The organism is Kitasatospora hibisci, from assembly GCF_043950205.1.
Lineage (GTDB): Bacteria > Actinomycetota > Actinomycetes > Streptomycetales > Streptomycetaceae > Kitasatospora > Kitasatospora hibisci.
Window position 1 is genome coordinate 2,078,727 of the sequence record NZ_CP171642.1, and the last position, 114,409, is coordinate 2,193,135.

Below are 114,409 nucleotides of genomic sequence, written 5' to 3' on the forward strand. Positions count from 1 at the left end.
GCCGCTGCCGCCATAGCCTGACCGCCCTGCTCTGACGGCTCTGCGCCGACCGCCTCAGCCTGACTACCGCGGCCCGACCTCCCGGACCTGGGCCACCGGGTGAACCACGCATCGGGCTCCTGATCCGCCGTCGAAACGATCAGAAGCCCGGTGCTCAGCGTCGACCAGCCATGAACCACCCGTCAGGGAGTCGGGTGAGGGTGGCCGAGGTGGGGGAAGGTCGGGAGGAGGTCCGTGTGCGGGGGGACGTGGTCGGAGGTGATCTTGCCTCCGGAGACCATGGCGAGGCGGGCGGAGGTCACGTCGTCGCTGAGGGTGCGGCCGTTGGGGTAGGCGGCGGGGCGGGAGCGGTCGTAGCGGAGGATGTCGGGCAGGACGAGCTTGAGGGTCTCGGTGGCGGCCACGGTGGTGTAGTCGCCGGTGTGCTGGAGCACGGCCGTCCAGGGCTCGTGGTAGGTGTCCCAGTCGTCGGCCGGCTCGCCGGCGTTGTAGGCGTCCTTGACCTCCTCGGCGTTGAAGTAGGCCGTCAGGGAGGGGTGGGCGCCGCGGTCGACGGAGACCAGCTGGCCGTCCTGGTGCAGGCTGACACGGGCCCATACGCCGATCACCGGATCGGGGCCGAGGTCGGCGTCCGGGACTTCGAGGGCGATGCCGAAGATGTTGGCCTCGGCCATCGCGTCCTTGCCGGTCCAGGTGAAGTCGTTGACGATCCCTTCGAGGTCGGCGAAGAAGGGGTCACTGCGCAGGCCGACGGAGAGCCTGCGGTCTCCCGCGTCCACGACGTCGGGCGCGTCTCCGAAGGCCACCGGCACGTCCGCGAAGACCACCTCGCCGGTCGCCTCGTGCTTCTGCGCGGCGGCCCCGGTCGCACGGTGGACGGTGACGGTCTGTCCGCCGGTCCGGGAGCCGGCGAAGGTGAAGGAGTAGGCGACGTCCGCGCGGTTGTCGCCGTCGTTGTCGATGTTGATGCGGTAGACGGCGTCCGGGTGGAACTCCGCGGCCTGGGTGGGGGCGTAGGGGTTCACGTCCATGATGAGGACGGTCCGGCCGGGGGCGTCGCTCGCGGGGAAGGCGAACAGGTCGGTGAGGTCGAGCCGGGCGTCGCCCCGCGGGGAGCGGAGGTTCGGACCGCTGAGGTGGTGGGACATGGCGCTGCGCTACCTCGTCTCTGTGGCCCCCTGGGTGTGTCGGCACGCACTGTGGTACCAGCGCGGCCGGCCGGGGAGGGGGAGGCGCGCTTGATCACCCACCCACCGGCCCCGTACGGGAGGACGGCGGGCTCCCGGTCAGACCGCCGCCGTCGTGGCGGTCTCGCTGCCGGCCGGGACGCCGAGGGTGCGTTCGGCCTTGGCGACCGCGGCCCGGTAGTACAGCGAGGCGAGTTGCGAGGAACCGGAGTCGCGCTGGAAGAAGCCGTAGGAGAGGGCGGTCGGCCCGAAGCGCTCGATGCCGATGTAGCCGTTGAGTTGGACGCCGCCGAGGATGCCGTCGAGGCGGACGGCCGGAGCGTCTCGGCGCTCGCCCAGGGTGATCGGGGTGGCCGTGAAGGTCACGGAGGTACCGGCGCCGTCGTCGAAGGTGAGGCTCTGGCAGTTCGTGAACGCCTCGGTGACGGTGGCGAAGTCGCCGGTGAGCTTGGCGGAGTCCTCGACGGTGAGTGACTCGGTGACCATCGGGCTGCCACCCGGGCCCTCGAACTCGACCTCCTGGTGCGACTGTTGCGGCGCCGGCTCGGCGCCCTGCCGGGCGAGAAGGGCGCGCAGGGCGTCACAGCCGGAGACCGGGGAGGCGCCGCCGCTCGGCGAGGAGCCGGTGCTGGGCGGGACTTCGGTGAACTCGGGCCCGAGTTCGGCCGCCGTGAGCAGCGCCGTCCTCAGCTGGGCGTCCGTGGGCAGTTGCTCGGCCGGCACCGCCTGCGCCGCCGGCACGGCGGCGGCTCCGGCGGTCTGGACCGTGACGGCCGGCGTGCGGGGCGAGCCGGAGGCCAGGTCCGCGGTGCCGAGGGTCGCCACGGTGACGACGGCCGCCGCGGTGAGGGCGAGGAGAGGCCGCGAGTGGGACATACGGGCCCCCGATCAGGAGTCGGGCACGGGCAGGCGTCCAGTGTCCCACCGGGCCCGCCCGCTCGCCCGCCCGAGCGGCGGATCCGCAGGTCAGGAAGGTTCTCCGGGGGCCGCCGGGAGCGTGCCCAGGGTCTCGGTGAGCCACTGCACCCAGAAGGTCTCCAACCCGATCCCGGCGCGCAGCACGGCGTGCTGCAGGCGGTTCTCCGTGTCCGCACGCTCCCGCGGGAAGTCGCGCCGCTCGATCTCCTCGTAGTCGGCCAACTGCGCTCGGTGCAGGGCCAGATGGCGGGACAGTTCGGCGTCGAGCCCGGCCGTGCCGACCACGGCGGCCGCGCGCAGGCGCAGCAGCAGCGGTTCGCGCATGGCCCTGGGCTCGTCCCCGCCGGCGGTCCACCGTTCCAGTTCGGCGCGGCCTGCAGGCAGGACTTCGTACTCCTTCTTCTGGCCGCGCACCGGGCCGGACCGCGCGAGGGCCCGGATGAGGCCCGAGGTCTCCAGGCGGCCCAGCTCGCGGTAGATCTGCTGGTGGCTGGCGGACCAGAAGAAGCCGATCGACTTGTCGAACCGCCGGGTCAGCTCCAGCCCCGAGGACGGCTTCTCCAGCAGGGCGGTGAGGATGGCATGCGGCAGCGACATGCCGACGATCCTAGGCGCCCCGGCCCGCACGTCGCTGTGCGCCGGCGCGCGTCGCCCGGCGCGGGGCGTTGCGGGGGGGGGTGGGGCGCGCCCCGCCCCGCACCGCCCCACCCCGCCGTCAGAGCGCCGCCGCCAGCTCCGTCCCCTGCTTGATCGCGCGCTTCGCGTCCAGCTCCGCCGCCACGTCGGCACCGCCGATCAGGTGCGGGGTGAGGCCGCGCTCACGCAGGGCGGCGTCCAGGTCGCGCCGCGGCTCCTGCCCGGTGCAGAGGACGACCGTGTCGACGGGCAGCAGCTGCTTCTCGCCGTCGACGGTGATGTGCAGGCCGGCGTCGTCGATCAGGTCGTAGGTCACGCCGGGGACCATCACCACGCCGCGGTGCTTGAGCTCGGTGCGGTGGATCCAGCCGGTGGTCTTCCCGAGCCCGGCCCCGACCTTGCCGGTCTTGCGCTGGAGCAGGTGGACGCTGCGCGGGGGCTTGGGTGCGACCGGTCGGGTGAGGCCGCCGCGCTCGCGGTACTCCGGGTCGATGCCCCACTTGGCCTGGAAGACCGGCGGGTTGAGGCTGGCGGCGTCGCCCTGGTCGGTGAGGTACTCGGCGACGTCGAAGCCGATGCCGCCCGCGCCGAGGATGGCCACCCGCTCACCGACCGGCGCGCCGTCGCGCAGCACGTCCAGGTAGCCGACGACCTTGGGGTGGTCGATGCCCGGAATGTCGGCCGGGGTCCGCGGGGTGACGCCGGTGGCGAGGACGATCTCGTCGAAGCCCTCGGCGGCGAGCCGCTCGGCGTCCACCGGAGCGCCGAGCCGCTGCTCGACGTCCGACTCGGCGAGCCGGGTGCGGAAGTAGCGGAGGGTCTCGTCGAACTCTTCCTTGCCGGGGATGCGCCGGGCGACGTTCAGCTGCCCGCCGATGGTGTCGGCGGCGTCGAACAGCGTGACGGCGTGGCCGCGCTCGGCGGCCGAGACGGCGAAGGCGAGGCCGGCCGGGCCAGCGCCGACGACGCCGATCCTCTTGCGCAGCCTGGTCGGCGCGAGGACGAGTTCGGTCTCGTGGCAGGCGCGCGGGTTGACCAGGCAGGAGGTGATCTGCCCGCTGAAGGTGTGGTCGAGGCAGGCCTGGTTGCAGCCGATGCAGGTGTTGATGGCGTCGGCGCGGTCGGCACCCGCCTTGGCGACGAAGTCCGCGTCGGCGAGCAGCGGCCGGGCCAGTGAGACCAGGTCCGCGCAGCCGTCGGCGAGCAGCTGCTCGGCGATCTCCGGGGTGTTGATGCGGTTGACGGCGACCAGCGGGACGCCGACCGAGCCCATCACCTTCTTGGTCACCCAGGCGTAGGCGCCGCGCGGGACGGAGGTGGCGATGGTGGGGATGCGGGCCTCGTGCCAGCCGATGCCGGTGTTGATGATCGTGGCCCCGGCCGCCTCGACGGCCTGTGCGAGTTCCACGACCTCGGCGAGCGTGGAGCCGCCGGGAACGAGGTCGAGCATGGAGAGCCGGTAGATCAGGATGAAGTCGGGCCCGACCCGCTCGCGGACCCGCCGGACGATCTCGACCGGGAAGCGCATCCGGTTCTCGTACGAGCCGCCCCACTCGTCCTCCCGCCGGTTGGTGGCGGCGGCGATGAACTCGTTGATCAGGTAGCCCTCGGAGCCCATGATCTCGACGCCGTCGTAGCCCGCCCGCTGGGCGAGGGCGGCGCAGCGGGCGAAGTCCTCAACGGTCTGCTCGACCTGCTCGGCGGTGAGCTCGTTCGGCGCGAACGGGCTGATCGGGGCCTGGAGGGCGCTGGGGGCGACCAGCTCCGGGTGGTAGGCGTAGCGGCCGAAGTGCAGGATCTGCAGCGCGATCCGGCCGCCTTCGGCGTGGACGGCGTCGGTGACGAGGCGGTGCCGGTCGGCCTCGGCCTCGGTGGTGAGCATGGCGCCGCCACCCCAGGGCCGGCCCGCCTCGTTGGGGGCGATGCCGCCGGTGACGATCAGGCCGACGCCGCCGCGGGCACGCTCGGCGTAGAAGGCCGCCATCCGCTCGAAGCCGTCGGGCGCCTCCTCCAGGCCGACGTGCATCGAGCCCATGATCACCCGGTTGGGGAGGGTGGTGAAGCCGAGGTCGAGCGGGCTCAGCAGGTGGGGGTAGGGCGGCGGCGGGGTGCTGGGCATCGGCATCTCCTCGGTGTCCGGCTGGACGCGGACGGTCCGCGGGCGTGGGCCGTCCGCCCGGCGGCGGGCGTGGTTACCCAACGGTAGGGGACGCCCCAACGCATATGCAACCAGTTGCACAAGGGCGACGACCCCCGACGCTTCCGCCCCCCGGAACCGGACCGCTTCGTGGCCGAATCTTGTCAACACCATGGAGTCGACCCCTCACTGTTCGTTAGGGTCGGAGGTGGCAGCGGGGCACAGCGGCCCCGGGAACGTCACGGAAGGGGAAGCCGTGCGAGGTGGGTCCGTAGCCGTGGTCGGCGGCAGCATCGCCGGGTGCGCGTTCGCGCGGGCGGCCGCCCGCGGAGGTGCGGAGCAGGTCGTGGTGCTGGAACGCAGCCCCGGTCGGCTGGAGGACCGCGGCGTCGGGCTCTGCGTCCTGGAACCCCGCTACGGGGAACTGGTCCGGGCCGGCCACCTGGACGACGGTATCCGCCACCACCGCCTCGCCCTGCGCCGCTGGCTCACCCGCGAGACGGCTCCCGTCGACGGGCTCCGTACCGCCGACCCGCGCGGGCGGGTGCTCTGGGTCCAGGACCTCGCCTTCCGTTCCTACCACTGGGGCGTGCTCTGGCAGGCGTTGCGCGAACGCGCCCCGGAGCGCGTGGAGTTCCGGCTCGGCCAGGCGGTCACCGCCGTCGACGCCGCGGCGGCGGACAACGGCGACGGCCCCGCCCGGGTGGAGACGACGGCCGGCGGGCGCGAGCCGTACGACCTGGTGGTCGGCGCGGACGGCTACCGCTCCTTGGTCCGCGAGGCGCTCTGCCCGGAAACCGCCGACCCGGCGGCCCGGCCCGCGTACGCCGGATACGTCTGCTGGCGCGGGAGCTTCGACGCCCGACTGCTGGAACACCTGCCCGGCGGCACCGCGCCCTGGCCGGAGGACGAGATCATCACCGTCTGCCATCCCGGCGGCCAGGTGGTGCTCTACCGCATCCCGGGCCTGGAACCCGGCTCCACCCAGGTCAACTGGGTCTTCTACGCCCCCACCCCCGCCTGGCTGCCGCTGGACGGCCCGACCAGCGTGCCGGCCGGCGCCCTCACCGGCGCGCAGTTCGCGGAGCTGGCCACCCTGGCGGAGCGGCACCTGCCGCCCTACTGGGCCGCCGTGGTCGCCGGTCTCACCCCGCGCGAGCGCACCTTCATCCAGCCGGTCTACGACCTGGACGTCCCGCGCCGTACCGCCGGCCGCCTGCTGCTGGCCGGGGACGCGGCCAGCGTGGTCCGCCCGCACAACACCAGCGGCGTGGTCAAGGCCCTGCAGGACGCCTGGGCGTTCGAGGAGGCCTGGCGCTCGGCCGCCTCCTGGACGGAGCTGCTCTCCGCGTACGAGCGCGACCGCGGCCCGGTCGGGCGGGAGACGGTCGAGCTGGGCCGGCGGCTCGGGCGGGCGCAGGTCACCGAGGCGCCGGACTGGTCGGTGATGGACGGGCCCGCCATGGTCGACTGGTGGCGCCGGCAGCTCGGCGGCGGAGGCGTGTTCGGCGGCCACGCACTCGCGCAGCCGCCGAACGGGCGTCAGGCCTCTTGAGCCGCCGACTCGAATCTCAGACGTTCACGCCGTAGTCGGTGGCGATCCCGCGCAGGCCGGAGGCGTAGCCCTGGCCGATGGCACGGAACTTCCACTCGGCGCCGTTGCGGTAGAGCTCGCCGAAGACCATCGCGGTCTCGGTCGAGGCGTCCTCGGTGAGGTCGTACCGGGCGATCTCCTGGCCGTTGGCCTGGTTGACGACCCGGATGAAGGCGTTGCGGACCTGGCCGAAGTTCTGCAGCCGGGCGTCGGCGTCGTAGATCGACACCGGGAAGACCACCTTGGCCACCTCGGCCGGCACGGCGGCGAGGTCGACCTTGATCTGCTCGTCGTCGCCGTCGCCGCCACCCGTCAGGTTGTCACCGCTGTGCTCGACCGAACCCTCGGGGCTGCGCAGGTTGTTGAAGAAGACGAAGTGCTGGTCCGACATCACCTTGCCGAACGCGGTGCAGAGCAGCGCGCTCGCGTCGAGGTCGTAGTCGGCACCCGTGGTGGTGCGCACGTCCCAGCCGAGCCCGACGATGACGGCGGTCAGCCCCGGCGCCTCCTTGGTCAGCGAGACGTTCCCACCCTTGCCCAGCGAAACTCCCACGATGCCCTCCTCTGTCGCTCTCCCTGCCGGAGAATCTACAGCACTGTAGAGATCACGAGAATCAGCCCGACCCGGTTCCCGGGCGCACCCGATTCGGCCGGCGGGCGCACCTCGCGCGCTACGCGCCGGGAACTCACCGCACGCCAGGCCCTCACCGCGTGCCGGCCGCTCACCGCGCGCCGGCCGCGATCAACTCCGCGACGTGCGGCGGCAGCAGACACGCCTGCCGGGCCAACAGCTCCACGAAGGCCGCCGTCAGCGGATCCGGCCGGGTGCGGGTGTAAGCCACCAGCGGGCGCCGCACCGGCGGCTCGGGGCGCCGGACCAGCCCGTCGAACCCCAGCGGCACGATGTTGGCCGGCACCAGCGCCGGTCCCAGCCCCGCGGCCGCGAGCAGCGGCGCGGCAGCCGTCTGCTCGGTCCGCACGGCGGCGCGCGGGCGGAACCCCGCCTCCGCGCAGGCCCCGTCCACCAGATCGGCGAGACCGTTGCCGGGCGCGTAGTGCACCCAGTCACGGTCCGCGAGGTCGCCCAGCGGAACGAACTGACGGTCGCTCCCGCCCCCCTCCCCCGCGGGCAGCGCGAGCACGAACTCCTCGACCCCGAGCTCCCGGATCGGCCCCTCCCAGTCCGGCGGCGGCGTGCCGACCGCGAGGTCCGCCTGACCGGCCGTCATCGCGGAGTGCAGCTCGTCGTTGTGCGCGTACTCGCGCAGCCGGATCCGCACTCCCGGATGGTCCCGCCGCCACGCCCGCAGGACCGGCGGCAGGATGCCGAGCCCGACCGAGTACACCGTGGCAAGCTCCAGCTCACCGCCGTCCAGCCCGGCCGTCAGGCGGGCGGCGGCCTGCAGCCGCTCGGCATCGGCGAGCGCGGCCCGGGCGTGCGGGAGCACGGCGCGCCCCATCGGCGTCAGCCGGACGGCGCGCGGCAGGCGTTCCAGCAGCGTGCCGCCGACGGACTTCTCCAGCGCACGGACCTGGTGCGACAGCGCGGGCTGGGTGACGTGCAGCAGCTCGGCGGCGCGGGTGAACGAGCCGGTGTCGACGACGGCCACCAGGTATTCGAGCTGTCGGAGCGTTGTCATGCAGAGAGTTTATGGCTACGGGTGAAAACAAGCCTTGGACGCATCACCGCTGGTCGGCGGAGGGTTGTGCCCATGACCACTGCACTCCCCACGCCCCAGTCCCCCTCCCTCGCCCTCGACGGCCGCCGCATCATCGTCGTCGGCGCCGGTTCGAACACCGGCCGAGCCCTCGCCCGCGCCGCGTCGGAGGCCGGCGCCGACCTGGTCCTGGCCGGCCCCGACCCGCGCAAGCTGGAGTGGACGGCCGGCGAACTGTCCGGCAAGGCCGAGGTCGTCCCGGTCGACCTCGCCGACGAGGCGTCGATCGCCGCCCTCTCCACCGCCACCGGCCGCTTCCACCACCTGGTCTCCACCGCCGCCATGCCCGCCAACGGCCCGCTCGCCGACCTCGACCTCGCCGACGTCCACCGCGCGTTCGCCGCGAAGGTCTACGGCCCGCTGCTGCTCGCCAAGCACCTCGCCCCCCAGGCCGCGACCGACACCCCCGAGGGCGCGTCCTTCACCTTCTTCTCCGGCGTCGCCGCCTGGCGCCCGGCCCCCGCCCGCACGGTGATGGCCACGACCAACGGCGCCCTGGCGTTCCTGGTCCAGGCACTCGCCGTCGAGATCGCCCCGGTCCGCGTCAACGCCGTCTCCCCCGGCATCGTCGACAGCGGCTCCTGGGACCGCCTCGGCGCGGACAAGGACCCGTTCCTGAAGTCCGTCGCCGACCGCAACCCGGCCCGCCGCGTCGGCACCACGGACGACCTCGTCCACGCCACCCGCTTCGCCATGACCAGCCCCTTCGTCACCGGCACGGTCGTGCACGTGGACGGGGGTGGGCGACTGGTGTGACGCCCCAAGCACTCATGACGACGAGACGACCGAGCAACCGGTAACCGTGACAGCCCCATCCGACCTGGCCGGCAGACCCACCGGTCAGGTCACCTCCGGGGGACGGAGTCACCCCTCCGGCCTGGACATCAGGCCCTCGGGAAGAAGCCCCGAGGCGCCAATCACCTCGACGGCGAGAATCCTCCCGCTTGCATCGAAGTCGAGAACGAGCTCTCCGGGCCCAGGCACCTCGTCCACAATCACCTGTTCGACAGCCTCGCCGGGCCTGATGGAGTCCACCAAGTAGATCACCGCCGCATCAGCCTCCGGGTCACGGCTGATTCGCGCGGGCTGCCGTCTTCCCCATGAGTCCAACCCCTGGAGCCGGTGACGCCGCAGGTCCGCGTACGGCCGGGCTCCTCGCCGGGGCCGGCGTACGCTCAGTCGCCGATGAAGCGAACGATGTAGCCGGGGTGATCCAGCGCCTGCTGGAGCAGCCGGCTGAGTTCGGAGAGGAAGGAGACCGTCGCCGCGGGAAGGTCTCGGGCCGCGATCCGGTCGAGCTCAGCCAGAGCCAGTTCGCAGAAGTAGTGGTCGAATTCGGTGTCGGCATAGCGATCGATACGCGCCAGGGTCGGCAGGCTCTCTCGACCGACCACAGAGAGCGCCGAGTCCACCTCCCCGTCCTCCAGAAGGTAAGCCACAACATCCGAAACTACAGGCTGCCCATTCTTCTTCGCCTGGCGATTCATCTCCACCGTCAGCGCGGTGTCCACCAGTTGAATGTCTAGCCCCATGTCACAACCTCCTCGAACAGCCAAATCCGAGCTTTGGCGGCCGTGACCGACACGACATCCCGCGCCATGCCGTTCCCAACACCTCCGGGCAAATGTGCAACTCGCGGTGCCCACCGGGTCGTTCCACCTGTCCAGCCGCGGCCGGCTGAGCTGAGGCGCCGCGGTAAGGGTACGGCCACCCTGTTACACGCAGGCCGAGGGCGCCCTAGCCTCGTGCTTTCACGAGCAGGGCCGAGGCTTGATCAAAAGAACGAGTAGCGCCGCTGACCTGGGACGATGGGACTTGTCTAGGGCCCCGTCGTCGTCAAGAAAGCTGCACTCCTCAGATGAAGAAGCGTACCGGGTCGTACCCCCGTGTCCGCGTCGAGGGCGACGGCCGAGGGGTGGTCTCGCAGTCCGGCGCCGTGCTGCTGGTCGAGACGGCTCACAAAGCCGGGCTGGACGCGGCACTGTCGGCGTCGCTGACGCCTTGGCGCAAGCAGCGGGCGGTCCACGATCCCGGCAAGATCCTGCTGGACGTAGCGCTCGCGGCGGCCCTGGGCAGGGACTGCCTGGCCGATGTCACGATGTTGCGGGCCGAGCCCGCCGTGTTCGACCCGGCGGCCTCCGGCCCGACCGTCTCCCGCCTGGTCGACACCCTTGCCGCAGCTGGTCCCCGTGCGCTCACGGCGATCCGACGCACCAGGGCCGAAGTACGCGAGCAGGCACGGAAGTTGGCCGGCGAGACGTCCCCGGACGCGAGCGGCGAGGTGATCGTGGACATCGACGGCGTGCTCGTGCTGGCGCACTCCGAGAAGGAGCACGCCGCCAAGACCTGGAAGAAGGCCTTCGGCCATCACCCGCTGTTCGCGCTCGTCGACCACGGCCCGGACGGGTCCGGAGAGCCGGTCGCCGGCCTGCTGCGGCCGGGGAATGCGGGCAGCAACACGCCGCCGACCACACCGAGGCCGCCCGCATGGCCCTGACCCAGCTGCCGAAGAAGCACCGGCGCGGACGCCGCACCCTGATCCGCACCGACTCCGGCGGCGGCACCCACAAGTTCCTCAACTGACTCACCGCACGCGGCCGCCGGCTGGCGTACTCGGTCGGGATAACCATCACCGACGCCATCCACGCCGCCGTGCTCCAGATCCCCGAGGCGGCATGGACACCGGCCATCGAGCCGGACCGTGAGGTCCGCGACGTCGCACGAGTCGCCGAGCTCGCCGGTGACGTGCTCAAAGGCTGACCGAAGGGGATGCGACTGATCGTCCGCAAGGAACGACCCCACCCCGGAGCCCAGTTGCGCTTCACCGACGCCGACGGCATGCGACTGACCTGCTTCGCCACCAACACCACTGGCACTCCGATCGCGCACCTTGAGCTGCGGCATCGCCGGCGAGCCGCGCCGAGGACCGCATCCGCGCCGCCCGCGACACCGGCCTGCGCAACCTCCACCACCAGGCCAGCCAGAACCAGATCTGCCTGGAGATCGTCCAGCTCGCGCTCGACCTGCTCGCCTGGATGTCCATGCTCGCCCTGACCGGCACCGCACGCCGCTCGGAGCCCAAGCGCCTGCGACTGCGGCTGTTCTCCGCCGCCCAGCTCGTCACCACCGGCCGACGCCACTACCTTCGCCTCGCCCGCCACTGGCCCTGGACCCACGTGATCACCAGCACGTTCGAACGCCTGAAAGCCCTGCCGAACCCTGACTGACCAGCGACAACGCCCCATCCCGACGCACTCGACCACTTCCGGAGCCGTGGAACCCGGCGCAGACCGACGCAACAGCCGGGCCGTCACCCTGTCCGCATGACAGAAGCAATCGCCGGACAAACGGAAGCGGCCCGCCAGCGAAGCTGACGAGCCGTCACGCAGATCGAGGCCAGATCGCGAAATGCCGGTGGTGGAGCGTCAGAAATGCTTCACCACCGGCATAGCCGGACATTCCTGTCAGGGCGATCGGGTGCCTTCAGTTACCAGGCGTCCGCGTTTGAGCCGGTTTCGTAGTCGACCGGAGACTCGTAATCCCATGCGTCTCCAGTGACGTCCTCGTAGGCCTCCTCAATGACATTGAGGATGTCTTGACCACACCAGTCCCAGGCTGTGGCGAAGGTCGACGGGTCGGCCAGAACCTGGTTGAAGACCTTCGAGCCGGAGAGAACGGCTGCACAGCGCGCGAACAGGAAATCGTCATTGCCCTGCCCGTCTGCTTCATAGGCTCCCGAAAATCGGAAGCCCGCCTCACTGATGTCTCGTCGGTCCAACTCGAACAGAGCCTCGCTCAGACGGTCGTGGAACGACTTGATCTCGTCACCCGAGAGGGATTCGAGCTTGCCCTCGATTTCGGTGACCGTTTCATGCATCTCGGGACCGACAGAGGAATCGACGATCCTCCAGAAATCCGAGCGATCCATCTTGTGCACCTTTCTTCTTTGGGCTGTCAGAGCCGTCGCTTCCGCCTAGTGGTCGACAGGATTTCCAGGGGCGCGCCGGCCGAACCGCCTGGTGTGCTTTTTGATCTTCGCGGCCTCGACCTTCTTCGCAGCGCCCACAGTGCTGAATCTGCGAAGCACCTTGGACTCATATTTCTCGTACCCTGCCGCCTTGTTCAGCTTCCGAACCTGGCTCTCTGCCCGCCTTGACTTTCCGTCGAGTCGGAGCCCGTGTCGCTTCGCGCCAGTGCCGGTGCCGTACTTGTAGAGGATGTTAGTACCCTTCTCGTAGATCTTGTACAGGTGGCTGCCGCACGAGCAGTTCAGGTTGTTGGCGTTCAGTCCGCAGGAGGAGTTGTGCACCAGTACGTCGTGGCCCGACCCATCGAGAACGGTGTACGTGTGAGTGTTGCCGACGTTCAGGTTATATACGGTCTGATTCGGCACATCGCCCCGGTCCCATACATAGCTGATCACCGGGGTGCTTCCGTCAGGAGACAGAAGATGGTCACCCGGCTGGAGATCTACGGCATCGACCCAGCCGTCCTCCTGAGTCCAGAACGGATGGTTGGCAGTGGCTTCGATGCCCAGAGAATCAGAGTTCGAGTCCGTCTGCACCTCGACCATGTGCTTCGTGGAATGGCCCACGATGACGGTGAGGACCGGTTGCGGCGCGGTCTCGCCGGTCATCGGGTCGGTAGCCGCCACGTAGTCGCCGACCTCGATCTGGTCGATCGGCAGGTATGTGCCGTCAGCCATGAGGACGGGCGTGTCGGGCGCGAATGAGTTGCAGCCACTGCGGCGGAAGATTGTCCTGGCAGCCGATGCGGCCTTCTGAACTCGTGATGCCGCTCTAGTTGTCCTGACCGCAGCTGCAGCGGCCTTTACGACGGGGCCGGCACCCACGGTTGCCGCGACTGCGGTGACCGCCATCTCGGCGGCCTTGGCCCAGTTGCCCGTCGCCGCGTAGGACACCGACGAGACCGCCGCTGCCACCGCGCCGATGGGGCCGGGGATGTTGGAGGCGATTTCGGCGACGACCGCGACGACCTGGACCGTCTTCTTCAGCCACTTGGGCATGCCCCAGTTGCCGTCGAGGTCGGTGCAGTTGACCGGGTCGCCGGTGCAGTAGTCGTACGGACTGGCGTTGCCGCCGGGTACCGGGTCGATCTGCAGGAAGCGGCCGAGGGCCGGGCTGTAGAGGCGGGCACCCATGAGGATGTCGCCGTCCTGGGCCTCGGCGGAGCGCTGCTTGCCGCCGAGCCAGCCGTAGCGGACGTTCGCCTGACCGTCCTGCGGGATGCCGAACTCGTCGAAGTCCAGCACGACCGGCTTGGTCAGCGCGGTGTCGGTGGTGATGACCACCGAGCCGAACAGGTTGGTCAGCTGGAGCTGGACGTCACCGGTCTTGCTGGTGGTGGCGACCAGGTCCGCGTCCGGGCCCGAGATGTTGCGGGTCAGCGTGCCCTGGGTGGTGTCCTCGATGGTCCAGCGGACCTCGTCGGAGTCGTCACCGTAGTGGTTCAGCTTCGACGTGGCATTGGCCCAGGAGCCGTCGGTCTGCTTCTTGCTGGTGGTGAACGCGGTCAGGCGGTGCGCCGCGTCGACGGCCCACTCCTGCTTGGTGTCCCCCTTCTCCTGGGCGGCGACGCGGTCGTTCGCCCAGTAGGTGTTCGTCGCACCGGTCGCGGTCTTCACCGTCCGCCCGAAGGCGTCGTAGGTGAAGCCGTTGTCGGTGAGCCGGTCGGCGCTGTCGTAGGTGTGGTTCTCCGCCGTGGCCCCACCGGTGCTGCACTCGCCGGCCGCTCCGTGCGGGGAGGTCTGCTTGGACAGGCGGTTGGAGTGCGCGTCAAACGCGTACTGCCGGGTGACGCAGCCGGTGGCGACCGTGGACTGCTCGGCCTTCACCAGCCGGCCGAGCCGGTCGTACTGGTAGGAGCGGGTGGCGGTGGAGCTGGTGTCCTTGGCCACCTGGCCCTGGGTGGAGATGTCGGTGGTCTGGGCCCAGATCACCTTGTTGTCGGACGTGCGGGTGTAGGTGCGGCTGGTCGCCTCGCCCACCGCGTTGGTGGTGTCCTTGCGGACGATGCCACTCGGGTAGGTCTGCTCGACCAACTGCCCGTCCGGACCGTACGCGGCGGTGAACTCGCCCGCCACGCTGTCGGTCACCGAGGTGACCAGGCCTCGCGGCTCCTTCACCCGGTCGTAGGCGTAGGTGGTGGACCCGGTCGGGTCGCTCACCTTCACCGGCTTGCCGTACTTGTCGAACTCCGTGGTGGTGGTGCCTCCGTCGGCGTCCGTGTAGGAGATCAGTCGGCCCAGGACGTCGAGCACGCGCACCAGCGACTTGCCGCCGGCGTCCGTCCTGACGATGTCACCCGTGGCCGGGTCGTACTCGGTGGTGACCTTCGGCAGCGCCTGACCCTCGTCCGAGGTGATCTCGGTCGAGGTGATCCGGTCCGCACCGTCGTAGGTGGTGACGGTCTTCCGGCTCTTGCCCGCGTTGGACTCGGTGGTCTCCTCCGCCTCGCCGAACGGCGAGTAGCGGGTGACCCGCTTGACCGGCAGGGTGGTCGGCATCCGCGAGGCGTCCGCCCCGGTGACGTCACCGCCCGGCCCGGTGACACACGGCAGGCCCGCCCACTCCGGGCGGTTGGCACACGCCGCGTCGTCGGCGTTGGCACCGGCGGTGTAGAACACCGACTTGACGGTGCCCGCGTCCGCGCCGTTCGAGCCCGGCTTGCGGGACTCCAGCGCGTGCCCGGACGCGTCGTACTTCACGTACGAGGTCAGGTTGGCGCCGCCGGGAGCGGCGTCGGTGGTGACCGACGTCGCCGTCTTCAGCGTCCACCCCGACGTGCCGCCGATCGGCGTGCCGTAGCCGGTCCTGGTGACCCGCTTCTCCACGTCGTCGGCGTAGCCGTCGATGCGGGCACCGTCGGTCGCGGTGGTGACCAGGTGGTAGGCCTGGCCGTCCGGCTTCCCCTCGTCGTAGGTGTTGGTGTTGTGGTCCCGCGCCACGACCGACGTCCCCGCCGGCAGGGTCGGGTTGAGCGTCGACTTGGTCAGGGTGACCGTGTCGATGCCCGCGTGGAACCGTTCGCCGACCGTGTTGGCGTTGGTGCCCGTGACGGTGAGCTTGAGCTCGTGGTCACCGCGGGTCAGGTGGACGGCCTCGCCGGTCGTGAAGGGCGCGATCACGCCCTCGGCGGCGTAGGCGTCGATCGGCTGACCGGTGTTCTGCCCGTCGATCGCCCACTGGATGACACCGTGGTCGTTGAACTTGGTCAGCTGACCGCTGAGGAGGTAGTCACCCTCCTCCGGCACGCTGACACGCACGCTGTCGAACGCGCCTGCCTGGGTGCCGCGGATGCTCAGGTGAGCGCCGCCCGACCAGGTCAGACCACAGCAGTTGTTGTCGACCTGGACCTGGGTGTTGGTGCCCAGCTGCGGGAGCTTCTCCGCCTCCTCCGTGACCGTGACGGGCGCGGTCTGCCCGGCGACCTCCTCGGCGAGGGTGGCCCGGTAGGCCGGGGCCAGGGTCTCCAGGACGTCCAGGCCGTCGGCCGAGTACGTCGTGCGCGAGTCGAGCAGACGCGCCCGGGACGCGGAGTCCGAGGGCAGGTTCAGCTCGGCCGCGAACGCGTCCGCGTCCGGGTGGGTCCCCAGCGCGATCGAACGGTTCGTCGCCTCCAGGGTGCGGACGGCGTGGCCGTAGCGGTCGTACTCGGTGGTGTCGATGTCACCGCCGGGCGTGACCGACGGGGTCGCGGTGTTGACCTCGTTGCCGGAGGCGTTCAGGTAGTGGACGGTGGCCGGCTTGTAGCCGTCCGGACCGGGCTTCACCGCCGAGGCGGTGTTGGCGCCCGGGTCGTCCTCCGGCCCGAACACGGCGGTGGCATCGGTCGGCGCGTCGGTCTGCGCCCACTTGGCCACGTCCGCACCGGCCAGGTCGTACGGACCGCCGGCGCCGCGGGTCAGCGGCACCTCGTACACCACCGAGGTCGCGATCTCGCCGTCGACCTGGTCCTTGCTGCCGGGCGCCAGGGTGCTCCGGCGGACCTTCAGCAGCCGGCCCGGATCCTGGTCCGCAGCCGCCTTGCCGTAGTCGAAGCTCCACGGCAGCTCGCCGGCGGCGGCGATGGAGGTGACCCGGCCGTCCGCGTCGTAGCCGTACGTGGTCTTCAGTGGCTGCGCCAGGCGCGGGTCCCAGACCTGCGCCAGCCGGCCCTTGTCGTCGTACACGTAGTGCGCGACCTCGACGGCCTCCTGCTTGGAGGTCGCCGGGTTCCACGACCAGACCTTCACCGAGCGGATCCGGTCCAGGTAGTCACCCGGGGTCGCGGCCGTGGCCGTGGTCGCCTTGGCGTAGTCGTACTCCGAGACCTCGCAGCCGCGCGGCAGCGGGTCGACCGAGCAGTGGTTGGTGTCGTCGACACCCGGCTCGACGGCCGGGATGACGCGCTTGACCAGGGAGCGGCCGTCGGTCGTGTCGTACTGGTAGCGGGTGGTCGACGCGGCCTCCGGGCCGGTGTCGCTCACCACCTGGTAGATGCTCGAACCGGCCTGGCGGGCGAAGACGGTCTTGGAGCCGTCCAGGTCGCCGAGCTCGTACGTCGTGCCGGCGGTCTGGACGTCCCAGATCTGGTTGGGCCCGCCCCAGCAGGTCCAGATCGTGGCACCGTTGTAGGCGTCCAGGCACTTGCCGCTGTGGCGGTTGGCCACCGAGCCGTCGGTGCGGACCTCCCACTGCTGGTTGTCGCCGCCGTTGCAGCCCCAGAGCGTCATCCGGGTGTTGTCGGCGGTGTTGCCCCACGGGTTGTCCAGGCAGTAGCCCAGCAGTCGCAGCGTGAGGTCGTCCCCGCGCGTCCACTGCTGGTTCGCCGCGCCGGTGCAGGGCGCGCCCTGCAGCAGGGCACCGTTGCCGGCCGCGCCGCCCGGGACCTCCAGGCACTGGCCCGAGGAGTTGACGAGCGCACCCGCCGAGGCCGGGACGGCCTTCAGGGAGAGCGACTCGGCGCCCGGCTCGGGGAAGAAGGTCCCGTCGGTGCCCTTGGCGAAGGTCAGCGAGGTGTCGTCGTTGCCCTTGATCTCGACCAGGTCGGACTGCGGGAACGACAGCGAGCGGTAGTCGGAGCCGGCGCCGGCGTCCGGGCCGCCCGCCCACTGCGGGCCGAACGGGGCGACGATCTCCTTCAGTGACAGGTCGTCGAAGTAGACCTCCTTGCCGCTGCCGCCCGCATTGCCGTTGTAGAGACGGAACCACGCCTCGGTGGCGTCGTTCGGGACGACCATGTCCAGCGTCAGCTGCTGCCAGCCGTCGGTGAACGCGGCCTTCGGGGAGGCCGTCTCACCGTAGCCGGCACCGGTCCGGTAGACACCGACCAGGCGCAGGCCGCGGTTGGCCAGCGGGTTGTCCAGGCCGGTGGCGCCGGGGACGTAGATCCAGCCGGTCAGCCGGTAGGTGCGCCCGGGCTTCATGCCGTTGCCCATGGTGTACTCCGGGCCGAGCGCGGCGAAGGAGTCCCAGGTGCCGGAGCCGCCGGGGACCACCAGCAGCGAGTCGGTGGAGCTGTCGTGACCGCGGGCGGTGGAGCGCGAGAGCGTCGCCTGGCCGGGGGTGAAGCCGGTCAGGTCGGTGCCGATCTGGCGCTGGTTGACCGTCAGGCGCTCGCCCTGCGGCTGCCAGCCGCGGCCGAGGTCGCGCGAGGAGGTGGTGCGGGCCACGGACATGCCGAACTCGTTGGCGTCCGTCACGTCGGTGGAGTAGTCACCGGTCAGCAGGTTGACCGAACCGGGGCCGACGGAGCTGCCCGCCGCGCCGTCGGCGTTGCGGTCCACCGTCATGGTGTTCCACACCGTGGCGTAGCCGTTGCCGGAGCCGTCCTCGGGGAAGAGCAGGGCCCGGACCTGGACGACACCGCCGATGTTGCCGAGGGTGTCGAGCACGTTCCAGTTGGCGTGCGTGCCGAGGTCGGCCAGCCGCGGCTTGTCCTCGGTGACCGGCGTGTTGTCGGCCTTGGTGAGGTTGGTGCGCGGCACGTTGTACTCGGTCGCTCCCGGCCCGCGGCGGTACTGGTAGACCACCCGCTGGAACTGGGACTGCGCGTCGACGGACAGCTTGACGCGCTTCGCGGACTGGGTGCCGTTGACCGGCGAGCTCATGCCCGCCCGGCCCACCTGGAAGGTGTGCGTGGCCGGCGGGGACAGGTTGCCCGCGCGGTCCTTGGACTGCACGCTCAGGACGCGGCGGCCCTCGGTGGTCGGCGTGATGCTGGTGGTCAGTGCCGCGGTGGCGGCGACCGTCACCGGCGTGCCGCCGTCGAGGGTGTAGACGAAGCCCACCAGGTCGTCGGTCCCCGCCGGGGGCGAGAAGGTGAACGAGCCGGGCTGGTTGGCGGCGCCGTGCCACAGCCCGTCGGCCGGGTAGTCGGCCGAGGTGACGAAGGGCACGCCGGGTTTGGTGGTGTCGGCGACGACGTTGGTGCCGACCCAGTTGGAGCGGGACTTGCCGTCGTCGAGCATGGCCCAGACCGAGTACTGCACGCCCTCGTCGAGCTTGGCGATGCCGTAGTCGGACGGGCGGACGGTAGCGATGGCGCCGTTGGGCACGTCGCGGGCGATGCTGCCGAGGAAGGTGCCGCCGCGCCACAGGTCCAGGTAGACCTTGAGCGCGTCACCGTCCACGTCGGCGGCCTGCACCTGGAAGCGCGGGTTGGCGTCCGAGGTGTAGCGCGGGTTCCCCGGTTGGGAAGGCTGCACCTCCACCGTCGCCGGGGTAGCCGGGATTGTGTTGTAGGTGATCGACAGGTACGGCGGGGCTCCGCCCTCGGCCGAGCTGAAGCGCTTCCACGACAGGTTGCTGGACTCGTCCGCCGCCTTCAGGCCGATGCCGTAGTCGTGGTAGCCGAAGCCAGCCCAGTACTTAACCAGGTCGGTGACATTGGCACGGGCCCAGGCGGTGCCGTCGGATCCGGAGCACTCGTGCGAGTCGGCTCCGCCGTCGGCGTCCCAGGTGTCGTTCGAGGTAGCGTACTTGGTGCCCCAGGACGGCTGGTTGTTCCAGCGCGTCCACCAGGCTGCACCACCGGCCTCCCAGACTTCCCACTGCTTCGGGAGGCAGGACGAGGAGTGGTAGTTGTACAGGTTCAGCGTCGCGCCGAGAATCTGCTTGCCGTTGAAGTCCGCGCCCGGGAAGGTCAGGAACGACCGGGCCACGACGCTGCCGTCGTAGCTGCCCAGCTTCAGGTCCTCCGCCCCGGAGGCGTCGAAGTTCTCATTCGTCTGAACGTACGTGTCATACGTGGCGTCGACGTTGACGATCGGGTCGACCGTGACCGGGAACTGCGTCGTCGGCGCGGCGAGGAACGCCGCGTCGGGGGTGAAGACCAGTTCGGTGTCGGTGCCCTGACCCCGCACCTCCATGGTCACCGGAGCCCTGTTGAGGTGCTCCTGCGAGACCGGATCGACCACGGCGTCCCACATCACCGGAGCCGGGATCTTCACCGCGAGCTTGCCGGATACCTTGTCCAACAAGTGGACCGAGCCGTCCTGCTGCGGTGCCGCCACCACGCCCGTGGTGTCCAGCGGAATCGTCAAGGTGCCGGCCTGGGAGACCGCCGAGCGGTCCTTGACGATCAGGAACTGCTCGAAGCCGGTGCGGGTGGCCTGCAGGACCAGATCCACACCCGGACGGGCGTCGATGTACGTCGCCTTGTTGCCTTCCAGCTTCGGCTTCGGCAGCTTGCCGAGCCAGCCGAAGCGAACCTGCTGGTCTCCGGAGCCGATCTTCACCAGCTCACGCTCGGTGGGAGTCTGGGGCGCCGCGGGCTGCGGGTCGGCGGCCAGGGCGGCGGCGCGGGCGCCCGCCCGGGAGGCGCGCTCGGTGGCGCCGTCGGTGGCGACCGCCGAAGGCGAGGGGCTCGCCGAGGCGGTCGACGCCGTAGCCGGCGTCGCGCTGGCACCGGCGCTCGGGGTGACCGGGGTGCTCGCGCTCGGCACAGCGGACGCCGAGGCGCTCGCGCTCGGCGTGGCAGACGGGACCGCCGACGGCGCGGCGGGGCCGGGTGCGGCGGACGGCTGCGTGCCGACCGGGGACGTCGGGGCCTCCGGCAGGCTGTCGCCCACCGTCACGCCGGCGTCTCCGCCCTCGAAGACCAGGCCCTCGGGGTGGGCCTTCGGGGCGACCTTGCCGTCCGGCGTCTGCACCAGGGTGGTGTCGACCGGCACCCACGCCTCGCCGACCTTCATCCGGATCGGGCCGGTGGACCGGTCCGAGGTCAGCGTCCCGTTCGGGTTCGCCCACAGGGTGGAGAACTCGGTCCGGGCGTTGGTGACCTCGATGCGGTGGCCCTGGAGGCGGGCGGCGAGCAGCGCCGACGCCTCGTCAGGCGCTTCGGCCGAGGGGGTGGTGGGCGGCGTCTGCGGCTTCGGTGCCGCCTGCGCCGCAGGCGCCGTCACGGCGTCGAGCGCGACACCGGCCTGAACGAGCAGACCGAGTGTCAGGACCACTGATATTCGGCGCATCCAGCGCGCAGAAATGGCCCCGCCGGAGGAACCGGACGAGGCCGAGGGGCGTCGTGTCATCAAGACTCTCTCAAGAGGTTGTCAGTCGCTTCGAATGACGTGGTCGAAGCGAGTGACAACCTCTCACTCCCAGCTGACGCTCAATTACCAATCAGGATAACAATTCCGTAACGGATTGCACACGTGCGGCCACCCGGGCGCCGTTTGCCGGAATTGGAATCATGTGTGCAATTTACGGTGATGGGCCCGTAATCGCGGCGTTCTTCCGGCACCCCGACGTAGACTGGCCGGACTGCGACGGTGCTCCGCACCCACTCCCGCCTCCACCCTCCGTGCGGCAGCCTCCGGGAGGCCCCCATGCGCCAGCGACACAGCTTCCACCTCGACCGGGGCAACCACTCGGTCACGGTGAACGTCCGCTCGGGCTGGATCACCGAGACCGAACTGCTGGTGGACGGCAGGGAGCTCGCCTTCCACCGGATCCACGGACACGGCGCCTACCCGCTCACCCTCTCGGCCCAGTTGGCGGAGGACCCGCCGGTACCGTTGTCGGTACGGCTGGAGCGGACCGGGGCGCCGGAGCACCCGCTCGTCTGCGTACTGGACGTGGACGGCGCCGTTCAGCCGGTGCCGGAGAAGACGGACCGCTGATCCACCGGACCGCCACAGCTCCCACGACACGCCGGCGGCACCGCGCGGCAGCGGACACGGGCACGTCGCTCGAAGGCGCCTCCCGGCGTTATCCGGACGACCGAGGAATCCGCCCCTGCCACTTCGTGAAATCCCCGGAATCGCAGGGACCTGGCATTTTCGGCGGGGAGCGGTCCGGGCCGCCCACCCCGCCGAAGTCCCACCCCCCGAGATCGCTCCGCCACCGGACCACGATCGGCACCGGTAAATCCCATCCCGTCGCGGGGAATTACCGTCCGGTAGCCGCCACGAGCTTATCCACCGCGGACCGCGCCCGGTCGGCGTCCTCCGCGACCAGGCCGATGCGGGTCCGCCGGTGCAGCACGTCGTCGGCGTCCAGGGCGCCCTCGTGGGACACCGCATAGGCGATCTCGGCGCGGGTCACGTCCAGGCCGTCGGCGATCGGCGTCGGGTCGCCCGCTGCGAGGACCTCGTGGGCGGCGCCGCCGTGGCGGGCGAGCAGGGAGCCCGGGGTGTCGGCCGGGACGGGTCGGCTGTCACGGTGGGCGGGCGCCCCGACCAGGGGCAGCCGGGACGTCCAGCAGGCGCGGGCGGACAGTCCGCGCAGCCGGACGGCGGTGTCCACCGCGTCCTGGGCCATCCGCCGGTAGGTGGTCAGCTTGCCGCCGACCACCGTGATCACGCCGTCCGGGGACTCCAGTACGGCGTGCCGGCGGGAGAGGTCGGCCGTGGCGCCGTCGCCGGTGTCGATCAGCGGCCGCAGGCCGGCGTAGGCGCCGCGCACGTCCGCCCTGGTCAGCATCGTCCGCAGGGCCGCGTTGACGGTGTCGAGGAGGAAGGTGATCTCGCCGTCGGTCGGCTGCGGCTCGTCCGGGATCGGGCCGGGTGCGTCCTCGTCGGTGAGGCCGATCGCCACCCGGCCGAGCTGCTGGGGCAGGGCGAAGACGAAGCGGCTGGTGGAGCCGGGCACCGGGACGGTGAGAGCGGCGCTCGGGTGGCCGAGGGCCGCCGCGTCGACCACCAGGTGGGTACCGCGGCTGGGCCGCAGCCGGATCGACGGGTCCACCTCGCCCGCCCAGACGCCGCCGGCGTTGACCACCGCGCGGGCGGTGAGGGTGAGCGACTGCCCGGTGAGGCCGTCGGTCAGCCGGGCCGAATCGCCGGTGACCTGCTCCGCCCGCATCCGGGTCAGCACGGTGGCGCCGTACTGCGCGGCGGTCCGGGCGAGGGCCACCACCAGCCGGGCATCGTCGACCAGTTGGCCGTCGTGGGCGACCAGGCCGCCGGACAGTCCGTCGGTGCGGACGCCGGGCACCAACTGGCGGGCACGCCCGGCGTCGACACGGCGCACCCGCGGCAGCAACGCGCCGGGCGTCCCGGCGCTCAGCCGCAGGGCGTCGCCGGCGACGAAGCCGGCCCGGACCAGCGAGGCCTGCCCGGGCCGCATCAACCCGTTGATCAGCGGGACCAGTTGGGGCATCGGGCGGACCAGGTGGGGGGCGGTACGGGTCATCAGCACGCCGCGCTCGACGGCGCTCTCCCGGGCCACCCCGACCCGGCCGGAGGCGAGGTAGCGCAGGCCGCCGTGGACCAGCTTGGAGCTCCAGCGGCTCGTCCCGAACGCGAGGTCGCGCGCCTCGACCAGGACGGTGCGCAGCCCGCGGGCGGCCGCGTCCAGGGCTGCTCCGGCGCCCGTGACGCCGCCGCCGATCACCAGCAGGTCGACGGCGGGCTCGTCGGCGAGGTCGTCCAGTTCCAACGCCCTCCGACGGGCGTCGAGTCGGGTGGTTCCGGCGTAGGGCCCGGCGGTGGTCGTCATGGCGCGAAGTGTCCGTTCGTTCGGCGGATGCGGTGGGGTACGACGGATGCGGTGGCGGATGCGACGGATGCGACGGCGGGCGGGGAGCCGGTTCCCGCCTTCGGGCCCGCGCCCGAGGCGGGCCCTTCGGGCCTCGTGGGCCCGGCGGTCAGGACGCGAGGTAGCCGTCCAGGGCACGGGCCAGTTCGCGCCGCCAGGCCGCCTCCGGCAGCAGGGCTGCGACCATCCGGTGCGACTGGACGGTGGACTGGGCGATCAGCAGCACCATCGCGGCGAGCTCGACCGGCTCGCCCTCCCTGATCGAGCCGTGGGCCTGTCCCTGCTCGATGCCGGCCTGCAACGCCTCCAGCAGCCCGCGCTGGCTGGTGCCGAGCCGCTCCACCACGTACTCGAAGAGCGTGTCGGAGTCGGCCGAGCGCAGCAGCGCGCCGAGCACCGGGTGGTCCCGCAGCCGGACGGCCACCTCGACCACCCCGTCGACGAAGGCCGCCCGGTCCTCGCCGGCCAGCCGGACGGTGGCCTGGGTGGCGCCGATCTCGCGGGTCAGCAGGGCCCCGATCACCGCCCGGACGTCGGGCCAGCGCCGGTAGACGGTGGGACGGCTGACCCCGGCCCGGCGGGCGATCTCGGACAGCTGGGTCCGGCGCACGCCGAGGTGGACGATCAGCTCGGCGGCGGCGTCGAGGATCGCGTCGTCGGTGCTGCGCGGCTGAGACGGCTGCGGCGAGCCCTCGTGGGCGTCGTGGTCGTCGTCGTGGGCATCGTGAGCGTCGTTACTACTTGACATGATGTGTGAAACTGTAACGCATGGAACCCGAGACGCAAGCGGGACCGGCCGGCGCCGCGTTGCCGCTCCCCCCGATGAAGTGGGACGCCTGGGGCGACCCGGCCCTCGCCAAGGAACTGTCCGCCGACGTCAAGGCGCTGCTGGCCGCCGCCCTCGGCGTCACCGGTGACGCGGCGCCCGGACCGCGCGCCGACGAGGCCCTGCTGCACCCCTCGCGGCTGACCGCCGAGGACCTCAAGGCCCTGGCCGCCGTGGTCGGCGAGCCGCACGTCAGCGCCGCCGACGCCGACCGCCTCCCCCGGGCCGGCGGCAAGTCCACCCCCGACCTGCTGCGCCGGCGGAGCCGCGAGCCGCAGGACGCGCCGGACGCCGTCGTGCTGCCCGGCAGCGAGGACGAGATCGCCGCCCTGCTCTCCCTCTGCGCCGAGCGCCGGATCGCCGTCGTGCCGTTCGGCGGCGGCACCAGCGTGGTCGGCGGCCTCGACCCCGAACGCGGCGGGCTCGGCGCCGTGGTCTCGCTCGACCTGCGCCGCTTCGACGCCCTGCTCGACCTGGACGAGACCTCCGGCGAGGCCGTCCTGGGCGCCGGCCTCACCGGCCCGGCGGCGGAGGCGCTGCTGGCCGGGCGCGGCTTCGAACTCGGCCACTACCCGCAGAGCTTCCGCTTCGCCACCATCGGCGGATTCGCGGCCACCCGTTCCTCCGGTCAGGACTCCGCCGGGTACGGGCGGTTCGACGAGATGGTGCGCGGCCTGCGCGTCGTCACCCCGGTGGGCGTGCTGGACCTCGGCCGCGCCCCCGCCTCCGCCGCCGGCCCCGACCTGCGCGAACTGTTCCTCGGCTCCGAGGGCACGCTGGGGATCATCACCGCGGTGCGGGTGCGGATCCACCCCGTCCCGGCCACGAAGGCCTACGAGGCCTGGTCCTTCCCGGACTTCGCGACCGGCACCACCGCCCTGCGCGCCGTCGAGCAGCAGGGCACCGGGCCGACCGTGATCCGCCTCTCCGACGAGGCCGAGACCATGGTCAACCTGGCCATGACGGAGAAGATCGGCGGCGAGCCGGCCGTCACCGGCTGCCTCGCGGTCACCGTGTTCGAGGGCACCGCCGAGCAGGTCGCCACCCGTCACGAGCTGACCCGGGCGGCGCTGCTGGCCGCCGGTGGCACCTCGCTCGGCGAGGCGCCGGCCCGGGCCTGGGAGCACGGCCGGTTCAACGCGCCGTACCTGCGGGACTCGCTGCTCACCGCCGGCGCGCTGTGCGAGACGCTGGAGACGGCCACCGACTGGCGCCGGCTCCCCGACCTGCGCTTCGCCGTCACGGCGGCGCTGACCGCGGCGCTGCCCGGCGCGCTCGTCCTCTGCCACATCTCGCACGTCTACCCGACCGGCGCATCGCTCTACTTCACCGTGGTCGCCGCGCTCGGGTCGGACCCGCTGACCCGGTGGGCCGGCGCCAAGCGCGCCGCGTGCGACGCGATCGCGGCCCAGGGTGGCACCATCACCCACCACCACGCCGTCGGCGCCGACCACCGGCCGTGGATGACCGACGAGGTGGGCGAGGTGGGTGTGCGCATCCTGCGCGCGGTCAAGGCCGAGCTGGACCCGGCGGGCATCCTCAACCCGGGCAAGCTGATCCCGTGAGCGGCCGGAGAACCATCGCGCGCGTCGTTCTCCTCACCAACCCGGCTGCGGCCGCCGGTCACTCCGAGCCGGCGGCCCGCCGCGCCGAGGCCCGGCTGCGCGCCCTGGGCATCGAGGTCGACGCCCGGGCGGGCGGCTCGGCCGAGGAGTCGCTGGACCTAGCCCGCACGGCGGTGACACAGGGCGAGTGCGACGCACTGGCCGTCGTCGGCGGCGACGGCATGATCAACCTGGGCATCCAGGCCGCGGCCGGCACCGACCTGCCGCTCGGCGTCGTCCCGGCCGGCACCGGCAACGACCACGCCCGCGCGTACGGCCTGCCGCGCGACGAGCCGGAGGCGGCGGCCGAGGTGATCGCCGCCGGGCACACCCGGACGGTGGACCTCGGGCGGATGACCGGCCCCGACGGCACCGCACACTGGTTCGGCTCGGTACTCGCCAGCGGCTTCGACTCCCTGGTCAGCGACCGCACCAACCGGCTGCGCTGGCCGCGCGGCCGGATGCGCTACAACCTCGCCATCCTGGTCGAGTTCGCCAACCTCCGCCCGCTGCCGTTCCGGATCACCCTCGCCGACGGCACGGTCGTCGAGCGCGACCTCACGCTCGCCGCGGTCGGCAACACCAGCAGCTACGGCGGCGGCATGATGATCTGCCCGACCGCCGACCCGGCGGACGGTCTGCTCGACGTCACCCTGGTCGACGCCATGCCGCGGCGGCGGATCGCCCGCTTCTTCCCCACCATCTTCAGGGGCACGCACGTCGAGCACCGGGAGGTCACCACGCACCGCACCACGTCGCTGCGGATCGAGTCGCCCGGCATCACGGCCTACGCGGACGGCGAGTTCATGGCGGCCCTGCCCGTGGACGTGGCGGCCGTGCCGGGCGCACTGCATCTGCTCACCCCGGCCGGTCCACCCGGCTGAGCGAGCCCATCCGAGCCCAACGCCCGTGGGGCGCCGGCCTGCGTTCAACCGCCCGAGAGCACCGGCCCGTACTCCCCCCGCGGGTTCCACCGGCGGCACGCCGGGCCTCTCCCGGTGACAGTATGCTGACGGACCTCAACTCGGTCCGCTCCCGGGCCGCTTCCGGCCCCTGGCCGGGCCGGGTTCCGGACCGCACCTGGGGGAGCTCCGTGGACGTGCAGATCGTGGTGACCGGCGCCGAGACCGCCGCCGAGGCCGAGTCGCTCGCGGACTGGCTGCTCGGCGAGCCCGGACTCGCGGGCGTCGGCCTCACCGGGCAGCCGCCCGCAGACGGGGAACTCGGCTCCGTCCTGGACACCTTGACGGTCGCCCTCGGAGCCGGGGGCGCAATCTCGGTGCTGGCCGCCTCGCTGCGCACCTGGTTCGCGCAGCCCCGGCGCAGCGACGTCCGGCTCCGGATCCGGCGCCCGGGCGGCGAGTCGGTCGAGATCGACGCCAAGCGGGTGGGCGCGGCCGAGCTGGAGATCGTGCTGCGCCGGGTGCTCGACCGCGACGAGCCCGGGCAGGGGTGAGATGCGGCTGCCGGACCCCGAACGGTCCCGGATCGTCCTGATCGGCACCGGAACGTACACCGATCCGCAGCTCCCGGACCTCGACACGGTACCGAGAACCATCACCGACCTCGCGGCGCTGTTCACCGACGCCGTGCACGGGCTGGTGGCCGAGAAGCACTGCACCGTCCTGCTGGACGACGGCGACCTGCGCACGGTCGGCCGGCGCCTGAACGCCGCCGCGCAGGAGGCCGAGGACCTGCTGCTGGTCTACTTCACCGGGCACGGCCTGGTCGGCGGCCGCCGCCACGACCTCTACCTCGCCCTGACGGACAGCGAGTTCGCGGCGCCGGAGTTCAACGCGCTGGAGTACGACAAGCTGCGCAGCGCCGTCCTCGACAGCCGGGCCGCCGCCAAACTCATCGTGCTCGACTGCTGTTTCTCCGGCCGCGCCGTGACCGGTTCGATGGCGGGCGGCCCCGGCGACCGGATCGACCGCCTGGAGGTGGAGGGCACCTACGTCCTCACCTCCGCGCAGCGCGACAAGGTGGCGCTGTCCATCCCCGGGGAGCCGCACACCGCGTTCTCCGGACGGCTGATCCGGCTGCTGCGGGAGGGCGTCGCGGGCGGCCCCGAACTCCTCACCGTGGACGACCTCTACCGCCGGCTCACCAGGACGATGACCGCCGAGGGCCTGCCGCTCCCCCTCAACCGGGGCACCCGGACGGCCGGTCTGATCGCCCTCGGCGGCAACCGCGCCTTCTCCGCGACGGCCGCCCCCGGGCTGCGCCGACGCCGGGCGGCGGCGGAGCTCCGGGGCCGGAACGGCGACTGGCTGGGCGCGGTGGTGGAGCTGGAGAGCGTGCTCGCCGAGCAGACCCGGCTGCTCGGCGCCGGCCACGAGGACACCCTGCGCACCCGGCAGACCCACGCGCTCTGCCTCGGCGGCGCCGGCGACCCCGCCGGGGCGGCGGAGGCTCTGGGCCCGGTCCTGGCCGAGCAGACCGGGCTGCTCGGCCCCGACCACGAGGACACCCTGCGCAGCCGGCAGTACCTCGCCGTCGGCCTCGGCGAGACCGGCCGCCGGGAGGAGGCGATCGCCCTGCTGCGTGTGCTGGTCGCGGACCGCAGCCGCGTCCTCGGCGCCGAGCACGTGGACACGCTGTCCAGCCGGCACGTGCTGGCCCGCAACCTCGCGCACTCCGGGCTGCCGGGCGGCGTGGAGGAGGCGGTGGCGCTGCTGCGGCAGTTGACGGCGGAGCGGGCCCGGGTGCTCGGTCCCGACCACCCGCACACCCGCCGGACCAGAGCGGACCTGAAGGCGCTGGGGGAAGGCGGGGACGGTGTTTGAGCGCTTTTCGGACGCCGGGCGGGGCGTCGTCGCCCTGGCCGGGGAGGAGGCCCGGGGGCTCGACCACCACTACCTCGGGACGGAGCACGTCCTGCTGGGTCTGCTCCGCGGCGGCGAAAGCGTCGCGGCCCGGGCCCTGGGCGGTCTCGGGATCTCCGCCGACGCCGTCCGAAGGGCCGTGGAGGCGGAGATCGGCCGGGGCAAGGAGAGACCGACCGGCCACATCCCGTTCACGCCGAGGGCCAAGAAGGTGCTGGAGCTGAGCGAGCGGGAGTGCCGACTGCTCGGCCACACCCTCATCGGCCCCGAACACCTCCTGCTCGCCCTCGTCCGCGAGGGCGAGGGGTTCGGGGCCAGGACTCTGGTCGGGCTGGGCGTCGAGCTCGTCCGTGTGCGCCCCCGGGTCATGGCCCTCCTGGCCGGTTCCGACGTGCCGCTCGCCCCGGAACCCACCCTGCTGGAGCAGTTCGCCCGCAACCTCAGCCAGGAGGCTGCGGCCCCCGGAGCGGCCCGCGTGGTCGGTCGGCAGCACGAAGTCCGGCGGATCGTGCAGGTCCTCTCCCGGCGGGAGCAGAACGTCCCGCTGCTCGTCGGCGCACCCGGGGTCGGGAAGTCGAGCGTGGCACTGGGGCTGGCCCGGGCCTTCGCCTCGGGCGACGTGCCGGGCGGCCTCGCCGGTCTGACCGTCCGCGTGCTCGACGTCGGAGCATTGTTCACCGACCCGCAGCACCACGGCCGGTTCGGCGAGTTGATGAGCGGCATCCTCGACGAGGTCCAGCGTGCCGACCGGCTCGTCCTCGTCCTCGACAACGCGTTCGCCGTGCTGCGGACCCAGGGCGGACGGGCGCCGGCCCTGGCGTTCTTCCGGCCCGTTCTCGGCCGCCCGGGCGTCCGGATCATCGCGGCCTGCACGACCGCCGAGTACCGGCAGCGGGACCCGGACGCCGGCCTCGACCGCCTGCTCCAGACGCTCACGGTGGACGAACCGGCGACGGAGGAAGTGATCGAGATCCTCCGGCAGGTCGCCCCACGGCTGGCGGAGCACCACGACGTGCTGATCCCGGACGAGGTGGCGGCACAGGCCGCGCTTCTCGCCCGGGAGCTGCTGCCCGACCTGGCACTGCCCGGATCGGCGATCGCCCTGCTCGACGAGGCCGGCGTGCTGGCCCGGCTGCGGGACGCGGACCGGCGCGAGGTCACCGTCTCCGACCTCGCGGACGCCCTGGCCGTCCGTACCCCGACCGCGCCGCCCGTCGAGCGCCCCCGGCTCGCGCCGCCCACCCCGCACGACCCGTCGGTCTGGGCGATGAGCTGAGCTCAGGAGGACGGCCGGCTCCCGGGCCGGCCGTCACCAGCCGCCGCGACGCCGGTCGAGGACGGCCTGGAGCCGGCGGACCTCGGCGACCAGCCGGGGCACGTCCTGGCGGGCGGCGGCGATGAATTCGAGGTCGGCGTGGAGCCGGGGGTCGCGCGAGTTCACCTGGCCGGCGCCGGCGTACCGGCGCAGGTGGATCTCGTCGTCGGTCTCCGCACCGGGCTGGATCTGGATGAAGCTCTCCCCGCCGAGGCCCCGCCCGTCCCCGTCCAGCCTGGCCAGCCACGGGCCCGGCGCGGCGGCGGCCGCGCGCCGTTCGATCGTGGTGAGTTCGTGCTCGGTCAACGGTCCGTCAGAAGCCATACCGTGATCCTCCCCGGCGTCGGTCCGGATGTCCACGGGCCCTCGCCCGACGGTGCGTGAACCGGGCGGCCCCCGCAGTGTTGCGCCCGCCCCGGCCGGCGGCCGTCCGCCCCACGGCGGCGGACGCGGAGCGCCCCGGCTCGGTGCGGTCGAGCCGGGGCGCTGGACGGGGGTGGAGCGGACGGACCGCGGTGGTCAGGACTTCGACGCGGCCGGGCTCGGCAGGGAGCCGGCCAGGATCGGCCACTCGCGGTGGAACCGCGGCAGCGGGAGCTTGCCCTCGATGATCGGGGTGCCGAAGATCTTGAGGTGGGCGGTGAGGGCGCCGTTCAGGTCGACGCCGCCGAGGAGCGCCCAACTGCCCTTGACCCGGGGCTTGCCGCCGGGCAGGTCGACGGCCAGTTCACCGTCGGCCTGGGCGCTCAGGTAGGGGGCGACGGTGGCCTCGACGCCGACCGTGTCGTAGAGGCCGACGCTGACCTCGGCGCCGAGCGCGGCCCGGACGGCGGCCTTTCCGGTGACGCGGACGTGGACCGGGGAGACCTTGGTGTCGGCGGCGTCCGTCGCCGGGGACCAGCCGCGGCCGCCGGTGTAGTCGGAGCGGACCGACCAGGTGCCGGTGATCTCCTGCTCGGCCTCGACGTGCACCTGGCCGTCGGCGCCGATCTCCAGGTAGCAGGTGAGCCCGAGGTTGACCACCACCGGCAGCCCCGCCACGGTCACGACCGGGCTGGCCTGGAGCTTGGCGAACGGCAGGCGGATCGGGGCGGCGCCGGTGCTGCGGCGGAGGTCACCGCTGACCTTCCACTGGGCGTGGGCGCCCAGGTCGAAGCCGATCGACGCGGTGCGCGGGGTGCCGACGCCCGCCCCGTGGTACGCGAAGTGCAGCGAGGGGTGCAGCTGGACGGACGCGGAGGCGTCGGCGCTCAGGCCCTCGGGCAGCGGGATCGGGGCCTTGACGTCGACCTCCAGGGTGCCGGAGGCGTCGGCGGTGGTGGTGCCGTTCTCCCGGGCAACGGTCGCCTTGAGGTCCTTGACCAGCGGGGTGACCTTGATGCCGTTCGGGTCGACCGGGACCTGTCCGTCCGCCTCGGCCTTGCCCAGCAGCTCCGAGAGGGTCGCCGGGCGGGTGGACAGGGTGACGGCCCCGCCGCTCGCGGACTTCACCGCGGTGACCGCGACCAGCGCGCCCTGCGGCGCGGCCTCGGTCGGCGGGCTGGCTATCAGCTGACCGGGCCTGACGGCCTCGGCGGCCGAGGGGGTGGCCGAGGGGGTGGCCGACGCGGTCGCCGTGGGAGCGCTGGACGCCGCGGTGGCCGACGCGGTCGCCGTGGGAGCGCTGGACGCCGCGGTGGCCGACGCGGTCGCGGTCGGAGCGGCGGACGACGACGCCGACGCCGACGGACCGGCAGCCGGCGCCGCCGTCAGGACCGCCGTGCCGGCGGCCGGGTCGTAGGCGGTGAGCTGGAGGTTCTTCGCCTCCGGGGCGACGGCCGTGCCGTCCTTGCCCGGTGCACCGACCGCGGCCTGCTGGACGCCCGGCTGGGCGGCGGCCACCGGAAGGGTGCCGGGCGCGGGCTGCCCGGCGGCGGGCGGGGCCGCGGCGGACCCGGTCGGCTCGGCGGCCGGGGTGGCGGCGCGGGCGTGCGGGGCGCCGGACGGCCGGGAGGCCGCCGGGCTCGCGGCGGCCTCGGAGGGGGAGGCCGGGGCTGCGACGGGGACCGCACCGGAACCGTCGACGCTGATCGAGGTCGCCTGCTGCGTGCCCGAGGTGGGCCCGCACGCGGCGACCCCGAGCAGCAGCAACGAAACGAGGGCAGGGCGGACCACCGTGCCGAGGGGACTCTTCAAGGGAACTCTTTCGAAGCGGCGGACGCGCACACGACTGCCCGGGAACCAGTGGCTTCAACGGCGGCCCGAACGGCCGCGCGAGCGCCATGTTACTGACGGGAAATAGACTTGTCGAAGACATGCAAATCAATAGGACGCACCCAGAGTGTCCGTCAACTTTGCAGTAAGGAAGGAGAGTTGACGCGCCATCCGGAACAGACCCCGCCCTTCGGCGGGTAGCTGACGACCCGCCAATCCACCGACCGGCGGGCCCGCACCCCCGCCGTTCGGCCGGGCTCGGGCGGCCCGTTCCCCAGCCGCGACGGCCGTCCTCACCGGGCCCTCACAGGATGGGTTCCGACCCGACACGGCACCGCCACAACATCCGGAGGAGCACCCCGGGCCGGCGCCCCGCCGGAGGCTGCCGACCGCTACGCCGCCGTCCGGACCGAGCCGGATGCCGAACTGCACCGCGAGGCCGTCGGGCTGGTCTCCGGCCGTTCCCTCCCGGAAGTCGAGGGCGGTGCCCCGCCCGGCGGGAATCGTCCGCCCGGAAGCCTCGGGGCGGCCGTCAGATTCCCTTCCTGGCCGCCACCTCACCGGAGTCGATGGCCGCCAGCAGCCCCGCGTGGTCGGCCTCCGTCCGGTCGGCGTAGTGGACGGCGAAGTCGGCGATCGCCTCCGCGAAGGTGTCGGAGGTGCCCAGGTAGCCGGCGACGGCCAGGCGGTCGCCCGAACGGGCGTGGGCACGGGCCAGGGCGCGACCGCAGAGGTCGGCGTAGGAGCGCAGGACGGACGGGGGCATGCCGGCGACGTCCGCCGAGCCCTTCATGTCGCGCAGTTGCCGGCCGTAGAAGTGCCGCCCGGCCGTGCCGGTGGTCCAGCCGAGGAAGATGTCGCTGGCGGCCTGCATCAGGCGCTGGCCGGTGACGACGCGCTCGCCGCCGTGGACGACCGGCACCTCGGCGTGCGGGCGGGAGGCGGGCAGGTAGTCCTCCAGCACCGACCGGCCGGCCTCCTTGACCTGGAGGAACAGCGGGTCCTGCGCGTCCCGTCCCTCCAGCAGGACGATGAAGCAGCGCGTGCCGACGCTGCCGACGCCCACCACCTTGCGGGCGGCGTCCACGAACCGGAACCGGTCGAGCAGCACCCGGCGGTCCTCGGCCAGGGTGGCACGGTAGCCGCTGAAGATCCTGCCGAGCTGCCGCAGTTCGTTCCGCGGGACCGGCTCGATCAGCGGCGGGTCACTGATGATGTGGTGGTGGCCGTCCTCCGTCGTCTCGGTGAGCTTGCCGAAGGCCTGCAGGCTGGTGCGGCGGCGGGCGTGCTCCAGGCCGGCCTCCAGCCTGGCCCGACGCCTGCCCTTGCGGACCAGCGGGAGGAGGTCCTCGGTGTCGATCCGGGCGTACCAGACGTCGAGCTCGGCCATCCCCGCCAGCCGCCGGATCGCGGTCGCGTAGCCCTGCGCGGCGGTGAGCGCGGCCCGGCGGACGTCGCCCGCGTCCTGCCCGTTGGCCCGGGCCGCGACGGCCACGCTCGCAGCCAGGCGCTTGACGTCCCACTCGAAGGGTCCGGGGTACGTCTCGTCGAAGTCGTTGAGGTCGAAGAGCAGCGCCCGCTCCGGCGAGGCGTACACGCCGAAGTTCAACAGGTGTGCATCACCACAGAGTTGGACGATGATGCCGGTGTCCGGCAGGGCCGCGAGATCGGCGGCCATGACCGCGGCGGCGCCGCGCAGGAAGGCGAACGGGGAGTCGGACATCCGGCCGTAGCGGATCGGCAGCAGTTCGGTGAGGCGGTCGGCGCCCTGCCGCTCCAGCACGCGGATCGGGTCGGGCCGGTCCGCGGCCGGGATCCAGCGGCCGTGCGCGGAGCGCGGGACCCGGTCGCGGGCGGCCCGGCCGCGCCGACGGCGTTCGGCGGGACTGGTCATGCGCTCCTCCTGGTCGTGCCGGGCGGTTCCTCCTGCTCGCGACGCTAGGTCACCCGTCGGGGCCCGGCACGTCGGGGCGCGGGTGGGCCGTCGGCGGACCCGCCCGCGCTCCGCCGGCCGGGTGACGGCCGGGTGTGCGGCACCGAGGGTGCGGCCGACCCGCGGTTGCGAGACAGCCGCTCCCGCTCCACGGCACGCCCCCGCCTACTTCACGACGAAGTCCGCCATCATCGCCATGTCCTCGTGCTCCAGGTTGTGGCAGTGCAGCATGTACGCGCCCGGGTAGTCGGTGAAGCGGACCAGCACCTCCACCGACTCGGCCGGCCGCAGGTCGATGGTGTCCTTCCACCCGGCGTCGTACGGGCCCGGCGCGGCACCGTTGCGCGAGAGCACCTGGAAGTGGTCCAGGTGGAGGTGGACGGGGTGGTGCACGTCCGTGAAGAACCGCCAGATCTCGGTACTGCCGAGAGCCGGGTCGGCGACGGCTCGGCCGGGCTCGTAGGCCTGGTCGTTGATGGTCCAGCCGGCGCTTCGGCTGCGCCGGAAGCCGAAACTCCGGGTGGTGACGGCGGTCCCGGGGTCGAGCCGTTCGAGGCTGCAGAGCCGCTCGGGAACGGCGGAGTCGTCCGTGACGGTGCGGGAGGAGACGTCGAACCGCATCACCTCGGCGGTCCGCTCGGTGCCGAAGCGGTTGACCAGCCGGACGGAGGTGCCCGGCGCGTAGCGGGCGAAGTCGACGACGATCTCGAACCGCTCGGCCGGGGCGATCTCGACGGCGTCGTGCGGTACCGGGACCTCCAGCAGCCCGCCGTCGCTGGCGATCTGGACGAGCGCATCGCCGCCGGCGGGCTGCGGGTCGAGCTCCAGGCGGTAGAGCCGGGCGTTGGACGCGTTCAGCAGGCGCAGCCGGTACCGGGCCCGGTCGACCTCCAGGTACGGCCAGGGCGCGCCGTTGACCAGGATCACGTCGCCGAGGACGCCGTTCATGTAGTCGTCGGTGACGCCGGGTACGGCGAGCGCGGGGTCGACGGCCGGGTACCGGAACGAACCGTCCTCGGCGAAGGAGCGGTCGGCGAGCATCAGCGGCAGGTCACGGTCGCCGCGCGGCAGCGGCAGGGCGTCGTCCTCGTCGTCGAGCACGAGGTGGAAGCCGGCCAGGCCGCGCCAGACACTGGGGCCGGTGAAGCCCATCCGGTGGTCGTGGTACCAGAGGGTGGCCGCCCGCTGGCGGCCGGGATAGGTGTACGTGCGGTCGCCGTCCGCGGTCCGACCGACCGGCATCCGCGCCATCCCGGGCATCCCCGCCGTCCTTGCCGTCCCGTGCAGGTCGCTCGCCCTGGCCGCCCCGGTCAGGTGGGCCGCGCGGGACGTGCCGGGTGCCGGACCCGTGCCCGCCGGGAGGCCGGCCGCCGCCGGGAGGAGCAGGTCGATCGGGTAGCCGTCGCTCTCCGCCGGGGTGTGCCCGCCGTGCAGGTGGACCACCGAAGGCACCGGTAGCTCGTTGCGGTGGCGCACCACCGCCTGCCGGCCGGACCGGACGGCCACGGTCGGCCCGGGGAAGGTGCCGCCGTACGTCCACATCTCGGTCCGCAGGCCGGGCAGGATCTCCAGCCGGGCGACCTGCTGGGTGATCTCGTAGTGGTCGGTGGTGCCGTCGGTGCGCACCGGGCGCAGCACGGGCGGCACCGACAGCGGCACCTGGAAGGGCTCGGGCAGGTCGACGAGGCTGTCCAGCTGCCGGCCCGGTCGGCCCTCGGCGAGCAGCCGCGCCGCGGCGGGGAGCGTGAACGCCCCGAGCGCACCCGCGCCCAACACGGCCGCGCCGAGCCCGAGGAACCGGCGGCGTCTCACTGGGCCACCTCCATGGAGCCTCCCGGCCGGGGCAGCAGTCCGCCGCCCTCGGCCCCGGCCGCCGTGTCCGGGGCCGACCGTCCGACCGGCAGTCGCAGGCGCCACGCCCCGACCGCGGCGAACAGGGCGCCGCTCACGAGCAGCACGCCGAACAGCACGTGCAGACCCACCGCGCGGTGGTAGCCCAGAGCGATCTGCGCCGCGGTGGCGACGGTCAGGAGGACCGAGACACCGAACGGCCAGAGCGGGCCGCGGCCGGTCCAGCGGAGCAGCAGCCCCACCACCGCCTGGGCGAACGCGACCACCGCCATCGCCGTCCCACCCGCCGCGTGCAGCCCGAGCGACTCGTAGTGGCCGTTGAGGAAGCTGCCGGCCAGCGCGGTCTGCACCACGGCGAGCGCGGCCAGTGCGGTGGCGGTCGCCCGCAGCACGATCAGCGGCCAGCGGGGGGCGGGGGCCACGGGAGGACTGCTCATGGTGGGCTTCTCTCTGCTCGGCCGGGCGAGGACGGGAAAGCGCCCCTGGAGGCGGCTCGGGCCCCGGACGGCGCGGCGGAGAGCGTAGCCGACCATTTGTCACGATTGGTGCTGATACGCGTTGGTCTCTCGGGTATCCACCCCATCGGCTCGATCCGGACGGGTACGCCACCCGAACGGGCGGTGCGCCGTGATGGCGCACCGCCCGTCCCCGTCACCGTTCGTCCCCGTCACCGCCGCCGGGTCACTGCGCCCGGATCACTGCGCCCGGATCACTGGCGGCCGGATCACTGGCGGCCGCCGCCCGCCGCCACCGGGCGGGCGCGGAGCAGCGCGCGTCCGGGGAGGCCGGTCGCGGCCAGGCAGAGCAGCACCGCCCCGGCGGCCAGCGGCAGCGCCGTCCCGGCCGGGATGTGCGGAGCGGCGCCGGCGATGCCCCGGGTGATCGGCACGAGGGTGATCCAGGCGATCACCCCGCCCAGCAGCAGCCCGGTGGCGGCCACCAGCAGCGCCTCCCAGCGCAGCATCCCGCGCACCTGGCGGCGGGTGGTCCCGGCCAGGCGCAGCAGCGCGACCTCGCGGCGCCGGTCGAGCACCGTCATCACCAGGGTGTTGGCGGCGGTGACGGCCGCGAAGCCACCCAGCACGCCCGCCATCACGGTGTTGGCCCAGGCCCCGAGCTCCCGGGCCCGGTCGGCCTGGGCCACGTAGCCCGCCCGGTCGGCGACGGTGACGGCGCCGGCCCCGGCCCGTGCGCCCCCGGCTGCCTGCTCGCTCCCGCCCGCCTCCGTACCGGCCTGACCGGCCTGACCCGCATGACCGGCCGACGGGGAGCCGAGGTCCGCCAACCGGGCCGCGACAGCGGACCGGTCCGCGCCCGGCGCGTCCGCCACCAGCACCTGGCTGTCGTAGCCGGCCGTGACGTGCTCGGCGACGGCCGCCCGCGGCAGCAGCAGCTGCCCGAAGCCGAGGCCGCGCTCGTAGGTGGCGACCACCGTCGGCCGGACGGCGGTGCCGTCGCCGAGCCAGAGCGGGGCCCGGTCGCCGACCTTGACGCCCAGGTCCGCGGCGAGCACGGCGTCCAGGGCCACGGTGTCGGTCGAGCGTCCGAGGTCGGCCAGCGAGCCGCTCCGCACGCCCAGGTCGATCACCCGGGGCAGCTTCGCCGGGTCGCCGTCGATGCCGAGGGCGTTGGCGGTGGAGAGCGTGTCGCCGCTGCGGTGGACCGCGCCGGTGCGCAGCACGCCGACGGCGGCGTCCACACCGGGCACCCGGGCGGCCCGCTCGGCGGTGCCGGCCGGCAGGCCCGGGCCGGCCGAGCCGATCACGTGGTCGGCGGTGATGCCGCCGCGCAGCTGCTCGCCCGTCACATGGCTGAGCGTGGTCTGCAGGAAGAGCAGCGTCCCGCAGAAGGCGGTGACCATCACGATCGGCGTGATCGCGGAGGCGAGCCGGCGGGCGTTGGCCCGGCTGTTGTCGGCGGCCAGCGAGCCGGACGCGCCGGCCCCGAACCGCAGCGGGGCGCCGAGCAGGCCGGCGGCCGTCCGGGCCACCCAGGGCCCGAGCAGCGCGGTGGCCAGCAGGAAGCACATCACCACGCCCAGCGCGGTGTTGGCGGCGTTGGTCCCGTCCAGGCCGGCTGCGACCCCGGCGAGGGAGACTCCCCCGGCGGCGAACAGCAGCCCCGCCACGGTCCGCACCTTGCCCGGTCGCCCGGGCTCGACGGCGGCCGCGCCGAGCGCCTGGCTCGGCCGCAGCCGGGACGGCCGGCGGGCGGCGAGGAAGCCGGCCCCCAGCGCGGCCAGCGTGCAGGTGGCGACGGCGGCCAGCATCGGCACCGGGCCGACGGAGAGCCCGACCGCCCCGGGGACTGCGCCGCGGTCCACCATCTCGCCGAACCACCAGCGGGCCAGGGCCAGTCCGGGCAGGATGCCGAGGGCGGCGGCGACGGGCGCCACCAGCACCGCCTCGGTGGCGACGGTGCGGCGGATCTGCCGCGGGGTGGCGCCGATCGCCCGCAGCAGGGCGAACTCACGGGCCCGCTGGCCGGCGGCCAGGGCGACGGTGCTCATCACGACGAAGACGGCGGTCATCGCGGCGACGCCGCCGAACGAGCCGCCGAGCCCGGTCAGCATGGCCCGGCTCTCGGTGAGCGCAGGCGTCTCGGCGGTGCCGCGGGCGGCGCCGGTGAGCACCTCGGCGGAGTCGCCGACTGCCTGGCGGACCTGCGCGGCCAGGGCCCCGGGCCCGACGCCCTCCCGCGGTTGGACGACGATCGCGTCGACCTTGCCCGGGTGGCCGGAGATCCGGTCGGCGACCGCGTCCGCGAACCAGACGGTGGGGTGGGGGTGGGCGGCGCCGGCGGCCCCCGTGGAAGCGGCGGTCGCGGTCGCCGGCCGGGTGACCAGGCCGGAGATCCGGTAGCTGCCGCTCCCGCCGGGCGCGGTGAGCGCCACCACGGCGCCAGGCGCGAGGTGCGCGGCGCGCGCGGTGTCCGCGTCGAGGACGACCTCTCCCGCACCGGGGGCGCGGCCCTCGACCAGCTTCTCCTCCGGCCCGGCTATCCCGACCGCGGCGAAGCCGCGGCCGGTCAGGACCGGCAGCCCGGAGGCCGGATCGGCCGGGACCGGGAAGGCGGTGTCCGGCCGGGCCGCGGCCACGCCGGGCCGGGCGGCGATCCGTCCGGCCAGCGCCGCGTCCACCCGGGCCCGCTCGGGCAACGCCTGCTCGACGTCGTCCCGGGCCTCGCCTCTCCTGACCTCGATCGAGACGACGGGGGCGGCCGCGACCACCACCGGCGCCGCCGCGTACCGGACCGGCGGCACGCTCGCGGTGATGCCGGTCTGCAGCAGGGTGCCGCAGGCCGTGATGACGGCAGCACCGAAGAACAGGGCCAGGAAGGTGCCCGCGAAGGACGCGGGTCGGAAGCGCACCGAGGCGCGGGCCAGACCGTTGCTCACGCCGCCACTCCCACCGGGCGTGCGGTCAGCGCGACCATCCGGTCCGCGACCGCCTGCGGGGCCGGGTGGAGGAGCTCGCCGGCGATCGCGCCGTCGGCGAGGAAGAGCGCACGATCGGTGAACGAGGCGGCCACCGGGTCGTGCGTCACCATGACGACGGTCGCCCCCATCGAGTCCACCGCCTGCCGGAGCAGGCCCAGGACCTCGTGGGCGGTCCTGGTGTCCAGCGCACCGGTCGGCTCGTCGGCGAAGACCACGTCCGGGCGGGTGATCAGCGCGCGGGCGATCGCGACGCGCTGCTGCTGCCCCCCGGAGAGCTGTCCGGGCCGCCGGCCCGCGTGCTGGCCGAGACCCACCTGGACCAGCAACTCCCTGGCCCGGCCCCGGTCCTGGCGCTCGCCGGCGAGGCGCTGCGGCAACAGGACGTTCTGCAGCACCGTCAGCGAGGGCAGCAGGTTGAAGGACTGGAAGACGAAGCCGATCCGGCTGCGGCGCAGCTTGGTGAGCTTGTTCTCGCTCAGCCGGCTGATCTCCTCGCCGCCCAGGTACACCTCGCCGGCGTCGGGCCGGTCCAGCCCGGCCGCGCACTGCAGGAAGGTGCTCTTGCCCGAACCGGAGGGCCCCATCACGGCGGTGAAGGTGCCGTGGTCCAGCGCGAGGTCGATGCCGCGCAGCGCGTGCACGGCCTCGTCGCCGCGACCGTAGGTGCGCCGGACGCTCCGCAGCTCGATCGCAGCGCGAGAGGCGAAGTGGCCGTACTGCTCGGCGGGTTGGCGGTCGCGGCGGGGTGCCATGGTGGGGCCTTCCTTGAGGAGTCGTCGCTGGTCGTCGACGTGTTCCAGGCTAGGAAGGCGGCGCCGCCGCAACCATGGAGGCCGCTGGCGGACGCGGGGTGGGGTTTTCCCCACCCCGGTCCGGGGGGTGTCCCCGGCGGGGTCGGGACCACCCCCCGGACCACACCGGCCCGGGCCTCCGCCGGCACCGGCTCAGACCGTCTCGGCCCCGATCCCCTCGTACGCGACGCGGAGCTCGGCCAGTCCCGGGTGGGCCGGGTCGAAGGCGGTGCCGTCGATCGCCGCGATCGGCCGGACGCCGACCCCCGCGTTGAGCGCGAAGGCCGCCGCGTAGCGGGCCGGACCGCTGCCGGCGTCGACGCGCTCGCGCCGCTGCGGCCCGGGGTGGACGCCGGCGAGCAGCGCGGCCGTGACGCCCGGGAGGGCGTCGCCTTCGGGCCAGACCACCTGCCCGTCCGCATCGAGGAAGCCGAGGTTCCAGGTGGCGCCCTCGGTGATCCGTCCGTCCTGGTCGGTGAGCAGCGCATCGTCGTAGCCGTCCAGTTGGGCCAGTCGGCGGTGCCGGATCAGACCGAAGAGGCCGACGTGCTTCACCTCCGGAAGCTCCCGCCGGTACGCCGCGGTGCGGACCCGCAGCGGACCCGGGGCCGCAGCCGGCGCCGGGCGGGTGGTGACCAGCAGCCGGGGTTCGGCCGCCGCCCCCGGGCGCTCCAGGCCCAGCGCCGGGTCGAACACGGTGACGCGGACGATCACCGGCGCCCCGTCCGCGGGCAGCGCGCCTCGGATCCGGTCCCGGACGGTCTCCCGGTCCAGCTCGGCGGCGAACACCGTCCGGCAGTCCCGCAGCAGCCGGTCCAGGTGGAGCGCGAGGCCGCGCACCCGGCCGGCCTCGGCCCGCAGGGTGGTGAAGTGCCCGTAGTTGAGCAGCCCCAGGGCGGCCAGCTGCGCGGCGCTCGCCGGCGCGCCGTCGATCTCGATCTCGGACTCAGTCATCCTCCGAGTCTTCCAGCCGCCCGCCGACCGTGCCGGCACGGCGGCCGGCCGGGGCCGGGACCGCCGGGGCCGGGACCCCGGGGGCGCCCTCGGACCGGCGGCCTGCGCCGCGGGCCGACCGCTCGAAGTGCTCGATCTGGTGGGCCAGCCCCTCCGGCTCACCGATGTCCGCCCAGCGCTCGGCCTCCGCCCACCACTGTGGGCCGCGGACCAGCGGCAGGCCGGCCAGCGCGAGGTGGAGCGCGAGCGTCGGACGGGCGTAGCCGTGCACCCAGCCGCCGGCCTGCCGGTAGGCGGCCGTCTCGTCGAGCCGGAGCCAGCGGCCCTCCCGGCCCGCCGCGAGCAGCGGCACCCAGCCGTGCAGCCTGTCCGCGACCGCCAGCACCAGCCTGCCGTCCTCCTCCCGCACCCGGTAGGGCGGGAGTTGGGGCATCCGGGAGAGGCCGATCGCGCGTTTCCAGGACACCACCCAGAGCCCGCGCCGCAGGTAGTACCGGACGGCGTGCCGCCAGGCCCAGTGCGCCTCCAGCCGGTAGCCCGGCAGGCCTTCGGTGGTCGCCGCCCGGTAGACCTCGTCGAGGGCCGCGGCGGCCAGCCCGCGGCCGCGCGCCGAGGGCCGGAGGTAGAGCGAGGAGACGGCCAGCTGTCCCGGCCCCCTGGTCCAGTTGTCCACCGCGACGGTGCCGGCCGGCGCCCCGTCCGGGGCCTGCGGGTCGAGCACCCAGTAGCGGCGCCGGTACAGCTCACCGCCCGGCCACTCGCGGCCGCCCTCGCCGAGCCGCTCACGCAACTCCCGCTCGACCGACGGGTCGAGAGCCTCCGGGTCGACCTGCTCCGCCAACTCCCCCTCCGCCAGGGACGCGAGGTCCCAGCACGCGAAACGCCGCACCTCCCCCGCGCCCACCGCCCGCAACAGCAGCCCGCCCGCCAGCTGTTCCTGCGCCCGTTCCACCGACGCATCCCACGACCTCACCACGGCACCAACGATAGCGAGCCCCGGACACCGAACGTGACTCGATCGGCACCGAACGTCAGCGCGAGGGTGCACACCGGGATCATCCGACTCGGACGCACCACCGGTCTCGTGCGCCGCACGCGCCCGCGCATCACCGGACCGGGGCCGGCCGCCCACGCCCCGCCCCCCGCCGACTCTCCGCCCTAGCCGACCGCCTGGCGGGAACGCCGCCGCGCCGACCGGGGCCGCCACCGGCGCTGCGCGGGCGCCGCCGGGGGCCGGGTCAGCACGACCGCGGCGATCACCGCGACGCCGCCGAGCAGGGTGTTCCAGCCGACGGGCTCACCGAGCAGCAGCGCCCCCAGGGCGGTCGACCACAGCGGCGTGACATAGGTGACCGCGGCGGCGACCGCCGTCCCGGCGGTGCGGACGAGATCGAGGTTGATGATGTAGGCCACCCCGGTGCCGAGGACCCCGAGCGCCAGCAGGGCGGCGGCCGGGCCGGTGCCGGGCCAGCTCGGAGGACCTGCGGCGAGCGGCGCGACCACCGCCGACTCGGCGGCGGCGCAGACGATCTGCGTGGCGGACAGGGCGGTGGCGGTGTACGGCCGGCCAGAGAGGTGGCGGCGCAGGTAGGCGAAGCCGGCGCCGTAGCAACAGGTGGCGGCGAGGCAGGCGAGGCCGCCGCCGGCCTCCCCCGAGCCGAACCCGCGCCAGACGCCCAGGACCGTCAGCACCCCGGCGAAGCCGAGGGCGAGCCCGGCCGGCCCGCGCGGCCCCGGCCGCCGCTCCCCGGGCACGGCGACGACGGTGAAGAGCACGGTGAAGAGCGGGGTGGCCGCGTTCATCACCCCGGCGAGGACCGAGCCGACCCTGGTCTCGCCGTAGGAGAACAGCGCGAACGGCACGGCGTTGAGCAGCGCGGCGGCCACCGCCGAGTGCCCCCAGACGGCGGGGGCCCGCGGGGCGGGCTCGCGGCGCAGCGTGAGGATCGTCCAGAGCGCCGCCGCACCGAGGACGCAGCGCCAGCACGCCACCCAGACCGGCGCCACCCCCGCGTCCACCGCCACCTTGATCAGTGCGAAGCTCGCGCCCCAGATCGCCGACAGCGCCACGAACCCCGGCCACCAGCGGCGGCGGCCGGTCTTCCCGGCCGCACCCACTTCACCCGCCGCACCCACCGCACCCCCGGGACCGACCACCCCGACCACCCCGACCTCCCCGCCCTCTCCTCGACCGTTCCGGGCACCGTCCGGCCGATCCTGCCGGGCGTGCCGCGCCGGGCGGGATCGGCCGGACGAGACCCCCGTGGGACAGAGCGTGACGCGAGGGCGGATCATGAGTCCAACAAGTGACGGACGTCGACGGATGAGGAAGTCTCATGCCCTCGGAGGTCAATCTCGCACAGCTCAGGGCGCTGATCGCGGTCACCGATGCGGGCGGCTTCGGCGCGGCCGCGGCCGAGCTGGGGATCAGTCAGTCCGCCGTCTCGCACGCGGTGGCAGCGCTGGAGCGGACCCTCGGCGCGCCGGTGCTGCTCCGCAGCTCCCCGGCCCGGCCGACCCCGCTGGGCGACCGGATCCTGCCGCACGCCCGGACGGCGGTCGCCTCGGCCGCCGCCGTGAGCGCCATCGCCACCCGGCACTCGGGCGGCCTCACCGGAACCGTCCGGCTCGCCGCGCCGACCACCGTCTGCCAGGGCCTGCTGCCCGCCCTGCTGAAGGACTGGCGGGCGGCCCACCCCCGGCTCGCCGTCCGGGTCTTCGAGGGGGAGGACGACGAACTGCCGGTCTGGCTGGAGGCCGGCACGGTGGACGCCGCGGTGCTGGTGGACGCCGACCCCGCGCCGCCGGGAGCGGTCGGGCTCGGCGCGGACTCGATGCACGCGCTGCTGCGCCGCGACCACCCGCTGGCCGGCGAGGCCGCCGTCGACGTCGCCGATCTGGAGGACGACGACTTCCTGCTCTCCGAGGGCGGCTGCGAGCGCCACATCCGAGAGTCCTACCGGCGGGCCGGCGCCCGGTTCGCACCGCGGCACCGGATCCGTGACCTCAACACCCTGATCGGCATGGTGCACGCGGGCGTCGGGGTCTCGGTGATGCCCGCACTGGCGCTGACCATGCTGCCGGCCGACTGCGTGCTCGTCCCGATCCGGCCCGCGGTGCACCGCACGCTCACCCTCACCGGCCCGGCGACCCGCCCGTGGTCCCCGGCCGTCGCCGGGCTGCTGGCCGCCGTCCGGGGTCAGGGCGGCGTCCTGCGCCCCGCTGCGGCGGAGGCCTGATCTCCCGTCCGGGACCGTCCAGGAGTCCGGAGCCGGTCGACGGCGCCCGCCGGCAGGGCCGTGCGCCCGGTGTGGCGCCGCCCCGTCCGTGGCACCTTGCTGCCAGACGGCCGTCTGGCAACGCGACACGACGCCGTTCCGCCCGCGGATCGGTCAGGCTGGTGCCGTGTACATGATCTGCGTCCGTGCCGAGACACGGGACGTCCCGCCGCCCGGCACCACGGTGGAGGCGACCACCGTCCGGGAGGAGTTGGAGCAGGCGCTCCGCGGCCCCGCCCGGCTCGGCCACGCCCGGATCCGGGTCACGGCCGAGGCCCTGGACGCCGTCGTCTTCATGACGGCCGGCAGTCTGCTGGAGGCCGAGGCGGCACTCCGCACCGCCTGCGGCGAGCTCACCGCCGACGGAGGTCTGTTGGCGGGCTGGCAGGTTCGGCTCTGCGAGGCCGAGTCCTGGCTCGCCCTGGGGCTGCGCGAACCGCCCGGCCGCCGCTGACCGCCTCCCCGCGCCGGAGCCCCGGCGCCGTCCGGCCCACCCCGGGTGCGCTCCGGCCCCGCCCCCGCCGACAGCGGGAACGGGGCCGGAGCGCAGTACCGGTTCAGGCCGGGCAGGGCCGGACCGGTCCGATCGTCAGACCCGGTCCGCCGCGATCAGCAGGTACTGGAACGAGCCGTCCTTGTACGAGGAGATGAACGCCTCCTCGATCCCCGTGACCAGCGAGGACGTGGCGCGCAGCTCCCAGTAGGGCAGGGTCGCGGGGGTCAGGTCGATGACGGCCTGGGGCACCAGGCGGTTGTCGGCCATCGCCCGCAGGTACTCGCGGCGCGAGTGGATGTTGCACTCGAAGTGCGCGTTGATCTGCGAGACCCACTTCGACGGCTGACCGTAGATCGGGTTCCAGCAGCCCGTGATGGTCACGTACCGGCCGCCGACCGCGAGGATGCGGGAGTGCTCGGCGAAGAGGTCGTGCAGGTCGACGTACATGCTGGACTCGTTGTTCCACGAGCCCGCCACCGAGCCGGTGGCGAACGGCATGTCGAGCATGTTGCAGACCCGGGAGCGCACCGAGCCCCCGATGCCGAGCTCCTTGGCGCGCCGGTTGCCGAACTCGGCCTGCTTGGCCGAGAGGGTGACGCCCTCGACCTTGCAGCCGAAGCGCTGGTGGGCCATCACCATGGAGCCGCCGCGGCCGCAGCCGGCGTCGACGAGCGTGGCGTCGGGCGTGACGGCGCCCAGGTTGTCGAGGAGCACGTCGGCCTGGGCGGACTCCAGCCGGTGCAGCTCGGTGATGACCTTCTTCTCACGCTCGCTGTCGTCCGGCTCGCCCAGCGAGGCGTGGTCGACGTCCCCGATGCCGTAGTGGTGGTGGTAGAGGCCGTCGACGTCGCCCAGGCGCAGGTTCACGGGCCTGGCCTCATGGTCCCAGTAGCGGGCGATGTCGCCCTGGTAGGGCGTCGCCGGGCCCGGAATGGGCGCGGTGCCGTTCGCGGTGGTGATGTCGGTGACGGACATTGATGAGCTCCTTGGTTACCAGAAATCAGGCAGGCTGTAGCGATAGGTGTTGGTCTGGTGCCAGTGGTGGTTTCCGTCCACCCACACGGCCACGCCGCGCAGGAACCGCACCACGGTCGGGGCCGGGCAGGCGGCGGCCAGGGCGGCCGCCTCGGCCTCGAACGTGCGCATGAGGTCGTTGTGTACCTCGACCGCCTTGAGGTACGCGTCGCGTTCACCGACGCCCTCACGCTCGGCGATCACCACGGGCAGGTTGAGGTGCCGGCCGGGGCTGGCGAGCTCCTTGGTGTACGAGTACAGGTCGTTGACGATGGTGGTGGCATTGGACGCCAGGGCGATGACGCGCTGCATCGCGGGCTGGGCGTGCAGGTCGGCGGGCAGCTCGTAGCCGCCCACGGTGTCCGTGATGGTCGGGCAGGGGCGGAAGTTGTTGAACTGGCGCATCGCCAGGTACTCCCACACCGTCGGCACGTGGTCCGTCTCGGCCCAGGCCGCCTCGCAGAGGTAGCCCAGGTGCAGACGGGCCATGTCGTGCCGGAACCGGTCCGACTGGGAGGGGGTCGCCGCACGGTTGAAGTAGTCCATCGCTGAGCGGTAGGCCCGCCGCGGCGCGTCCGACCCGAGCGACTGCTCCCAGTCCGGCCCGTACTCCGCCGTGGTGTGCAGCGGGTCGAGGGCGGTGTGGGCCATCAGCAGCCGCCCGCCGAGGCCCACGGGCGAGCCGCCGTGGTCCTCGCAGTAGCAGTCGTCGACCGCGTTCTCGGCGGCCATCAGCCGGGTGGCGACCATCAGGTGGTCGACGCCCGGGGCGTCGGGATGGCAGACCGCCATGTAGCGGCCCAGCGAGAAGCCGTCGAACTGGTCCTCCCACTCCGGTGGGTAGAGCTGGACCTCGTCGATCGCCCATTCCTTGATCCGGCGGCCGACCTCCGCGACCCGCCCGGGGTCGGGCTCGGGCACCGGGTGGAAGTACAGGCCGGGAACGGGGTCGCCGGGCTGCGGCCCCGCCGGGACCGGCGCCGCCTCCGCCGCGCGCGGGGCCAGGTTCAGACTCGCCGTACCGAGGCCGCTGGGGCCGCTGAGGATCCGGTTCAGGGCCGTCCCGCTCATGACCGCACCACCGCGCCCTCCGCACGGACTGGGTACGGAGGTCGCGACGCCTGCGGTGTCTGCGGTCTGGTGACCACGGGCATGGAAGGGCCTTCCTCTGAGAAGGATTGCGGGTGATGACGGGTCGTCTGTCCTCGTCCCGGGAGGGGGCGTTCCGCAGGCGGCCCCCGTCTCGCTCGCCCAACGGTAGGTGCGGCGACGCGGGCCGGGACGCTCCGCAGCACGCTCTGCACCCGATAGGGTGAACGTTCCCGCTCGGCGCGTTTGAAGGTACGCAGTCCGTGATCGGTTTCGCGCCGCGTGTCGGCTTGCCCGTCGCCCCACACGGCGAAGCCCCGCCCGTCCGGGGAGCGGACGGGCGGGGCTTCGGTGCGAGCGGGGTACGGCGGGGTCGGCGCGTCACAGCCTCTCGGGGACGGGGTTGCCCACCGCCTCGATGGCGCGCCGGACGGGGACCTTCGCCAGCACGGCGAAGCCGATCACGAAGAACACCAGCAGGGAGATGATCGCCGAGCGGTAGCTGCCGGTGACCTGGTAGGCGAGGCCGAAGACCAGCGGGCCCATCCAGCTGGTGCCGCGGTCGCTGACCTTGTACACGCTGAAGTACTCGGCCTCCCGGCCGGCCGGGATGAGGTGCGAGAACAGCGAGCGGGAGAGCGCCTGGCTGCCGCCGAGGACCAGGCCGATCATGCAGGCCAGGGCGAAGAACCAGGCGGGCTGGTGAGCGGGCATGAAGTAGCCCAGGGCGAGGGTGACCACCCAGCCGACCAGGGAGCCGAGGACGGTCCGCTTGGCGCCGTAGCGACTGGCGATCCGGCCGAGGAGCAGGGCGCCGCCGATCGCCACGATCTGGACCAGGAGAACGGCCGCGACCAGCGAGGTCTGGTCCATGCCGAGCTCCTCGCTGCCGTAGAGCGAGGCCTGGGAGACGACGGTCTGGATGCCGTCGTTGTAGCACAGGAAGGCGCCCAGGTAGAGCAGCGTGAGCGGGTACTCGCGCATGCTGCGCAGGGTGCGGGCCAGTTCGCGCAGGCTGCCGGCGGCGGGCCGGTCGGCCGCGGCCGCGGCGGGGCCGGGTGCGGCCCCGGCCCGGGAGGGCAGCCGCAGCATCGGGACGACGGTGAACAGCGCCCACCAGAGGCCGGCCGAGGCGAGGCAGATCCGCACGGCGGTGCCGGAGGACAGGCCGAGCGCGTCGCGCCCCTCGAACAGCGCCAGGTTGGCGACCAGCAGCAGTCCGCCGCCCGCGTAGCCGTAGGCCCAGCCCTTGGAGGAGACGGCGTCGCGCTCGTCGGGGGAGGCCAGGGCCGGGAGGTAGGCGTAGGAGAGCGCCACCGACACCGCGTACGCGATGTTGGCGACCACCAGCAGCGCGCCGCCCAGCAGGTAGCGGTCGCCGCCGAGGAAGAACATCCCCATCGTGGCGATCGCGCCGACGTACGCGAAGCCGCACATCAGCTCCTTGTGCCGACCGGTGCGGTCGGCCACCGTGCCGGTGAACAGCATCGCCGCGACGGATATCAGCACGGAGAAGGAGACGGTGTAGGGGAAGAACGAGCCGGCGCGGATCGAGAGGCCGAGCGGGTGAACGTCACCGGCCGCGTCGGCGGCGTTCTTGGCGACGGAGGTCAGGTACGGGCCGAGGAACACCGTCAGAACGGTGGCCGAGAAGGCGGCGTTGGCCCAGTCGTTGATGTACCAGCCGAACTGCATCCGGCGCAGGGTCCGACCGTCGGTGGCGGTCGCCACGTCGTCCGGCAGGGGGTCCTTCAGAGGGGCCGCGGTGCTCATGTGGTTCCTATCGCGGTGCTGGAGCCGGTGCTGCCGTCGGTCCAGCAGCCGTTCTCGCCGAGGACGTCCCGCAGGACGTCGATGCGATCGGCCATGATGCCATCCACACCCAGGTCGAGGAGAGCCCTGATCCGTGTGGGATCGTCCACAGTCCAGACGTGCACCTGGAGGCCGAGGCGGTGGGCGGCGCGGACGAAGGCCCGGTCGACGACCCGCACGCCGAGGTGCCGCTCCGGCACCTGCGCGCACACTCCGGCGAACGGCGCCCGACGCACCCTCCGCAGCGGCCCCGCCACTGAGAGCAGCCGCAGCCGGGCCACCTCGCGCGGGCCGAGCGAGGTGGCCAGCCGCGGGCCGGCGGCGGCCCGGACGGCGGCGAGGCGGCTGTCGGAGAAACCGCCGACGCAGACCCGGTCCCAGGCGCCGGTCCGGCGGATCGCCTCGACCAGCGGCCCGACGGCCGGCGCCGCCTTGACGTCGATGTTGAAGCGGGCCTCGGGGAACGCGCCGAGCAGGTCCTCCAACAGCGGTACCGGCTCGGTGCCGCCGATCCGGGCCTGTTTGACGGCCTCCCAGGGCAGCTCGGCCACCGCCCCGGTGCGGTCGGTGACCCGGTCGAGGCGGGAGTCGTGGAAGGCCAGGAGCACGCCGTCGCCGGTGGCGTGCACGTCCGTCTCCAGGTAGCGGTACCCGAGGGCGACGGCGGCCGCGAAGGCGGCGAGCGAGTTCTCGGGGTGGCCGAGGTCCCCGCCCCGGTGTGCGAAGGCCAGCGGCCCCGGGTGGTCGAGGAAGGGGTGCATGTCGTGCTCCGAGGTGCTGGGGGTGGGCCCGGCGGGCCCCTGAGGCCAGGCGGTGCTGCCCGCTCCGACGGCGGCCCGGATCGTGCGCGTTACAGTATGACGCACCCTGTCAAGCAGTAACGCTCACGCCGACCGCGGCCCGGCCTGGTGCCCGGTGGTCCGGCCCCACGAGCGCCCGGACCACCGGGCACCGGCGCTCCGGGGTGCTCGGCGCCCTGGACCACCGGGCATCCCGGAGCACGCCGGGATCAGCGCAGCCCGGCGAAGAGGTCGTCCTCGGGCAGGGCCGCGCCGGTGGCGTCCTGGACCCGCACGAAGGTCTCCACACCCATCAGCTCGGTGAACCGCTCCCTGCCCATCTTCAGGAAGAAGATGTTCTCGCCCTGGCTGGCGTGCGCGGCCAGGGCGTCGAACTTCCGGCCCCCGAACTCGGTGGTGTCCACCCAGGTGGTGACCTCCTCGTCGGGGAGCCCGATCTCGGACAGCGCGGCCGCCTCCGCCGGATCCGGCTCCCCCCGGTCCGCGCCGAACTCGCGCATGACCTCGCCCATCCGCTTCATCGCCGAGTGCGGCGCCGTCGTCCAGTAGACCTTCGGCGTCATTCCGGTCAGCTCCAGCGCCGCCATCGTGATGCGGTTCGCCTGGATGTGGTCCGGGTGCCCGTAGAAGCCGTTCTCGTCGTAGGTCACCACCACGTCGGGCCGGTAGCGCCGCAGGAGCTCGGCGAGGCGGGCCGCGCCCTCCTCCACCGGGGTGCGCCAGAACGACCCGGGCGCGTCGTTCGTCGCCCAGCCCATCATCCCGGAATCCGCGTACTCCAGCAGCTCCAGGTGACCCACCTTCAGCACCTCGCAGCTGGCGTCGAGTTCCCGGCGCCGCATCGCGGCCACCTCCAGCGGGTCGTGCCCGGGATCGCCCGGCTTGACACCGTCCGGCCCGTCACCGCAGCTTCCGTCGGTGCAGGTGACGAGGACCGTCCGGATGCCCTCCGCCGCGTACCGCGCGAGGACACCCCCCGTCCCGGTGGCCTCGTCGTCGGGGTGGGCGTGCACTGCCATCAGCGTCAAGGGCCGCTCGGCCATGAAGATCATCCTCCGGTCTGAGACTCCTGGTCTTCGCCATGAGAACCGGTGGCCGCTCGCAGTATTCCGCGGGGGGTGCACCCGGACCGTCAGCGCCCTGCTGCGCGGGGCCGCGGCCCCGCCGCCGGGCGCACACCCACCCCGACGGGGCGCCCTCCCGGCGCCGGGCGGCCGGGAGGGGGCCCGGAACACGTCGGCCCCCCCCCCCCCCCCCCCCCCCCCCCCCCCCCCCCCCCCCCCCCCCCGCCACCGGACGAGGCCGGTCGGATCGCGTCGGACCGCTTCAGGCCGGATCAGACCGCCGGGGCCGGGTACGTCGGGTACTCGACGCCGGAGACGTGCTGGACGACCCGGATGACCTGGCACGAGTAGCCGAACTCGTTGTCGTACCACAGGTAGAGGATCGCGTTGTCGCCGTCGACCTTGAGGGCGCCGGCGTCGACGATCGACGCGTGGCGCGAGCCGATGAAGTCGCTCGACACCGCGTCGGGGGCGGTGATGAAGTCGATCTGGCGCTTCAGCGGCGAGGTCAGCGAGACGTTGCGGAGGTAGTCGAGGACCTCCTCGCGGTTGGTCGCGCGGGCCAGCTGCAGGTTGAGGATCGCGATCGAGACGTCCGGCACGGGGACGCGGATCGAGCTGCCGCTGATCTTCGCCTTGAGCTCCGGCAGGGCCTTGGCGACGGCCGAGGCGGCACCGGTCTCGGTGATCACCATGTTCAGCGGTGCCGAGCGGCCGCGACGGTCCGCCTTGTGGTAGTTGTCCAGCAGGTTCTGGTCGTTGGTGAACGAGTGGACGGTCTCCACGTGGCCGCGCAGCACGCCGTACTCGTCGTCCATGGCCTTCAGCGGCGGAACGATCGCGTTGGTGGTGCAGGACGCGCAGGACAGGATCTGCTCGTCCGGCTTGATCGTGTCGTGGTTGACGCCGTGCACGATGTTCGGGACGTCGCCCTTGCCCGGGGCGGTCAGGACGACCTTGTCGATGCCGGGGCGGAGGTGCTTGGACAGCCCCTCGCGGTCACGCCACTTCCCGGTGTTGTCGATGAGGATGGCGTCCTTGATGCCGTACGCCGTGTAGTCGACCTCGGACGGGTCGTTGGCGTAGATCACCTTGATCTCGTTGCCGTTGGCGACGATCGTGCTGTTCGCCTCGTCCACGGTGATGGTGCCCTGGAACTGGCCGTGGATGGAGTCGCGGCGCAGCAGCGAGGCGCGCTTCACGATGTCCTGGTCGCCGCCCTGACGGACCACGATGGCCTTCAGCCGCAGGCCGTTGCCGGAGGCCTTCTCGATCAGCAGGCGGGCGACGAGGCGACCGATGCGGCCGAAGCCGTAGAGGACGACGTCACGCGAGCCGCAGCGCTCGATCTTGTTCGCGCCCGTGGCGCCGATGACGGCCTCGGCGGTGAACTCCTCCACCGAGAGACCGCGGCTGTCGGCCTTGTAGGTCGCGGCCAGCATGCCGATGTCGATCTGGGAGGGACCGAGGTCGAGGGCGGTGAGGGCCTGGAGGAAGGGCAGCGTCTCGGTGACCGAGAGCTCCTCACCGGCGATCTGGCGGGCGAAGCGGTGGGTCTTCAGGATGCTGACCACCGACTTGTTCACCAGCGAGCGGCTGTGAACCAGGACGGTGACGTCCCGCTCCCGGTGCAGTCGGCCGATGATCGGAATCATCGACTCCGCGATCTCCTCGCGGTTCATCCAGTCCGTGAACACGTCGTCGTTGACAGTCACAAGTCCATCTTTCGAGCTGAGGGTGTTGCCTCCATGCTAGCTTTGACCGTTTCCGATCACTGCGCGGACCCCCTCTGAGCACGGGGTTCGCCCCGCCGCACCCTGCAGCCCCGGCGACACGGGCCCGACCGCCCCGCCATCGTACGTGCACGGACTGCACGGGTCCGCAGGCACCTCGCGACGACCGGCGACACCCTGCACGGCCTCCGGTACGCACCGCCGGCGGAGGCCCTGCGGCGGCGGTGCGGGCCCGTCCCGGCAGTCCTCCGGGACGGAGCCCGGCACGCCGTCGAGGAGATCCGCGACGCCGCGCCTGGGGGTCCCGGCCCCACTCCGCGGAGTTCCTCGCCGACCTCGCCGACCTCGCCGGCAAGAGCCCCGCGGCCGGAAGCACCGCATCGGGGCGACCCGGGAGGACGGCGCGTGCGGCGGACGGCGACGTCCTGCCGCACGAGGCCGCACGTGCGTCGCGGGCGCCTCCTCACCGACGGCGGGCGGGGAGGCGGCGGCGGCGCGCGGCCTCGGGGCCCTGGGCGGTCGAAACCGCCGCCACCGCGCGGTGGTTGGCGCGCTCGACCTCCCCGGCCACCCGGGCGCAGCCCTCGCAGTTCTCCAGGTGCCGGGCGAGTTCGGGGCCGCGCCGCCGGCCGGGGCGCCGGATGGCCTCGGCCAGCCGGGCGGTGAAGTAGCGGCACTCCGGCTCGGCGCCCTCGTCCACGTCCTCGCGCAGGTAGGCCTCGCGCAGCCCTTCCCGGGCCCGCGCGGCGAGGGAGCGCACACCGCTCGGCGTCATCCCCATCCGCTGCGCGACGGCGGCCGCCGGCTCGCCCTCCACCACGGTGAGCCAGAGGAGCACCTGCCACCGCTCGGGCAGGGAACGGTAGGCCTTGGCGACCAGGGCGGTCTCCTCGGTCGCGAGCAGCGCGGCCTCGGTCTCCGCGTCGCCGGCGAGGTGTTCGACCCAGGTCTCGAAGTCCTCCGGCAGCAGCACCCGCCGGGTGAAGTGCCTGCTCCACTCCATCGCCGTGCGGCGGACGCAGGCCATCAGGTACGGGCGCCAGGCGTGGCGCGGTCCGTGGCCGCGGGACACCGAGACGTAGGTGCGGGCGTAGGCCTCGGCGGCGAGGTCCTGGGCGGTCTGCGGGTCGCGGCAGTAGCCGCGTGCGTAGGCGAGCACCGCGCCGTGGTGGCGGGTGAAGACCTCGGCCATCACGGCTCCGACACGGGAGGTGTCGCTGACGGTCGCGGCGGGAAGGACCGCGGAGAGCTCGACGTCGCTCAAGGTGCTCAGACCCAGTCCGTAGTCGTCGGAACGCACGGTCAATGTGTTCTCCTCAGGTCTGGTCGCCCCGTGGTGGGAGGGTCGCGAGTACCGGGGGGTACGGCGGTCGCACGGGGCCGGGGAGATCGGGGCTCGGTTGTCGGCGAGCGGCTCAGGCGCGGCGTTGCACCTGGCGGCTCTTGGGCGGCCTGGCGCGGGGGCACCCGGTCGCGGGGGGACGTGACGATGTCGATGCCCTCGGCCTGCCCGGGTCGGCGACACCGGTGACGGACGGCTGCCGCGCCGTCGGGGAGGCGGTGGAGGGTGGTCCACAGCACACCAGCCGGACGGCGTTCCGGCAATCGTCTCCTTGCCCGCCACCTGCCCGCCCATTCCCAAACCGAATAGCGGGCGACGCCCGCCGAACGGTGTTCGCGGGCGCCCGGCGGCCCGGCGGCCCGTGTCTGCGCAGACCCCACCGGTCCCACCAGCCCCGGCCCGTGGGCGAATTCCTGTGCGTAACAGAAATGCCAATTCGGGTTTGGCATGTTCCGAATCCGTAGCGCGACGCAACCGATGGCACCGCGAAGGGCGAGCGGGTACACGTCATCAGGAGGTGTCGCATCGCCAGAAGTGCTTCCAGGACGCCGTGTTCGGCCCGCTGCCGTCGACGCGCCGTGGGCGGGCATGCGCGCGGTGCGCACGGCGGCGCGGCCGGCGAAGCGGACGCCGACAGGGGAATCCGACGGGGGGTATCCGACAGGGGAATCCGGGCGGCAACTCCCCCTCGCGCCAGCGCAACCGGGGTTCGCGGGGCGGCACGACCGTGCCGCCCCGGACCGCCGGCGACGGGTCGTCGCCATGGTGCGGGCTGCGCACGGGAAGCGCCTCCCGACCGGCGGACGGCCGGCCGGCCGCCGTGCAGGGCCCGCCGAGGGCCCGTCCCGGGGTCTCGGCACCTTCCCGGCTCCCGGGCGGGGCGGAGGCCCCGTGAGAGTCCGACACGAGCGGCCGACGAACGCGTCGAGAGGCCCGGCACGGTCCGGGCGAGGGCACCAGGGGGCCCGGGGCCCTGGGCCCTGGGCCCGGTCGGTCAGCGGTACGTCACGCCCTCCCCGAGGCCGCCCCGGCGACGCGCGAACGCCCCGGCCCCGTACCCGCTCCGCCGCCCCGGCCCCGGCGTCCCCCGCGCCGCCTCCCGGGGCCCGACGGTCCGCCCGGCGGTTCGCCCGGCGGTGCGGGCACGCCGGCCGGCCGCGGCCGTGGACGTCCGGGCCCGCGACCGCCCGTCGACAACGCCTCGCCCTCGCGGGCCGAGGCGGCCCTGCTCCTCGCGGAACGCATCGCCGCTCACCTCCTCGCCACCGCCCGATCGGTCGATCGCCGGGTCAGTTGGCGCCGGACGGATCACGGCCGTCCTGGCCGGCACCGGAGCCGTGGTCGGCCCCGGCCCCGGCGCCTTCGCCGGGACCGTGATCGCCGTGACCGCCCTCGTCGGCGTCGTCGCCGTGACCGCTCTGGCCGCTCTGGCCGCCCTGGCCGGCGTGCCCGATGTGGTCGGTGCCGCTCGTGACCACCCCGCCCAGCTTCTGGTGCAGGAAGTCCGCGGTGGTGTCCGACAGGACGACCACCCACCGGTCACCCACCAGGTACAACCCGCCGTACTCCTCGGCCCCCGACGTCCAGACCGTCTGGGCCCCGGCGGTCGGGAAGGTGGCGATCCACACCTCGTCCTCCCCTAGGTTGCAGAGCCCCTGGCGCAGGTCCGCCGTGTCGGCCGTGATGTCGGCCGTACAGCCGATCCGCTTGGCCAGGTCCTCCACCGAGGCGCCGGCGACACCGGCCGATGCTCGCGGCAGAGCGAACAACCCTCCGGTCCCACCCGCCAGTTCGATGACACCCAGGGCGAACAGGACGGTCATCCCGAGCCACTGGAGCCGGCGGCGTGCCTTCCGCTGCGGCCGGACGGGCGCCACGGTGGAGTCCCAGGGCATCACTTACCGGTCACCGGCTTCCCGGCGGGGTTCACGGCCGACCACAGGTTGTCCTTGCCGTTCCCGTTGGCGTCACCGGGGGCCTTGTCACCCGCGAAGGTGTAGACGGGCTTGCAGTTGATGGACAACTGCCAGCTGCCGTCGGTGCGCTGCATCTTGCCGATCAGCTTCGGGTCCACGCCCTTGACCTGGCTCGGGTCGACGGCGGGCGCCGGCTTCCACGTCATCGCGCACTGGCCCTCGCACATGGACTTCATCGGCCAGGACGGGTCCTTGGCGTACTGGTAGAGCGTCATGCCCTGCGCGTCCACGACGATCTGGCCGAGCTGAGCGTTCGTGGTCACGGAGACCTGGGCCCCGGCCGGGGCCGGCTGGGCCGGCTGGGGCTTCGGCGCCGCGCCGGCCGTCTCCGACGGGTAGGCCGACGCACCGGCGGCCGCGGCGGCCGCCTTCTTGCCGTCGGGCGCCAGGGCGAACCAGACGCCGCCGACGCCCTGGCCCTTGGTGTCACCGGCCGCGGTGTCCTGCGCGTAGCGGTAGACCGGCCAGCCGCCCAGCGTCAGCTGCTTCGTCCCGTCGGTCCGGGTGACCTCGCCGAGCATGCCGGCGTCGATCCCGGTCCCCGCGGTCGAGCCCTCCTTGGCGACCGGCGGCCAGGTCTTGGCACAGCCGTCGTTGCAGTTGGACATCGGGGGCTTGGCCATGTCCTTGTCGAACCGGTAGAGGGTGAAGCCCTCACTGTCGGTGACCACCATGCCGAGCTTGGCGTCGCTGCGCACGGTGAGCGCTCCCCCGGCCTGGCCCTCGCCCGCCGGAGCACCGGCCGACGCCCCCGCCGAGGCGCCCGTGCCCGCCGACGCACCGGCGGACGGCGAGCCGCCGGAACTCCCGTAGGAGCCGTACGAGCCGTAGGAGCCGCCGCCGGCCGGCGCGGCGTCCTGGGCTCCGACCAACTGGCCGGAGCCGGACGGCGTCTTGGCGCTGCTGCTCATGCTGCCCCAGAGGGCCATCACCACGAGCCCGACCAGCAGGACGCAGAGCCCGGCCAGTCCGTATCGCTTCGTCAACATGTTCCTTGCCTTTCCATCGGTGGAATCTGGCCTTCCGTGGAACTGCGCGTCCGCGGTGCTCCGGTCCGGCGTCGAGCGCCGGTCCCCGGACACGGGACGCGGATGTCAGGGTCGATAGCCCTCCGGAACCTCTCGATCGGCCCGCCGCTCCGACGAGCGGCACGGGCGGCGCCGCACCCGCCTCACTGCATCCGCAGTGCGAGCGCGGGGCACCGGTCGACGGCGCGCGCCGCCTGGGAGAGCAGCCTCGCGGGTACGGGCATCACGGCGGCGGCGGGGAACCCGTCCGGCCCCAGCCGGATGACGTCGGGCAGGACGCCGGTGCACAGACCGTGGGCCTCGCAGAGCGTCCAGTCGACGACGATGGAGCCGGCGCTCTCCACCTCGGGCAGCGGCAGGACGTCCTGCGAAGGCCGTCCGCAGCCGCCCTGGTACGAGTGCGCGACCAGGTCGTCGTCGAACACGGCCAGGGACGAGGCCACGAACCGGGCGGCGGCGTCGGGATGGCTGCACGCCCCTCGTCCGGTGACCGCCCGCATGCCGGCCTGCACCCGGTCGAGTGCGCGCTGCCCGCCGCCGCGGACCAGGTCCTCCAGGGCCGAGGTCAGGTCGGGAAGCCCCAGGTAGCAGGGTCCGCACTGACCGGCCGTCTCGTCCGCCATCCAGCGGGAGATCCGGACGACCTCCCACAGCGGGCAGGTCGTCTCCGGAAGCGGCAGGATGGCCCCGGCACCCAGCGCCCCTCCGAGGCGCTGGAAGGACTGGCGGGAGATCACGGCCGAGCGGGCCGCGTCGGGCGTCAGCCACTTCCCGTGGTACCCGCCGACCAGCACGCCCTGCCCGATGTCCAGCTCGCACGCCGCCAGGACGGTCTCCAGCGGCACCCCGGTGGGGGTCTCCACCACGGTCGAGCCGGCGATGGTGAGCAGTACGGTGCCGGGTTCGTCGGGGAGGCCGATCTCCCGGTAGGGCAGTGCACCCCAGCGGGCCGCCACGGCGAGCTGGGCGTACGTCTCGGCGTTGGAGAGCAGTGTGGGGGCTCCCCCGACACCGCTGTCGCTGGTGCGCACGCCGCCTCCCCGGGGCAGGGCGATCCCGTTGGTGATGCCGCGGGCGAGGGAGCTCCCCTCCCCCGTCACGAACCGCTCCGGCAGTCGCACCACCTCCACCGGCGGCTTCACCGACCTGCGTTCGGCCAGTGCCTGGCGCAGCGACTCCTCGGTGTCGGCCCGGGTGACGCCGATCGCCACCCGTTCCGCGCCCAGCGCGGCGGCCGCGATCAGCGCACCGTCCACCACGAGGTGCGGGGCGCGCAGGATCAGCGTGGTGTCCTTCAGGCAACTCGGCTCTCCTTCCGTTCCGTTGACGACGACGACCGGTGTGGTGCGGCGCCGGGCCGCCGATTTGACGACCGCCCTGATCTTCCGGGCGAAGGGGAATCCGGCACCTCCGCGGCCGCGCAGGTCCACGTTCTCGGCCAGCTCGGCCAGCTCCTCCGCGCCCAGCGCCGGCAGCTGGCCGTGGACCAGGAGGTGCGAGCGGTAGTCGACCCGGTACAGGCTCTCCAGGCCGGCGAACAGGACCGGCCGTCCGAACCAGAGGACGGGTGGGGGGTAGTCGCTCACGCGCCCCGCCGCCGACGTCCGACTCCGGCCCCGGCACCGACGCCGGCTCCGACTCCCACTCCGGCGCCGGCCAGGCCCGGCCCGGCGGCGAAGCCCCGGCCCACGGCCAGGCCCGGCGCGGCGGCCGCGGCCTGCCCCCCGACCACCGGCAGGCGCTGGGTGGTGGCCTCGGGGGCGCCTCCGGCCTCCGGCGGGAGCGGCCGAACGGGGGCCTGGCGCGGGCCGGAACGGTCCTGGAGGAGCAGCCGGACCGTGAGCGCGCCTGCCACGCCCACGACGGCCACGCCGTACAGCACGACCACCCAGGGGGCCGCGACCCGGCCCGACTGGAGGCCGTGGACCAGGCCCGCTCCCCATGCCGGGTACGAGAACAGGTGGATGACGCGCCACCGGCGCGCGTCACCCGAGCGGGCGAGCCTGCCGCGGGCCGCCCCGGCCAGCGCCACCGCGGGGAACAGGTACCCCGCGACGGTCCCCAGTCCGAAGACCACCGGCTTGACCGGGTCGGCGAACGGCACGAACGCCGCCAGTGCCCCGATCTGCCCCACGATCAGTTTCATCCAGACGTGCAGGACCAGGAAGACGACGCCCGCGACGCCCATCGCGCGGTGGACGGCCTGCGCGACGAGGCGGTGCGACGGGCTCAGGACCAGCCGGTCGGTCGCCGCCAGGCCCCACAGGACCGCGGAGGTGAACGACACGAGTGCCAGCACGCCGACGGCGAACGTCAGGAACGCCTGCAGTCTGGGGTTCACGACGATGGCCGTCACCCCCAGCCCCGCTGCCAACAGCGGCAGGAACGACCACGGACCCGACCGCTTGCGACCGCCCTCCGCGGGCTGTTCGCCCTCGTCCGCCGCGCGCGCCCGACCGGCCCGCTCGACGTTCCGCGGCACCGGGCCGAACCGCCGTGACCGCCGCCTCTGCCCTCTCACCATTGCTGAGCCCTCCGGCCTCGTCCTGAACCTGCTGTCGGATCTGGTCCCGGGGCCGGCCGGCGCGGGCCGGCCCCGGAAGGGGCGGGTCACCCGCAGCGACGCCCCTGGTTGATGCAGCTGACCATCTGGTCCTGCAGGCTCTTGCTCATGTTGTTGATGAAGTCACCGTGATCGGTGATCGGGTTGTGCAGTTGCTCGGGGAAGCTGTCGACCGCGAACCGGATCCCGGCCGGCACGTCGTAGGCGACGCGCTCGACCAGTTGGGGGATCGCCTTGAAGTTCCTCGGGCACGCGCCCGAGGCGTTGGAGAAGGCGGTGTGCGTCCGGTGGTTGGCGCTGTCGATGTTCCTGCCGTCCCAGCAGTCCGGGAACTTGAGCGTCCGGACGACCCGGCTCCCCTTCGGGCAGATCGGGTACTTGTCGACGACCTGGCGGTTCTCGAAGCCCGTGCAGCTCCACGAGGCGTGGGCGTTCGCCGGCCCGTTGGTGAAGGCCTTGGCGTCGCCGGTGATGATGCGCAGGAACTGCTTCATCGGCTGGACCTGGTTCCCGACGGTGGAGGTGTACGTGATGTTCGCCTCGGCCGGCTGCAGGATCCGTCCAACGTTCTTGTCCTTGCCGCCACCGGGCGCCCGTGCGTCCCTCTCGTTGGTGCCGTCGAAGACGCGCAGGACGGGCCAGTAGTACGCCGACTTGTCGCCGTTGGAGCAGGTGGTGCCCGAGGCGGCGAGTTTCGCGTTGGAGGAGAACGCGTCCGTGGCCACGTTCCCGACGTAGTCGTGCATGTGGTGCGCGCCGTTGCTCACACCGGGGGCGACGATCACGTTGTCGGGGTTGAGGTGGCGGTTCTCGTTGCGCCCGCACCGGGAGGTGAAGGAGCCGGTGGCCGTCCCCTTCTTGGCGGGCGTGGAGACGTTCGGGGACACGCTCCTGATGTCGACGAAGCCCTTCTTGGGGAGGGACTTCACCTGCGCGGCGGCCCTGGTCTGGGCGGCGGCGCCGCCCATGCCGTCGGCGCTGAACCCCTTGGCCGCGTCCTGGACCACCAGGTCGTTACGGACCGTGCACCGCGCCATGCCCGAGAGGTCCTTCGGCAGACCGGAGTCCGGACCGGCGCTGTCCGACAGCTTCTTCAGGGTGTCCGCGCGCTGGCCGGCGAGATCGTCCATGACCCGCTTCTCGTTGTCGCCCGGAGCGGGCGCGGCCAGTCGGTTGAACGCGTCCGCCACCTGGACGTCGAGGTCGGCGAGGTTCTTGTCCACCGCCTCCTGGGACGATTCCGGCACCTCGTTCAGGGCCACCCCGGCATCGGCGCAGGCGACGGTGCCGACCTGCGGGGAGGCCGTCTTCGAGCTCCACGGGCGCTGGCCGGCGAAGGCCACCGATACGACCGTACCCACCGCACCGGTGCCCAGGACCACCGCCAGCAGCAGGGCACCGGCCCTTCTCTTCGACGTGCCACGTTTACGGGACTTCATGTTCCTCACACTCCTCGGACGGGATCGGGCCTGCCGGGCAGGCCGCGGACAGCCGTCGGCCGGTTCGTCGTCTACCGGGTCGATCCGGCGGGCGCCGGCGGGCGGCTCGCGGACGGAGCGGCCGAACCGGACGGCGGCGGGTTGAGCTTGTCGAACTTGACGAGTCGGGTGTCCTCCAGGACGTTCATGTGGTCGAGCACCGTGATGTTGGCCATGCTCGCCAGGTCCCGGATGGTGGCGTTCTGGGTGCTGGCCCGCACCTGGCCCAGCACCGCGAAGACCTGCCCGTGGGCGCTGCGCAGGATGTTCGCGAAGAGCTCGTCGAACTCGGGGCCCTGCGCGGCCTCCAACTGCCGGAGCCAGCCCTGCTGCTGCGCCGAGGGCTCGGTGGGCACGCTCTGGTTCAGCGTCTGGGCGGCGGTCAGCACCGCCCTGTCGAGATCGGTGTGACCGTCGATCAGGTGCTGGCCGGCCACCTTGACCTCGGGGGTGGTGCCCTTCGCGAGGGCCATCCGACCTGCGGGGATCTCCCACAGCCCGGCCAGCCGCACCCGCTTGACCAGGTCGCGGTCGACGGCGGTGAGCGGCCCGGTCGGGGTCTGCACCACTTCTTGGTCGTCGCTCACCGGGGCGCTGCGATAGGCACCGGCCGACTTCGCCACGGGGTACACCAGGGCCGCCGCGGTCAGGATCATCGCGACGATGATCAGGACGGTGGCCGACGACCTCGGGACGCGGCTCACCAGGGGCAGGCCGTAGGCGGCGCCGCCCGGTCCGCGTTTCTTCCGCAAAGATGACATGGGGGTTCTCCCTCCACCGCACCCGGAGGATCAGGGCCGCGCGGGAGCCACCGGAGCGGGTCCGGGTGGCCTTCCGGTGGTCCGCGCGGGGGTGATCCACGCGTGACGGTCCACGGACGGCGCGGCCGACGAGGGGATGACGCGGCAGTGACGGTCGACTGCCGCGAGGGGACGGCCCGGATCCGAACGCCCGGCACCGCCCCTGACGGGACCACCGGCGGCGCGACGGACAGCACGACGGACGGCGCGGCGGGCTTGCTCGGGGAGGGCGTCAGGTTCGGCGTCACGGACGCGCGACGGGCTTGATCGCGGGCGGCTGCACGAGCCGCATCACCGCGGTGGTGTCACGGTCACGGACCGGCGCGGGTCCGGCCGGATGAGGGCGGGTCCGACCCGGGGGCGGATGGCGCCCGGGGCCGGATGGCGCCGGCACGGGACCGGTCTGCGCCGGCGGACGGGTCTCAGCGCCCGTTCGTCCGGAGGTTCCGGTTGGGCCCGGTGGTCTGGAGCAGGGACAGCATCCCCGCTCTGCGGCGCAGGCGGGCGTACTCGGACGCCATGATCTGGATCTTCAGGGCCAGCAGGAGCTCGAACCTGGCCCGGGGGTCGCGCAGGCCGCTGCCGAAGACCTTCTCCAGGTTGCGCAGCCGGTTCCGGACGGCCTGCGGGTGGATGCGGAGCAGCCGGGCGGCCGGGAGCGTGCCACCGCCCTCCAGCCAGGCGAGCAGCGTCTCCTCGGTCCACTGCCGCTGCTGCGGCGTCATGTCGGCCAGGCGTCCGAGCCACTTGGCGGAGAGGTGGCTCGCCAGCAGCGGGTCCTGGAAGAGCATGAGGGTCGCCAGGTGGTCATCGACGAAGTGGATCCCGGCGGAGGCTCCCTGCGGCACCATCGTCAGCAGTTTGCGGGCCCAGCCGAGCGAGACCACGGCGTCCTCGACCGGTACGGCCGGCCCCACCACGGCGGTCCGCCCCTCCAACCAGAGGGCGAGCACCCGGGGCATGCCCGGCAGCGGGTCCGGGATCAGCAGGTAGGGGAGTGTCCCCTTGGTACCGGCGACGACCTCCGTGCCGGAGAGTCCCGACGGCGGCGTCCCGGGCGACGAGTACAGCGCCACCGCCTGGACCGTGGTCGGCTGGGTGCGTCCTCGGCCACCGCGGGGACCGTGGCCTGCGCCGGTCCGCCCCACCGTGCCACCGTGGCGCGTCGCGCCGTGACGACCCGTCGTGCCGCCGTGGCCCGTCACGCCACTTCGGCCTGCCGTGTCGGTCCGGCCGGCGGCCGCACCGCCACGGCTCACCGCGCCGCCCTTGGTCACCGCGCCGCCCTGGCTCACCGTGCCACTGCGAGTCGCGGTGCCGGTGTGGCCGGCGAGGCGGCGCCGTGCGGGTTCCCGGTGACCGACGGCCCCCGGGAGGGCGAGGTCGCTCATCGCGGCCCCCTTCCCGCGACGTCGAGACAGTTCCCGCCACCGGAACCCCTTGAGAGCGTGCCGACCCGGGCGGGCCGGGCGGGACGCGACCCGACGCACCGCGACCCGGCGGCGGACCTTCCGCCCGCACCTCGCCCCAGCACGAAGAGTTCGTACGGAGTCGGCACCGGCGACCTGCTGCCGGAGCATGCTTCCCGCATGGCGACACCCCTCTCTCTCGAATCCCCGACCCGACCGGGCCGGACACGTTTAGAGATGGGCCACAGGAGGTTTCGTCCCGCCGCGTTATCAATCCGTTATCTTTCGGACCGTGCGCCACGCCCTCGAACGACCGCCATCCGCGGCTCCCCGCAAGGGCCGCACGCACACGACCCAGCGACCACGCAATGGTCGTACGCGCACCCTCACCCCGCGGGACCCCGATCACACAAAGCCCTCACAACCGATCCGGAACGAACCCGAATTCACCCCCGACCGCACCTGACTCACCATCACATAGTCATGATCACCGACCGCTTCGGTCCGATCAGGAGGGGTCAGCGGCGAAGCGCCGAGAGCCGCGTTGAGCCCTCGAATCGACGAACGCCGGTCCTTCCACGCAATTGTGTCGACCGAACAGGTATTCTCCCGGTTGCTTGTAGGCTGTGCCCCCCACCGGGGGACGGCAGGAACTGCGGACGCCTGCCGTACGGCCCCCAGGCCCTAATGCCCTGCACCACATTCACGCGATCGGGGCCGTGATGCGACTCAACCTGAACCAGCTGGCGGTCTTCGCGAAGGTCATCGAATGTGGTGGGTTCTCCGCGGCGGCCCAGGTGCTGTTCCTGAGCCAGTCGTCGGTCTCCAAGCAGGTGCAGAACCTTGAGGCGTCGCTGCGGACCGTCCTGGTCGACCGATCGGGCCCGAAGATCCGCCCCACCCCGGCCGGCCGGGTCCTGCTCGCCCAGACCAAGGAGATGCTTGCGCTCGCCGACCACGCCGTCGGCGCCGTCCAGGCGGCCGCGCGATGGCCCAACGAGCGCCTGGTGGTCGGCAGCACGGCCGCCGTCGGCGACTACCTGCTGCCGGCGGTCATGCGCGAACTGCGGCGCCGCGAACCCGACGGGTTGTTCACCGTGGTCGTCAACAGCCCCGAGTGCCTGGCCGGCGCCCTCCAGCAGGGCCGGATCGGCGTCGGCGTGGCCGACGGCCCGCTGCCCCCGGGGCGGTACGACTCGGAGGAGCTCGCCAGCGACGAGATGTTGCTGGTCTGCGCGCCCGACCACCCGCTGGCCGGGCAGGAGGTCACACCGGCGGACATCTCCGCCGAGTCCTTCCTCCTCCTCGAACCGGGCTCCCAGACCCGGCGACAGCTGCTGGAGCTCCTGCACACCTGGGACCTCGTCGGCGCCCGCACCCTCGACCTGTGGGGAACGGAGAGCGTCCGGGAAGCCGTCCGCATCGGCCTGGGCATCAGCCTGGTCCCCAGGCGCTCGGTCCGCTTCGAGCTCCTTCACGGCGTCCTCGCCGAACTCCACGTCCGGCCCGGCCCGACGCCCCGCACCGTCACCGCCAACTGGACCGTCGCCCGGCCCCTCTCCACCTACGAGGAGCTCCTGCTCGCCCTCCTCCGCGAGGTGGCCAACACCCCCGCCACCCCGCCGAATCCGGCCGAGCCGGGCCGTCCCCGGCCGGGGGACGCCTCGAACCCGCCCGGAATCCCCTCGCAGGCACGCCGCGCCGCGGGCGCGGAGCCCCCGCCGGCTCTGGACGGGGCCGAATCGTCGACTCACTCGCGGTAGAGCAGGAGGGTGACGCCGGCCACGACGGCGCTGGCCACCAGGGCCCAGGCGAGCTGTCCGTGCAGCACGAGGACCGCACCCGGTCCGGCGCCGGCGAGCATGGTGGCGACGGAGAGGATCTTCCTGCGCTGACGGGGAGCGGATCCGCCGGCGAGCCGCGAGTCCGCGGCGAGTCCGGTCAGCGTCAGCGTCAGCACGGTGGTGGTGAGGTCCGGCACGCCGAGGCCGCGCACGGTGCCGTTGCGGATGCCCATCGCCAGCGCGAGCAGCGCGATCACGACGTACTGTGCGGCCCCGTCCGCCCCCCGGGCGAAGACCAGGACGGCGGACGCCGCGTGCAGCGCGACCTCCAGGACGAAGGCCGTCCGCAACTGCCGGGGCCGCCGGGGGCCGGCGTTCGCCGTTGCGATCCGGCCGGCCAGCAGCGCACCGAGGAGGAAGGCGGCGAGGGAGGCCAGCGAGCCCGCGACGGAGAACCCGGGTGCCCCCGCGAGGGCGAAGGCGATCACGACGACGTTGCCGGTCATGTTGGCCGTGAAGACGTGACCGAGCCCGAGGTAGCTCACCGCGTCGATCAGGCCGCTGACCAGGGTGAGGCCGAACAGGGCCAGGGCCAGCGGGTGGCGGTCGTGGATGTGCGGCCCGGGCGGCTGCGGAGCGGACGCGGTGCGGGAATCGGCTGTCGGCGTGGTCACGAAGGCTCCTCGTGCCGGGGGGACGTGGGCGTCGGGGGACGTGGGCGTCGGGGGAAGGCGGGCGCGCGGGAGGGTGGGCCGAGAACGCAGGGGGCACCGCCCGGATCCGGCGGTGCCCCCTGCGCCGATGCCCGGGGTGTCAGGAGAAGCAGGGGTCCGTCGGCACCGGGGGCTGCCCGGGGAGGACGAGACCGCGGGCCGCGCGCCAGGCGTGCTGCTCGCCGGAGGCCGCCACGGCCTCCAGCACGCCCTCGGCCTGGCGGACGCCGGCCGGGCCGGGCGCGGGGGTGGCGTGGTAGCCGCCGAACCGCGTGACCGGGCTCCAGGACGGCGACACGGCGGGTAGGCCCGGGGCCAGGCCCTCGTGCTCCCGGGCGCCGTGGACGATGCGTCCGCCGACGACCGTGAGCACGGACTCGATGTGCGGGATGTCGGCCTCGGGCACGGTGAAGTAGTCGGCGCTGAGCAGCGCGAGGTCAGCGTAACTACCCACCGCCAGGCGCCCCTTGACCTCCTCCTCGCCGGTCAGGCGGGCCCCGCCCAGCGTGTAGAGCTCCAGCGCCTGCTCGCGGCTGAGCCGGTTGTGCTCGGCCGCGAGGCGCCTGCCGCTGACCGCGCGACCGGAGACCAGCCAGTGCAGCGCGACCCACGGGTTGTAGGAGGACACCCGGGTGGCGTCGGTGCCCGCCGCGACGGTGAGGCCGCGGTCCAGCATGGCGCGCAGCGGCGGTGCCTCGGCCGCGGCCGGAGCGCCGTACCGCGAGACGAAGGCCTCGCCCTGGAAGGAGAGGCGGTTCTGGACGGAGACGGCGCCGCCGAGGGCCGCGATCCGGTCGAGGCTCTCCCCGCTGACGGTCTCCGCGTGGTCGAAGAGCCAGCGGTTGCCGTGCGGGAAGAGGCCCTCGGCGGCGAGCTTCTCGAAGACGGCGAGGTCACGGCGGATGGTCTCGTCGTACGTGGCGTGCAGCCGGAAGCCCCAGCCGTGCTCTGTCAGCAGCCGGACGGCCTTCTCGAACTCCGTCTCGTAGGAGCCGAGTTGCGGCCTCGGCTCGGTGAAGTTCTCGAAGTCGGCCGCGGCCCAGGTGAGGTTCTCCCCCGCCCCGTTGAGGCGCAGCCACGCATCTCCTTCACCGGGGCGCACGGTGTTGACCCAGCGGGTGAGATCGTCGAGTTCCTGCCCCGCGGTCTGGGGGAAGAGGTGGTAGGCGATGCGCAGGGTGAGCTCGCCCCGGCGGGCCAGCTCCATGACGGTGCCGTAGTTCTCCGGGAAGCTCTGGAAGCCGCCGGCGGCGTCGATCGCGGAGGTCAGGCCGAAGCGGTTCAGCTCGCGCAGGAAGTGCCGGGTGGAGCCGATCCGGTCGGCCTCGTCCAGCGTCGGCGCCTTGGCCAGGGTGGAGTAGAGCAGCAGCGCGCCCGGGGCGGCGATCAGCAGGCCGGTCGGTTCGCCGTCGTGGCCGCGCACGATCTGGCCGCCCGCGGGGTCGGGGGTGTCCCGGGTGAAGCCCGCGGCGTGGAGCGCGGCCCGGTTGAGCAGTGCCGACTGGTAGAGGTGCAGCACGAAGACGGGTGTGTCGGGCGCCGCGGCGTTGAGCTCCGCCAGGGTGGGCAGCCGCCGTTCGGCGAACTGGTCGGCGGACCAGCCGCCGACCACCCGTACCCACTGGCCGGGCGGGGTCCGCTCGGCCTGGAGCCGGAGCATGGCCAGCGCCTCGCGCAGCGTCGGGACGCCGTCCCAGCGCAGCTCCAGCACGTAGTTGAGGCCGCCGCGGATGACGTGCAGGTGCGCGTCGTTGAGCCCCGGCACGGCCCGGCGACCGAGCGCGTCGACCACCCGGGTGTCGGGGCCGACCAGCGGTGCGACGTCCGCGTCGTCACCGACCGCCTGGATCAGTCCGTCCCGGACGGCCAGGGCCGTGGCCCGGGGACGGCGCGGGTCGTTGGTGTGCACCTTGGCGTTGCGGACGACCAGGTCGGCGGGCTGGGCGGGGACGCCGGGACGGATCCCGGCGACGGGCATGCTGGACAACGGGGGTTCCCTTCACGCAGTGGCGGTTGTGGATCGGCCATGGCGCGCGACCGCGGTGCACGCCGGGCCGGCGGTGCCGAGTGCCGCGGTGGCCGGGCCCGTACGGTGCCGGACCCGGCCCGCGGTCACGCCCCCGCCGCGGGGGTGTCGACGAGGTGCTCGGCGAGGAACCAGACCTGGGTCTCGCCGGTCCGGACGATCTGGGAGACCAGGAGGTCCTGGGTGCCGTCGTCGCCCAGCTCCGCCGTGCGGGCGGCGGCGTCACGGGCGTCGGCGAGGATGGTCTCGTGCGCGTCGAGGAGCCCCGAGAGCATCGACCGCACGGGCTCGATGCCGTCCGGCGGACGCGGCACGCCCGTGATCTGGGCCGCGTGGCGCGGATCGCCCACCGCGACACCGCCGAGCATCTGCACCCGCTCGGCGAGCGCGTCGACCAGCTCCAGCTGTTCCTGGGCGTGCTTGTCGAAGAGCAGGTGAAGCTGGTACGCCGTCGGCCCGCGCATGCCCCAGTGGTACTTCTTGTACAACGCGTAGAGGAACTGGGTGTCCGCCAGGACGCGGTTCAGCCGCTGGGAGGAGTACTGCCGGGCGTCGTGGGAGAGCGCGATCGGCAGCTGTGTGACGGTGCCGAACTCCTGGATCTCGGGGGCGTGCTGGTGGAGGCGCGGCTGGCTGGTCCGGCTGGTCATGGTGCTCCTGTTGCTCCGTCGGGGCGGGGGTGCCGGTCGGTCGCGGGGCGACTCACGGGACGGCGGCATCAGGCTAGGAGCGCAACGCACCGGGACCTGTTCCGACGGCGCACCGCCCCGAGCCGGTCCGCGCACCTTCCGCCGGCGAAGTCGACGACCGATCACACGGGCACCCGCCGGTGGCCCGGCCACAGCACTCTCGGACGACACCGTGTGCTCTCAGAGTCCACCGGCCGCTGCCCGCCGCCCCTAGCGTCGGAGCACCACAGCGGCACGCCGCCGCCCGAGAGGAACGAAGACCCATGCCGTTCATCACCGTTGGCCGGGAGAACTCCACCTCCATCGATCTCTACTACGAGGACCACGGCTCCGGCCAGCCGGTCGTCCTCATCCACGGGTTCCCGCTGAACGGGCACTCCTGGGAGCGGCAGAGCGCCGCGCTGCTCGACGCCGGCTACCGGGTCATCACCTACGACCGCCGCGGCTTCGGCCGGTCGTCCCAGCCGGCCACCGGCTACGACTACGACACCTTCGCCGCCGACCTGAACACCGTGCTGGAGACCTTGGACGTCCAGGACGCCGTGCTCGTCGGCTTCTCGATGGGCACCGGTGAGGTCGCCCGGTACGTGTCCGCCCACGGCTCCGCACGGGTCGCCAAGGTCGCCTTCCTCGCCTCGTTGGAGCCCTGGCTGCTCAAGACCGAGGACAACCCGGACGGCGTCGCCGCCCGGGACTTCTTCGACGGCGTCGTAGCGGCGGTGAAGGCCGACCGCTACGCCTACTACAGCGCCTTCTTCCAGGACTTCTACAACCTGGACGAGAACCTCGGCACCAGGATCAGTGAGGAGGCCGTCCGCAACAGCTGGAACGTCGCGGCGGGCGGCGGCTCCTACGCCGCCTCGGCCGCACCGACCACCTGGTACACCGACTTCCGCGCCGACATCCCCCGCATCGACGTGCCGGCCCTGATCCTGCACGGGACGGGCGACCGCATCCTGCCCGTGGAGAACACCGCGCGCCCGTTCCACCGGGCGCTGCCCACCGCCGAGTACGTGGAGATCGAGGGCGCGCCGCACGGTCTTCTGTGGACCCACGCCGAGGAGGTGAACGAGGCGCTGCTGGCCTTCCTCGCGAAGTGACCCGGACGGCCGCGGGCCCCCGACCGCGGCCGTCCGACCATCCGCCCTCGTGGTGTTCGCGTGATGCAGTCGCCGGTGGGCGGCCGGCGCCTCGTCGCCCGGCCGCCCACCGGCATGTCCGCCGTCATCCCGGCAGATCCCGGGGCGGCGCGCGGCGGGAGCACCGCGCCGCCGCCCCGATCGTCCGGCTCGTCCGGCTCGTCCGGCCGCCCCGCCGTGCGGCCCCCTGCCTGCCGCCGCCGCGCCGTGTCCCGCACCCCGACGCGCCCCGCCGCCGTCCGGCACCCACCCCTGCACCGACCCAGGAGCACCCGTGCCCGCCCACCACTCCCTCTCGAGCCCCCAGCCGCACCCGGAGGTCACCAGCACCGACGTCGTCCTCGACGCGCAGATCGTCCTCGGCGAGCACCGGTCCGTCGACAACCCGGTGCGCCTCACCTACCGCAGCGACGACCCGCTCGCCGTCGCGCTCGAATTCCTCGGCCCCGCAGCGGGGGCGGGCACCTGGCAGTTCTCCCGCGACCTCCTCTGGGAGGGACTGCAGAAGCCCTCCGGCCTCGGCGACGTCCGCATCTGGCCGCCCTGCCCCTGCCACGGCCGCACCGCCCTGCGCGTCATGCTGCTCGGGGACGACGGATCCGTCCTCCTCGACCTCCCGTCCCGCCAGGTGCGTCGCTGGCTCCGCCGGGAGAGCTTCACGCTGGTCCCGCCGGGCACCGAGGGGAGCGCGATCGACTGGGACGCCGAACTGACCGGCCTGGCCGGCTGAGGTCCCGGGACCGCCCCAACCGGCCGACACGCCGACGAGCGCGTATCCGCACAACCCGGTGCTCCGCCCTCACCGCTGCGGTGAGGATTCGCTGTTCGGGTGGTGTCGGACCGCCGGCCGGATGAGATTCCGGCTCCGTCGGCAACCCGGCACGGCCGCATCGTGCATGGGTGGAGAAGGCGCTCCGGCGCCCGGCCCCTGTCCCCGACTGCGGAGCATTCATGTCACCGCTGTGCGTCGCCCGCCGACTGTTCGCCGTTCTCCTGCTCCCGCTGCTCGTTCTCGCCGCCGCCGTCGGCGGCCCCGGCGGTGCTCCGGCCGCTGCGGTCACCACCGGCGTCCTGACCGGCGTCGACTGGGACGCACTCGCCCGCTGCGAGAGCGGGGCGCGCTGGCACGCCGACACCGGGAACGGCTACTACGGCGGGCTGCAGTTCGACGGGGCCACCTGGCGCGCCAACGGCGGCCTCGCCTACGCGCCCCGCGCGGACCGGGCGACCCGTGAACAGCAGATCGCCGTGGCCGAGAACCTCGCCGCACGCCGCGGCCTCGCGCCGTGGCCCGCCTGCGCGGCTCGTGCCGCCCGCGGCGGCGACGCCCCCGCCGCCCACGCCGGTGCCCGCACCCGCGCCCACCGCCCGGCGCAGCCGCGACCGTACACCCCCGCCGGACCCGCGCTCCGCGCCGACGACACCGGCAGCGCCGACGCGACGGCCGCACCCCCGGTAGCGGAGGACGGCCCGGACGCGGACCGCCCGGGCACATGGACGGTGCGCGCGGGCGACACCCTCGACCACATCGCACAGGTCTCCGGCACCCCCGGCGGCTGGCCCGCCCTCCACGCACTCAACGACGGGACCATCGGGCCCGACCCCGACCTGCTCCTGCCCGGCCAGGTCCTCGTCCTGACCTGAGACGCCCACGGTCCGGGCCGTGCGGGACGCCCGCGGCGAGGACGTCGGCGCCGGCCCGTTCCTCCTGGAGCTGCCCGGCCGGGGCGTCGGGTCAGCCGCGGGTGGCGTTGCGGCGGCGGAGCCGGAAGCCGAGGGCGACGAGCACGACGGCGACGACCGCCGTACCGATGGCGGCCCAGGCGGCGACGGTCGAGCCGTCGTCGTCCGCGGCGGTCTTCACCTGGACGTCGGAGGTCGCCGTGGCGGTCGCGGGACCGGAGGGAGCGGGGGGAGCGGGGACGGTGGCCCCGGAGGTGGTCGGGTCGGCGGCGCCGGTGCCGGTGGGAGCGCCGGTGCCGGTGGGAGCGCCGGTGGGGGCGGGCGCGGGAACCGTCGGGCCGGTCGTGGTAGCGGAGGTGACGACCGGGGACGGGACGACGGTGGGCCCGACCACCGGCCCCCCGGTGGGCATCGAGCCCGCCGGGTCGGTGATGGCGGCGGCGGCCACGTCGAGCTCGCGCTCGCCGTGACCGAGGTCGGGGAAGGCGCAGTCGACGGTGATCTTCCAGTGACCGGACGGCAGGATCTCACGGGTGGTGTAGCTGCCGGGGTGGCCCGGGACCGCGACCAGGCGCCAGGGCCCCACCGTGCGCCCGTCGGAGGAGGTGGCGGCGAGCGAGCCGGCGAACCCCTCGACGACCGGGTCGCGGTCGTTCTCGAAGCTGGCGACGGTGGTGACGTGCCCGTTGTCCGCCCCGGTGATCTCCAGGTGGACGGTGTCGCCGTGGGCGGAGGCGGGGACGGCGGCGGGTGCGAGAACGGCGGCCCCGGCAACGGCGAGGGCAGCGGCGACGGAACGGATGCGCATGGGCGGTGCTTCCTCGTGCGGTGAGTGGGATGGCCGGGTGCGGCCGCCGTGAGTTCACGGCGGCCGCACCCGGCCGGCGGTCCTGCCTGCGGCCGCCGACCCTACCTGGGGCCGGCGGACCTGTCCGGGGTCAGGAGGCCTTCTGCAGGGACCAGTTCTGGTAGGCCTGACCGTTCGGCTGCTGGAGCTCCAGCAGCCGGCCGCCGTAGTACCAGCGGTTGCTGGTGCCGAGGACCAGCGAGGTGCCCTGGGCGGTGAGGGTGACGCCGCCGTTGGAGGAGTTCACCCGCCACTTCTGCGCGTCCGCGTCGGAGCACGGCTGCTGGGCGACGTACTGGCCGGCCACCGCGTTACCGCCCAGCTGGAGGCACTTGTCGGAGCGCACGGACTTGATCCGCACGGTGCCGGAGCCGGCGTCCTCGAAGGTCCACTTCTGGTTGGCGTAACCGGTGCGCTGGTAGGAGATCACCGGGGTGCCGTCGTTGAGCGAGCTGCCCCACAGGTCGACGGCCTGGCCGGTGAACCCGTTCACCATGGTGTAGCGGGTCCCGGGCTGCGGCTTGCCGGAGTCGGCAGTGGTCTTGAAGGTGACGGTGCGGCCCGGCTTCGAGACCTTGCCGGCGGCGTCACGGTAGGCGATGGCCACGCTGTACTGGGTACCCGGGGCGAGCCGGACCAGGCCGACCACGGTGGCGTGGACGGTGCCCAGGGACTGGCCGTTCAGCAGGACGTCGTAGCCGCTGGCGCCGTTGGTGGCCGGCCAGCTCAGCATGACCGAGCTCTGGGTGACCTGGCTGACCGTCACGTCGGGACCGGTGGAGCCGGTGGTGGAGGTGGCGGTCGGGGACGGCGTGGCGGTCGGGGAGGAGGTCCCGGTGGCCGTCGCCGTCGGGGACGGCGTGGCGGTCGGGGAGGAGGTCCCGGTGGCCGTCGCCGTCGGGGACGGCGTGGGCGTCCTGGTGGGCGTGGTGGTCGCGGTGGGCGACGGGGTGGCGGTCTTCGTCGGGGTCGGGGTCGGGTTCGGGCCGGTGCCGCCGCCCGCGATCAGGAAGCGGTTGTTGGCGACGTTCCAGTGCGTGGTCAGGTAGCTGCCGGGAGCCGGGTTGGTGTTGTAGTAGTCGTCGTGGCGGCAGTCGAGCCGGTCGTCATGCTTGTTGTCCGGGCAGACGGTCTTCATCTTCGGGTAGTTCGGGGCGTCCGAGTAGCACATCAGGTCCCACTCGTCGACGCAGTGACCGGCCTTGCTGGAGTTCGGAGCGCTGTCGTTGACGGCGCCGAGGTTGTGGCCGAGTTCGTGCGCGGCGGTGGCGCCGTCCCAGCAACCCGAGTCGCTACGACCGTACGAGGGACCGAAGTTGCTCCGGTTGTCCTGGCCGGGACGCTCGTCACCGTCGAAGGTGCCGATGCCGCAGTACACCTGGGCGTCGGTGAACATCATGTACTTGCGGTCCTTGCGGTTGAACCCCTGCTTGGCGAGCGCGTTGTTCTGCGAGTTGAAGTCCTTGATCTCGGCGCTGGAGATCTGGACGTTCAGCACCGCGGCGGTGCAGTCGGACTCGGTGACGAAGCGGACGTGCCGCTCGCCGCCGGTCTCCTGGGCGCTGGCGTTGTAGATGACGTCGACGTCCGCGGCCCACTTCTTGAACGAGGCCAGGTACTGGGCGAAACGGTCGTTGCCCGGGGCGTGGACGTACACCACCTGGACGCGGTTGCCGCTGGAGCCGTCGCCGTCGCAGACGAGGGTCGAGCCGCTGGCGGCCGTGCCGCCGGCGGGGGTGGTCTGCTGCGGGGTGGCGGCCGCGTCGCCGAGCAGGGCCTTGCTTCCGGCGTCCAGGACGGGCGAGCCGCCGGTCGCCAGGTCGGCGGCGGCCGGCGGCTGGGCGCCGGCCGGCGGAGTCAGCGCGGCCGGCTGCGCGGCGGTCGCGGCCACCGGGGCGACGTCCTTGTGGATGTCGACGCCCTGCGGAGGCGCGTCGGGGCCGTGGCTGCACAGCGAACCATCGCTGACCTGGAGCTGTCCGGCGCAACGGTCGTCGGTGGGCAGGCTCAGACCGGCGTAGACGAGACCGCGCTCGGGCTGCTCCTTGGGTATCTCCTTGAGCGGCGTCGCCTTGTTGTCGCGCTTCGGGGCCGGTGGCTGGGTGCCGTTCTCGGCGGAACCGGTCTCCCCCTCGTCGTCGGTGACCAGGCCGACCATCTGGCCCGCCCCGAGGCCGTCGGCCGACGCCACGGCCGAGTTGCGGGAGGGTGCGTCCACCACGGTCTGGATTCCCAGTGCGCCCGCGACCAGGCCGGCCGCGACCGCGAGGCCGATCAGTGCCGTCCTGCGGGTCGAGCGCTTCTGCCTGCGACGGCGAAGCTCGCTGCTCCGGTGTCCCATCACGGTCCTTTCCTCGTGTGAGGGCCCGGGGTCCCCCTGTAGCGGGACGGGTCCAGGCCTTCCGACACACAAGAGATCCGGTGGGGCGGTCGGCAATAACAGAAACTTTCTTCGAAAGTCGCTGAATAGTTCGATCGGCGACCTGAGGGCGGTCGGCTCGATCAGACCGCATGCGGGGGGCGGGCCGGCAGGTGCGCCCGCCGGGATCCACATCATCCGCGCAGGTCACGTCACCCTGTCGAGGGCCCACCGGACGCCGGGAGCGCCGCGACGTGTTCGTTCCATCTCGCTTCTTGGGCAGTGTTGTTGACGTATTGTCTTGCAATATCTCACTTCCCATCACCTCCACACGACGGGCCTTGACGCGGGAAGTTCCTTCCGGCCACCATCCTCTACCGGCGAGTAGAGGAGTCACCGCGGAAGGCCCCGACGCCCGCTTCCACGGCATCGACCGCCGGCGGCGCCCCGTTGCGGGCCCGCCACGTTCGCGCCCCGCCGCCACGCCGCACGGCGGCCGTTCGAACACACACCCGTCGGGGCGCACAGAGGAGATGGAAGCGATGTCAGATTCGGTGCCCGACATGACCGCGGACGCCGAACTGGCACGTGTGATCCGGGCGGGGGACGAGCGGGACCCGACGGCGGCACTTGCCGACATGGCGCACCGCCACAGGGAGCCGGTGGTGGCCTACGCCGGACTGTTCTGCGGGGAGGACCGTACTGCGGAGGAACGCGCCGAGGCGCTCGCGGACGAGGCCTTCGCCCGGACCCTGGAAACCGTCCGCACCGGCGCCGGACCGACGGCGTGCTGGCGGCCGCACCTGCTGGCCGAGGTGCGGAGAGCCGCGGCCGGCTGGGCCGACACCGGACGCGGAGCGGGGCTGAGCGCCGGCTTCGCAGCCTGGCTCGACACACTGCCGCAGCCGGATCCCGCCGCCCCCTCGGCGCGCGCGGCGGTTGCCTCGGCGGAAGCGGAATCGTTCCTCCTGCGCGCGTTCCTCAGCCTGCCGGAGCATCGGCGGGCAGTGCTGTGGCACCGTCTCGGAGAGCCGACCGGCAACCCGCCGACGCCTCCACCGGGACCGGACGCACCGGCCCGGCGGGTCCTCTACGACGCGTTCCTGCAGGTGTACGCCGCGCGAGTCCCTCACCGGTCGTGCCGCCATCTGATCGCCGCCCTGGGGGAGTTCGTCCGGCACGGCATCACCGATGACACGGCGGACCTCGGTCGCCACCTCTCACGGTGCGACAGCTGTGGTCACGCCCGCGCGACACTGGCCGCCATCGACCTGTGGCAACGGCCGGTCCTGCTCCGGGGACTGCTGCTGTGGACGGGCGAACCGTCGGCGGCGGTCCTGCCGGTGGCGGTGACCGGCACCCGGCCGGCGCGGACGGCCGCACCACGGCCCGCTCCGCGCACCCGACCGTGGCCGCCGCACGCCGACGGCCGCCGCCTCGGCGGGCGACGCGCACTGGCGGCCTTCACCGCCGCGGGGACCTGCGCGGTGGCGGCGCTGCTCATCGCCGGCGCGGCCTTCACGACCACGACCCCGGCGGGAACACGTCCGTCGCCGGCCGCTGCACTCCCGTCCACCGGCTCCCCGGAGGCGACGCCCCAAACGGGTCCCCCGAGCACGGGAACGGTGACCGCCACAGGCTCGCCGTCGAGCACCCCCTCCCCCACTCCGTCGCCCACGGCGTCGACGGCACGGGCCTCGGCCGCCCCCTCCCACAGCAACGCGACCGCCTCGGCCACGGCCGCGCCCTCCCCCACCCCGTCGGCCCCGCCACCGACGGTGGTCGTGGCACCGCCCACCGCTCCCGTCGGCTTCCCCCTCCTCAACCGGAGCTCGGGGCTCTGCGTCGGCATCGCCGGCCGGAACGCCGACGGCCCGCTGGAGCTCCAGAAGTGCACCGACCAGGCGTCCCAGCGCTGGGAGCGCCTCGCCGCCGGTCAGGACGTCTACCAGCTCCGCAACGTGGAGACGGGAATGTGCCTGGACGGCACCACCACCGGCGGGAACACGGTCGCGGTGGTCCTCCGAAGCTGCCGATCCGGTGCACAACGCCCGCAGCAGCTCTGGCGGTTCGAACCGGACGCCAGAACCGGCGCCGTGCGGCTGTGGCTCGTCCCACCGGTCCCGTCGAGTGACTACGCCTCCCACCTGCTCGGCCCGTACAACTGGCCGGAGGCCGACCCGCCGCGCATCGGATCGCCCCTCGTCCAACTGCCCGACTACTACCACTCCGGCAGCTTCCTGTTCACCGTGGACTGACCGGTTCGCCTCTGCCGCGGGCTCCGTGCAGAGCGCGCGGCCCCGCACCGGTCCCGCAGATCCACGGGCCCACGGGCGGCCTCACCGCACACCACGTCCTGCCCCGTGCACCCCGCGATCCCCCGGTGCACCTTGATCCGACGCTCTCGGACCGGCCCGTTCGGCCGGGGACGTCGATCCTGCCGCGTCACCGCGGAAGCGCGGCGGATCCTGCCCGGCCGGCACGACGCCGTGCGCCGTGCCGGCGGGGAGGGTCCGGGGCGCCGGAACGACCACCGCCCTCCGTCCCGCTCAGGGCTGTCTGAACACCAGCGTTCCCCACTGGAATCCGGCCCCGATCGAGGACATGACGTAGGTGTCGCCGGGGCGGACGAGTCCCCGGTGGTAGGACTGGTGCAGGGCGGTGAACACCCCGGCCGAGCCGGTGTTGCCGAGCCGGTCGAGGGTGACCGGGGCGCGGTCGAGAGGGATCCCGAGCTTCTCCATGGCGGCCTTGATGATGTTCAGGTTCGCCTGGTGGAGGAAGAAGTGGGACACCTCGCGGGTCGGCACGCGCGCCGTGGCCGTGGCGTTGAGGATGCTGTCGGGCAGCCGGCGGGTCGCCGTGTCCCACACGGTGCGGCCGTTCATCCTCAGGTAGTGCTGCCGTGCCGCTACCGTCCGCAGGCTGGTCGGCAGCCGGGAGCCACCGGCCGGGATCTCCACGTCGTGGGAGAGCTCGGAGCCGAAGTCCCAGGCCAGGAGCCCGGTCCCGGCTTCGGTCCCACGGCGCAGCACCATGGCGCCCGCCGCGTCGCCGAAGAAGACGCGAGTGGTCCGCTCCTCGGGGTCGGTGACGCGGGAGGCCGCGTCGGCGGCGACCACGAGGACGGTGCGCGCGGCGTCGGACTGCATGAGGTGCGCGGCGAGCAGGACGGCCTGCAGACCGTTGGCGCATGCGGCGTGGGTGACGTCGAACGTGAGGGCCCGACCGGCCTCCAGCCGTTCCTTGACCATCAGGGCGGTCGAGGGAAGAGGCTGGTCCCAGGTGTAGGTGGCGACCACGACCGCGTCGATCTGCCGCGGTGCGACGCCTGCCGAGGCGAGCGCGCTCCGGGCCGCGTCCACGCACATGTCCGACACGGCGCGGTCCGGCGCGAGCCAGCGTCGTTCCCGGATCCCGGTGCGGCTGGTGATCCACTCGTCGGTGGTGTCGACCATGCGCGCCAGGTCGTGGTTGGTCACGACGGTCTCCGGCAGATGGACCCCGGTGCCCGCCACGAGGACCGGCTGGTGGAGGCTCATACCGGGCACCCCCGGGCGAGGCTGTCGGCGGCTGCTGTGATCAGCTCGGCGAAGTCGACGTAGAACCGGCCGGACGGGCAGTCGCCGCCGAGCAGGATGCGACGGGCGGCCTCGGCGGTCAGGGCGCCGCCCAGCGCCACCCCGGAGGCGAGCTGCGGCCAGCTGCTGAGGGTCGTTCCCAGCTGGGCGAACGAGGCGCGCAGTTCGGGGCTGATCCGCTCCGCGTCGACCATCGCCAGGATCAGGTCCACCCGTTCCTGCTGCGACAGGGACTTCAGGGCGGCCGAGGACACGTCGCCGATCACGCCGTGGAGAAGGGGGCGCCCGGGTTCGAGGTCGAAGCGCTCCACGTCGAGCATGCCCCGGTCGTTGCAGTCCATCACGACGGGGATCCGGAGCGCCCGGGCGCGCTCACGCGCCGCGATCTTCACGTAGGGGGTGTCGCACTCCTCGACCAGCAGGTCGAGGCCGGTGAGGAACGCGTCGAGGTTCTCCTCGGTGAGGCCGTCGGTGTGGATCTCGATGTCGAGGTACGGGTCGATCTCGAACATCTGCCGTGCGGTGATCACCGCCTTGTTGACGTCCAGGTCGTGGACGCCGGCGCGCAGGCGGTTGAGGTTGGAGAGGCTGAAGGCGTCGAAGTCCGCGAGCTTGAACCGGCTGCCGATGCCCTCCAGCGCGAGGGTGATCGCCGAGGCGTTGCCGACGGACAGTCCCACGACTCCGACGGTGTGGTCGAGGAGTCGACGCTGAGCCGGACGTTCGATCTTGCCGCGGTTGCGGTCGGTGCGCACGAGCCGGAACTCGTCGCGGGGCAGGACGTGGACCAGCCGACCCGACCACGGGTACCAGGCCCACCTGCCGTAGTCCCGCGGGGAGACCCCGGCGAGCTGGCCCACCCGCCTCGCGGCGATCCGCCCGGGGTCGCCGCGCAGGACCGGTTCGCGACTGCAGATCAGTTCGTCCAGCTGTGCCTCGATCGTGTCGTGCACCTCGCGGACCAGGCCGGAGTCGAGGAGCTCGTCCAGCACGTGACGGTCGTTCGGATCGGAGCGGTCGAACAGGACGGGCGTCCACGCCGGCCCGCCCGACCGCTCCGCGACACCCGCCTGCCGGTACGCCCCGGCGGGCGGGACCGCGGCGGAACCGCCCACGGACTCTCCGGCCGCGGCCAGGACGGGGAAGGAGTCCCGGAGGCGGGCCACCAGATCCGCGTACTCGCCGGCACCGCCGGCAACCCGGTGCACCATGATCACCACGTCTTCGGTGTACCTCCCCACGTAACGACGCGTCCCGGGCAGCGACCGGAAGGCGAAGCGCTCGTGGAAGGCGTCCTGGCCGTCCCTGGTGCCCGACGTCCCGATCATCAACTTCGCACCCAGTGCGTGGGCCGCGCCGATCGCCACCGCGTTCAGGTAGGCGCCCAGCCCCAGCTTCCTGGCGCGGTGCTCGACCACGAGCCGACTGTGCTCGAACGTTTCTGCACCGCTGACGCCCTCCGCACGTAACACCGCCTCGTACTCCTCGGCACCGAGGAACGCCCGGGACTGGAACATGTGCCCCGTGGCCGGAGTCGACAGACGGATGTAGCCCAACGGCGGCCCGCCCGGCTCCCGGCGCGCGATGAAGTGCCAGGCCCCCAGGTCCAGGTCCTGATCATCGGTGTAACCCCCGTCGGACGTACGGAACATCGGCCGCCTCCCGTGATCGAAGAGGACGCGGGCGCGGAGTTCGCGCACCATCCCCACGAGGGCGTCGCCGCTCCCGCTGTCCACGGGCACCGACACGGCGCTCACATGCCACTGCGAATTCAACGGTCCGTCACTCCTGTTCTGCCGACCCTACGATTGTCATGGACGGTACATTTCAGCGCCGCCGCCGCGGAGCTCCACCCGGAAGGCCTCACACGAAAGGGGTAAAGACTCTTCGACCGCCGGACAGCCCGCCGAACTCCTGCCACGACTTGCCCGACTCGCCCGACTCGCCCGCCCCGAAGTCGCGGGATCGCCAGAGCGCCCGCGCCACCCCTCCACCCCCGTGCGCCCGTCGACGCCGACCTCGCGACCACGCCGACCGCAGCCCCACCCGGAAAACGATCACGCATCCGACTCGTCACGGGCGCCGTGCGGGCGGATCCCCGGCACCGGGCCGCCGCCCCGGGAGGCCGCCGGTCCCGGCCCGCCCGGGCCGCACGTCCCGCACACCGGGACGGTCGACCCCTACGACACGGCGGCCGCGGCGGAGATGCTGGTGCGGCAAGGACACGGACGCCAGGACGGCGGCGAGGCCGTCCGACACCGCACGGAGGCAGCCATGGCAGGACCGCTCGTCACCCGGCACCGCACCCTGTTCCCGGAACTGATGGAGTGGCTGGGGTCCGGCATCCCCACCGCGCCCGCCCCCTGGACGGCCCGCAACGCCCACGCCATCCCGATCGAAGTGGCCGAGCAGGACGGCACCTACCTGGTGCGCGCCGAACTCCCCGGCATGGAACCGGACAAGGACATCACGATCACCCTCGCGGACGGGATCCTCGTCATCCGCGCGGAACACGCCGAGACCACCGAGGACAAGCACCACACCGAATTCCGCTACGGCACCCTCGAACGCGCCGTACGCCTGCCCGAACCCCTCCAGGAGGACGCGGTCACCGCCGAGTACCGCCACGGCATCCTGACCGTCCGCGTCCCGAAGGCCGCCAAGGCCCAGAAGAACGCGCGCACCATCCCCGTGCACCGCGCGGAGTAGACCGCCCGCCATCGACCCGGCCCCACCGGCCGGCGCCGGTCGGTGCGCAGGCCGGCGCTCCGCGGGACGGCCCGGACCCGTTCCGGCGCCGTCCCGCCGGCGCGGCATCCGCAGTCGGCGAATTCAGATTGTCATGAACCTGACTTTCAGTGTCCCGCCTCGGGCGCGGAAGTCCGGCACAGCCAGTCCGCCCCAGACAGAGGAGAGCACCGTCATGGTCGTCCGTATCACCGCCCTGGCCCTCGCGGCCGCCGGCGCGCTGGTCGCGCCCGCCGCGCCCGCCCACGCCGCCGTCAAGCCGGTATGCCTCGCGGCCGTGAACCACCCGTGCGCCTGGCAGCGCACGACGTCCGCCGGCGTCGCCGGAGGCGGCCTCATCGACGCCGACGACCCCGCCCGCCCCACCGTGCTGCGTGTCGAGGTCAGGATCCAGCGTGCGTGGGGAAGCCCCTGGGAGACGGTCGTGGCCGTCACCGAGGTGCAGAGCGGCTCGATCCGGCTCAGCACACCCGCCGTCACCACGCCGTACCGCACCATCACCTGTGCCACCGGCGGCCCTGCCGACGACCTCGCGTCACAGACCACCACCTGCACGTTCTGAGCCCGGACGGGTACCCGTGCCCGCCGCTCCCCCGGGCCGCGGCCTTCGGGCCGCGCCGGACCCCGGCTTCAGCGGCACGGCCTGCCACCCCACCGGCCGCAACGGGCGACTCCAGCCCCCGGGCCGGCTCGCCGAGGGGGCCGGTAACCGGCCGACACGGGGGCGCCTGTACCCGGAGCCGGGCTCCCGGTGCGCCGCCCGGGGACGGGTCCGCGCCCCGGGGGGCGCCGTCCCGGTCGGCACTTCGGGTTCCACCGGCACCGAAGGTCCCCGGGGCACCGGGACCGTCGCTCCCGAGATGGTGACCTACGGCCCACAGACCCGTCTCCTCGTGCGGCCGGAGGATCTCGGTGACGGCCCGACAGGGGCGCGACCGGGCCACGGTGCGATCGACGGAAGGCCGCCGACCCGGTCCGGGCGAACGAGAGTTCAGGAGTCAGAGATGGCCAAGGCGTACCTGGTCGGCAGCGGCATCGCCGCGCTGTCAGCAGCCGCGTTCCTCATCCGCGACGGCGGCTTCGCCGGCGGCGACATCCACCTGCTGGAGGAGCAGGAGGACGTCGGTGGCAGTCTGGACGCGGGCGGGACCCCCGAGGCGGGCTACACGATGCGGGGCGGGCGGATGTTCGAGAAGCAGTTCCGCTGCACCTACGACCTGCTGTCCGGCATCCCGTCGCTGGACGACCCGGCGAAGTCCGCGACCCAGGACATCTTCGACTCGCACGAGGAGTCCCCGTGGGACGACGCGGCCCGCCTGGTCACCGAGGGCGGCCGCATCGTCGCGGGACACTCGATGGGCTTCTCCGAGCGCCACCGGATGGAACTGGTCAGGTGTCTCGCCACCCCGGAGCGGATGCTCGACGGCAAGCGGATCACCGACTGCTTCGACGAGAGCTTCTTCCGCACCGACTTCTGGTACATGTGGTGCACCACCTTCGCCTTCGAACCCTGGCACAGTGCGATCGAGTTCCGCCGCTACCTGCGGCGCTTCGTGCACCTGTTCCCCGAGTTCGAGCGCATGTCCGGCATCTACCGCACCCGCTACAACCAGTACGACTCGATCGTGCGGCCGCTCACGGCGTGGCTGCTGGAGCAGGGCGTGCACGTCCGGACCGGGCACCGCGTGACGGACCTGTCCTTCCGGCCCGGCCCCGGCACCACCGTGGAGCGCATCCACCTCGCAGGCGCCCGTGCCGACGTGGCGGTCGATCCGGAGGACCTGGTGTTCGTCACCAACGGCTCGATGACCGCCGACTCCTCCCTCGGCTCGCACACCACCCCGCCGGCGGGCCCGCGCACCGACCGCAGCCCCTCCTCGTTCCTGCTGTGGCACCGCCTCGCCCGCGGCCGGTCGGACTTCGGCCGACCGGAGGTCTTCGACCGCAGTGTCGCCGACTCCACCTGGGAGTCCTTCACCGTCACGGCGAAGGACCCGGCCTTCCTCGACTGGATGGAGGGGTTCACCGGCCGTGCCACCGGCCGCGGTGGCCTGCTCACCCTGACCGACTCCCCGTGGCTGCTCACCGTCGTGGTCAACCGCCAGCCGGTCTACCAGCAGCAGCCCGACGGCGTGACGGTCTGGTGGGGCTACGGCCTCTTCCCCGACAAGCCCGGCACCTACGTGCGCAAGCCGATGCGCGAGTGCAGCGGCGAGGAGATCCTCCAGGAGGTCCTGCACCACCTGGCCGTCGACGAAGCCACGGCCGGGCTGGTCGAGGAGACGTCCACCGTCATCCCCTGTCTGATGCCCTACATCACCAGCCAGTTCCTGGTCCGCAGCCACGGCGACCGACCGCAGGTCGTCCCACCGGGCTCCACCAACCTCGCCTTCATCGGCCAGTACGCCGAGGTCCCCGACGACGTCGTCTTCACCGTCGAGTACTCCGTGCGCACCGCCTGGACCGCCGTCGCCCGGCTGCTGAAGCTCGACAAGCAGCCCCCGGCCGTCCACAAGGGGCACCACGACCCGCACGTGCTGGCCGAGGCCCTGCACACCATGCACCGCCGGTGACCGGGAAAGGGCCGGCGTACCCGCTCCGGCCCTGGAAGCCGAACACCTCCCCCGCGCTGCACGGTGAGATCGAGGCCCACCAGGGCGGTCCTGCCGGTCCGGGCGTTCCCGTACCGTTCGACCAGCCCGATCGCTTCGACGGCGGCGTCGGTCATCGCCCTGCCCTTCCGCCGGCGTCCGTCACGGACCGTCGTCCCTTCTGAGCTCTTCGACGCTCTTCGACGAGATCCGGCACGCGCTCGGCGGTGAACGCGAGGAAGTGCCGTGCGACGCCCACCAGCAGCGTCTCGGGCACGTCCTCATCACCCACCGGCTCGAAGCCCTCGCCCAGCTGAGTACGCGAGGCCGACCGGCGCCGTCCGCCCGGTCACGATCCCGGTGATCAGGCCGTCGGGCAGCACGTCGTGGGCGCGCCCTCGGCTTCCGCCTCAGGTGCAGGGTTCACCTCGGTGGCGCGTCCGGTCGTTCAGGCGGCGAAGTCGCAGGCCAGCCGGTGGTGCACACCGAGCAGGCGGAGCACGCGGGCCGGTTGGGCGGGGATGTGCTGCAGGCGCAGCTGCTTTCCCTCGGCGCGGGAGAGTCGGTCCAGACGCAGGAAGAGGTTCACCCCGGAGCTGTCACAGAACCGAAGGCCGCCGAGGTCGAGTGCCAGCACCCGGCCGGCGTCGTGGAGCGACCGGACCAGGCGCGGGGCGATCCGAGCGGCCGTGTCGAGGTCGAGTTCACCGCTGACGCACACGGTCGCCGTCGTCCCGGCGCTGGCTGCGGCAGAGCCGACCGGCTTGGAAAGGCCGACCGGCGTGGCGTGGGTGTCGGTGTCCTGGCGTGGGCTCACGGCGAGGGATCCCGTCGAGGAGGCTGTGCTCCCGGACGGAGCGGCAGCGGCGGATGGGGTGCGCGGACCAAGCCAACCGGACGCACCGACCCGGGCCGAGGGCCCTGTGGGCCCTCCCGCCCCAGCCACAAGGCCCCCGTCGGAACCGCGTGCGCTCGTGGATGCGCACGCTCCGGCGAGCCGCCCTCAGCCCCGGCCGCGCGGGCGACGTCGCCCGCGCCGCCCACGCCCTCGACCGATCACGGAATCGGAGGACTCGTCGAGAACACCTCATCGGGAGGCTCCTCTGCGAGGTGCCCCCGGAGGCGGACGGCGCCGGTAGCGGCCGTCGCCCCCGGTGAGGAGCCTCGGAGAGCGCGTGCGATCCCCGCCGCCCGTCCGCCCCCACGCGCGCGCCGGTGGTCCCGCCGGCCGGACGGTCCGGCAGACGGGACGTCGGCGGCCCCGGCGGGCCGGGCCCGTCCGGGGCCGCAGCTCCGTCAGGGACCATCGGCCCTCCTATCGGACCGGTCGGTCCCTGGGCCCGCCCGGGCGTGCGCAGGCAGGGTTCTCTTGGCTCCGGACCGCAACGCGTCCTGGCCGCGGACCATCCGACAGCTGACGGCAACGAGGGGAAGACGATGACGGGTTCTGTCCTGACGGGGATCGACGGATCGGCGCAGAGTGAGGCCGCGGTCCGCTGGGCTGCCGAGGAGGCGGACCGCCGCGGCGCCGTCCTGCGGATCCTGCACGCCTGGCCCTGGCTCAGCACCGAGTACGCCGAGGACTCACTCGCCGGCGGCCTGCGGCCGGCCGCGCTCCGGGCCCTGGCCGACACCGCCGAGCGGATCCGCGCGGCGCACCCCGGGCTGTCCGTCGAGACCGCCGTGGTCGGCGACGACCCGGCCGACGCGCTCGTCACCGCGGCCAAGGACCGGGACCTGCTCGTCCTCGGCTCCCGCGGTCTCGGCGGGTTCTCCGGACTGCTGGTCGGCTCGGTCGGCCTGGCGGTGGCGGCCCGTACCACCGTTCCGCTGGTCCTGGTCCGGGCGGACGGGACCTCCCGGGCCACCACCGACGCACCGCCCCGCCGTGAGGTCGTCGTCGGGGTCGACGGCCACCAGGCCTGCGACGCCGTCCTGGACTTCGCGTTCACCGAGGCGGCCCGGCGCGGCGCGCGGGTGCGGGCCGTCCACGGCTGGGACCTGGTGCCCGTGTGGACGGCCGCCGAGTGGGTGCCGCCCCAGGTGGACCTCGCCACCCAGGAGGCCGGGGAGCAGGCCGCCCTGGTCATGGCGCTCGCCTCCGTCCGGGCCGCCCACCCTGAGGTCGAGGTGATCGCCGAGACCCGGGTCGGCGGCGCGGCCAACGCCCTGGTCGCGGCCTCCGCCGGGGCCGACCTGGTCGTCGTCGGCCGACGCGACCACCGCCACCACATGCTGGGAGTCCGGCTCGGACCGGTGGCCCACGCCGTGATCCACCACTCCCCCGCCCCGGTCGCCGTGGTCCCGCACGACTGATCCCCCGAACTCCCGTGCTCGGTCACGGCGTTCTTGAAGCCGGTACCGCCCCGGCTCTTGGGGATGCTCGGATCGGTCTTCTCGGTCTGCTTGAGGAGGTGGATTCCCAGGGCGGTCTCGGACGATCTCGCGGCGACGGCGACGGCGACGGCGACGGCGAGGATCGTCGTGCACCCGGGCGGGCCGACCGCCGCAGCGGCGGGAAGCGGTTCCACGGCGGCGTTGCTCGGGCGCGCCGACCGGATCCGCGCCGTCGCCGCGGGGGAAGTCGGCGAACCCCCGTCGCCAACCACGTCCCGGCCGTCACGGCGGTGCGCCTGGGCATCGGGTTCGCGGACACCGAACTTGCCCGTCGCCTACTTCCGGGCCCAACCCCTGGTCGCGCTCCCGCTCGGCATCCTGTTCGCCTCCCGCTGGGGCGCGTACAGCGTCGTCCGCGTCCGCCACGCCCTGTGGGGCCGCCTGCCGTAGCGGCTGATGCGCTTCCTCCACGACGCGCACCGGCGCGGAGTCCTGCAGCAGGTGGGCGCCGTGTACCAGTTCAGGCACGCGCGGCTGCGGGACATGCCGGCCCGGAGGTAGCCGGTCCCGGCGGCCGGAGAGGTCCGGCGTACGGGTGGTCGATGTCCCAGCCCGCAGGAGCAGGCGAAGTGCTTCGCCACCTCCTCGGCGCGTGGAAGCAGCCCCGGCAGCCGAGCTGCCGGACCAGAGGACCGAGAAGAGCACGGAGGACGTCGCGCGGCCGGCCGGCCGCGCACGAGAGGGCACGGGGCTTCTGCTGATCCCCACCGGGGCGCGAACACCCCGGCCCTGCCGGATCGCCCCACTCCGGGGCGGCTGCCGTCCCTTCGGGGACGGGCCTACACGTCGAGCTCGGTTTCGATGCGGCGCAGTTGGTGGCGGGCCATGGCGAGGTTGGCGCGGGTGCGGTCGAGGACGAGGGAGAGGGACAGTCCGGCGCCGCCGGTGCGGGTGAGTGGGCGGAGCAGGTGGTACTGGGTGGAGAGGGTGGTCAGAATGTCCTCGATCACCTCGGTGACGAGGTCGGTGGCGGCGAGGGTGCGGCGGGCGGCGCGGATGATGTCGGTGTGGCCGGCTGCGGCGAGGGACAGATCGAGGTCGGGGGCGGCGCTGCGGGTGCCCAGGGCCATGCCGCTTTCGAGGTCGACGAGGGCTGCACCGAGTGCGCCGTCGATCGCCATCGCGTCCCTGAGTGCCTTGTCGACTGCGTTCACGCTCGGTACTCCCTGTTTCGGCCGCTTCGGTGGGCAGCGCGTTGTGGCGTCGGGCTGCTCGTGTCCGTGAAGGCTACGGATGGTGTCGGAGGCGCATACGGGAGTGATCACAACCGATCGTGATTGGCCGGATACCTATGGCTCCCCACTTGCTTTGATCACGAGTTGAAGAATTCTTCACATTCATAGATGCTGCATCCGTGAATGGAGAGGTTCAGTGCGGCCGGCCGCGTCGGCGGCCGGCCCGGGGATGGTGGCGATGAGCGACGTGTTCGACGAGGAGCTGCGCGAGCAGCTGGGTGAGGCCCGGCGGCTTCGCGCCCGGGCGTGGGAGGCCGGCGACGAGGACGGCGCCCAGGCCTACGCGGGCCGGGTGACGCAGTTGTTGCGGATCGCCGCCCACCACGGCGTCGCCGTGGAGCGCGCCGTGGACGACGTGGAAGAGGACTGAGGGCGATGGCGGTCCCGCTGTACCAGGCCAAGGCGGAGTTCTTCCGCACCCTTGGCCACCCCGTGCGGATCAGGGTCCTGGAGCTTCTCCAGGACGGACCGCTCCCGGTGCGCGAGCTGCTGGCCGCGATCGAGGTCGAGCCGTCGAACCTCTCGCAGCAGCTCGCCGTGCTGCGCCGCACCCAGCTGGTGACGGCGACCCGGGAGGGCAACACCGTGGTCTATGCGCTGAGCACGCCGGACGTGGCCGAACTGCTGCGGGCGGCGCGGCGGATCCTCACCAAGATGATCGACGAGCAGGGAACGCTCCTCGCCGAGCTGCGCGAGCCGCAACCGCAGGCGCGCCGGGCATGAGGGAGGCTTCCACGGGCACTACGGCCCCTTCCGCGCTCGCGGCCCTCGCCCGGCGGGCGGGGGCGCGGCTGTGTGCGGTGCTGCCGAACCGGGCGGCGCTGGCGACGATGGGCCGCTCACCACGCAAGGACCTGCTGGCGGGGCTGACGGTGGCGGTCGTCGCGCTGCCGCTGGCACTGGGGTTCGGGGTCGCCTCCGGTGCGGGGGCCGAGGCCGGGCTCGCCACCGCGGTGGTGGCCGGCGCACTGGCGGCGTTCTTCGGCGGTTCCAACCTGCAGGTGAGCGGGCCGACCGGGGCGATGACGGTGGTCCTGGTCCCGATCGTCCACCAGTACGGCACTGCCGGGGTGCTGACGGTCGGGCTGCTGGCCGGGATGCTGCTGGTCGCCGCCGCGCTCGGCGGGGCGGGGCGGTTCATGGCGTATGTGCCGGCACCGGTGGTGGAGGGCTTCACCCTGGGCATCGCCGCCGTGATCGGCCTCCAGCAGGTGCCCGCCGCGCTCGGCGTGAAGCCGTCCGGAGCGCAGAACGTCGCCGTCGCGGCCTGGGACGCGGTCGCCGACTTCGCGCGCACCCCGCACCCGGTCGCACTCGCTCTGGCAGCCGGGGTCGCGGCGGTGATGCTGGTCGGTGCCCGGTTGCGCCCGGGCATCCCGTTCTCGCTGCTGGCGGTGGCCGCCGCCACGGTGCTGTCGGGCCTGGCCGGCCTGGACGTGGCCACGATCGGACACCTGCCCGCCGGGCTGCCCGCTCCCTCGCTCACCTTCCTGCACCCCGATGAGATCCCGCACCTGGCCACCGCCGCGCTGGCCGTGGCCGCGCTGGCGGCGCTGGAGTCGCTGATGTCCGCCACGGCGGCGGACGCGATGAGCGTCTCGGAGCGGCACGACAGCGACCGCGAACTGTTCGGCCAGGGCATAGCGAACCTGGTCGTCCCGTTGTTCGGCGGCGTCGCCGCGACGGGTGCGATCGCCCGCACCGCCGTCAACGTCCGCTCCGGCGCCGCTTCGCGCCTCGCCGCGCTCGTCCACGCCGGCGTGCTCGCCGTGGTGGTGTTCGCCGCCGCCCCGCTCGTGTCCGGCATCCCGCTGGCCGCGCTCGCCGGGGTGCTGATCGCCACCGCGGTGCGCATGGTCGAGGTCGCCTCGCTGCGGGCGCTGGCCCGCAGCGGCCGGGGCGAGGCCGCGATCCTGGCCCTGACCGCCGGCGCGACCCTCGCCTTCGACCTGGTCACCGCCGTCATCGTCGGCCTGCTGGTCGCCGGCGCGCTGGCCCTGCGCCAGGTCGCCCGTACCGCCGCCCTCACCAAGGTGGCGCTGCACGAGGGCCTGCCCCCGGCCGACCACCACGCCGAGGAACAGGCCCTGCTCGCCGACCACATCGTCGCCTACCGCATCGACGGCCCCGTCTTCTTCGCCGGCGCCCACCGCTTCCTGCTCGAACTCGCCGAGACCACCGACGTCAAGGCCGTCATCCTGCGACTGTCACGCGTCAGCACGATCGACGCCACCGGCGCCCTCATGCTCGGCGACGCCATCGCCAAGCTGGAGCGGCGCGACATCCTCGTCCTGGTCTCCGGCGCGCGCGAGGACCATCTGAAGACACTCGACACCCTCGGCGTGCTCGACACCCTCCACGCCGAACACCGGGTCTTCGCCGCCACCCCCGACGCCATCGGCTACGCCCGGCGCCACCTGAAGGGCGTCCTCCAGGGCGCCAGGCAGGGTCGGCGGTGACCCGCCGACGGCGGGGTCTTCGCCGTCACCGGGAACCCGGCCCCCTCCCGGCGCCCCCGCCCGCGGCACCGCCCGAAACGGCAGCAGACCTCCACGCCCTGGCCATGGCCGTCGAACCTGCGACGACCCGCCTGGCCGGGCGCACCACCCGCACGGTCCTCACCACCCGGGGCGCCCCCGCCACAGCGGCCGTCCCGGGCGCCGGCCTGCTCGTCGTCACCGAACCGGCCACCGGCACCGTCCGCCACGCCCATGCCGCCCGCACCGCCGCCGTCCGGCGCCTGCGCGTCCGACCCAGGCCCCGCCCGACGCCCACCCACTCCCAGGAGCACCGATGAACTCGGCAAGCAGCGACGAGAAGAAGCGCCGCAAGGCCATGCTGGTCCGCGCCTCGATCTACATCGCCGGCACCCACCTGTTCGCCGGCTTCGTCATCCTTCTCTTCGCACTCGGCAACCGCCACTGACGACACCCCGCCCCGGCGCCGCGCCCCTCGTACTCCGGCGAACCGCCGGGCCGCACGGCCGGAGCACGACGCGCCGGCGAAGCTCGGGCCCTCTCGCGGGTGAGCCGTCCCCTCGCCGCACATGCGTCGCGGCACGCCCCGGCGCGGCCGCCCAAGAGCCGTGGCCGCGGCCGGATCCGCGTTCCGTGCCTGCCCGTCCCCACCCGCGGGCAGGCACGTCCCGGGGGCGCGGGCCGGGGCGCCCCATTCACCCCCGCCCACGCCGAGCGGCCGCCCCGGCGTCGGTTCCGAGGCGGCCGCTGCGCGGCGGGCGCTTCCGGCAACCCGTCGCATTGCACACCTTAGCAGTTGCTAATATTGGCAACTAAGAGGAAGGGGAGCCGGACATGCACGTCTCACCGCACGGGCGCGCCCGGACGCCGGCCGCTCCGTTCGTGGTCCCGGGTGTCTTGTGGCACCCGGCAGCCAGTGGACGGCGCCCGGACCCGCTGTGCGGGCATGCCCGCGCTTCCCTGTCCCCGATGGGTCGTCGGGGCCTCGCCCGTGCTCACCGCCACCTCGGGTGTGCTGAAAAGAGGTGGCGGTGAGCATGCAATGGGACCTCGAACGAACCGGCGACATCGGCGTGCTGCGCCTGTCCGGATTCCTCGGCGAGAGCACGGCGCACCGCTTCACCGGCGCCGTCGACTGGACCGGAGCGCGCTGCGCCGGGGCGGTCGTCGTCGACCTCGTCGCGCTCCAGGGCTGGAGCACCGAGGGCGAGGCGGCGATCGTCAACGCCGCCGGCCGCCTCGGTACCGATCGCAGGCTCCTGGCCGTGTGCGGCCACGGAGGCAGGCCCGTACCCCTGCTCGCCACCGCCCACGGCCTGGGCGTCCTGCGCCTGTTCCCCGACACCGACACGGCGCTCGCCATCCTCGCCCCACGCTGACCAGGCGGTTCGTCGGCGTTGCTACAGTTTCAAGCGATGATGCCAAGCCCATCCGCCACCCGACGGGAGCGGTGTATCCCGTGACCGCCGACAGCACGCGGCAGCCCTCCGTCACCACCGTGCCGCTCTACCAGCACAAGGCCGAGTTCTTCAAGACACTCGGCCACCCCGTGCGCATCCGCGTCCTGGAACTCCTCAGCCAGCGCGAACACACCGTCGCCGAACTCCTCCCCGAGGTCGGAGTCGAACCCGCCCACCTCTCCCAACAGCTCGCGATCCTGCGCCGCACCGGCATCGTGGCGTCCCGGCGCGAGGGCGCCTCCGTCGTCTACCGCCTCACCAGCCCCGAGATCAGCGAACTCCTCACCGTCGCCCGCTCCATCCTCACCGCCCTGCTGACCGACCGCGCCGGGCTCCTCGACGACCTGCGCCCCGAAGCCGCCCCCACGCACGACGACTGACCCGACCCCGGCGACACTCCGCCGGTCAGCCGGAGGAGCCGACCCGGCCGGAGCCCAGGCCGTAGTGCGCGCCGGCCACCCGGAGCCTTCCGGCCGCGATCAGCGGACGCAGCAGGCGGTCATGGTGCGGCGCGGCCACCGTCTGCGGGGTCCGGGCGAGGACGGCGGCCTCGACCACGTCGCCCGGCGCCGCGCCCGCGCGCAAGGCCTCCTCGGAGGGGCGCCGCAGGTCGTCCGTGACGTCGGCCAGGTGGCCGGGCGGCCGGGCGGCCGCCGGTGGTCTCGGAGCCATTCGACGGCGGGGTCACCGCCCCCGCAGTGCCGGCCCCCAGGACTGCCAGCAGCGGGGCGGCGCGTGCGGCGGGCCCCGGACGCCGACGGAGCACCATTGACTTCCGCTCCCCGCCCTAAAGGGCGGGGATTCCTACCACGGTCGTCTGACCGTCTCGGTGGGTTCCTGCTTCTTCGCGCTGTGCGGGGACGGGTCCCCGGCTTACCCGCGCTCGACAGGCTGACACCGCCAGTCCGGCGGCCGTGGCTATGTTGACGGCGGCGTTGACGTCCCGGTCCAGCCAGACGCCGCACGCCTGGCACTGCCAGACGCGGATGTTCAGCGGCTTGGGGCCGTCCTTGACGCCGCAGTGGGAGCAAACCTGGGAGGTCGGCTCGAAGCGGCCGATCTTGATCAGGTTCCGGCCGTACTTCGCGGCCTTGTACTCCAGCATGGTGACGAACGCCGACCATCCGGCGTCGTGCACGGACTTGGCGAGCCGTGTGCGGGCGAGTCCCTTGACCGCCAGGTCTTCCACCGCGATTGCTTGGTTCTCGCGAATCAGTCCGGTGGAGACCTGGTGGTGGAACTCGCGCCGGGCGTCGGCCACCCGTGCGTGGTTGCGAGCGACCTTGTGACGGGCCTTCTCGCGGTTCTTGCTGCCCTTGGCCTTACGGGACAGGGCTTGCTGTGCGCGTTTGAGCTTCTTCTCTGCGCGCCGGAGGAACTTCGGGGCGTCGATCTTCCGCCCGTCCGAGAGGACGGCGAAGTGTCCGAGGCCGAGATCGAGACCGGTGACCGGCTCGGTCTCGGGAAGGATCTCGGGGTCCGTCTCGACAACGAAGCCGGCGAAGTACCGGCCTGCGCTGTCCTTGATCACCGTCACCGAGGATGGCACGGACGGCAAGGCGCGGGACCACTTCACCCGCACGTCGCCGATCTTCGGCAGCGATAGGTCGCCGCCCGGTGTGATCTTCCATCGGGCGTTCGCGGTGAAGCGGATCGCCTGCCGGGTGTCCTTGCGGGACTTGAACCGGGGCGGTCCCATCTTCGGGCGCATGCCCTTGAGGCCGTCGAAGAAGTTCCGGTAGGCGGTGTCCAGGTCCCGGAGGGACTGTTGCAGCACCACGGCGGACACCTCGCCGAGCCATGCCCGTTCGGGGGTGTTCTTCGCGGCCGTGAGCTGCTTGGACAGCTCGCCGGACGGGATGAACGGCAGCCCGGCGGCGCGGGCGGTCTCACGTGCCCGGAGGGCATCATTGAAGGCCACCCGTGCACACCCGAACGCCCTGGCCAGCGCGGAACGCTGAGGCCCGTTCGGGTACACGCGGAAGCTGTACCTGAGCTGCACGGTCAGCACCGTACCATTTTGGTTTATGGCTGAGTATCAGAACATCCGCACTGGTCGGCACTGCGCTTTCGCCCTGCATGCGCACTTGGTTTTCGTGACGAAGTACCGTCACAAGGTGTTCGCCGAGCGGCATCTGACCCGGCTCGAAGAGATCATGCGGGACGTGTGCGCCGACTTCGAGGTGGAGTTGGTCGAGTTCAACGGCGAGAACAACCACGTCCACCTGCTGGTGAACTTCCCGCCGAAGGTCGCCCTGTCCAAGCTGGTCAACTCGCTCAAAGGCGTCAGCTCGCGCCGGCTGCGGCAGGAGTACCCCGAGCTGGTCAAGCACTACTGGCGCGCACAGCGTCTGTGGTCCGGTTCGTACTTCGCCGGATCAGTCGGCGGCGCGCCGCTGTCGATAGTCCGGCAGTACATCGAGCAGCAGAACCGTCCGGCTTGACGGTCTGCGGTGGGCACCGTCCACAGTGCGGGAGGGTGCCCACCGCACAGGTCAGAGCAGGGTTCAGAATCGCTTCACCACCGGGCTGAAGCCCGTGCACTGCGATTAGTCCAGGTAGCGGTACGGGCCGGACCCGGACAGCGCACCACCTCGCCGCAGAAGGCGGACCGCCGGGCCGGGGGCATCCGCCGCAGCAGCGCCAGGCGGTCCTCGTGGCGGCGGGCGCGAGCGCGGCGAGGCCGTCCGGCCGGGCCGCGACCAGCGGACGGGAGGTCGAGGTGATCGCCGAGACCCGGGGCGGCGGCGCGGCCAACGCCCTGGCCGCGGCCTCCGCCGGGGCCGACCTGGTCGTCGCCGGCGGAGGCGACCACCGCCACCACATGCTGGGAGTCCGACTCGGACCGGTGGCCCACGCCGTGATCCACCGATCCGGGCACCTCGCTACGACAGGACGTCAGCACCCAGGGATTCCACCACCACGCGGGAGCGACCCGGCGATGGCCACCCGGTTCTTCAACGGCCGGATCGCCCGTGCACCGGCCCCGGGCTCACCGCCTCACCGCTCACCCCGCGGGGAACTGCTCGATGGCAGGCGGGACATAGCTGCCGTCGAGCGCCGCTCCCTGGGGGCCGTACGCACGGAGCATGATGTTGAACGGGCCGTCTCCGACGGGCAGCCAGTTCGCCGGGTTCACCCCTTGTGGCCGGGTGCGGGACACGTAGATGGAGAGCGAGCCGTCCTGGTTCCACTCCAACCCCGGGGTGTAGCTGGCCACGGCGTACGTGTCCGCGTCGTTCGGGATCAGGGTGATCGCCTCCGGCGTGTACGCCGTGATCGACCAGAACCGGCTGACCTCCGGGAGCGCCCCGGCGGGGAACTTCAGCACGTAGCCGTGCTCGGCCCCGTCGAGCGCAGCGCCGGAGCAGTCCTTGAAGGCGTGCCAGTAGGCTGCGGCGGGGAGGTTGTTGCCCCACTGCAGGAACTCCGCGATCGAGGAGCGGTCGAGGTAGGCAGAGGGCGCCCAGTTCCCGATGTTCTGGAAGTTGACCCAGTTCGTGCTGCCGGTGTGGTTGAGGTAGTTGTCCACGATCTGGGTGTGGCCGTCCCGAGCACCCTTGGCAAACTGGTCGCGCTGTTCCGGCGACAGGTTGGTCCCGTCGCCGAAGAGGTGGTCGAACCTCGCGGCCACCGCCTTGTCCTCACCGGTCAGCGGGGGCGTGCCCGGGTCGTGCACGGCGGTCTGAAGCTGGCGGAGGAAGGTGATCGGCGCATAGCGGACCAGGTTGTCGGCGATCACCTTGTACCGGACGGCGAACAGAGCCTCGGGCACGATCGCCGTGGGGCCCGAGTTCGAGTCGGCCTGGTAGTCGGGCAGAGTCGCCATATGCAGGCTGCGTCGGAACTCTTCGGCCTGCCTGACCGTGTTCTGACCGTCACTGGCGTACTTGTCGGCCCTGAAGATCCAGAAGGACTGGGGGTACGGCACGGTGATCCGGGTGGCCCCGGGAGGGAGGCTGCCGTGCCAGCCCGGGGCGGTGAGGGCGTAGGTCCCGGCCCGGCCTGCGGGGATGCCCGAGTCGAAGACGTCACCGAAGGGAGTCGCGGTCAGCAGGGAGTAGGAGACGGAGGTCTCCGGGACGGTCAGGATCACCGGCTGCTGGGTCGGCTCCACGACCGCGCTGGCGTACAGGGTGTCGACGTTGATCGCCACGACCGCGCCATACAGTGGAGTCACCCGGTCGGGCCCGAACAGCGTGTTGCCCCCGCCGAACAGTAGACGGGTTTGTTCGTAGCTGAACCAGCGTGGATAGAACCGCTCGATGTACGCACGGGACACGCGGTAGTCATCGGAATGGCCCCGGGTGGTGTCCGCCTGCGCCGACGAGGCGCCAAGGAGCACTCCCAGGGCCAGGAGCGCCGTCAGCCATTTCCAGCGGTTGCGCAACGCGAGGTACAGCATGGGCTGTCAGACCTTCCTCAGGCGGTGTCGCCGCCGACGTCGAGCGACCGGCGACCCGGGCTTGCCTCACCCCGGTCGCGATCGGTAACCGCCTCGAACCGGCGGGCACGCAGAGAGTCTGCCCACAACGACGTCAAAAGGGGCTCAGCACTGACGGCGTGTCACTCCCGACTCCACCCAAGTCGGAACAGTCCACTCGGTCAGGCGCAGGATAGACCTGGCGGCCCGTCAGGCGAAGCAGGAACCGCAGTACACACGCGGCGACCGGCCCGGCGGGCGGTAACTGCACCGGCCGGCGAAAGGGTCCCGGGCATTGCGTCTACACCAGAATCCCTGCCGCACCACACCGAAGGACTCCGCCCCGGGCCTGTCGGAGGCAGGGAAGGCACCCCTGAACGACTACCGGAACCGACCCCGTCGGGCAAACGGCCGATCGCTCTCCGTAACCACCAGACGTGAGCCGGATCCGGTGATCGCGCAGGGGCGCCGAGAACGCTGCGCCGGTCAGACCGTGCTGGACGGCGAGGCACACCGGGGATCACCAAGATCGCCTTCAGAGCCGAGCTCAGCCGGAGTGGTGTGTGGGGCGCGCGGTCATGCCGTCGGACCCGAGGGGCAGCTGGACCAGGGCGGTGGTGCCTGCGGGGTGACGGGGTTGCAGGGTGAAGCTGCCACCTGCCGTCTCGATGCGGACACGCAGCGCGGCGAGGCCGATGTGCCCGCGGCGGATGCTGGTCTCCAGCACGCCGGGCTGCATGCCGCGTCCGTCGTCGTCGATGCGCAGGTGCAGCCGGCCGTCGCGGACGCGGAGGTCGAGGCGGCACTCATGGGCGGCCGCGTGCTGGACGACGTTGTTCAGCAGCTCGCGGGCGGCGGTGAAGGCGATGCCTTCGGCGGCGAATCGGGGGACGTCGCCGTACTCGGCGTGCATCCGGATGTCCCCTCGTTCCTCGGCGTTCGCCACGAGCCGGTGTACTGCCTGTGCCAGGCCGAGGTGTTCGAGCACCACCGGGTGGAGTTCGGTGACGACCGACCGCATCTGGCGAGCGGTCTCGGCGAGCACGAGGTCGGCGCGCTGGAGCGCCTCCTCGTTGCTGGACGTGCGCGCCTCCTGCAGATCGTGGCGGGCGGCGAGAATGTTCTGCAGGGTCTCGTTGTGGAGGGTTTCGGCCAGGTTCCGTCGTTCGCGTTCCTCTGCGTCCATGGCCTGGCCCAGCAGGTCGCGACTCTGCGCCATCAGAGTGCCGACACTGCGCGACCGGTCTCTCTGGACACGGGAGAGGAGAGTGCAGATGCACCCCAGCAGCAGCAGGTTCAGTACGTGGACCATCGTCGGCCAGAACCCGGGAACGCTCCAGCGGCCCAGTACGGCGGCCATCGAGTAGGCCAGGGCGCTGGCTCCGGTCATCAGCGCCGTCACCCTGGGGTCGAGCTGAAATGCGGCCAGGACGGGGATGAGGAAGAAGGCGTCGCCCACCGGCGGATGGACGCCGACGGGCGCCTCGAAGCCTCCGGACACTGCCAGCAGTGAGCCGAGAATCATCAGGTCGAGCAGCAGGAACCGCCAGGTCCAACGGGACAGGCCTTCCCTGCGCCACGTCCGCCACAGCAGCAGCACCGCCCATACGGCGAAGCAGACGACCAGGGCGCCGCACAGGAACTCGTGGCGCCGGGGTGGGAACAGCGCCAGTTGAAGGGCGACCAGCACGACGATCAGCAGGCGCAGCACGCTCTGGATGCGCTCTCCCGTCCGGGCCTGGGCCGCGGCCTGGGAGGCCGGCAGGCCGTCGGCGTCCGGCGTGGCGTGGCGTTTCTGCAAGGAGGTGGTCACTGCCCGGTACCTGTTCCGTGCGCGTCACTCAAGGAGGCCACGGCGCATCGCCTCGGCGACGGCTGCGGCCCGGTCACTCACTCCCAGCTTCTCGTAGAGACGCTGGGTGTGCGTCTTGACGGTGCTGGGTGCGAGGTAGAGCTCTTCGGCGATTTGGGGGATGCTCCGACCTTCGGCAAAGGCACGCAGCACCTGGCTCTCCCGTTCGCTGAGCACCACCTGTTGGGCGGCGGCGTGCCGCCGGACCTGGTCGATCAGGGCGGTGGTGAGGTTGTCCGGGAGCGCAGTGCCACCCCGGAACACCCGGGCCACGGAGTCGACGATTTCGTTGACCGACGCGTCCTTGCCGAGGTAGCCCACCGCGCCCTCCTGCACGGCGTTGAAGATCAGCTCGTCGTCAGTGAACGCCGAGAGCAGCAACATCCGGGTGGGCAGCCGGTCCCGGACGACTGCCCGTACCACGGCGATGCCGTCGAGTTCCGGCAGTTGGTAGTCCACGACCGCGACGTCCGGTTCGTGGGCACGGATCAGCTCCAGGGCCTCCGCGCCGTCGGCCGCCTCTGCCACGACGTGCGCCTGACCGCTCTGGTTCAGTGCCCGGGTGACGCCCGCACGGTAGAGCGGGTGGTCGTCGGCCACTAGCACGCGTATGCGCTGGCCGCTGGTTTGCATCGGCTCATCCTTCTCCACCGGGGCAGGTTCTCATTTTCGATACTTTGTACTATTTTATCCTTCCGGTGGCTTCCGATGGCTTCCTGCTGGCCGGCTCACTCCGCGCTCGCCCGCGCCCCCGGTGTCACTGCGCCGAGGTGCGGGGGCGCCGCAGGAGAGCCCGGGGGCGAGCGGGGTCGGGGCGGGACGGGGCCGTTTCCGGCGATCAATGCGGCACACGCGGATCTCATCGGGCGGGGCGGAGCGGGGGTGGTCGCTCGTAGCGTTCGCCAAGCTGGGTGCTCGCCAACTGCCGGTAGAGCGCGTCGGTCCGGAGAAGCTCGTCATGGGTGCCCGTGGCGCGGACGTTGCCGTCACTGAGCACGATGATGCGGTCCGCGTCGACGACGGTGGACAGGCGGTGCGCGATGGCGACGATCGCGCAACTGCGGGAGAGATCGCGCAGCACCTGCCGCAGGGCGTGTTCCGCTCGCGCGTCCAGCTGCGACGTCGCCTCGTCCAGGAGAAGGACGGAGGGGTTCGAGAGGAGCGCGCGCGCGATGCTCAGACGCTGGCGTTCCCCGCCGGAGAGTCCGGTTCCCTGGTCGCCGAGTTGCGTGTCCAGGCCGGCCGGGAGCAGCGCGACGACGTCGGCGAGCTGCGCCATGCGGATGGCTTCGCCGATCTGCTCCTCCGTGGCGTCGGGCTGCGCGTAGACGAGGTTCTCTCGGACGGTGCCGCGCATCGTGGGGATGTCCTGCTGCACATACCCCACGTGGGCGCGCAGGCTCGACAGGGGGAGCGACTCGATCTCCCGACCGGCGAGTCGGATGTGCCCGCCGGTGGGCCGGTAGAAGCCCTCGATGAGGTGGAACACGGTCGACTTGCCGGCGCCGGACGGGCCCACGATGGCGGTCAGCCCACGAGCCGGCACGGTGAAGGTGGCGTCGGAGAGAACCTGGGGGCTCTGCGGTCCGCCGTAGCTGAAGTGCACGTTCTGGAAGTGGACGGCCGACGGGTGGCTGTGGTCGGGCCAACCGGGCCGGGCACCGTCCGGGGGCATGGCCTCCTCCTGGGGCAGGGCGGCCAGTTCGTCCACACGCTGCACGGCCGCCCGCCCCTGCTGGAACTGGCCGATGGCCACGAAGACCATGACCAGCGGGGAGACCATGTAGAACAAGTACATGATGAATGCGGTCAGGTCGGCAAGTGCCATCCCCCCGTCGGCGACCCGGGTCATTCCCACGCCGACCGCGATGGCCAACGATGCCTGAAGCCCCACGTTCACGGCCGGTGTCATCAGCGCGCCGAGGGCGCCGACATGGACACCGGAGTTCCGGGCCCGGTCGGCCAGCGCGGTGAGCCGCTGCTGTTCGCGGCCCTCGGCCCGTGCGGCTTTGACGGTCGGCAGGGCGCTCAGCACGCGTTGCAAGTCGGTACCGAAACTACCGGTGTCCTCCCGGTTGCGGAGGGCTGCCCGACGGAGTCGGCGGGCGATCAGGAGCGCCAGGCAACTGGCCACCGTCAGGCATCCAAGGGTGATGAGCATCAGCCAGACGTCGATCAGGAACATCAGGACCATGCCGCCGACGACCATGAAGCCGTTGATGGTCAACTGAGCGAGACTCTGGGACAGGGCGATCCTGACCAGTGACGTGTCCGTCACCATACGGGTCTGGATGTCCCCCTGCGGGTGACTGGCGAAGGCCGCGAGCCGGGCGCGCAGCAGCCGGCCGGCCAACAGTCCGCGCACGTCGCGAACGATGTCCTCGCCCGCTCGTCCGACGAGGTACGCCTGGAGGGAGGTGAACACCGCATCTGCCAGGAAGAGCAGGCACAGCACGGCGATCAGCCAGCCCAACGGCTCGTCCAGGCCTGCTGCGCGGACGAGCCGGCCGATGACGTAGGGCTGGGCGAGACTGGCTGCGACGCCGATGACCCCGAGAATCGTGCCGGTGATGAGGGTGGCGCGGTACCGCCCTGCCAGGCGCCACAGAGCGGAGTTCCGGGTCGCCTGCTTGGCGGTCTGGGAGCCGGGCACCGTCTCACTCCGTCCCGCTGGCGTCATGGGGGCCGGGCAGGGCGGCCGGCGCGGGCGACGGCGCCCTGGCGGGTCGGCGGTCCGGGTGTGGGGGCGCGGGTGCCGTTCCTCCTCGACCAGGCGCCGACGCCGGCCGGCGGAGGGCAGGCCACCGGGCCCGAAGTTGCCGTTCGCGGCGCTGTTGGTTCCGGCGCAGCGGCGAGGCGGCACGGTGCGGGTGCTGGAGCGAGCCGTACCGTCGGCCCGGGAGGTGCCACAGCCACGACGTCCTCCCGGTCCCGTCCTCGGCCGGGGCGCCGTCGAACGTCGGGACAGCCGTCGCGCGTTGCGCTGGGCGACGACTCGTGAAGTGCCACTTCGGGCAAGGGGGAGGAGTATCGCTTGCGCTTGACCGGACGGCGACCGGGCGCCACCGTCCGGTTCGGGTCACGCACCGCTCGCCCTCTCCCCCACATCTCGGAAAAGCAGTCGCCGACATATAGGACATATAACCATAATTGGCGACTTATTGTTCGGTCGACTAGCCTGCTGATAGCGCATCAACGGCCTCGCCACAGTGATCGACACCACGACCGGGACGGGGCCCTGACGTCGGGAGCGGGACATGTCGAAGTCTCGTGATCGGATGGCGAAGGCGCTGTCCACCGTCTTCGGGCCGATTCCGCTCTCCAGGGAGCAGGCGATGGCCGTGTCCGAGCGCCTTGCCGCCGCGACCACGGTCGTGTCCAGCCTTGAGTACCTGCGCCGGAAGGGAGACCGGGAGCCCGGTGGGCTGAACGACTGGACGATCGGGCGGGATACGTACGTCACGCTGTCCCCGCTGAGGCGCCGGATCCTGGACGTGGTCGGCGATCGCCGGGTCACCAATGCGCTGTTCTGCGCGCAGGCGGCCGCCGGTAGCGCCCTGCTCCTGCCGCATCGAGGACGCTGGCGAGGCGCGGCCAGCATGTTCCTGGGGCTCAGCAACATCGCGCTCTACGCGCGACGGCGGTACGGCACCGACGGGTCCGACCAGGTGGCGATGCTGGTGCAGACGGCGGTGGGGGCGGCGCGGATGTCCCGCACCCCCCAGGTCCAGGACGCCCTCTTGTGGTACGTCGCACTCCAGTCGAACCTCTCGTACGCCGTCTCCGGCTGGGTCAAGCTCCTGGGTGCGGAGTGGCGCGAGGGGACGGCGCTGGCGGGCATCATGCGGACGCGGACGTACGGCCACGAGGGCATGTGGCGTTGGGCCGAGCAATATCCCGGAACCGCGCGGTGGCTGGCGCACAGCGTGCTCGCGATGGAGTGCCTGTTCCCCCTGGTGTACCTGCCGGGTGGGGTGCTGGCGCGGCCGATGATCGCGAGCGCGGCCGCCTTCCACGCGGCGAACGGATACTTCATGGGGCTGGGGCGGTTCGCCACGGCGTTCACGTCGATGCATCCGATGGTTGCCTACACCACTACCCCGCGGTCACGCCCGGAGGTGGCGGACCGGGACGACACCATGGCGGCGGCGACAGCGCTCTCCCTCGCCGGGGTGGCGGCGTTCGGTGCACTGCGGGCCGTCGACCGCCGCCAGTGGGCCCGGGACAGCTGGCCCGGCAGTCTGAGTGTGGCCACCAGGCACGGCAATAAGATCAGCTACTACCGGATGAGCGGCTCGGCGAAGGGGCGGAAGCCCGTCATCATCATGTCCTGCGGACTGGCCTCGTCTCCGGAGATGTTCGGGTGGGTCCTGCAAACGCTGCGGGAGGACGGCGCGTGTGACGTGATCACCTACAGCCGGGCCGGCATCGGCCCGAGCTCCTACGCGGGTGACGAACCGTTCACCCTGCAGGAGTCCGTGGACGATCTGGTCGACCTCGTCACCGAGGTCGCTCCCGAGGACCGCCCGGTGGTCCTGGTCGGTCACTCCCTGGGGGGAGAGATCGCCCGCCGGGCCGCGCTCGACCTCGGCGACCGGGTGACCGGCGTGGTGTACCTGGACAGCTCCCACCCGGAGGAACTGCAGCGGTCGGAGAAGCAGGGCGAGACGGCTGAAGCGCTGGACCGTTCGATCGGCATCATCGCGGCCAGCCTGCGCAGCGGTCTGGGCGTACTGATGCCGCACCCGGCCTGGGTGAAGGACCTCCCCGCCGACGTACGGCGCCGAGCCTTCGCCCAGTTCGCGGACAGCCGGATCTGGTGGACCGGACGACGGGAGTGGCGAGCCGCGGAGGAGTACTTCCGGTCCTTCGAGGGACCGCTGCCGCCGATCGCCTCGCACGCCATGGTGCTGTCCGCGCAGAAGACGGCGGAGGCGGATGCCGCACACGCCGCGATGTGCGAGGACCTGGGCCGAGCCCACCAGGGCGACGGCAGGGTCGTGCAGTTCGTCACCGTACCGCGTGCCGGCCATGAGTCCATCCTGACCAATCCGGGTTTCGGCCAGCAGACCGCGCGGCACATCCTCGCCTTCCTCCGGGACATCGACGTCGTTCCGCGGACCGACGACGACGGGGGTACGGATCGGGACGGCACTGATCGCAAACGGCCGAGCACGTGAGGTGACCCGATGACTCCGACCTCCGTGGTAACCCGCGTCTTCACCGGGCCCGGTGGGCTGACCAGGCTGGCATGCAGCGGAATGCTCGTGGGAACGGTGGCCACGCAGCACCCGAACCAGCTCTTCAACCGGGTGCAGCAACTCGACAGCATGGCCGTGCTGTTCCCGAACTGGCGCTTCTTCGCCCCCACCCCGGCCCGGCACGACTACCAGTTCCTCTACCGAACGCTGAGCGTCGACCGCGAGACCTCGGGGTGGAACATGGTCGAAGTGATCGTCGGCCGCAAAGCGTGGCAGATCGCGTGGTTCCCCGGACGCCGCGCGGAGAAGGCCATCTTCGACGCCTGCCAGGAAGTCGTCCTGGTACTCGACGACGGCTTCGCGGTGGCGGAACACCACCCTGCATACCGCATGATTCGCGAGTTCATCCGGAACCGGATCAACCGGTCCGGCGCGGCGGGAATCAAAGGGTTCCAGTTCGCGCTCGCGCGAGCAGCCGGGTACGACACCTCGGAGGAGCCCGAGATCGTCTTCGTCTCCCCCTACGTCCCGCTGCGGTCGACTGCGGTCGACGACCGGGCCGACGAAGTGCCGGCAGCATCGGGCGGCGATCCGTCCTGACCCGACACGCGGCCGGCGGGGTGGCCATCGGCCACAACCGAGCGTCGCCTGGTCGAGCCCGCAGGCGCTGCCACCTGCGCGGGCCGCCTGCCAGGCGGCCGTGCGACCGCAGTCGACCTGCAGTGTCGGCGACGCCCCGGTCAGGCCCCCACATCGGCGAGGGTCCGCGAGCAGGCCGGCCGTCACGACCGCCCACCGCGCGCCCGTCGGATGCGGCGAGGGCCTGGGGCGCGGCCCGGTGGTGTGCACACAGAAGGTGCCCCCAAGCCGAGCTGAAGAGACCTGGGGCATGTCTCGTCGTCTCGGCTCGGAAGGCACTTCCGCCTCCGGTCGGGGCCGGCAAGTGTGTCAGCCGACGGCGTAGGCGACTGCTCCGACGCCCGCCCACACGGCTGCGACGGCCAGAGGGCCGGTCAGCGCAAGGGTGCAGGTGTTGGGAAGCCGCTGGCTTGCGTGCCAGCCGGGGTGCTCTTCGTGGAGAGTGCCCAGACGGGTCGCCTGCCGGATGATCATGTCATCGAGGGCGTGGTTCCTGTTCATGGTCCTCCTTCCGCGGCCGGCCCCTGCCGAGGGGGACCGGCATGCGGTGGACGGCTGCCGGGGTACCTGCCCGGTCACCCCGGTGCGGGCTTCGGCTCGCCTCGGACCGAGCGGCGTCAGCCGACGGCTTCGGCGATGGCGAAGGTTCCTGCGGCCACGAGGATGCCGACGCCGACGGCCGCGAGGCTCGCGGTGACCGGCGCGGAGGCCTGGGGGAAGCTTCCGAGGTCCTCCTCGTGCAACTCCGCCGGGGTGCCGGCGGAAACCTTCCAGTGGATCTCGTTCTGGACTGCCATGGTGTTCTCGTCTCCTCGGTGGGTTGCTGCATCGACGCTCCCAGTGTGCAGAGCGAGGCCGAGCAGCCGTGCCCACCGGGCGGCCGGTCGTCCGGTGGACAGCGGGGTCCCCCGGCCGGGGGAGGAGGCCTCGTCCGCCGCAGGGGCCATGCGGCGGACGGGCGCGACAGGCGCGAGCACCCACCCTGGTGTGACAGGAGCCGCTACAACGAAGAGGAACGGACACGCCATGACAGTGCAGCGCAAGATCGAACAGTTCACTGCCGAGAATCTGGGCAGCCTGAATGAGAACAGCACCGGTACGTTCGCCCCAGGGCCCGCGACCGTGGCCTCCGCCGGCCTGACCATGGCCGCCGTCGCCGTCGTGGTCACCATCAGTGTCGGGGCAGCAGTCGCCTCGGCGGTCGGCTGAACCGAACACCGGACGACGCCGAACCCCCGGAAGCCGACGTGCTCAGGGGCTGGACGACAGTGCTCCCCGCGGCCGGAGCGGCCGCGAGGAGCACGGCCCTACGAGACCTGCCGAGACAGGAGAGACACACGATCTCGCACACGGCCCTACCGTGTTCTGGTCGATCGGCACCGCGTGGAATATCCACCGGCGGGGGGGCGACGCCGCATCCAGGAGTGCGGGCATACGGCGGACGTCGAATGCAGGTCATCCCGAATAGTTCCGCAGTCATCTCGGCCGAAGTGCGCACAGAGACAATTTCTGCTGATTGAAGCGGCAGAACCCATCGAAAGGTATTCTCATGTCCGAGTTCAACATAGACCGTCAGACCGCGCATCTGGGCGAACTCCACGAGGAGCACGCCGGCTTCCGCCAGGGCGGTTGCATGCCGACGGCGTCCGTGGGGTACGCCGCCGCTGTGCTCGGAGTGGGGGTGGTCACCATCGCGGTGGCCTCCTTGGCCACCATGGGCACCGGCTGATCCCGGAGCGCGACCTCCACCCGCACGCGTCGGCGCCTTGGTGCGCCGGAAGGAGACGAGGAAGGAGAGAAGACGTGGCAACGGATGTCGTGGTTGTGGGCAGCGGGCCGAACGGCCTGGCCGCAGCAGTCACCATGGCGCGTGCGGGTCTGTCCGTCGCCGTCTACGAGGGGGCTCCGGAGATCGGCGGCGGGCTTCGCACCCGGTCGCTGTTCCGTGACGACGTCGTACACGACATCTGCTCGGCCGTGCACCCCATGGCACTGGCGTCCGCGTTCTTCCGGGAGTTCGACCTGGCAGCCCGGGACGTCGAACTTCTCCAGCCGGAGATCAGCTACGCACACCCCCTCGACAGCGGCCGGGCGGCACTCGCCCACCATGCCCTGGACGCCACCTGCGCGGGCCTGGGCCGTGACGGCCGGGCCTGGCGGACACTGATGGAGCCCCTGCTGGAACGCAGCCAGGCCGTGGTCGACTTCGCACTCGGTGGACAGCGCAGCCTCCCCCGGGATCTACGCGCCCCGCTTCTCCTCGGGCTTGGCATGCTGCGTCACGGCACGCCGCTGGCGCGGCACGCTTTCACCGGGCAGAAGGCGGCGGCGCTGCTCGCCGGGGTCGCCGCCCATGCGATCGGCCGTATGCCGACCCCCTCCTCGGCCGCTGTAGCCCTGCTACTGGGCCATCTCGCCCACGGCACCGGCTGGCCTCTCCCGCGCGGCGGGAGCGGGCGGATCGCCGAAGCCATGGTGTCCGACCTGCGAACCCACGGCGCAACCCTCACCACCGGACAACGGATCGACGACCTGCGAGACACCTGCGGCGCCCGGGCCGTACTCCTCGACCTCAGCCCCAAGGAATTCCTGAGGATCGCCGGCCCGCTGCTGCCACGTCCCTACCGCACGGGCCTGCGCGCCTTTCGGTACGGGCCCGGCGCCGCCAAGGTCGACTTCCTCACCTCAGGACCGATTCCCTGGGCCGCCCCGGAGGTGGGACACGCGGGCACGGTCCACCTCGGCGGCTTGCAGGAGGACGTCTTCCAGCAGGAGTCGCTGGTGGCCCGCGGCAAACCGGGCGGCGAACCGTTCGTCCTGGTCGTGGATCCGGCCACGACCGACCCCGGACGCATCGGGGCCGGCGGACATCGGCCGGTATGGGCCTACGCCCACGTCCCCCATGCGGACCCCACCGACCCCGCGGACATCGTCACCGCCCGCATCGAACGGTACGCACCAGGGTTCACCGAAACCGTCGTCGCACGCCGCTCCCTGACCGCACCCGGCCTGGAGAAGTACAACCCGAACTACGTAGGCGGCGACATCGCCGCGGGGGCCATGACCCTTCGCCAGACACTACTGCGCCCCCTACCCCGCTGGAACCCGTACCGCACCCCGCTACGCGGCGTGTACCTCTGCTCCGCTTCCACACCTCCGGGACCCGGCGTCCACGGCATGGCCGGCCACCTGGCCGCCGTCTCCGCGCTACACCGCGAATTCGGAGTCCAGACCACACCCTCGCTTTCCCCCGCCGCCCCACCCACACCCCGATCTTGACCCTGTCGGGAGCCCCCCGGTGAGGACGTACCAGTGATCTTGTGTGAGTCCGCTGTGGTCACTGGAAGCTGAGCCGGCCGTCGAAGAAGAGCGGGAACCGGTCGCGCCGCCGGGGCCCGGGATATCCCGGTGCACGCCGGCGTTGACGCCCGCTACGACCAGGGCGTGGGCGTCGATGGCTCCGGCCGCCTTCCCGCCTTCCCGCCTTCCCGGTCAGGGTGTCGACCGGACGAAGGTGCAGGGGCCAGCGTCGAGCGGACCGTATTCCCTGGACGCAGCCGCGTGCCTCCTCGGCGTCCGGGACGGCCGTGACTCCTCGGGAGGCGAGGAAGCGCAGAAAGAAGCACAATGGCTGGGGTGAGACCACCTGCCGGCCGCTGCCCGGGCGAATCCAGGCACCGGGGCTACTAGGTTCTCCGTCCCCAGGGGATGCGGTGGCCGGGCGGACGCCTGGACTCGCCCCGAACTGCGGCGCCCGGGCGGCAGAAGGCGGTGGCAGGGCGGCGTACTCGTCCGCAGGTCGGGTACGGGTGCGCGTCGGTGTGGCAGATGACCCGGTCGCGCCTACCCTCGGCCCCGCGCAGGAGGCAGCACGCAACGGTGGCGACGTACCCGCGCCGCCGCCCCGGTCATCGCCCCGATCGGCCGTTGCAGGAGGAGTGCCGTCATGTTCGAACCACCCACCGCCGCATACGGATCGGCATTCGCGTCCGTCTATGACCACGTGCTGCCACAGGGCGCGGAGGTGCTGCGAGTCGTTGACGGACTCGCCGGTCTGCACCCTGGAGGCGGGCTGCCGACGTTGGAGCTCGGCGTCGGCACCGGGCGGATAGCACTGCCCCTCTCAGCCCGGGTGGGCCCGATCACCGGCGTCGACGCGTCGCCCGCGATGTTGGACGTGCTGCGGGCCGCGATAGACACAAGCGGTGCGGACGTCACGCCAGTCCTGGATGACATCAGGACCTACCGGGACGAACAGGCCTACGGTCTGGTCTACTGCGTGTGCAACACCCTGTCGCTCCTCCTGGACCGCGATGATCAGAGGAAGGTCATCCGGCACGCGGCCGAGGCGCTGGCTCCGGGCGGCGTGCTGGTCATCGAGAACGTGCACCGCGACAACATCCTCGCCTTGCATCGAGGCGAGCAACAGGCCTCCTACCTCGTCCCCTATCCGGGACAGAACACCGGGCTGCTCGGCTTCTCGAACCTGGGTCCCGACCAGACCGTGTGGCAGGCCACACACGTGTGGTTCGAAAACGGCACCGCGACGGTCTTCAGCGAGATCTGCAGGCTGACCACCCCGGAGGAGGTCGACGCCGATGCCGCCGCGGCGGGCCTGTCACCGGGTCCGCAGACCGCCGGTTGGGAGGACGACCCGCTGACAGGCACGGCAAGTATGTTCGTCGTCCGCTTCACCAAGCGCACGTGAGAGAGCGGCGCCCACCGCTCTCTCACCGATTTCATGCATGCACACCGACCGGCCGACACCCTCGTTCGGAGCGCTCCCCGCCCCCGAACACGATCCGGTTCACCACCACGCCCTGGCTTCGAGGCGTTGAGGGATCAAGTGCGGGACGTCTCCACCTCGGAGTCACCCTGAAGATCACCCGGCGACCGTGACGACCAGCACGCCGACGGTGGTGACCGCGGCCACTGCGAGCACACCGTGGACAAGGGTGGCGACGGGCGGGCGCACCGGTGACACGATTCCGGGAGCGTCCTCGCGCAGGTCGCCCACACTCGCCATGGCTCGATCGAATGTTTCACTGTGTGTCATTCTTCCACTTCCTCGGTAGGCTGCCGCCGCAGCGCGGCGGCAGTTGGCTTCCGACGTCCGGCCGGGCTCGCTCAGCCTTCCGCTGCGGCATAGGCGACAGCGCCCACGACCGCAACGGTGGCCAGCACCACGGCGCCTGCAGGGGTCGCCACTACGGGGAGCCGAGCGGCCTTGTAGGTCATTCCTTCGTGTTCCTCGTGCAGCTCGCCGAGGTTCCTGGTCTGGGCGTCGATCCTGTTCTCCAGCATCGGTATCACCTCTCTTGGTCTTCTCTGCTGGGGTCACCTCCCACGTTACGGAAGGGCCTCACGGGTGGCTGTCCTACGAACGCCTCGCGACGAGGACCAATGCCGTGTCCCCCGACCGGCGGACACGCAGGAAGCACCGAGTAGTTCGAGGTACCGACGTACCAGCGCCCTTCCGGTGATCGGCGCCCCATCCAGGCCCGGTCGTCACCCGAACCACTGGCCGCCCCCCCCCGGTCCGCGAACCGCCTCGACCGCCGCCTCCCCGCCGGTCCCTGACAGGGTGAAGGCGAGGATCGCCTACGACGACCACGGAAGACCCCGGCCGCCCGTTGACGCCGACGCGGCACGGCTGTGAGAATGCCCCGCCCACACGGCCGCCGCCGGCCGGCGCCTGCACCTCCGACCCCGGCCCCGCCCGAGGCCCACCCACCCCGAGGAGCACCGATGAACTCGGCAAGCAGCGACGAGAAGAAGCGCCGCAAGGCCATGCTGGTCCGCGCCTCGATCTAGATCACCGGCACCCACCTGTTCGCCGGCTTCGTCATCCTCCTCTTCGCGCCCGGCAGCCGCCACTGACCACGCCCCGCCCCGGCACCGCAACCCTCACCCTCCGGCGAGCCGCCGGGCCTCACGGCCGGATACCCCGATGAACTCCGCGAGCGCGCCGTGCGCGAGGTCCGCTCGACCGGCCGCCCCGTAGCCCACGTCGCCGCGATCTCGGCATCCACGAGGAGGCCCTGCGGTCCTGGGTCCGCCAGGCCGAGGCCGACACCGGAGAGCGGGACGACCGCCTCACCACCGCCGAGCGCGACGAGCTGAAGGAACTGCGCAAGGAAGTCAGGGAGTTGAGGCGCGCGAACGAGATCCTCAAGGCCGCCAGCGTGTTCCTTGCCCAGGAGATCGACCGTCCCCGGACGAGGCCGAGCAGGTGATCGACCACCTGCGAGACGCGACGGAACGCGAACGGCCGAGGTCAGTGGTGCAGGTGGAAGGTGAGCAGTCCGACAGGTGCGCCCTGGACGGTCGTGGGGGTGCCCCGACCTCGGCCGCCGGCTCCGCCGTGGCGGCCGGTGCCGCCGACCGGCTGCTGTTCATCAGGGACGCGCAGAGTGCCGGGCTGACGCTGGCGGAGATCAGGGACGTGTGCGGATCCGGGACGCCGGCCGGGCGCCGTGCGAGCACGTGGCGGCCCTGGTCGTCGCCAACCTGCACGCCGTGGACGAGCGGATCGCCGAGCTCACCCGTACCCGGGTGGCGCGCCAAGCTCGCGGAGACGGCTGCCGCCTCTGATCCGGAGGCCTTCGGCGAGGGCGGCATCTGCCGGATCCTGCGCAGCGGTCACCGCGAGGGTGGGTGAAGGGTCACCGGGCCCGGGCGATGATCTGCCGCAGCGGGATCGGGATCTCGGTGTGACGGTCAGCTGCCCGCCGCAGTACCCGCAGGGCTTGGCGGCGACGCGCGGGGTCGAGGCCGGGCAGGTAGAGGGAGTCGAGGAGCAGTTCCGCGTCGCCGGGCCGGTCGAGCGTGACGGCGAAGCGGCGGCGACGGTCGGTGGCCAACGTGAACCCGGCGGCGGCGAGTGCAGCCCGTGGGCGGCGCAGGGCGTGGTCGTTGGGGTAGCGCAGGGTGCGCCGCAGTGCCAGGAGCAGGGGGACGGCGGTGGCGAGGTCGCTGGCGTGCGGCGGCCGGTTGGCGGGGATGGTGGCGACGAGGAGGCCGCCGGGCGCGAGGACGCGGCGGATCTCGGCGAGTACCGCCGGGAGCGGGGCGAACAGCATGAGCGCCATCGAGCACACGGCGGTGTCGATGGTGCCGGTGCCGAGGGGCAGAGCGGTGGCGTCCGCGCGCACCAGCGGCCCGGCTCCCCGGACCTGGGCGGCGGCCAGCTCGGCCGGTGACCGGTCGAGCCCGAGGTAGCGGATGCCCGGTGGCAGGGCGGTGCGCATGGGGGCGCTGCCGCAGGCGAGGTCGAGGACGGTGCCTTCTGCGGGTACGGTCTCGGCCAGCCACTGGTACGGGTCGACGCTGCGGGCCCGGGCCCGCAGCAGGACCGCCTCGGTGATGCCGGGGCGCTCGGCGTGGAAGGCGTCCAGGTAAGGGCGCCAGCTCAGGTCCGCCCGCCGTCCGCCGCCGCCCTTCACGGTCCTCCCCCGGGCTTCTCGGCGACCAGTAGCCCGTATCCGGCCGTACCGTCGGCGACCACGCGTTCGGCCTGGGCGGTGAGGGCCAGGGCCCTGTCGACGTCCAGGCCGAGGAGTGCCGCCCCGGGGCCGGCGGTGATCCGGTAGGCGCGCAGGCGGGCGTCGATCTGCTCGACCATGCGGCGCAGGGCGTCGTCGTGCCGCTCGGTGCGAATCGGACGCAGGCCGGCGGCGGTGAGGAGGGCGGCGTACTCCTCCAGCGGGCGGGCGTCAGCGAGGCAGGCCACCCAGCCTGCCAGGTCAGCGAGTTGGGGTGGCAGCTCGTCCGGGTGGAGGGTGACGTCGGTGAGGCCGGCGCGGCCGCCGGGGCGCAGGACGCGGGCGATCTCGCGGGCGGCGGTGGGCTTGTCGGGAAAGGTGCAGAACGCGCATTCGCTCACGACGGCGTCGAACGATCCGTCGTCGAAGGGTAGTTGTTCGGCGTCGCCGGTCCGGAAGGAGACCCGGCCGACGAGGCCCGCGTGCCGGGCGGCCTCGCGGGCTCGGGCGACGGACTGCTCGCCGAGGTCGACCCCGGCCACCTCGCAGCCGAACTCGCCGGCGAGGACGAGCGCGGTCGTGCCGGGACCGGACGCCGCGTCCAGCACCCGCATACCGGGCCGCAGCCCGAGCGTCCGGGCGAGGCGGCGAGTGAGGGCGAGGCCGCCGGGGTGGTACGAGTCTCCGAGGACGGCGGCGACGGCATCGCTCTGGTAGGCGGCTGCGCAGCAGGACTTGACCGTCTCGGGGGTGGGTCCGGTGGTCATCACGAGTGGTCCCCATGGTCGCGGGCGTTCTTCGAGCCATGCGGGGAGGGCCGCAGGAGCAGCTGGAGTTCACGGGCGTTGGGGACGACGTCGGCAACGGGCACGCCGGTGAGCTGCTCGCGGACCTGTTCGCGGTAGCCGACGGAGTTGTACGCGCAGAACGGGATGATGCGGCCGTCAGGGGTGAGCATCTCGACGCAGCACTTCATCAGGGTCCGGGCGTTGAGGGTGTAGGGGTCCTGGAAGTCCTGGACGACCAGCATGAACGCCTTGTCGGCGACCTCGCGCAGCGCCTTGGGCAGGTCGATTCCGCAGGTGGCGCAGTCGAGTTGGGTGCTGGTGGTGGCGGTTCCGGGGAAGGCGGAGGCGGACCACAGCTTCTCCAGTGCGCCGCGCAGCCCGGGGTCGGGCAGGGCGCGGTTGGCGATGTAGTCGAGGTGGTCCTCCAGGCTGACGAGCCGGGTGAGCGGGACGGTGTCCCGGCCGTCGGTGAGGAGGTAGCTGATGGAGCGGCAGGTGGGGAAGCAGCAGGGGACGGGGAAGAAGTCGTCAGGCCGCAACAGTTCGGGGAGTTGGGCCGCGAGGGCCTGGATGACGTCGGAGTTGGTGAGGCGGGTCAGCGGGTCGAATTCGAGGTGGCGGCCGGAGTGCGTGACGGGTTGCAGCACGACGCCGCGGACGGCGGGCTGCTGGAGGCCGTGGCGGACGATGGCGCCGAGTTCGTGGTCGTTGAGGTCGCGTTCGATGGCGGCGGCGAGCATGACCCGCAGCCCGGCTGCGGCGCAGGCGTCCAGGGCACGCTGTTTGACCTCCCGCAGGTCCCTGCCGCGGATGGCGAGGTGGGTGGCGCGGTCGAAGCCGTCGAACTGCAGGTACACGATGACGTCGCGCTCGGCGAGGGCCGGTGCGAAGCGCCGGTCGGTGGCGAGGCGGATGCCGTTGGTGTTGAGGACGACGTTGGCGATCGGGCGGGTGCGGGCGGCGTCGATGAAGTCGAGGATGTTTCGGTGGATGCTGGGCTCGCCGCCGGAGAACATCACGACTTCGGGCTCGCCCTCGGCGGTGACGTAGGTGTCGAGCATCTTCTCGACCTGGTCGAGGGTGAGGGAGAAGCCGTCGCTCTGGTGGCCGGAGTCGGCGAAGCAGATCGGGCAGTCGAGGTTGCAGTCGGAGTTGACCTCGATGATGCCCAGGCAGGCGTGCTGCTTGTGTTCCGGGCACAGTCCGCAGTCGGTGGGGCAGCCGTCCCTGACCTCGGTCTGGAAGGCGAGCGGAAGGGTGCCGGGCTTGTTGAAGCGGGCGCTCGCGACGTAGGCGTCCGCGTCGCCGTAGACGAGGGCTTCGAAGGTGCCGTGCTCCTTGCAGCGTTTGCGCAGGTACACCTTGCCGTCGCGGATGTTGGCCTGGGCGTCCACGACGGTCTTGCACAGCGGGCAGACGCTCCTGGTGTATTCCAGGAACACCTCGTCCCGGTCCGTCTTCCGCCGGGGCGATGTGTTCGCGTTATGGGTCATGGGATTGTGCTCCCTTGGGTGAGGATCATCGCGGCATCCACCGCCGCAGCCGCAGCACCGCCCGGGTGACCGCCCGCGCCCGGGGCGTGTTCCGCGAGTGGCGGATCTCCTCGAACGCGGCGAGCCACGGGCCGTCGGCATAGGTCGGGTAGGGGTGGACGGTGGCGGCCAGCCGCCTGGGCGTCCAGCCGGCGCGGACGGCGTGGGCGAGTTCGACGATCACCTCGCCCGCACGCGGCCCGGCCACGGTCGCGCCGGTGATCCGCCCCCGGGCGTCCAGGACGAGCCGGGTGAACCCGTCGGTCGCGTCCTCGGTTACGGCCCGGTCCACCCCGTCGTGCCGCAGCAGCCGGGTTCGCTCTCCCGACCCGGCAGCTCCGACCTGGGCGATCTCGGGGTCGGTGAAGACCGTGTACGGGACGGCGCGGTAATCCCGGCGCCGGGGCACCCCGAGCAGCCCGCCGAGCACCGCGTCGGCGGCCTGGACCGCGGCGACGTGCGTGAACGGCATCGGGCCGGCGACGTCCCCGGCGGCGTGGATCCGGGAGTTGGCGGTGCGCAGCCGCGCGTCAGTGGCGATCAGCCCTCGGCGGTCGGTCCGCACACCGGCCGCGTCCAGGCCCAGACCGTCTGTGCTGGGCCGACGGCCCGTGGCGACCAGAAGCGCGTCGAAGGCGACCGTGACGGCGGCACCGTCCGCGGTCGCGAGGTCCGCCTCGCCGGGCCGCACCGAGCGCAGCTTGGCCCCGGTGTGCACCCGGACGCCCTCGGCGGTGAGCCTGCGGGCGAGGAGGTCACCCGCCATCGGGTCCATGGCGGGCAGCAGTCCGCGCTCGGCCTCGACGAGGGTCACCCGGGAGCCGAGCCGGGCGAACGCCTGGCCCAGCTCGCACCCGGAGGCCCCGCCGCCGACGACCAGCAGCCGGTGCGGGAGCTCGTCCAGCTCCCACACACTGTCCGTCGTCAAGGCCCAGGCCTGCGCCAGCCCCGGAACCGGAGGGAGGACCGGCCGTGAGCCCGTGGCGATCAGGGCCCGGTGGAAGGGCAGCCGCCGCCCTGCGGCCTCGATCCGCCGGCGGCCGGTGAAGCGGCCGCTCCCGGTGACGACCTCCACACCGAGCCGGGCCAGGGCTTGCGCCGAGTCGTGCGGCTCGATCGCCGCGATCGCCGCCCGCACGCGCTCCTTGACCGCCCGCCAGTCCACCGGTCCGGTGGACGGCTCGAAGCCGTACCGGTTGGCGCGGCGGATGGTGTGGATGTCGGCCGCGGCGTGCAGCAGCGTCTTGCTGGGCACGCACCCGGTCCAAAGGCAGTCGCCACCCAGCCGGTCCCGCTCGATGAGTGCGACCCGGGCGCCGAGGTCGGCGGCGAGCCGGGCGGCGGTCAGCCCGGCACTGCCGCCGCCGACCACCACCAGGTCGAAGCGCCCGCGCCAGGTCACGTCGGCTGCTCCGGGGTCTCTTCGACCCGCACGCCGCGCCAGAACGCAACGTGGCCCTTGATCCTGCGGGCGAGGATGGACGGCCGCGGGTAGCACCAAGCGGCGTCCGGGTTGGCCTCGCCGTCGACGCTCACCGTGTAGTACCGGGCGATGCCCTTCCACGGGCACAGCGCCCTGGTCGGTGACTCGGTGAAGTACCGCCGGTCGAGGGAGTCGGGCGGGAAGTAGTGGTTGCCCTCGACCACCTCGGTGCGGTCCGTCTCGGCGAGCCTCACGCCGTTCCACACTGCGCGCATCATCGCGGTTCGACTCCTCTAAGGCCGCCGAGCAGGCGCCCGCCACGGCGGATGCCGCTGTTGAAACTCGCCAGCGCGAGCAGCGCGCCGAACACCAGGTGCACGACCACCTCGAACGGCTGATCGGGCATCAGGAAGGCGTGGAACGCGGCGCGGCCGAGGATCTGGAAGTTGACGATGTACAGCAGACCTCCGTAGACGAGCCCGGCGAAGGCGAGCGCCCCGTTGGTGCGCAGCCGGGACACCAGGGCGACGAACACCGCGCCGAACAGCACGGAC

General features: G+C 72.8%; 99 protein-coding genes and 1 pseudogene (2 of these 100 only partly in view). 39 read left to right on the top strand and 61 right to left on the bottom strand.

Going from position 1 to position 114,409, the window contains the following annotated elements; genetic code table 11:
- A protein-coding gene (locus tag ACF9IK_RS08830) for an HNH endonuclease (protein WP_395293691.1) crosses the window boundary here: on the top strand, positions 1-21 show its 3' end. The gene continues 1,191 nt to the left of window position 1, outside the view; the window shows 21 of its 1,212 coding nt (coding positions 1,192-1,212); the start codon falls outside the window, past its left edge; the stop codon is at positions 19-21.
- A gap of 161 nt (positions 22-182) precedes the next feature.
- Here ACF9IK_RS08830 and ACF9IK_RS08835 read toward each other — a convergent pair whose 3' ends face one another.
- The 4 genes from ACF9IK_RS08835 to ACF9IK_RS08850 all read right to left on the bottom strand — a co-directional run bounded on the left by ACF9IK_RS08835 (position 183) and on the right by ACF9IK_RS08850 (position 4,860).
- Complete coding sequence (locus ACF9IK_RS08835) at positions 183-1,148, bottom strand: DUF4331 family protein (RefSeq protein WP_395293692.1); 966 nt, start codon at positions 1,146-1,148, stop codon at positions 183-185.
- 138 nt (positions 1,149-1,286) lie between these two features.
- On the bottom strand, positions 1,287-2,063 hold the full coding sequence (locus tag ACF9IK_RS08840) for a hypothetical protein (RefSeq protein ID WP_395293693.1): 777 nt from the start codon (positions 2,061-2,063) through the stop codon (positions 1,287-1,289).
- A 90-nt stretch (positions 2,064-2,153) separates the two neighbouring features.
- A complete protein-coding gene (locus tag ACF9IK_RS08845) occupies positions 2,154-2,702 on the bottom strand; it encodes a PadR family transcriptional regulator (protein ID WP_395293694.1) in 549 nt (182 codons plus the stop codon).
- 118 nt (positions 2,703-2,820) lie between these two features.
- Positions 2,821-4,860, bottom strand: coding sequence for an FAD-dependent oxidoreductase (locus ACF9IK_RS08850; RefSeq protein WP_395293695.1), 2,040 nt, complete (start codon positions 4,858-4,860; stop codon positions 2,821-2,823).
- A 274-nt stretch (positions 4,861-5,134) separates the two neighbouring features.
- On the opposite strand from ACF9IK_RS08850, the gene ACF9IK_RS08855 reads away from it, so the two are divergent.
- Positions 5,135-6,433: an FAD-dependent monooxygenase gene (locus tag ACF9IK_RS08855; protein ID WP_395293696.1), complete on the top strand. Its 1,299-nt coding sequence runs from the start codon at positions 5,135-5,137 to the stop codon at positions 6,431-6,433.
- 16 nt (positions 6,434-6,449) lie between these two features.
- On the opposite strand, the gene ACF9IK_RS08860 is transcribed toward ACF9IK_RS08855, so the two are convergent.
- Together ACF9IK_RS08860 and ACF9IK_RS08865 are read right to left on the bottom strand one after the other, a co-directional pair.
- Positions 6,450-7,025 carry a TerD family protein gene (locus tag ACF9IK_RS08860; RefSeq protein WP_395293697.1) on the bottom strand — a complete coding sequence of 192 codons (576 nt, stop codon included), beginning with the start codon at positions 7,023-7,025 and terminating at the stop codon, positions 6,450-6,452.
- A 169-nt stretch (positions 7,026-7,194) separates the two neighbouring features.
- Positions 7,195-8,112 carry a LysR substrate-binding domain-containing protein gene (locus tag ACF9IK_RS08865; protein ID WP_395293698.1) on the bottom strand — a complete coding sequence of 306 codons (918 nt, stop codon included), beginning with the start codon at positions 8,110-8,112 and terminating at the stop codon, positions 7,195-7,197.
- A 72-nt stretch (positions 8,113-8,184) separates the two neighbouring features.
- On the opposite strand from ACF9IK_RS08865, the gene ACF9IK_RS08870 reads away from it, so the two are divergent.
- The gene (locus ACF9IK_RS08870) at positions 8,185-8,946 is read left to right on the top strand and encodes an SDR family oxidoreductase (protein WP_395293699.1); all 762 of its coding nucleotides are present in this window, start codon (positions 8,185-8,187) and stop codon (positions 8,944-8,946) included.
- Positions 8,947-9,054: 108 nt separating this feature from the next.
- Here ACF9IK_RS08870 and ACF9IK_RS08875 read toward each other — a convergent pair whose 3' ends face one another.
- Positions 9,055-9,300, bottom strand: coding sequence for a DUF2283 domain-containing protein (locus ACF9IK_RS08875; protein WP_395293700.1), 246 nt, complete (start codon positions 9,298-9,300; stop codon positions 9,055-9,057).
- A 65-nt stretch (positions 9,301-9,365) separates the two neighbouring features.
- The gene (locus tag ACF9IK_RS08880) at positions 9,366-9,701 is read right to left on the bottom strand and encodes a hypothetical protein (RefSeq protein WP_395293701.1); all 336 of its coding nucleotides are present in this window, start codon (positions 9,699-9,701) and stop codon (positions 9,366-9,368) included.
- Between the two features lie 347 nt (positions 9,702-10,048).
- Between ACF9IK_RS08880 and ACF9IK_RS08885 the strand changes: the two are divergent.
- Positions 10,049-11,417 (top strand): annotated as a pseudogene (locus ACF9IK_RS08885) (IS1380 family transposase).
- Positions 11,418-11,677: 260 nt separating this feature from the next.
- Here the strand turns inward: ACF9IK_RS08885 and ACF9IK_RS08890 are convergent.
- Together ACF9IK_RS08890 and ACF9IK_RS08895 are read right to left on the bottom strand one after the other, a co-directional pair.
- The gene (locus ACF9IK_RS08890) at positions 11,678-12,118 is read right to left on the bottom strand and encodes a DUF4240 domain-containing protein (RefSeq protein WP_395298513.1); all 441 of its coding nucleotides are present in this window, start codon (positions 12,116-12,118) and stop codon (positions 11,678-11,680) included.
- 45 nt (positions 12,119-12,163) lie between these two features.
- On the bottom strand, positions 12,164-20,662 hold the full coding sequence (locus ACF9IK_RS08895) for a DNRLRE domain-containing protein (RefSeq protein ID WP_395293702.1): 8,499 nt from the start codon (positions 20,660-20,662) through the stop codon (positions 12,164-12,166).
- Between the two features lie 357 nt (positions 20,663-21,019).
- Between ACF9IK_RS08895 and ACF9IK_RS08900 the strand changes: the two genes are divergently transcribed.
- On the top strand, positions 21,020-21,313 hold the full coding sequence (locus ACF9IK_RS08900; RefSeq protein WP_395293703.1) for a hypothetical protein: 294 nt from the start codon (positions 21,020-21,022) through the stop codon (positions 21,311-21,313).
- Positions 21,314-21,581: 268 nt separating this feature from the next.
- Here the strand turns inward: ACF9IK_RS08900 and ACF9IK_RS08905 are convergent, their stop codons facing one another.
- Both ACF9IK_RS08905 and ACF9IK_RS08910 read right to left on the bottom strand, forming a co-directional pair.
- A complete protein-coding gene (locus tag ACF9IK_RS08905) occupies positions 21,582-23,132 on the bottom strand; it encodes a glycerol-3-phosphate dehydrogenase/oxidase (RefSeq protein WP_395293704.1) in 1,551 nt (516 codons plus the stop codon).
- A 148-nt stretch (positions 23,133-23,280) separates the two neighbouring features.
- Positions 23,281-23,919 carry a TetR/AcrR family transcriptional regulator gene (locus tag ACF9IK_RS08910; protein WP_395293705.1) on the bottom strand — a complete coding sequence of 213 codons (639 nt, stop codon included), beginning with the start codon at positions 23,917-23,919 and terminating at the stop codon, positions 23,281-23,283.
- Positions 23,920-23,939: 20 nt separating this feature from the next.
- Between ACF9IK_RS08910 and ACF9IK_RS08915 the strand changes: the two genes are divergently transcribed.
- From ACF9IK_RS08915 to ACF9IK_RS08935, 5 genes are all read left to right on the top strand, one after another.
- Positions 23,940-25,562: an FAD-binding oxidoreductase gene (locus ACF9IK_RS08915; RefSeq protein WP_395293706.1), complete on the top strand. Its 1,623-nt coding sequence runs from the start codon at positions 23,940-23,942 to the stop codon at positions 25,560-25,562.
- The gene (locus ACF9IK_RS08920) at positions 25,559-26,485 is read left to right on the top strand and encodes a diacylglycerol kinase (protein ID WP_395293707.1); all 927 of its coding nucleotides are present in this window, start codon (positions 25,559-25,561) and stop codon (positions 26,483-26,485) included. Before ACF9IK_RS08915 ends, ACF9IK_RS08920 begins: the two co-directional genes overlap by 4 nt.
- A gap of 209 nt (positions 26,486-26,694) precedes the next feature.
- Positions 26,695-27,057, top strand: coding sequence for an effector-associated constant component EACC1 (locus ACF9IK_RS08925; protein WP_395293708.1), 363 nt, complete (start codon positions 26,695-26,697; stop codon positions 27,055-27,057).
- Position 27,058: 1 nt separating this feature from the next.
- A complete protein-coding gene (locus ACF9IK_RS08930; RefSeq protein WP_395293709.1) occupies positions 27,059-28,387 on the top strand; it encodes a caspase family protein in 1,329 nt (442 codons plus the stop codon).
- Positions 28,380-29,702, top strand: a complete 1,323-nt coding sequence (locus tag ACF9IK_RS08935; protein ID WP_395293710.1) for a Clp protease N-terminal domain-containing protein — start codon at positions 28,380-28,382, stop codon at positions 29,700-29,702. Before ACF9IK_RS08930 ends, ACF9IK_RS08935 begins: the two co-directional genes overlap by 8 nt.
- Positions 29,703-29,735: 33 nt before the next feature.
- Here the strand turns inward: ACF9IK_RS08935 and ACF9IK_RS08940 are convergent, their stop codons facing one another.
- The 10 genes from ACF9IK_RS08940 to ACF9IK_RS08985 all read right to left on the bottom strand — a co-directional run bounded on the left by ACF9IK_RS08940 (position 29,736) and on the right by ACF9IK_RS08985 (position 43,068).
- Positions 29,736-30,065: a hypothetical protein gene (locus ACF9IK_RS08940; RefSeq protein ID WP_395293711.1), complete on the bottom strand. Its 330-nt coding sequence runs from the start codon at positions 30,063-30,065 to the stop codon at positions 29,736-29,738.
- A gap of 195 nt (positions 30,066-30,260) precedes the next feature.
- A complete protein-coding gene (locus ACF9IK_RS08945; protein WP_395293712.1) occupies positions 30,261-31,916 on the bottom strand; it encodes a hypothetical protein in 1,656 nt (551 codons plus the stop codon).
- 550 nt (positions 31,917-32,466) lie between these two features.
- On the bottom strand, positions 32,467-33,828 hold the full coding sequence (locus ACF9IK_RS08950) for a DUF2252 domain-containing protein (protein ID WP_395293713.1): 1,362 nt from the start codon (positions 33,826-33,828) through the stop codon (positions 32,467-32,469).
- 204 nt (positions 33,829-34,032) lie between these two features.
- A complete protein-coding gene (locus ACF9IK_RS08955; protein ID WP_395293714.1) occupies positions 34,033-35,679 on the bottom strand; it encodes a multicopper oxidase family protein in 1,647 nt (548 codons plus the stop codon).
- Positions 35,676-36,155: a hypothetical protein gene (locus ACF9IK_RS08960; RefSeq protein ID WP_395293715.1), complete on the bottom strand. Its 480-nt coding sequence runs from the start codon at positions 36,153-36,155 to the stop codon at positions 35,676-35,678. Before ACF9IK_RS08960 ends, ACF9IK_RS08955 begins: the two co-directional genes overlap by 4 nt.
- 287 nt (positions 36,156-36,442) lie before the next feature.
- Complete coding sequence (locus ACF9IK_RS08965) at positions 36,443-39,115, bottom strand: FtsX-like permease family protein (RefSeq protein WP_395293716.1); 2,673 nt, start codon at positions 39,113-39,115, stop codon at positions 36,443-36,445.
- Positions 39,112-39,909, bottom strand: coding sequence for an ABC transporter ATP-binding protein (locus ACF9IK_RS08970; RefSeq protein ID WP_395293717.1), 798 nt, complete (start codon positions 39,907-39,909; stop codon positions 39,112-39,114). Before ACF9IK_RS08970 ends, ACF9IK_RS08965 begins: the two co-directional genes overlap by 4 nt.
- A gap of 192 nt (positions 39,910-40,101) precedes the next feature.
- Positions 40,102-40,902, bottom strand: coding sequence for an aminotransferase class IV (locus ACF9IK_RS08975; RefSeq protein WP_395293718.1), 801 nt, complete (start codon positions 40,900-40,902; stop codon positions 40,102-40,104).
- Positions 40,895-41,878 (bottom strand): GNAT family N-acetyltransferase, encoded by a 984-nt coding sequence (locus ACF9IK_RS08980; protein WP_395293719.1) that lies wholly within the window; start codon positions 41,876-41,878, stop codon positions 40,895-40,897. Before ACF9IK_RS08980 ends, ACF9IK_RS08975 begins: the two co-directional genes overlap by 8 nt.
- A 182-nt stretch (positions 41,879-42,060) precedes the next feature.
- The gene (locus ACF9IK_RS08985) at positions 42,061-43,068 is read right to left on the bottom strand and encodes a DMT family transporter (RefSeq protein WP_395293720.1); all 1,008 of its coding nucleotides are present in this window, start codon (positions 43,066-43,068) and stop codon (positions 42,061-42,063) included.
- A gap of 170 nt (positions 43,069-43,238) precedes the next feature.
- On the opposite strand from ACF9IK_RS08985, the gene ACF9IK_RS08990 reads away from it, so the two are divergent.
- Together ACF9IK_RS08990 and ACF9IK_RS08995 are read left to right on the top strand one after the other, a co-directional pair.
- The gene (locus tag ACF9IK_RS08990) at positions 43,239-44,141 is read left to right on the top strand and encodes a LysR family transcriptional regulator (protein ID WP_395293721.1); all 903 of its coding nucleotides are present in this window, start codon (positions 43,239-43,241) and stop codon (positions 44,139-44,141) included.
- A 166-nt stretch (positions 44,142-44,307) separates the two neighbouring features.
- Positions 44,308-44,634: a hypothetical protein gene (locus tag ACF9IK_RS08995; RefSeq protein WP_395293722.1), complete on the top strand. Its 327-nt coding sequence runs from the start codon at positions 44,308-44,310 to the stop codon at positions 44,632-44,634.
- Between the two features lie 135 nt (positions 44,635-44,769).
- On the opposite strand, the gene ACF9IK_RS09000 is transcribed toward ACF9IK_RS08995, so the two are convergent.
- From ACF9IK_RS09000 to ACF9IK_RS09065, 14 genes are all read right to left on the bottom strand, one after another.
- Entirely contained in the window at positions 44,770-45,651 is an 882-nt protein-coding gene (locus ACF9IK_RS09000; RefSeq protein ID WP_395293723.1) for a geranyl diphosphate 2-C-methyltransferase, read from the bottom strand.
- A gap of 15 nt (positions 45,652-45,666) precedes the next feature.
- Positions 45,667-46,869, bottom strand: coding sequence for a family 2 encapsulin nanocompartment cargo protein terpene cyclase (locus ACF9IK_RS09005; protein ID WP_395298514.1), 1,203 nt, complete (start codon positions 46,867-46,869; stop codon positions 45,667-45,669).
- Between the two features lie 291 nt (positions 46,870-47,160).
- Entirely contained in the window at positions 47,161-48,552 is a 1,392-nt protein-coding gene (locus ACF9IK_RS09010) for an MFS transporter (protein WP_395293724.1), read from the bottom strand.
- Complete coding sequence (locus ACF9IK_RS09015; protein ID WP_395293725.1) at positions 48,549-49,352, bottom strand: glycerophosphodiester phosphodiesterase; 804 nt, start codon at positions 49,350-49,352, stop codon at positions 48,549-48,551. The genes ACF9IK_RS09010 and ACF9IK_RS09015 overlap by 4 nt, the downstream gene beginning before the upstream one ends.
- Positions 49,353-49,600: 248 nt before the next feature.
- Positions 49,601-50,434, bottom strand: coding sequence for a PIG-L family deacetylase (locus tag ACF9IK_RS09020; protein WP_395293726.1), 834 nt, complete (start codon positions 50,432-50,434; stop codon positions 49,601-49,603).
- A gap of 293 nt (positions 50,435-50,727) precedes the next feature.
- The gene (locus tag ACF9IK_RS09025) at positions 50,728-52,170 is read right to left on the bottom strand and encodes a glyceraldehyde-3-phosphate dehydrogenase (protein WP_395293727.1); all 1,443 of its coding nucleotides are present in this window, start codon (positions 52,168-52,170) and stop codon (positions 50,728-50,730) included.
- A 481-nt stretch (positions 52,171-52,651) separates the two neighbouring features.
- Entirely contained in the window at positions 52,652-53,488 is an 837-nt protein-coding gene (locus tag ACF9IK_RS09030) for an RNA polymerase sigma factor (RefSeq protein WP_395298515.1), read from the bottom strand.
- A 1,331-nt stretch (positions 53,489-54,819) separates the two neighbouring features.
- Entirely contained in the window at positions 54,820-55,425 is a 606-nt protein-coding gene (locus ACF9IK_RS09035) for a hypothetical protein (RefSeq protein ID WP_395293728.1), read from the bottom strand.
- Complete coding sequence (locus ACF9IK_RS09040) at positions 55,425-56,495, bottom strand: SCO0930 family lipoprotein (protein ID WP_395293729.1); 1,071 nt, start codon at positions 56,493-56,495, stop codon at positions 55,425-55,427. The genes ACF9IK_RS09035 and ACF9IK_RS09040 overlap by 1 nt, the downstream gene beginning before the upstream one ends.
- Positions 56,496-56,677: 182 nt before the next feature.
- Complete coding sequence (locus tag ACF9IK_RS09045) at positions 56,678-58,120, bottom strand: NADH-ubiquinone oxidoreductase-F iron-sulfur binding region domain-containing protein (protein ID WP_395293730.1); 1,443 nt, start codon at positions 58,118-58,120, stop codon at positions 56,678-56,680.
- Complete coding sequence (locus tag ACF9IK_RS09050) at positions 58,117-59,016, bottom strand: hypothetical protein (protein ID WP_395293731.1); 900 nt, start codon at positions 59,014-59,016, stop codon at positions 58,117-58,119. The genes ACF9IK_RS09045 and ACF9IK_RS09050 overlap by 4 nt, the downstream gene beginning before the upstream one ends.
- Positions 59,017-59,144: 128 nt before the next feature.
- A complete protein-coding gene (locus tag ACF9IK_RS09055) occupies positions 59,145-60,536 on the bottom strand; it encodes a DUF1996 domain-containing protein (RefSeq protein WP_395293732.1) in 1,392 nt (463 codons plus the stop codon).
- Positions 60,537-60,607: 71 nt separating this feature from the next.
- Positions 60,608-61,336, bottom strand: coding sequence for a DUF4142 domain-containing protein (locus ACF9IK_RS09060; protein WP_395293733.1), 729 nt, complete (start codon positions 61,334-61,336; stop codon positions 60,608-60,610).
- Positions 61,337-61,797: 461 nt separating this feature from the next.
- On the bottom strand, positions 61,798-62,451 hold the full coding sequence (locus ACF9IK_RS09065) for a helix-turn-helix domain-containing protein (protein WP_395293734.1): 654 nt from the start codon (positions 62,449-62,451) through the stop codon (positions 61,798-61,800).
- A gap of 1,055 nt (positions 62,452-63,506) precedes the next feature.
- Between ACF9IK_RS09065 and ACF9IK_RS09070 the strand changes: the two genes are divergently transcribed.
- Positions 63,507-64,547: a LysR family transcriptional regulator gene (locus ACF9IK_RS09070; protein ID WP_395293735.1), complete on the top strand. Its 1,041-nt coding sequence runs from the start codon at positions 63,507-63,509 to the stop codon at positions 64,545-64,547.
- On the opposite strand, the gene ACF9IK_RS09075 is transcribed toward ACF9IK_RS09070, so the two are convergent.
- The 3 genes from ACF9IK_RS09075 to ACF9IK_RS09085 all read right to left on the bottom strand — a co-directional run bounded on the left by ACF9IK_RS09075 (position 64,535) and on the right by ACF9IK_RS09085 (position 67,957).
- Entirely contained in the window at positions 64,535-65,242 is a 708-nt protein-coding gene (locus tag ACF9IK_RS09075) for a YoaK family protein (RefSeq protein WP_395293736.1), read from the bottom strand. The genes ACF9IK_RS09070 and ACF9IK_RS09075 overlap by 13 nt on opposite strands.
- 139 nt (positions 65,243-65,381) lie before the next feature.
- Complete coding sequence (locus ACF9IK_RS09080) at positions 65,382-67,259, bottom strand: amidohydrolase (protein ID WP_395298516.1); 1,878 nt, start codon at positions 67,257-67,259, stop codon at positions 65,382-65,384.
- A 134-nt stretch (positions 67,260-67,393) separates the two neighbouring features.
- Positions 67,394-67,957, bottom strand: a complete 564-nt coding sequence (locus ACF9IK_RS09085) for a Dps family protein (RefSeq protein ID WP_395293737.1) — start codon at positions 67,955-67,957, stop codon at positions 67,394-67,396.
- A gap of 302 nt (positions 67,958-68,259) precedes the next feature.
- Between ACF9IK_RS09085 and ACF9IK_RS09090 the strand changes: the two genes are divergently transcribed.
- From ACF9IK_RS09090 to ACF9IK_RS09100, 3 genes are all read left to right on the top strand, one after another.
- Positions 68,260-69,096 (top strand): alpha/beta fold hydrolase, encoded by an 837-nt coding sequence (locus tag ACF9IK_RS09090; RefSeq protein WP_395293738.1) that lies wholly within the window; start codon positions 68,260-68,262, stop codon positions 69,094-69,096.
- Between the two features lie 313 nt (positions 69,097-69,409).
- Entirely contained in the window at positions 69,410-69,865 is a 456-nt protein-coding gene (locus tag ACF9IK_RS09095) for an SsgA family sporulation/cell division regulator (protein ID WP_395293739.1), read from the top strand.
- Between the two features lie 221 nt (positions 69,866-70,086).
- Positions 70,087-70,779: a transglycosylase family protein gene (locus ACF9IK_RS09100; RefSeq protein ID WP_395293740.1), complete on the top strand. Its 693-nt coding sequence runs from the start codon at positions 70,087-70,089 to the stop codon at positions 70,777-70,779.
- A gap of 91 nt (positions 70,780-70,870) precedes the next feature.
- Here the strand turns inward: ACF9IK_RS09100 and ACF9IK_RS09105 are convergent, their stop codons facing one another.
- A complete protein-coding gene (locus ACF9IK_RS09105; RefSeq protein WP_395293741.1) occupies positions 70,871-71,626 on the bottom strand; it encodes a hypothetical protein in 756 nt (251 codons plus the stop codon).
- Positions 71,627-71,756: 130 nt separating this feature from the next.
- On the bottom strand, positions 71,757-74,006 hold the full coding sequence (locus ACF9IK_RS09110) for an RICIN domain-containing protein (protein ID WP_395298517.1): 2,250 nt from the start codon (positions 74,004-74,006) through the stop codon (positions 71,757-71,759).
- Positions 74,007-74,566: 560 nt separating this feature from the next.
- Here ACF9IK_RS09110 and ACF9IK_RS09115 point away from each other — a divergent pair.
- Complete coding sequence (locus ACF9IK_RS09115; protein ID WP_395293742.1) at positions 74,567-76,282, top strand: RICIN domain-containing protein; 1,716 nt, start codon at positions 74,567-74,569, stop codon at positions 76,280-76,282.
- 291 nt (positions 76,283-76,573) lie between these two features.
- Here ACF9IK_RS09115 and ACF9IK_RS09120 read toward each other — a convergent pair whose 3' ends face one another.
- Positions 76,574-77,566, bottom strand: a complete 993-nt coding sequence (locus tag ACF9IK_RS09120) for a 3-oxoacyl-ACP synthase III family protein (RefSeq protein WP_395293743.1) — start codon at positions 77,564-77,566, stop codon at positions 76,574-76,576.
- A complete protein-coding gene (locus ACF9IK_RS09125) occupies positions 77,563-79,257 on the bottom strand; it encodes a ThiF family adenylyltransferase (protein ID WP_395293744.1) in 1,695 nt (564 codons plus the stop codon). The genes ACF9IK_RS09120 and ACF9IK_RS09125 overlap by 4 nt, the downstream gene beginning before the upstream one ends.
- 622 nt (positions 79,258-79,879) lie before the next feature.
- Between ACF9IK_RS09125 and ACF9IK_RS09130 the strand changes: the two genes are divergently transcribed.
- The 3 genes from ACF9IK_RS09130 (at position 79,880) to ACF9IK_RS09140 (ending at position 82,926) form a co-directional block, all read left to right on the top strand.
- Complete coding sequence (locus ACF9IK_RS09130) at positions 79,880-80,314, top strand: Hsp20/alpha crystallin family protein (RefSeq protein WP_395293745.1); 435 nt, start codon at positions 79,880-79,882, stop codon at positions 80,312-80,314.
- A 214-nt stretch (positions 80,315-80,528) separates the two neighbouring features.
- A complete protein-coding gene (locus ACF9IK_RS09135; RefSeq protein ID WP_395293746.1) occupies positions 80,529-80,915 on the top strand; it encodes a hypothetical protein in 387 nt (128 codons plus the stop codon).
- A gap of 298 nt (positions 80,916-81,213) precedes the next feature.
- A complete protein-coding gene (locus ACF9IK_RS09140) occupies positions 81,214-82,926 on the top strand; it encodes an oleate hydratase (protein WP_395293747.1) in 1,713 nt (570 codons plus the stop codon).
- A gap of 466 nt (positions 82,927-83,392) precedes the next feature.
- Here ACF9IK_RS09140 and ACF9IK_RS09145 read toward each other — a convergent pair whose 3' ends face one another.
- Positions 83,393-83,761, bottom strand: coding sequence for an STAS domain-containing protein (locus ACF9IK_RS09145; RefSeq protein ID WP_395293748.1), 369 nt, complete (start codon positions 83,759-83,761; stop codon positions 83,393-83,395).
- Between the two features lie 620 nt (positions 83,762-84,381).
- On the opposite strand from ACF9IK_RS09145, the gene ACF9IK_RS09150 reads away from it, so the two are divergent.
- On the top strand, positions 84,382-85,260 hold the full coding sequence (locus tag ACF9IK_RS09150) for a universal stress protein (protein WP_395293749.1): 879 nt from the start codon (positions 84,382-84,384) through the stop codon (positions 85,258-85,260).
- Positions 85,261-85,605: 345 nt separating this feature from the next.
- Entirely contained in the window at positions 85,606-85,731 is a 126-nt protein-coding gene (locus ACF9IK_RS09155) for a hypothetical protein (RefSeq protein ID WP_395293750.1), read from the top strand.
- Between the two features lie 389 nt (positions 85,732-86,120).
- On the opposite strand, the gene ACF9IK_RS09160 is transcribed toward ACF9IK_RS09155, so the two are convergent.
- On the bottom strand, positions 86,121-86,495 hold the full coding sequence (locus ACF9IK_RS09160) for a hypothetical protein (RefSeq protein ID WP_395293751.1): 375 nt from the start codon (positions 86,493-86,495) through the stop codon (positions 86,121-86,123).
- Between the two features lie 259 nt (positions 86,496-86,754).
- On the opposite strand from ACF9IK_RS09160, the gene ACF9IK_RS09165 reads away from it, so the two are divergent.
- From ACF9IK_RS09165 to ACF9IK_RS09195, 7 genes are all read left to right on the top strand, one after another.
- Entirely contained in the window at positions 86,755-86,946 is a 192-nt protein-coding gene (locus tag ACF9IK_RS09165; protein WP_395293752.1) for a hypothetical protein, read from the top strand.
- A 5-nt stretch (positions 86,947-86,951) separates the two neighbouring features.
- Entirely contained in the window at positions 86,952-87,299 is a 348-nt protein-coding gene (locus ACF9IK_RS09170; RefSeq protein ID WP_395293753.1) for an ArsR/SmtB family transcription factor, read from the top strand.
- Positions 87,296-89,035 carry a SulP family inorganic anion transporter gene (locus ACF9IK_RS09175; RefSeq protein ID WP_395293754.1) on the top strand — a complete coding sequence of 580 codons (1,740 nt, stop codon included), beginning with the start codon at positions 87,296-87,298 and terminating at the stop codon, positions 89,033-89,035. The genes ACF9IK_RS09170 and ACF9IK_RS09175 overlap by 4 nt, the downstream gene beginning before the upstream one ends.
- 104 nt (positions 89,036-89,139) lie before the next feature.
- Entirely contained in the window at positions 89,140-89,373 is a 234-nt protein-coding gene (locus ACF9IK_RS09180; RefSeq protein WP_395293755.1) for a hypothetical protein, read from the top strand.
- Entirely contained in the window at positions 89,370-89,501 is a 132-nt protein-coding gene (locus ACF9IK_RS09185) for a DUF6126 family protein (RefSeq protein WP_395293756.1), read from the top strand. Before ACF9IK_RS09180 ends, ACF9IK_RS09185 begins: the two co-directional genes overlap by 4 nt.
- Before the next feature lie 589 nt (positions 89,502-90,090).
- Positions 90,091-90,432: an STAS domain-containing protein gene (locus ACF9IK_RS09190; RefSeq protein ID WP_395298518.1), complete on the top strand. Its 342-nt coding sequence runs from the start codon at positions 90,091-90,093 to the stop codon at positions 90,430-90,432.
- 80 nt (positions 90,433-90,512) lie between these two features.
- Positions 90,513-90,893: an ArsR/SmtB family transcription factor gene (locus tag ACF9IK_RS09195; RefSeq protein ID WP_395293757.1), complete on the top strand. Its 381-nt coding sequence runs from the start codon at positions 90,513-90,515 to the stop codon at positions 90,891-90,893.
- A gap of 25 nt (positions 90,894-90,918) precedes the next feature.
- Here ACF9IK_RS09195 and ACF9IK_RS09200 read toward each other — a convergent pair whose 3' ends face one another.
- Together ACF9IK_RS09200 and ACF9IK_RS09205 are read right to left on the bottom strand one after the other, a co-directional pair.
- Positions 90,919-91,185, bottom strand: a complete 267-nt coding sequence (locus tag ACF9IK_RS09200; protein WP_395293758.1) for a hypothetical protein — start codon at positions 91,183-91,185, stop codon at positions 90,919-90,921.
- A gap of 115 nt (positions 91,186-91,300) precedes the next feature.
- On the bottom strand, positions 91,301-92,515 hold the full coding sequence (locus ACF9IK_RS09205; protein ID WP_395298430.1) for an RNA-guided endonuclease InsQ/TnpB family protein: 1,215 nt from the start codon (positions 92,513-92,515) through the stop codon (positions 91,301-91,303).
- Positions 92,516-92,540: 25 nt separating this feature from the next.
- On the opposite strand from ACF9IK_RS09205, the gene tnpA reads away from it, so the two are divergent.
- Complete coding sequence (tnpA, locus tag ACF9IK_RS09210; RefSeq protein ID WP_395292292.1) at positions 92,541-92,957, top strand: IS200/IS605 family transposase; 417 nt, start codon at positions 92,541-92,543, stop codon at positions 92,955-92,957.
- 563 nt (positions 92,958-93,520) lie between these two features.
- Here tnpA and ACF9IK_RS09215 read toward each other — a convergent pair.
- The 4 genes from ACF9IK_RS09215 to ACF9IK_RS09230 form a co-directional block, all read right to left on the bottom strand.
- On the bottom strand, positions 93,521-94,918 hold the full coding sequence (locus tag ACF9IK_RS09215) for a DUF1214 domain-containing protein (RefSeq protein ID WP_395293759.1): 1,398 nt from the start codon (positions 94,916-94,918) through the stop codon (positions 93,521-93,523).
- Positions 94,919-95,483: 565 nt separating this feature from the next.
- Positions 95,484-96,749, bottom strand: coding sequence for a sensor histidine kinase (locus ACF9IK_RS09220; RefSeq protein WP_395293760.1), 1,266 nt, complete (start codon positions 96,747-96,749; stop codon positions 95,484-95,486).
- Between the two features lie 24 nt (positions 96,750-96,773).
- Complete coding sequence (locus tag ACF9IK_RS09225; protein ID WP_395293761.1) at positions 96,774-97,421, bottom strand: response regulator; 648 nt, start codon at positions 97,419-97,421, stop codon at positions 96,774-96,776.
- Positions 97,422-97,647: 226 nt separating this feature from the next.
- Positions 97,648-99,441 (bottom strand): ABC transporter ATP-binding protein, encoded by a 1,794-nt coding sequence (locus ACF9IK_RS09230; protein WP_395293762.1) that lies wholly within the window; start codon positions 99,439-99,441, stop codon positions 97,648-97,650.
- Between the two features lie 604 nt (positions 99,442-100,045).
- On the opposite strand from ACF9IK_RS09230, the gene ACF9IK_RS09235 reads away from it, so the two are divergent.
- Together ACF9IK_RS09235 and ACF9IK_RS09240 are read left to right on the top strand one after the other, a co-directional pair.
- Positions 100,046-101,968 (top strand): alpha/beta fold hydrolase, encoded by a 1,923-nt coding sequence (locus ACF9IK_RS09235; RefSeq protein WP_395293763.1) that lies wholly within the window; start codon positions 100,046-100,048, stop codon positions 101,966-101,968.
- A gap of 9 nt (positions 101,969-101,977) precedes the next feature.
- The gene (locus ACF9IK_RS09240; RefSeq protein ID WP_395293764.1) at positions 101,978-102,589 is read left to right on the top strand and encodes a hypothetical protein; all 612 of its coding nucleotides are present in this window, start codon (positions 101,978-101,980) and stop codon (positions 102,587-102,589) included.
- Positions 102,590-102,937: 348 nt separating this feature from the next.
- Here ACF9IK_RS09240 and ACF9IK_RS09245 read toward each other — a convergent pair whose 3' ends face one another.
- Positions 102,938-103,129: a hypothetical protein gene (locus ACF9IK_RS09245; RefSeq protein WP_395293765.1), complete on the bottom strand. Its 192-nt coding sequence runs from the start codon at positions 103,127-103,129 to the stop codon at positions 102,938-102,940.
- Between the two features lie 116 nt (positions 103,130-103,245).
- Positions 103,246-103,425, bottom strand: a complete 180-nt coding sequence (locus tag ACF9IK_RS09250; RefSeq protein WP_395293766.1) for a hypothetical protein — start codon at positions 103,423-103,425, stop codon at positions 103,246-103,248.
- A gap of 229 nt (positions 103,426-103,654) precedes the next feature.
- On the opposite strand from ACF9IK_RS09250, the gene ACF9IK_RS09255 reads away from it, so the two are divergent.
- The 4 genes from ACF9IK_RS09255 (at position 103,655) to ACF9IK_RS09270 (ending at position 107,336) form a co-directional block, all read left to right on the top strand.
- A complete protein-coding gene (locus ACF9IK_RS09255; protein ID WP_395293767.1) occupies positions 103,655-103,837 on the top strand; it encodes a hypothetical protein in 183 nt (60 codons plus the stop codon).
- A 340-nt stretch (positions 103,838-104,177) separates the two neighbouring features.
- Positions 104,178-104,357: a hypothetical protein gene (locus tag ACF9IK_RS09260; RefSeq protein WP_395293768.1), complete on the top strand. Its 180-nt coding sequence runs from the start codon at positions 104,178-104,180 to the stop codon at positions 104,355-104,357.
- 74 nt (positions 104,358-104,431) lie between these two features.
- Positions 104,432-105,907, top strand: coding sequence for a phytoene desaturase family protein (locus ACF9IK_RS09265; protein WP_395293769.1), 1,476 nt, complete (start codon positions 104,432-104,434; stop codon positions 105,905-105,907).
- 667 nt (positions 105,908-106,574) lie between these two features.
- On the top strand, positions 106,575-107,336 hold the full coding sequence (locus tag ACF9IK_RS09270; RefSeq protein ID WP_395293770.1) for a class I SAM-dependent DNA methyltransferase: 762 nt from the start codon (positions 106,575-106,577) through the stop codon (positions 107,334-107,336).
- Between the two features lie 174 nt (positions 107,337-107,510).
- Here ACF9IK_RS09270 and ACF9IK_RS09275 read toward each other — a convergent pair whose 3' ends face one another.
- Together ACF9IK_RS09275 and ACF9IK_RS09280 are read right to left on the bottom strand one after the other, a co-directional pair.
- Positions 107,511-107,654, bottom strand: a complete 144-nt coding sequence (locus tag ACF9IK_RS09275; protein WP_395293771.1) for a hypothetical protein — start codon at positions 107,652-107,654, stop codon at positions 107,511-107,513.
- A gap of 101 nt (positions 107,655-107,755) precedes the next feature.
- The gene (locus ACF9IK_RS09280) at positions 107,756-107,932 is read right to left on the bottom strand and encodes a hypothetical protein (protein WP_395293772.1); all 177 of its coding nucleotides are present in this window, start codon (positions 107,930-107,932) and stop codon (positions 107,756-107,758) included.
- Positions 107,933-108,442: 510 nt separating this feature from the next.
- Here ACF9IK_RS09280 and ACF9IK_RS09285 point away from each other — a divergent pair.
- The 3 genes from ACF9IK_RS09285 (at position 108,443) to ACF9IK_RS09295 (ending at position 109,222) form a co-directional block, all read left to right on the top strand.
- Entirely contained in the window at positions 108,443-108,508 is a 66-nt protein-coding gene (locus ACF9IK_RS09285; RefSeq protein ID WP_395298519.1) for a DUF6126 family protein, read from the top strand.
- Positions 108,509-108,669: 161 nt separating this feature from the next.
- Positions 108,670-108,864 (top strand): hypothetical protein, encoded by a 195-nt coding sequence (locus ACF9IK_RS09290; RefSeq protein ID WP_395298520.1) that lies wholly within the window; start codon positions 108,670-108,672, stop codon positions 108,862-108,864.
- 211 nt (positions 108,865-109,075) lie between these two features.
- Positions 109,076-109,222 carry a hypothetical protein gene (locus ACF9IK_RS09295; RefSeq protein WP_395293773.1) on the top strand — a complete coding sequence of 49 codons (147 nt, stop codon included), beginning with the start codon at positions 109,076-109,078 and terminating at the stop codon, positions 109,220-109,222.
- 71 nt (positions 109,223-109,293) lie between these two features.
- On the opposite strand, the gene ACF9IK_RS09300 is transcribed toward ACF9IK_RS09295, so the two are convergent.
- The 6 genes in view from ACF9IK_RS09300 to ACF9IK_RS09325 are tightly spaced (at most 25 nt apart) and all read right to left on the bottom strand, a layout consistent with a single transcriptional unit that may run on beyond the window.
- Positions 109,294-110,073 (bottom strand): class I SAM-dependent methyltransferase, encoded by a 780-nt coding sequence (locus ACF9IK_RS09300; protein ID WP_395293774.1) that lies wholly within the window; start codon positions 110,071-110,073, stop codon positions 109,294-109,296.
- The gene (locus ACF9IK_RS09305; RefSeq protein WP_395293775.1) at positions 110,070-110,879 is read right to left on the bottom strand and encodes a class I SAM-dependent methyltransferase; all 810 of its coding nucleotides are present in this window, start codon (positions 110,877-110,879) and stop codon (positions 110,070-110,072) included. The genes ACF9IK_RS09300 and ACF9IK_RS09305 overlap by 4 nt, the downstream gene beginning before the upstream one ends.
- Complete coding sequence (locus ACF9IK_RS09310) at positions 110,879-112,393, bottom strand: radical SAM protein (protein ID WP_395293776.1); 1,515 nt, start codon at positions 112,391-112,393, stop codon at positions 110,879-110,881. The genes ACF9IK_RS09305 and ACF9IK_RS09310 overlap by 1 nt, the downstream gene beginning before the upstream one ends.
- A gap of 25 nt (positions 112,394-112,418) precedes the next feature.
- Complete coding sequence (locus ACF9IK_RS09315; RefSeq protein ID WP_395293777.1) at positions 112,419-113,834, bottom strand: dihydrolipoyl dehydrogenase family protein; 1,416 nt, start codon at positions 113,832-113,834, stop codon at positions 112,419-112,421.
- Positions 113,831-114,133: a DUF427 domain-containing protein gene (locus ACF9IK_RS09320; RefSeq protein WP_395293778.1), complete on the bottom strand. Its 303-nt coding sequence runs from the start codon at positions 114,131-114,133 to the stop codon at positions 113,831-113,833. Before ACF9IK_RS09320 ends, ACF9IK_RS09315 begins: the two co-directional genes overlap by 4 nt.
- Positions 114,130-114,409 carry the 3' portion of a hypothetical protein gene (locus tag ACF9IK_RS09325; RefSeq protein ID WP_395298792.1) on the bottom strand. Its footprint extends 155 nt past the window's final position, so the window shows 280 of its 435 coding nt (coding positions 156-435); the start codon falls outside the window, past its right edge; its stop codon occupies positions 114,130-114,132. The genes ACF9IK_RS09320 and ACF9IK_RS09325 overlap by 4 nt, the downstream gene beginning before the upstream one ends.

Excerpts from the sequence above, each read along its gene's own strand:
- ACF9IK_RS09100 (WP_395293740.1), top strand. The coding sequence starts at position 70,087 with ATGTCACCGCTGTGCGTCGCCCGCCGACTGTTCGCCGTTCTCCTGCTC.
- ACF9IK_RS09020 (WP_395293726.1), bottom strand. The coding sequence starts at position 50,434 with ATGGCCGAGCGGCCCTTGACGCTGATGGCAGTGCACGCCCACCCCGAC.
- ACF9IK_RS08900 (WP_395293703.1), top strand. The coding sequence starts at position 21,020 with ATGCGCCAGCGACACAGCTTCCACCTCGACCGGGGCAACCACTCGGTC.
- ACF9IK_RS09190 (WP_395298518.1), top strand. The coding sequence starts at position 90,091 with ATGCAATGGGACCTCGAACGAACCGGCGACATCGGCGTGCTGCGCCTG.
- ACF9IK_RS09215 (WP_395293759.1), bottom strand. The coding sequence starts at position 94,918 with ATGCTGTACCTCGCGTTGCGCAACCGCTGGAAATGGCTGACGGCGCTC.
- ACF9IK_RS09225 (WP_395293761.1), bottom strand. The coding sequence starts at position 97,421 with ATGCAAACCAGCGGCCAGCGCATACGCGTGCTAGTGGCCGACGACCAC.
- ACF9IK_RS08970 (WP_395293717.1), bottom strand. The coding sequence starts at position 39,909 with ATGGCACCCCGCCGCGACCGCCAACCCGCCGAGCAGTACGGCCACTTC.
- ACF9IK_RS09070 (WP_395293735.1), top strand. The coding sequence starts at position 63,507 with ATGCGACTCAACCTGAACCAGCTGGCGGTCTTCGCGAAGGTCATCGAA.
- ACF9IK_RS08915 (WP_395293706.1), top strand. The coding sequence starts at position 23,940 with ATGGAACCCGAGACGCAAGCGGGACCGGCCGGCGCCGCGTTGCCGCTC.
- ACF9IK_RS08975 (WP_395293718.1), bottom strand. The coding sequence starts at position 40,902 with ATGACTGAGTCCGAGATCGAGATCGACGGCGCGCCGGCGAGCGCCGCG.
- ACF9IK_RS09235 (WP_395293763.1), top strand. The coding sequence starts at position 100,046 with ATGTCGAAGTCTCGTGATCGGATGGCGAAGGCGCTGTCCACCGTCTTC.
- ACF9IK_RS09090 (WP_395293738.1), top strand. The coding sequence starts at position 68,260 with ATGCCGTTCATCACCGTTGGCCGGGAGAACTCCACCTCCATCGATCTC.
- tnpA (WP_395292292.1), top strand. The coding sequence starts at position 92,541 with ATGGCTGAGTATCAGAACATCCGCACTGGTCGGCACTGCGCTTTCGCC.
- ACF9IK_RS09280 (WP_395293772.1), bottom strand. The coding sequence starts at position 107,932 with ATGCTGGAGAACAGGATCGACGCCCAGACCAGGAACCTCGGCGAGCTG.
- ACF9IK_RS08930 (WP_395293709.1), top strand. The coding sequence starts at position 27,059 with ATGCGGCTGCCGGACCCCGAACGGTCCCGGATCGTCCTGATCGGCACC.
- ACF9IK_RS09110 (WP_395298517.1), bottom strand. The coding sequence starts at position 74,006 with ATGGGACACCGGAGCAGCGAGCTTCGCCGTCGCAGGCAGAAGCGCTCG.
- ACF9IK_RS09085 (WP_395293737.1), bottom strand. The coding sequence starts at position 67,957 with ATGACCAGCCGGACCAGCCAGCCGCGCCTCCACCAGCACGCCCCCGAG.
- ACF9IK_RS09305 (WP_395293775.1), bottom strand. The coding sequence starts at position 110,879 with ATGACCACCGGACCCACCCCCGAGACGGTCAAGTCCTGCTGCGCAGCC.
- ACF9IK_RS09175 (WP_395293754.1), top strand. The coding sequence starts at position 87,296 with ATGAGGGAGGCTTCCACGGGCACTACGGCCCCTTCCGCGCTCGCGGCC.
- ACF9IK_RS08870 (WP_395293699.1), top strand. The coding sequence starts at position 8,185 with ATGACCACTGCACTCCCCACGCCCCAGTCCCCCTCCCTCGCCCTCGAC.
- ACF9IK_RS09245 (WP_395293765.1), bottom strand. The coding sequence starts at position 103,129 with ATGAACAGGAACCACGCCCTCGATGACATGATCATCCGGCAGGCGACC.
- ACF9IK_RS09125 (WP_395293744.1), bottom strand. The coding sequence starts at position 79,257 with ATGTTCCGTACGTCCGACGGGGGTTACACCGATGATCAGGACCTGGAC.
- ACF9IK_RS08990 (WP_395293721.1), top strand. The coding sequence starts at position 43,239 with ATGCCCTCGGAGGTCAATCTCGCACAGCTCAGGGCGCTGATCGCGGTC.
- ACF9IK_RS09250 (WP_395293766.1), bottom strand. The coding sequence starts at position 103,425 with ATGGCAGTCCAGAACGAGATCCACTGGAAGGTTTCCGCCGGCACCCCG.
- ACF9IK_RS09140 (WP_395293747.1), top strand. The coding sequence starts at position 81,214 with ATGGTGACCTACGGCCCACAGACCCGTCTCCTCGTGCGGCCGGAGGAT.
- ACF9IK_RS09170 (WP_395293753.1), top strand. The coding sequence starts at position 86,952 with ATGGCGGTCCCGCTGTACCAGGCCAAGGCGGAGTTCTTCCGCACCCTT.
- ACF9IK_RS08905 (WP_395293704.1), bottom strand. The coding sequence starts at position 23,132 with ATGACGACCACCGCCGGGCCCTACGCCGGAACCACCCGACTCGACGCC.
- ACF9IK_RS08895 (WP_395293702.1), bottom strand. The coding sequence starts at position 20,662 with ATGCGCCGAATATCAGTGGTCCTGACACTCGGTCTGCTCGTTCAGGCC.
- ACF9IK_RS09015 (WP_395293725.1), bottom strand. The coding sequence starts at position 49,352 with ATGCACCCCTTCCTCGACCACCCGGGGCCGCTGGCCTTCGCACACCGG.
- ACF9IK_RS09055 (WP_395293732.1), bottom strand. The coding sequence starts at position 60,536 with ATGAAGTCCCGTAAACGTGGCACGTCGAAGAGAAGGGCCGGTGCCCTG.
- ACF9IK_RS08940 (WP_395293711.1), bottom strand. The coding sequence starts at position 30,065 with ATGGCTTCTGACGGACCGTTGACCGAGCACGAACTCACCACGATCGAA.
- ACF9IK_RS09080 (WP_395298516.1), bottom strand. The coding sequence starts at position 67,259 with ATGCCCGTCGCCGGGATCCGTCCCGGCGTCCCCGCCCAGCCCGCCGAC.
- ACF9IK_RS09010 (WP_395293724.1), bottom strand. The coding sequence starts at position 48,552 with ATGAGCACCGCGGCCCCTCTGAAGGACCCCCTGCCGGACGACGTGGCG.
- ACF9IK_RS09120 (WP_395293743.1), bottom strand. The coding sequence starts at position 77,566 with ATGAGCCTCCACCAGCCGGTCCTCGTGGCGGGCACCGGGGTCCATCTG.
- ACF9IK_RS09320 (WP_395293778.1), bottom strand. The coding sequence starts at position 114,133 with ATGATGCGCGCAGTGTGGAACGGCGTGAGGCTCGCCGAGACGGACCGC.
- ACF9IK_RS09040 (WP_395293729.1), bottom strand. The coding sequence starts at position 56,495 with ATGTTGACGAAGCGATACGGACTGGCCGGGCTCTGCGTCCTGCTGGTC.
- ACF9IK_RS08865 (WP_395293698.1), bottom strand. The coding sequence starts at position 8,112 with ATGACAACGCTCCGACAGCTCGAATACCTGGTGGCCGTCGTCGACACC.
- ACF9IK_RS09310 (WP_395293776.1), bottom strand. The coding sequence starts at position 112,393 with ATGACCCATAACGCGAACACATCGCCCCGGCGGAAGACGGACCGGGAC.
- ACF9IK_RS09275 (WP_395293771.1), bottom strand. The coding sequence starts at position 107,654 with ATGGCGAGTGTGGGCGACCTGCGCGAGGACGCTCCCGGAATCGTGTCA.
- ACF9IK_RS09260 (WP_395293768.1), top strand. The coding sequence starts at position 104,178 with ATGTCCGAGTTCAACATAGACCGTCAGACCGCGCATCTGGGCGAACTC.
- ACF9IK_RS09255 (WP_395293767.1), top strand. The coding sequence starts at position 103,655 with ATGACAGTGCAGCGCAAGATCGAACAGTTCACTGCCGAGAATCTGGGC.
- ACF9IK_RS09105 (WP_395293741.1), bottom strand. The coding sequence starts at position 71,626 with ATGCGCATCCGTTCCGTCGCCGCTGCCCTCGCCGTTGCCGGGGCCGCC.
- ACF9IK_RS08845 (WP_395293694.1), bottom strand. The coding sequence starts at position 2,702 with ATGTCGCTGCCGCATGCCATCCTCACCGCCCTGCTGGAGAAGCCGTCC.
- ACF9IK_RS09200 (WP_395293758.1), bottom strand. The coding sequence starts at position 91,185 with ATGGCTCCGAGACCACCGGCGGCCGCCCGGCCGCCCGGCCACCTGGCC.
- ACF9IK_RS09135 (WP_395293746.1), top strand. The coding sequence starts at position 80,529 with ATGGTCGTCCGTATCACCGCCCTGGCCCTCGCGGCCGCCGGCGCGCTG.
- ACF9IK_RS09130 (WP_395293745.1), top strand. The coding sequence starts at position 79,880 with ATGGCAGGACCGCTCGTCACCCGGCACCGCACCCTGTTCCCGGAACTG.
- ACF9IK_RS08910 (WP_395293705.1), bottom strand. The coding sequence starts at position 23,919 with ATGTCAAGTAGTAACGACGCTCACGATGCCCACGACGACGACCACGAC.
- ACF9IK_RS09060 (WP_395293733.1), bottom strand. The coding sequence starts at position 61,336 with ATGTCATCTTTGCGGAAGAAACGCGGACCGGGCGGCGCCGCCTACGGC.
- ACF9IK_RS08890 (WP_395298513.1), bottom strand. The coding sequence starts at position 12,118 with ATGGATCGCTCGGATTTCTGGAGGATCGTCGATTCCTCTGTCGGTCCC.
- ACF9IK_RS09165 (WP_395293752.1), top strand. The coding sequence starts at position 86,755 with ATGAGCGACGTGTTCGACGAGGAGCTGCGCGAGCAGCTGGGTGAGGCC.
- ACF9IK_RS09115 (WP_395293742.1), top strand. The coding sequence starts at position 74,567 with ATGTCAGATTCGGTGCCCGACATGACCGCGGACGCCGAACTGGCACGT.
- ACF9IK_RS09150 (WP_395293749.1), top strand. The coding sequence starts at position 84,382 with ATGACGGGTTCTGTCCTGACGGGGATCGACGGATCGGCGCAGAGTGAG.
- ACF9IK_RS09000 (WP_395293723.1), bottom strand. The coding sequence starts at position 45,651 with ATGTCCGTCACCGACATCACCACCGCGAACGGCACCGCGCCCATTCCG.
- ACF9IK_RS08835 (WP_395293692.1), bottom strand. The coding sequence starts at position 1,148 with ATGTCCCACCACCTCAGCGGTCCGAACCTCCGCTCCCCGCGGGGCGAC.
- ACF9IK_RS09185 (WP_395293756.1), top strand. The coding sequence starts at position 89,370 with ATGAACTCGGCAAGCAGCGACGAGAAGAAGCGCCGCAAGGCCATGCTG.
- ACF9IK_RS08960 (WP_395293715.1), bottom strand. The coding sequence starts at position 36,155 with ATGAGCAGTCCTCCCGTGGCCCCCGCCCCCCGCTGGCCGCTGATCGTG.
- ACF9IK_RS08850 (WP_395293695.1), bottom strand. The coding sequence starts at position 4,860 with ATGCCCAGCACCCCGCCGCCGCCCTACCCCCACCTGCTGAGCCCGCTC.
- ACF9IK_RS09240 (WP_395293764.1), top strand. The coding sequence starts at position 101,978 with ATGACTCCGACCTCCGTGGTAACCCGCGTCTTCACCGGGCCCGGTGGG.
- ACF9IK_RS08840 (WP_395293693.1), bottom strand. The coding sequence starts at position 2,063 with ATGTCCCACTCGCGGCCTCTCCTCGCCCTCACCGCGGCGGCCGTCGTC.
- ACF9IK_RS09035 (WP_395293728.1), bottom strand. The coding sequence starts at position 55,425 with ATGCCCTGGGACTCCACCGTGGCGCCCGTCCGGCCGCAGCGGAAGGCA.
- ACF9IK_RS09180 (WP_395293755.1), top strand. The coding sequence starts at position 89,140 with ATGGCCGTCGAACCTGCGACGACCCGCCTGGCCGGGCGCACCACCCGC.
- ACF9IK_RS09270 (WP_395293770.1), top strand. The coding sequence starts at position 106,575 with ATGTTCGAACCACCCACCGCCGCATACGGATCGGCATTCGCGTCCGTC.
- ACF9IK_RS08950 (WP_395293713.1), bottom strand. The coding sequence starts at position 33,828 with ATGACCAGTCCCGCCGAACGCCGTCGGCGCGGCCGGGCCGCCCGCGAC.